This is a genomic window from Desulfitobacterium chlororespirans DSM 11544, from assembly GCF_900143285.1.
GTDB lineage: Bacteria > Bacillota > Desulfitobacteriia > Desulfitobacteriales > Desulfitobacteriaceae > Desulfitobacterium > Desulfitobacterium chlororespirans.
This window is the reverse complement of sequence record NZ_FRDN01000004.1, coordinates 238008-353350: the sequence shown is the minus strand read 5'-3', so window position 1 is coordinate 353350 and position 115343 is coordinate 238008. Positions and strand designations below refer to the sequence as shown.

Sequence of the window (115343 nt, the reverse complement as noted above, 5' to 3'; positions counted from 1 at the left end):
TGTCATCGAAAACATGTTTGGCAAGGCCAGGATGGTTGCTCATCTGACTGAAGCGATTCATCCTAAAGTTGTCCATGCCACTCACGGCTGGTGGTTCCCGGAAAAAGAAGCTGCAGAACCTTCCCTCTTTGGCGTTTGGGAATCCAATATCAATACCTTGATGCCCCACCAGCATAATGGAAAACTCGGTTTCGGCGATACCTTCAAGAGCATTCTCTGCAAGGTTTATAGAGAAGCTTAAGATGAACTGAAGAAAGGAGGAACTTAAAATGGCTCAATATGGATTATTGATCGATTATGAATATTGTACAGGCTGTCACTCCTGTGAAGTTGCTTGTAAAAATGAAAAGAACCTTCCCATCGGCAAATGGGGGATCAAACTTACCGAGGTCGGTCCCTGGAAAGTTGATTCTGAAAAATGGGAATGGAACTATGTTCCTGTTCCGACCAACTTCTGCGATGTGTGTGAAGAGCGCATTAAAGATGGGAAAAAGCCTTCCTGTGTCCTGCATTGCCTAGGTCAGGCTATGGAATATGGCCCCGTAGAAGAACTGGCGAAAAAGATGGCTGAAAAAGGCAAAAAAGTAGTCATGTTTCTTCCTTAAGGCTGCTCGGCAAGGGGATTGGAAAATAAGCTCGAATGTTTAGTTGAACGGAGGTTAAGGCCATGACCAAACAAGAATTTTTGGCTCTCGACGGCAAAGCACAACTCAAGTATCTCAATGAAGAAGCTGCCAAAGGTCTAAGTTTCAATGAAATCTCCGCAGAACTTAAGATGACGAAAAAAGAATTTGAGAAATTTGGACTCTATTATGTCAAAGATAAATTCATGCTCAAGCCGATGAGGGGCTATCAAACAACCGTACGCAGCGGCAACGAAGAAAAAAGTTAATTAAATCCACCGGCACTATTGCCTTGAGTGTACTTGAAGTTATCATCCATATAACTACATCATAGCAAATTGGATTACTTGACTTCAATGTATCATCATGCAATAGTGCTGTATCTATTTTTGCCAATGAATAAGCGTAATGGAGGAATGTAGATTGACTCAGTCAAAAAGTTCATTACACTATGGCTGGTTTGTTGTTTTTGGAGGGTTTTTAACCCAGATTATTCTCATGTGCGGCGTCCAATTTGTCCCTATTCTGATGGCACCGATTAAACAGTCCCTGGAATTATCGAATACATCGGCAGGCACCATCGTATCCGTCTTTGGTCTTTGCTATGCCGGATGCTCCTTTATCTGGGGATATCTGGCTGACCGGGTAGGGGCAAGGACAGCTGTATCTCTGGCCGGCCTGGTCTTAGGTATTGCCGTCATGCTCTTTGGACTGCTTGCCGACAGCTTCCTCAAAGCAGTGATTATCATCGCGCTGGTCGGTTTCGGGGCGGCCGGTGTCTACAGTGCTACGATTCCCAAATTGATTGGAGCCTGGTTCCATCCCAGCAAACGGGGCAGAGCCATGAGCACCATTACGGCAGGCGGTGTGCTGACGGGGGCAACCTTCGGAATTGTGCTGCCCCAATTGGCTAAGGCCTATGGCTGGCAAACAGCCGCTGTCATTTTAGGAGTGCTGGCCATTATTTGTACTGTTGTAATCTATTCAGTCGTCAGAAATAAGCCCTCCGAAAAAGGTTTGATTCCGGTGGGAACCCCCGCCGATCAGGTTGTGAAGGCTGCTCCGGCCATAAAAGATGCCAGCTTCAAAGATGTTCTTAAAATGAAAGTTACCTGGCATGTGTCCAGTATGTTCATTTTTTGGCAGGTTGCCTATATGACAGCCACAGCTTTCGTTGCCGTATCTTTTGTCAATGCTGGTTTTACTGCTGTCCAAGGTGGTTTAGCTGTAACGATTTATAACTTATGCCAGCTGATCGGGCAACAAATATGGGGACCCCTGTCCGATCGCTTGGAACGGAAAACTGTGATCAGCATTGCGGGCATCTGGTGGACCGTAGCAACCTTTGGTTACATGTTTGTTTATGGCAGTACCTTAAACACCATGTATATCCTCATCGGTGTGATGGGAGTAGGCATGGGCATGGTACCGGTCATCCTGGCCAGTTTCTCGGATTATTTTCCCACAGAAGTCGGCGGCTCCGGTGCAGGGGTTGTTTCCACCATGGGGCTGGTTGGCCGTTTCTTTGGCCCCATGATTGCAGGTTATGCAGCTGATGCTACAGGCAGCATCACGGGAGCCTTTGGCGTGGGAGCTGTAGCTATGCTGCTGGCAGTCTTGGTCGCCTTTTCACTGCCCTCATTGAAGAAACAGGCGGGGATATCCGTCGGTGGGGAAAGTGCCAAATGATATTCTGAATATCCAGTACAAAATTTAGGAGGTAGTTTACTATGTGTTTTAGACCGGCATCAGCATCAAGACCTATTGAGTGTCCCAATTGTGGAATGAAGGTTCCAGTGGTAGGCGGAGTTAAGCAAAAAAAATGCCCTAAATGCAAAGCCGATTTAACTCAGGTGGAAGCAAAACCTGAGGAAAAACCTGAGGGTGAAGCAGATACCGAGAAGTAAGAGAAGCCTATGCAAGGTAAACTGGTTGCAATCCTTGATTCACAAAGGTAGTATAGAGTACGGTGGTAACCGCTCTATACTGCCTTCTGAGGCTTGGCTTTAGTGAAAGTGGGTCTGGGTTGATGCTAATCTATGAAACACATCGGAAACACATCCGATCGCTAATGAATGTGAAAAATTTATCATGTGCTGAAGGACAAGCTTCGGCAGGTACAGGAACTAAGGCGCGATGTGAAGGGAGAATTTACTGAAAATGAAAAATTTCAGCATTTCCGAAGTCATGGATTCTTTTGGGGTCAATAAGTTTACATGGTCTATCTTCTTCTTCTTGGGATTGGCTATGGTCTTTGATGGTTATGACTATATGATCGTGTCCTACACTATGCCGCAGATTTCTGCGGAATGGGGATTAAGCGCTGTGGAAAAAGGCAGCTTATCTTCATGGAGCCTGTTTGGCTTAATTATTGGCGGTGCCATATCCGGTATTGTCTCAGATAAGATAGGGCGGAAAAGAACCTTAGTCTATGCCATTGCTATCTATTCCTTGCTGAACATTCCGATTTTCTTTGCACCAAGCTTTGGCTTCTATGCTTTATTCCGGGTGCTGGCCGGCCTTGGCTTGGGAGCCTGCATTCCAGTCGTCACAACGATCTTCTCTGAATCCACTCCTACGAACCGCCGCGCCCTTTTTATTACCTTTGGGATGGCCTGGATGATTGTCGGCTGGGTTTTAGCAGGCCTGGTCGCTACCTATCTGGTTCCCCGGGTAGGCTGGAGATGGTGCTATCTGGTAGGCGGTTTTCCCTTCATCTACTCCATCTTCCTGCACTTCAAAATGAAGGAGTCCGTCTATTGGTTAGCCAACAAAGGGAGAAAAGAAGATGCTGTCAAGAGACTTCAGGAAATTGAAAAGGTCGCCACGGGTAAAGTTACCCATTGGGACCCCAACGCCCTGGTGGTACCCCCTAAATCCAAAGTTGTCGGACCGAAGGCCCTTTTCTCCAAAACCTATCGCCTGACAACAGCAGGTGTTTGGATTACCTATTTCTGTGGTTGCTTTACGGTCTATGGTATCAATGCCTGGCTGCCCTCTTTAATGTTAGAAAAAGGTTTGCAGCTGTCTTCTGCCTATGGACTATCCATCGCACAAAATGCCGCTGCGGTCATTGCTAACTGTTCAACAGGTTTTGTGGCCGAAGTCATTGGCCGCAGAAAAAATCTGATCGGCAGTTATGGATTAGGAATTGTGGCAATTTTAATCATGGCCTTCGTGGGCAGTAGTTTTTGGGCTATCTTAGCGGCTAATATTTTCCTTGGCTTTGCGATTAACTACTCGATTACAGCAGTTCAACCGCTGATGGCGGAGGGATATCCCACAGATATCCGCAACACCGGGGTATCCTGGTGTCAAGCCTTTGGCCGGCTGGGCGGAGCCCTGGCGCCTATTGTCGCCGGTATAATTATCGGTTTAAATCTGGGTTACTCAAGCGCCTTTCTTTTCTATATCGTGCCCTTGATCTTCGGTTTACTGGCGGCCTTCCTGTTGATTAGAAATGAGACCAAAGGCAAGAGTATTGATCAAATTCAAGAAGAAAATGTTTTAAAGGCCGGCAGCTAAGCCGCCGGCTGTCTTTACAAACTGCTTCCAGCCGGAAGCAGTTTTCACTTGCAAGGAAAATTCCTAAAAAGAAACTGATTTTTTCAAAATGAAAGAGTGACCTAAGATACTACGAACTAAGGCCTTGATTTTAGGCCCTTTGTAGCGCTTGTAAGCTTGGCATGAAAATTGCATTGTATTTCAATAGGGGCCTTATTATTAAATTTACGATCGCATTACTGAACAATGGAGGGAAAAAATGAGCACGAAAATTGATTTGGAACAAGAAGGTGTGGAAGTCAAAAAAGCCTGCTGCTATTTCTGTCACCAGAACTGCGGCTGCTTGGTTTATGTCAAAGACGGCAAAATCCTTCATTTCGAAGGAGACACGGAGTACCCAACCAATACGGGTGGCTTGTGTTGCCGCGGCAATGTCAATCTCATCCATCTGGATCATGAAGCCAGGGTTAATTTCCCCTTGAAACGCAAGGGGGAACGGGGTTCAGGGGAATGGGAAAGAATCACCTGGGAGCAGGCTATCGATGAAATCGGCACCAGGCTGGCGGAAATTCGCCGGGACTATGGAGCAGAGGCTGTGGCCACAGCCGGTGGAACCTCCCGTACCGATGACTGGGCACGGCGGCGCTTTATGAATCTTTTCGGCAGCCCTAACGGTTTCCACAACTCACATCTGTGCTGGATTCCCACCTTTATGGTCGAAACAGCCGTTTATGGCTGGAGTCCCTTTGAAATTGACCTGGGAAGCAGCCGATGTATAGTTTTGTGGGGACAGAATCCCGGAGCCTCCACTTTGCCTGAAATGAGCGGTGTCAGCGGCCTTAAAGCCAACGGGCTGAAAATTATTGTGATCGATCCACGCTTTACGGAAACAGCCTCTAAAGCGGACCTCTGGATTCCCGTACGTCCCGGCTCAGACCTGGCTTTAGCTTTGGCCTGGATCAATGTCATTATCTATGAAGGTTTAGCTGATTATGATTTTGTCTATGAACATTGTGTGGGCTTTGACGAATTGACTGCTCATGTAGAAGAATTTACTCCTGAGTGGGCTGAACCTTTGACCGGAGTCAGCGCCGATCTTATCCGGGAAGGGGCGCGGATGTATGCCATGAACAAACCCGGCAATATCCAGTGGGGTACAGCTCTTGACCAAATCGGCAAACCTGCCGGTGCAACTCAGCATGCCCGGGCCATCTTAAGAGCCATTACCGGCAACCTGGACTGCCCCGGAGCCGATCTGCTGACCGGCCCCAGTCTCGAATTTGTGACTGACGAAGAAATGGAGCTCAATGAGTTCTTAACGGAAGAGCAACGGGCCAAGCAATTGGGCGCAGATAAATTCAAACTGGTGACCTGGCCCGGATACGGCCGCATCGCCGAAATAGCCAAAAAGTATTGGGGCAAGGCACCTACCGCAGAATGGATGTGCGAGGCCCATCCCCCTACAGTCTTTAACGCCATCCTGACCGGGGAACCTTATCCGGTGAAGGCCTTGCTGGTTTCGGCAACTAATCCGGTCAATTCCTACGGTGAAAGCCAAAAGGTCCTGGCAGCCTTGAAGGCGGTGGATTTTATGGTGACCTGCGACTATTGGTTAACCCCCACCGCCATGCTTTCCGATTATGTGCTGCCCATGGCGGGATCCTTTGAGCGGCCGACGATTACCTCCACTTATGGCTGTTCGGATTTCTTGATGTGTTCACAACGAGCCATTCAGCCCATGTATGAGCGGCACAGCGACTTTGAATTCTGGCGTGACCTGGGTATCCGCTTGGGGCAAAAAGAGCATTGGCCTTGGGAAACCCTTGAGGATGCTTATTTCTACCGGATTAAAGATCTGGGCTATGGTGTGGAGAGTTATGATGAATTCGTGGAATTTTACCGCTTCCACTTCCCGGAACGGGAGTATTTTAAATACAAAGAAAAAGGCGGATTCGGCACCCCCTCAGGTAAAGTGGAGATCTACTCCAGTGTGTTGGAGGAATTAGGGTATCCCCCCCTGCCACCCTATATAGCTCCCGTTGAAAATGAGGTGGATCATCCGGAACTTGCTAAAGAGTATCCCTTAGTCTTAACCACAGGGGCAGGCGTGATGCCTTTTCATCATTCGGAACACTTCAATATTAAGGAGCTGCGCTTTATTCGCCATGAACCCCATATGGAAATCAATCCTGATACTGCTGCCGAGTATGGCATCCAGGAAGGGGACTGGGTGTGGGTGGAGACCCGGCGGGGCCGCATTAAGCAAAAAGCCAGCTTAACCGAAGGCATCAGGCCCGGCACAGTCTTCACGGAACGGGGCTGGTGGTATCCGGAAAGAGATCTGCGCAATCCGGAATTGGGCGGTTGTCTGGAATCCAACACCAACGTTCTTACCAGTACGGCAGATGAAGATTGTGATCCCTTGAGCGGCAGCTGGGCCAACCGCGGTTTGTTGTGCAAGGTCTATAAGGTAGAAAGCTCAGACAGAAGGGAGGGCAAATAACATGGCACGTTATGCGATGGTTATCGATACCCGGAAATGTACGGGCTGTCAGTCCTGCACAGTGGCTTGCCGGGTCAATAACGAACTGCCCATCGATATGATTTATAATCCGGTCATGACCCATGGGCCGGTGGGAAAATTTCCTCACGTGAGGATGGTCCATATTCCCTCATTATGTATGCATTGTGGTAATTCTCCCTGTGTGGATGCCTGCCCCACCGGGGCATCCCAGCAGCGTGAAGACGGTATCGTCTGGGTGGAAGAAAACAAATGCGTCGGGTGCAAAGCCTGTGTTATGGCCTGCCCTTATGGTGCCCGTTTGTCCAATGCGCAAAAAGGAACCGTCCAGAAATGTGATTTTTGTAAAGATGACCGGGTTGCTCAAGGCAAAGTGCCCTGGTGTGTGCAAACCTGTCATCAAAAAGCCCGGATTTTTGGCGATATCGAGGATCAGGACAGCGAAGTCTTCAAACTGGTCAACAAAACCAAGACGGCTGGACGCTTGTTGGAAGAACTGGGGACTGAACCCTTTGTCTATTATCTGTATTGATGGGAGGGATAGAAATGAGCCAAAAACATGAAACATGGGGCTGGATGTTAGCCGTGGACTTCTTTTTTGCCGGCATGGGGGCTGCCATGCTGCTCTTTGCAGGGATCGCCGAATTATTCACAGGCAGCAATCTTTCTACTGTGGGAATTCTGGCCGGAGCAGTATTCATCGCTATGGGAGCCGGGTTGTTAGTCCTGGAATTAGGGAGACCGTTCCAGGCTTTACGGGTATTTATGAACCCTAAAGCCATCTTAACCTTTGGGGCATGGAATATGTCCATTGCTATTGTCGCCGGCCTTTTTCTGGGTACATCCTGGCTGGAGGTTTTCCCTTGGTTCGGCCTGGTCGGATTCCGTAAAATCCTGGCCATTGTATGTATTTTCACCGGTTTTGTAGTTGCTGCCTATCCGGGGGCACTCCTGGCACGGCACAAATCCCGTCCTTTCTGGAATGGGCCGGGCATGATGGTGCTCTTTTTAACCTCTTCCTTATTGACGGGCTTTGCAGCCTATGTGGTATGCGGTTGGATCAGTGAAGCAGCCCCTGTGGTTTATAGCGCTTTCCCGGCATTAGCGGCGGGGCTTTGTGCTTTCCAATTGGTCCTATGGATCGGCTATCTATGGATCAAGAGTTCGGGAACCACAGATCGCGAGTTGGCTGCTGTTAAGCGCTGGACCAGCGGGAACTTTGCCAATCCTTTCCGGGTCGGGTTTATGTTCCTGGGCACGGTGGTGCCTTTGGTGCTGTTCCTCATTCCTAATGAATTTTCCACAGGAGCGGCTGGGATCCTGGCAATCCTTGGCGGGGCAATCATGCGCAATCTGGTGGTCTATGCCGGCCAGGATCGCACCTGGCTGCCCGGTGAAGAAAAATATCGTTCAAGACTTCCCCATGGTGATGAAGCTTTCTTACAAAAGGTTTGGACAAAACAGATTTAAAGGGCGGTTGTACTTGTTTCCGCAGCAGATAACTGCTGCGGAAACATCGTTCCCATGCAGAGGCAACTTTAACAGCTTAAGTGATGAAAATAACTTGATTTGCAAAATGGAGGAAGAAATCTATGAAGCAGCAATGGGAAGAAGGGATGACATTAGCGCAGACACAAAGCGTTTGTCCCCTCTGTCTGAACGTTGTCCAGGCCCGGATTGCCGTTCATGATCAGGCGGTTTATATGGAGAAGAATTGCTCCGAACACGGCTATTTTACCGCTTATTTATGGCCGGATGTCAATCATTATCAATGGATGCAGCAGTTTAACCTGCCGGCGCTGCCTCCTCATTCGCCTGTGGCGGTCCGGGATGGGTGCCCCAGCGACTGCGGGTTGTGCGGAGCTCATCTGCGCCAGCCCACCTTAGTGGAGATTGAGGTAACGGAAGGGTGCAACCTGCGCTGCCCGGTCTGTTTTATGGCAGCCAATGATTTTCATCCCGATCCCAATCCGAGTTTAGAGGCACTTGCTGAAAAGTACCGTTATATTCTTAGACACACCAACCCTGATACCAGTATCCAGCTGACGGGGGGAGAACCCACCACCCGTGAGGATTTGGCCGATATTATCCGTTTAGGCCGGGAGATTGGTTTTCAGGCTATTGAAGTGAATACCAACGGGGTAGTGATCGGACGGAACCCGGATTATCTGCAGAAACTTGCTGAGGCAGGAGTCAGCGGCATCTATCTCCAATTTGACGGGTTGACAAGGGAGGTCTATGAGCAAATACGGGGTGAGAATTTATTGCCCACCAAGCTTAAAGCCATTGCCAACTGCCGTGAGGCGGGGGTACAAGTGGTTTTGGCCATGACGGTGATTGAAGGAATCAATGAAGAGCAGATGGGGGAAGTGCTTGAGTTTGCCCTGGCCAACAGGGATGTGATTGTGGGAATTGCTTACCAGCCGGCCTTTGGTTCCGGGCGGTTCGATGTGCCCTTGTCCAAGCGCCTGACTATGGGAGATGTGATCTTTATGCTGGCTGAACAGAGTGAGGGTATCCTCGAACCCTATGATTTCTGGCCCTTGGGATGTTCCAATCCCTTATGTTCCAGCTCCGCTTACCTGGTGGAGGATCAGGGTAAAATCGCCTCACTTTCGCGACGGCTTACTCCCCAGGAATACAGGGAGGCCATTAATCCCCAGAGTCCCCAAGGGTCGGTTTTTGCCGATATTGCTTTGACGAACTATCCGGATCTTGAGCCGGGTTTGACCATCCTCATCGAAAACTATATTGATGCCCGCACGATGGATTTAAAAAAACTGCGGGAATGCAGCATGATCGTTGCCGGCAAATCCGGTGGGCTGACTCCTTTTTGCGGCTATCAATTGACCAATATCAATGGCGAAAAGCTATCCGAAATCAGAAAACATCAAGATAATCAGAAAGCATCAAGGTGAAGGCGTATGAGTGAAAGAAAAGTCGTTCCGACCAACTGCCGCTTCTGCGGCTACCAATGCGGACTCCTGGCCACGGTGGAGGGTGGCAAAGTCCGCAAGGTGCAGCCGGACCCTTCACGCTATCCCAATAATGCCGGGATCATGCGGGGCTGCAAACGTTGGCCCTTAATTACCGAAGTGATGGATCATCCCCAAAGAATCAACTATCCCCTTAAGCGGGTTGGGGAAAGAGGCAGCGGCCGCTGGGAAAGGATATCCTGGGAACAGGCCCTGGACGAAATAGCCGCTAAGCTTGCCGATCTTAAGGAAGAGTTTGGCCCGGAGGTCTTGGCCACCAGTATCGGCGGGCCCCACACCACCTTTTGGCCTCTGCACCGGTTTTTGGCTCTTTTTGGCAGTCCCAACAATATGGGCATTGGTCAAATCTGCTGGAACCCCGGCATCTGGGCCAATACCCTGACCTATGGCTGGCCTGTGGATATGGAGCTGGACCCGGAGGGGACGGAATGCGCTATTCTCTGGGGGGTTAACCCCTCCCAGTCGGATAACTCCTTGTTCTGGCATACCGTTAAAGAATTTAAACGACGGGGCAAACCCTTAATTGTGGTGGATCCCCGTTTAACTGGGACGGCACAGGAAGCTCAGCTGTGGCTGCCGGTGCGTCCGGGGACAGATGCGGTACTGGCTTTAGGGCTTTTGCAGGTGATTGTTGAAGAGAAACTCTATGATGAAGAGTTTGTGCAAAACTGGTGTCACGGCTTTGAGCGTTTATGTGACCACCTCACTCCTTATACTCCCGCTTATGTGGAAGAAGTTACGGGTGTGAAAGGGGAGGATGTGATCAAGGCCGCCCGCCTCTATGGAAAGAATACTCCGGCTTGCCTGTACAGCGGCAGAGGAATCGATCAACTGGGTTTAAACAGTTTTCCCACCCATCGTGCTTTGGCCATCTTAAGGGCCATCACCGGCAATTTGGATAGGCCTGGAGCTTCCCATTTGAGTGAGATGCCTGATTTTATTCCGGAGTTGGAGTTGGAACTCAGTGAACCCTATGCTGCAACATCTCCTCAACCGGTTTCCCAAGAGAAGCTCCTGCTCCAGTCTTATCAAGGCTATGCCAAAGTCCGGGAGCAGACCATGAAGCACGGGAAGCGCTTGCCCATGCGCTATTTAACTTCTGCCCATCCCCATCGCGTCTGGAAGGCTATGCTGACAGGAGAACCTTATCCCATCCGGTCCATGATCGTGATGGCCTCCAACCCGCTCTTGACTCAAGCCGACACTCAACTGGTCTACAAGGCCTTAAAAAGCCTGGATCTTTTGGTCGTTTTAGAGCTGTTTCAAACCCCCACCTCCATGCTGGCGGATTATGTGCTGCCCAGCGCCGGGGTGCTGGAGCGGCCCCTTCTGGAGACCAAGGCCGGGGTGGCCAATATTGCTTATGGAGGAGACCAGGCCGTCGAGCCTTATTATGAACGCCGCCCGGACTATGATTTCTGGAGGGAATTAGGACTGAGACTGGGCCAGGAAGAGGCATGGCCCTGGGAAGCCTATCGTGAAGCTCTGGAATACAGTTTATCCCCCCTCGGCTATACCTGGGATGATTTTTCCTGTACCGGACTTTATTATCAGGATAATGAGTATCGGAAATACAGGGAGCGTGATGAGCAGGGGAATTCGCGGGGATTTGCCACGGTAAGCGGGAAGGTGGAGATCTATAGTGAACTGCTGCAAGATATGGGGGCAGATCCCCTGCCCAGCCCCCGCTCTCTTTCCCAAGGAAACGCCGAGTTTCCCCTGATGCTCATGAGCGGGGCCCGCTTCCAGCCTTACTATGCTTCCAGCTACCATCAGCTGGAGCGATTGCGGCGGATGCATCCGGAACCGATTGTGGAAATGAGTCCGGAAACGGGACGGAAACTGGGCTTTGAGGAAGGTGCTCTGGTGGATGTAGAGACAGAAAGAGGGAAAGCCCGTTTCCGGACTCGGTTTGTCCCCATGTGCGATTATGCAGTGAGCGTGGAGTATGGCTGGTGGTATCCGGAGATGAAGGCGTCGGAACCGGAGCTGGGGGGAATCTGGCTTGCCAACGCCAATCTGCTCACCAGCGGGGATTTCGATGCTTCGGATCCCTTGGTCGGGACCTGGACTTATAATGGTATTCCCTGCAGGGTTGTCAAGGTGTGAAAGATGTAACAAGATATAACTAAATATAGAAAAATATAACTGAATATAGCAAGGAAGGAGGCCTGGCTCCATGGCTGCAACCATTGCCTTTGCCCAAGGGCAAAATGAACAGCAAGTGATGGCAATTTTAGATGCCTATGGCATGGGCATCCCCGGAGATGTTGAAGAGCTGCTCATCGTTCAAGAGCAGGAGGAGATAACCGCCGTGGCCAAGATCGCGGAGTTCGATGAGGGCAGGTTTTTTCTGGAGGTTATCGGGGTCAAGAATGGGAAGCGATCCCAGGGTGCCGGCAAGCTGCTCTTAGGGAAGATCTTGGAGAATCCCTGGGAATGCTGCCGATATGCGTTTTCTGAACAAGAAAAAAACAGGGATTATACTGTGTCAACTTTGGCCAGAGGCTATGCTCTGGGTTTCTATCAAAAGATGGGCTTTCAAGCATGTACCTTAGCGGAGATCCCGGAATGGTATCGGGATCAGTGTGAGGAATGTCCCGAACGGAATACTTGTGGGCCAAGGCCGATGATTTATAGTGGAGGAGAGCGAAAATGAAAAAAGCAATCTTAGTATTTACGAAAGTACCGCGGGTAGGGGACTGCAAGACCCGTTTGACAGAAGCCCGGGGAGGTATTCTTACCTACGAGGAGGCCACGCAATTCTATGAGGCCTGTGTGCTGGATGTGATGGATGTATGCCTTTCCGTGGAAGAAGCTGATTTTTGGATTTGCTATAACATGGATGGGGATCGCCCTTACCTGGATACCCTTCTGGCTCAGGTCAAGCGCCCGGAGAGAATTGCCGGAGTCTTTCCCGATCAGGGGGGGAGCTTTGATGATTGCATGCAATATGCTACAGATTATATTCTTAAGTCCGGGGCCCCGGAGCGCCTGGCCGATGCGGTTTTGATCAGTGGCGGGGATTTGCCTACCCTCCAGCCCCATATTCTTAAAGATGCGTTGAAAAAGCTTGAGGTTTTGAGTCACAGCGAAGCAGGGTATAAGGTTGCCCTCAGGAAGGTCAAGGATCAAGACGGGATGGAGATTGGTGCCGCTCTGGTCGAAGGAGCCTGTCAGGAAGGCGGTTTTTCCTTAGTGGGGCTGACCTGTACGACGGATTTCGATTTTCATTCTGTTTTCTACAATATGAATGGAGTCACCGCCCTGGATATGCTGGCTAGCAAAGCCATCCGGGAAAATCTTCCCTTGGCCTATGTGGAAGAAGTTCCCGATGTGGATATCCCTGTGGATTTGGCCAGTCAGATCCCGATGCTGCGGGTCATGGAACATGCCGCCCGCTATGACGATTTAATCATGGTGCCCCACAGAACCATTGGGATTTTAAATCAGTTGGGCATTGAATCGGTGGCTTTACCGCCGGACAAAAAGCCGGCTTAAACGATAATTGATCGAAAAGATTAGGGGGTGATGGTTATGCTGCCATTATTTGAGCCGATCCGGATTAAAGATTTAGAAATAAAAAACCGCATCGTTATGCCCCCAATGGCTCTGGATATTGCCACAGAGCAGGGAGCCATAACTCATAAATTAATCGAACACTATCGGATGCGCACCCGGGGTGTGGGCATGATTATTGTTGAGCATGCTTATGTTCACTCTGAAGGGAAAGCTCATCCCTGCCAGTTAGGAATTCACAGGGATGACTTGATTTCAGGCCTGGAGCATCTGGCCGCTGAAATCCATAAGCAGGGAGCGGTTGTGGGAATTCAAATCAGCCATGGGGGAGCAAGGTCCATGGGCAATATTTGCGGTCCTTCCAGTATCCAATCCCAATATCTGACACGATTCGGAGAGGGAGATCGAAAAAACGGCCGGGTCCTGCCCAGGAAGCTGGATCAGGAAGGCATCAAAGGAATTATTGCCGATTTTGCCCGGGCAGCCCGCCGCGCCCAAAAGGCCGGCTTTGATTTCGTGGAAATTCACGGTGCCCATGGCTATTTAGTCAACCAGTTTTACTCCCCTCTCACCAATATCCGTCACGATGAGTATGGAGGCTCACTGGAACGGCGCCTGACTTTCCCCCTTGAAGTGGTCAAAAGTGTGAGGCGTGCCGTCGGCAAAAATATGCCGGTATTTTATCGCCTGGGAGCAGATGACCGTCTTCCCGGCGGCAATACTGTCCAAGAAAGCGCCCTCGCGGCACAGGCTTTAGAGGCAGCGGGAGTGGATTGTTTGGATCTCTCCGGGGGCATTTCCGGTTATCTCCGCCATGGGGAAGAGGGCTTCTTTGCCTATATGGGTGAAGCGATCAAGCCTCAGGTCACTATTCCGGTTATGGTTACGGGCGGCATTAAAACAGGGAATAAAGCCAATGAAATGATCGCCGGCGGTATTGCCGATTTTGTCGGCGTGGGCCGCACCCTCTTGAAAGAAAATGAATGGGCTTACAAGGAATGGGTCAGGATGGGTTCCGGAACCTGCCCTTATCAGCTGATTTAAAGTAAATCTATGACTGAACTGATTGAAGCATAATAGATCCGATCATAAGGGTGTAAAGGAGTATGAGCCAATGAATGCCGTATTAGAAAACATTGAGAACAGTGAAGCCCACTTCCGGTTTACGATTGACTACAAAGTCTTTGAGGAGGCTCTGGAGGAGACCTATAGGAAGAACAAGAAGAACTATCAGGTTGCAGGATTCCGTAAAGGAAATATCCCCCGTTCCGTCATCGAATCCCACTATGGCCCCACAGTCTTTTACCAGGAAGCCCTGGACTTGATCATGGCCGCTGAATATAAGAAAGCAGTCGAGGGTCTGGCTCTCAACACGATGGGTGACCCGGATATTGAAGTGGGAGAGATCGAAAAAGGGCAAAAGTTAAGTGTAAAAGCCAGTGTGCCTGTCGTACCGGAAGTGACCCTGGGACAGCTCGAAGGAATAGAGGTTACCATTCCGAAGGCCAGAAAAGTAAAGGAAACCGATATCGACAAGGTTTTAAAGGATCTTCAGTACAAGAATAAAAAGATTACGGATAAAGAGATGGCACCGGCTGAAAAGGGAGACACAGTTACCGTAGACTATGATTGTGAATTGGATGGTACAAAATTTGAACCGGTCGTGGATTACAAGGCCCTGATTGAGGACAGTTCGGATACTATGGGCTTCGAGAGCCAACTTAAGGGTGCCCATAAGGGCGATATCCTTACGATCAAACAAGTTTTTCCCCAAGATCATCTGCAGCCTCAGATTGCGGGCAAGACGGCCTGTTTTAAAGTCACAGTGAAAAAGGTGGAGAGAATTGAGATGCTGCCCTTGGATGACGCCTTTGCTCAAAAGGTGGGCAATGTGAGCACAATGGAAGAATTCCGCACTGAAATTAAGAAAAACCTGGAGCAAGCTGCAGCACAGCGAGTACAAATGCAGCGCAATAATGCCATTTTGAGTGAGCTCTTCAAGCGATGTCAGGTCAAGATCCCGGAGTCACTGATCATGCAGCGGGCCATGAGCATGCTGGAACAATTCTCCGGCCAGTTGGAGGCTGAAGGGGGAACCTTGGATCTTTATCTCCAGCTGATGAATAAAAAAAGCGGGGACTTTAAAAGAGAAGTTTGGGAAGATGCCGAGAATTCTCTGAAAGCAGATTATATTCTGGATAAGATCATCAAAGAAAAAGGCTATACCGTCAGCGAAGAAGAGCTTAACCAAGGTTGTGAGAAATTTGCCCTCAGCATTAATATGTCACCGGAGAATGCCGGACAAAAGCTGGGGCCTCTTGTCACTAAAGTAGAGCATGATCTTAAAGCAGAAAAAGCATTTCAATATCTGTTGGAGCATGCTGTGATTAAGGAAGATAATGGAGATAAAACGGCCTGATACCAGTATGGGTATATGGCCAGTGCAGCTGCCGAAAAGAATGAAGGATATTCTAAAAGGGGAGTATCGCTGACTACTTAAATAAAGTAGTTTGGCAATACTCCCTTTACGCATAATGATCATTCATGCTGCCGGCTGCTTTGAGCGTTGTTCCTTGATTAAGAAGGAGAGGATGATCCCGAGGAGTCCAAGAACAAAAGAAGCCAGGAAGGCCTTATTCACTCCATCCACCATGGCCAGAACCGGGGTTTGGGCGGAGGATGAAACGGTTGCGGTACTCATAATCGAGATGAGCATAGCCGTACCGATTGCCCCTGCCACTTGCCGCATGGTATTGCTCATGGCGGTACCATGGGCCAGCAGGTGGTGAGGCAGGATATTCATAGAGGCAGTCATTAAGGGCATCATGGTCATGGACATCCCCAGCATCCGAATGGAATAAAGTACGGCAAGAAAAGTGAGAGAAGTGGAGGGGGCCAATAAGAAAAAGGGAATATTTCCTAGGGAGAAAATAAGAAAGCCAATGATGGATAAGCTCCTGGCACCAAATTTATCATACATCATCCCCGAAATCGGGCTCATCAGGCCCATGACAATTGCTCCGGGGAGAAGCAGCAGGCCCGAAGAAAGGGCGGAGTCTCCGCGGACATTTTGAATGTACAGCGTCAGAATCGTCTCTCCGCCGATCATGCCAATAAAGAGAATCATGGAGAGAATTGTTGACAAGGTAAAAAGAGGCCGGGTAAAGACTCTGAATTCCAGCAGAGGCTTGGCTATCAGCAATTGACGCCAGATGAAGGCTGCCAGAGTGACAGCACCGACCAGAATCGAAAGGGTGACGCTTAAGCTTCCCCAACCGGCAGCACCGACCATACTGAAACCATAAAGAAGGCCGCCGAATCCCAGGGAGGACAAGAGGATGGAGAGGACATCCACACGGGGATTGCTGACTTCCATAACATTTTTCAAGCTGTAATAGGCAATGATTATCGTCAGGACACTGATCGGCAGGACCAGATAGAATAAAGAGCGCCAGCTGTAATGGTCCACGAGCCAACCGCCTAAAGTAGGACCGATGGCCGGGGCGAAGGAGATAACCAGCCCTACCATCCCCATGGCCGCCCCCCGTTTACTGACCGGAAAGATAATCAGCATGATCGTTTGCATCAGGGGCATCATAATCCCGGCGCCTGCGGACTGGATAATCCGTCCGGTGAGCAGAACGGCAAAATTGGGAGCCAGCGCTGCCAGAAGGGTCCCGAGGGTAAACAGCAGCATCGAAGCCAGATAAAGACGGCGGGTTGTGAATCTTTCCTTAAAAAGGCTGTCGTTGGTATCATAATTCCATTGACCAACAAAAACGCGGTGGTCAGCCATTGGGCTTTATTGGTATCGACATGCAGATCGGCCATAATATGCGGCAAAGCAGTCACCAATAGGGTTTGATTAAGAAGTGCCACAAAGGATCCAATCAGCAGCACCCCGACCACCAAATTAGCATTGATTTTTTCTTTTGCTTTAGGTTGGCTTTCAACGGTATCCATCCCTTGCTTCCCCCTTAATTTTAAGCTGCCTGAGAAAAATCTGCTCTAAGTGCAGGGCACTTTCTTTCAGTTCCGGATGCTTTGTCAAATAAACGAATAAGGCCTCGATAAGAAAGCCCCTTGGTTCATCCTGGCGCTTTTCTTCATCAATTAGTGAAATTGTAGCGATTAAATCCTTTCTGCCAGGCTGGGGGATCGTTGCTTCGATCATCCGTTTTAAATCGGCTGTTGCTTTTTCCCATTCCTCAATAAGTGATGGGCCGGCTGCTGGGGCGGTGTTATTGAGTTCCAGGATAATGTCCTCAGGCAGTACGGCATCCTGATAATTTCCATGCTCAATGATGGCATCCATAGTACCGGCAATAAACGAAGCAATGCTTCGATAGTCCGGCCTGATTTCTTTTCTGTTTTCAAGGAAAGCAAAAAACTCCTTGACGATTCCCTGAAAGGTTAAGCTCAGCTCCCATAGGTAAGCGTCTGTCTTAGGACCATAGGCTGCGCTTAAGGACTCTTTATGCCAGTGCAGCATGATCCACTGTGTTTCATCGATCAGATGTTTAACCTGATGGTTCCGGATACTCTGATCGCTGTGCATAAGGATGGACATAAAGTCGCTGTCTTGATGGAATCCTTCAAATTCCATGACTATTTTTTCGATCAGCTGTTCTTGAGGAGCCAGGCTATCGAAGGCAGCGGATAAAGCTGCTCCCTGAATGATTTGATCACGTTTATACTGAAGCAGCTGCAATAAAATATCCTCTTTGGAATCAAAAAGCTGATAGATTGAGGCTTTTGAGACATTGCAATCTTTAGCGATATCCTGGACGGAGGTCGCGTGGAATCCATTGCTGGAAAAGAATTTGGCAGCCGTTTCAAGAATGAGTTTCCTTTTGCTATCCATGACTTAACATCCTTGCCTTTTATTTTGAGAACCATTGAGTTTTTAAAAAACTCAATGGTTCTTGATTTGAATTATAGTATAGTACTTGAATAAATGTCAATAATCAAAAAATTTGGCATATGGCCTATGAAGTATGAAGCAGGGGTGTTTACTGTCAAAGCACTGATCATATTCTGTGAAAGCATGCTGCTCTGCTGCTGTTTCAAAATAGTAATTTGCCGGATTTTTTCTCAAAATAACGGGGTTTATTGCTAAACTCCCCCTTATCTATCCCATTCAGGTGATTTTGCCGAAGAGATACCACAGAAAGCGGCTTAAACAGCCGGTTTCAGAGGCTGGCACGGTTTTTGCAAAATATAGTGTCTGCGCAGGTAAGAGGTAAAGAGTAATGAGGTAATGAGAGAAAGGAGGAAGCGGGAATGTGCTTTAGACCGCCGGCCGTTGGTAAACCGGTCATCTGCCCTAAATGTCAAAAAGTTAATCCACCTAATGAAAAAGAATGCAAGCACTGCGGAGAACCCTTAAAGAAACAGCCTGACAATTAGTTCTAATCCCGTCCATAGGCAGGCAAATGTACAGGAGGTAATTATGTATGGAACATAGGCAAGACACGGTCAAAAGCTGGGCCGACCCTTCTGCATTAGGCAATATCTGTATCGGACTGCTTTTGCTTTCCCAGTGGGGTTTTTTTACGGGTATCACAGGTCCGGCCACAGGGATTGTCCTCTTACCCTGGCTGCTGACCGCTATACCTGTCATCTTTGTCATCGTGTTCATTCAGTTTCGCTTGGGCGACTTTGTCGGAGGTACGGTTAACGGGCTCTTAGGAATTGTATTAATGGGCCAGGGGGCGGTTAAGGGGATCATCGCCCTGCTGTTTATCCTGTATGGGAAAGACATGCCCCCAACCTATGGGGCTGACGCCGGGTTGACCGACGCCCTCCCCCTGCTGTGCGCTTTTGTCGTTCTTTTGGCCGCCGGTTTTCTCTCCGGCCTGGGGCAAAGCAAAATCCAGGCCATCTGCGTTTGGGTTGCCGCGGTGGGCTTTCTGCTGATGGCGCTGGCCAGCCTGGGGATTAACTCCGTACTGGGGCTTGTGGGCGGCTGTTGTATGCTGGTTATCGGCCTCTGGCTTTTTTATGCCGGAATTGCCCTGCTTCTTAACGGGGCCGCGGGAAAAAGCCTTCTGCCCCTGGGCAAGCCCTTCGGCAAAAAGTAAGGGACTAAGCTTTGACCTTGATCCCAGCGGAAGAATCTGCTGGCAGAGTCGTGATTACAGAGTTGTTTTTTTAAATGAAATTAGGAGGTACATGAATCATGAGCACGGTAAAATTGGATACCCTTGCCGCCGTCAACGACCTTGGTAAACCGTGGCGCTACGAGGAGGACGGGCTGACCGTCACCCGGACCGCCGTCTGGTCCCCGCCGGGCTGCCATCCCGTGGGCTGCGGGCTGAAGCTTTACACCAAGGACAACAAACTTGTACGGGTGGAGGGGGATGAAAACCACCCGGTCACCCAGGGACGCCTTTGCGTCCGCTGCATCAGCCTGAAAGACTATGTTTACAACAAAAGCCGCATCACCTACCCCATGAAACGGGAACGCCAATACCGGGGGCAGGCGGATAAATGGGAACGCTGTACCTGGGACGAGGCTATCGACATTATCGAAAAGAACTACCGGGAGATCACCGCCAAGTATGGCCGTGAAAGCATTATTCTCTTTGCCGGCACCGGACGGGAGGGCGGTACTCTCAATCCTTATGGCTCCATGATGCTGGGCACCCCCAACTACACTTACACCCAATCCGGCTATGCCTGCTATGTTCCGCGCCTGGCCGGAACGGCCTATATGCTGGGCGTAACTTATCCGGAGATTGATTATGCCGGCGGTCTGCCGGGGCGCTATGATGATCCGGAATATCAGGTGCCGGAAGTTTTGGTCCTCTGGGGCAAGGCTCCTCTGGAATCCAACGGCGACGGCTTCTTCGGACATGCAGTGGTGGATTTGATGAAGCGGGGTACCCGCTTGATCGTGGTGGATCCCCGGGTCAACTGGCTGGCCAGCAGGGCGGATGTTCATCTGCGCCTCCGTTCCGGCACCGATGCCGCCCTGGGAATGGCCATGCTGAATGTGATTATTTCTGAAGATCTCTATGACCATGATTTTGTGAAGTACTGGTGTTATGGCTTTGAAGAGCTGAGGGAACGGGTGAAAGAGATGCCGGTGGAAAAAGCCGCGGAGATCACAGGCATTCCCGCCGCTAAGATCGTGGAGGCGGCCCGCATGTATGCCGCCGCTACACCCGCAGCCATGCAGTGGGGACTGGCTATCGATCAGAAGGCCAATGGGATGCAGGCCGGACAATGTATTGTAGCCCTGATGGCCATTACCGGCAACGTGGATGTGCCCGGCGGCCAGATCCTGGCCGACATCAATTTCGGCCTGAATGAGGTGGGTTTTGGTATTGAAGAAGGTGTTGGCAAAGAGCTTATGGACAAGATGATTGGGCTGGATAAATACCCGGTCTACTGCAACACCATCCTCAACGCCCATGCCGATATGATGCTGGAAACCTGTGAAACCGGCAAGCCCTATCCCATCAAGTTCGGATTCTATGCCGGCAACAATCTGATGTCCTGCACTTCGGCTGAACCCAAGCGCTGGCATGACGCCCTGGTGAAGACCCTGGATTTCTGCTTTACCATCGACTGCTTCATGACCCCTTCCGCCGAGGCCACCTGCGAGGTCTTTCTGCCTCTGGCCGCCGCAGCTGAGGAAGACGGTGTTTCCTTCACCCACTACAGCGGCTCCCCGGTGACCACCAACTTTATGAACCAGGCCTTTACCACCGGAGAAGCTCTCTCGGATATTGAAGCCTGCTTCAAAGTGGGCAAACGCCTTAACCCCCATATGTTTGAAGAATATCAGGATTATCATGATTTCATCGATCATCTGCGTCTGAGCCGTAAACTGAGATTTGAAGAAGCCAAAAAAGAAGTCACGATTCAGCGCGATGTGAAATACTACAAGTACGAAACCGGCGATCTGCGCATGGATCACTCTCCCGGCTTCAACACCCCCACCGGGAAGGTGGAACTCTATTCCACGGTTTTTGAGCAATTTGGGGAAGATCCGCTGCCCTATTATGAGGAGCCCCAGTACAGCCCGGTGAATACCCCCGAATTGTTGGCGCAATACCCCTTCGTTCTGACCACCGGAGCCCGCACTTTTGCCTTCTTCCATTCGGAAAACCGCCAGGTCCCTTATTGCCGTGAACTGAACCCGGACCCGCTGCTGGAAATTAACCCGAAGACAGCCAAGCGCCTCGGCATTGCCAACAGACAGTGGTGCGAGGTTTGGAATCAGTTCGGCTCTGCCAAACTCAAAGCCAAAGTATCGGAAGTCGTGGATGAACAGACCATTCATGCCCAGCATGGCTGGTGGTTCCCGGAAGAAGAAGGATCGGAACCGAATCTGTACGGTACTTTCCGTTCCAATATCAATAACCTGGTGCCGAATTTCCACACCGGCAAATTAGGTTTCGGAGCACCCTTCAAATGCTTGCTCTGCAACGTTAAACCCCTTGATGAGAATCTGGATACGGATATGAACGAAGTGTGGGAAAAATTCAAAAGGGAGGATCAGTAACCATGAGTGAAGTATACGGACTCCTTATTGACTACGAATACTGCAGCGGCTGTGAATCCTGCGTGGTGTCCTGCAAGGAGGAACACAATTATCCGGTAGGGAAATGGGGCATCCGTCTCTATGATGACGGCCCCTGGAATATAGAAGGGGACAGGTTCAATTTTAACCGGATTCCCATACCCACGGATCTTTGCGACCTTTGCGCGGACCGTACCGCCGGCGGGCGGGGACCGATCTGTGTTCATCATTGCCTGGCCAATGTCATGACTTACGGACCGGTAAAAGAGCTGGCTGAGAAATTAGCCGCCAAGCCCAAGCAGGTGCTTTGGGTGCCCCAGTATAAACCACTGGAAGCTAAGGGGAAATTTGTTTCCCAAAATGAGAAGCGCCACCGTGCCGCCGCCATTGATGTCAAAGCCGTGGACCACTTCCAGAACACGGTGCACCGCGCCGATGACCGGGTGGAACTGGTGGATATCAAGAAAGTGGAAGATAAGTAATGGCGGAGAAATACAGGCAGCGTTCGGGGAAATGCGTCCTTGTCCGCTACCGGGGCGGCCCGGTGGGGGAGGAGATGGTGGAAGACCGTTCCCAGGGTGAACCGGTGCGGATTATCATCGGCGCCGGTCAGGTGCCACCGGGAGTGGAGGATATCTTGAATGAGATGGAGATTGGCGGTCGGGGAGAGTACGTTATTCCCAGCGCCAAGGCCTACGGTGCCCATGATCCGGAAGGTGTGAAGACTTATCCCCGCTGGTTTGTCAAGGGCGGGGAACGGCTGGAGCCGGGGAGTATCATTGCCTGGGAACACCCCATTTCCCGGCAGTCCGTGCCGGTCAGGTGCGTTGCTGCAACCCCGGATACGGTGACCATCGATTTCAATCATCTGCTGGCGGGAAAGGATCTATGCTACTGGTTTGAACTGGTGGCCCTTTTGGATTAGACGACGGTTCTGTGACGGAGCAGTCTGAGCTTCGTTTCTGAAGAAAGCGGGCTTCCGCCGGCAGTTGCCGGCGGGGGCCCAAGGGGAGGCCATGATGTGCGGATATGGATGCACCTTATGTAACCGGTGCGGCAAGCTCACCAAAATATTGAACCGCAGAACCCGAATATGCCCTGACTGTCGTACTGAACCTCCAGCCGAGGCCATATTCTGCCCCGAATGCGGCCGCCAGCTCCCCCCCGTATACCCGCCGCCCCCAGGAGGAGTTGTTCCCAAAGCCTCACGATCAGAATCTTGACCGCCGGCATCTGTCGGCGTTTTTCTCATGTAGCAAAGGGCAATCCGGAGAAAAGTGATGCAAGGATTGTGAAAAGATGTATAATGGAAGTAAAGTTGAGGCCAGCCTTGGAAGGGGCGATTATGGATGTTATCTATTGAAAATTATCTGAGTCCAATCATAAGGAATATCGATAGCTCGTTAAGGTTCGAGCTTGATGAAGCAGATATTGTTTATATTGACAAGGTCAGGCAATTAAAGCTGGATTTGATTAACAACAGAGTTAAACTCAAAGATGTTGATATAGTACGCCTTGATATTGCCGAATCCTGGCTGAGGTCGTTTCAGGAATATCATGTGGATATGCAGGATTGCTCCAAAGCGCCGGCCCTTAACCAGAAAGCATTTTCCAAGAGAGTAAGTGAAAAAGAAAAGCTGTTAAAAGCTGCCGAGCCCTATATCGAACAGCTTGAAAGCATCGCAGCCAACACCCATTGCTTTATCATGCTGACGGACGAACAGGGAGTCATTTTAAGGGTGGTTGAAGGTGACTTTCAGGAAGCCAAAAACACCAACACCCAATTGCAGCTTTTACCGGGAGGGGTATGGACAGAAGCAACGGTGGGGACATGCTCCCATGCCCTCAGCATTTTCTTGCAATGTCCTACCCAGGTTTGTGGCTCCGAGCACTATTGTGAAAGCTTTTCTCATTCCTCCTGCTCTTCCGCCCCGATCTTTAATGCCAACGGCGGCCTGGAGGGGGTTCTCTCCATCGCCAGTCCATATATACAGCGGCAGAGCTCTCATTCCTTGGGGTTGGTGGTTTCCACGGCCTGGGCTATCCAGAACGAAATTCAGCTGTTAGGAAAAAATAGATTGTATGCCATCCCGGCCCAGGAGCGATCTCCCAATCATTCAGAAGCCCAATTCAAGTTTAAAGAGATTCTTGGGGAATCGGCAGCTATGTTGACGACCATAGATAATGCCAGAAAATTTGCCAGGATCGAGGCCAATATCCTGATTCAAGGGGAGAGCGGTACCGGAAAAGAAGTATTTGCTCAGTCCATCCACAATGAAAGCCGTCCCCGGGGACCCTTTGTGGCGGAAAACTGTGCGGCGATCCCCAGAACGCTGATTGAAAGCGAATTGTTCGGGTATGAAGGGGGCTCCTTTACCGGAGCGGAACGCCAGGGCCGGATCGGAAAAATTGAGCAGGCCAATGGGGGCACCCTCTTTTTGGATGAAATCGGCGATATGCCTTTGGAACTGCAGGCCGTGCTTTTAAGAGTGATCGAAGAAAAAAAGGTGAAACGGGTGGGAGGGAACCGCTCTATCCCGGTGGATTTCCGCTTGATTACAGCGACCAATAAGGATCTGCTTAAGCTGACCAGGAATAATCAATTTCGTGAAGATTTATATTATCGTATCGCCACCTTTAAGATCTGCATCCCTCCTTTACGGGAACGGGGGGGAGATATCCTCCATCTGGCGGAGCATTATATAAAGCTGTATGCCCAAAAACAAAAGATCCGCGTCCCCTCCCTGAGCAAAACAGCCAAGTATATGCTGCTGAAATACGATTGGCCCGGCAATGTGCGGCAATTGCAGAATGCGGTTCTCTACGCGGTCACGATGGCCAAGAACGGGCAGATCAGGCCGGAGGATTTTCCCAGTGAGATCGTGCTTGAAAACACTCAGGCCAATAACCCCAAGGCGCAGCCTTTAACGAGCGGCAAAGTGGATGACTGTGGCAAAGATAAGATAACATCTATAAATGAGTTGGAGAAAGTAGCCATCGAAAGGGCTTTGCAGCAGACCAACAACAATATCCGCATCGCTTCGGAATTGCTGGGGATGAGTAAATCAACCCTTTACCGGAAGATTAAAGAATATGATTTGTTTCTCAAAAATTAAAGCAGGTTTTTCATTTCATCCCTGATTTTACTCAAAAACGGGTCCCAAAATGAGAAAATGGGCTGAAAGATATTTTTTGAAGAGGATTTTGTCTCAAAATCCTCTTTTTTGCTGTCCCCTAAACTTAGAAAAAGGTCAAACCCCCTGAATTTAAAGGCTCTTGAGCAGTTGGCATAATTATTGCTATGGATTACGGTTAGGCCAATATAAATAATTACTTTTTAGGAGGCATGCATGGATGAAAGGAAATGAATTGAACCGGCGTAATTTTTTGAAGGGGGCCGCCGGGGTTGTCAGCGCGGCTGCTGTGGGAGTATTGGCGGGATGCAGCAGCCAAACGGCCGCTAAAGGGACCTACATCCCCGGTACCTACTCGGCTACAGCTGAAGGGATCAGCACCATAAAAGTGACCATGACCTTCGACGCCGAGAGAATAACCGATGTGCAGCTGGATGTTTCCGGCGAGACCAAGGACATCGGACAGGCGGCCGGTGGGACCCTCAGGCAAAAGCTGCTGGAAGCACAGTCCGCGGCCATTGACGTGGTAAGCGGGGCATCGGTCACCAGCCAGGGGGTTATGAAAGCCGCCGCGGCCTGTATCGCCCAGGCCAAAGGGGAGAGTGTGATTCTGCCGGATAATACGGCGGACGCTGCCGCTAATTCAGACAGCTCAGCCTGGCTTGGTGCTGAACCGGATATTTCCGACGCGGATTGTGTCAGTATTATTGATACAGAGGTTCTGGTGGTTGGCTGCGGTACCGGCGGCTTGTTTGCCTGCTGTTCCGCCGCTGAAAACGGCGCTAAAACCCTGGTGATCGAGAAAAACTCTTCCGGCGGCGGGGTGCGTGATGACCTGGGTGCCCTCAACAGCCGCTATCAGCAAGCTTTGGGAACAAAGATCGATAAGTTTGCTTATATAACCGAGATGACGAAGACAGCCGCCGGACGTGTGGACCAGCGTCTCATCCGGACGTTCTGCGAGGAGTCGGGAGAGACCATCAACTGGTATGGGGATCGTCTTGCTGAGCGTAATGTTCAATTGTGGCATGAAGGGGGCGCGGGAGACGCTGAACGCTACCCCTATTTTGCCACCGGTCACAGCCCCCGTTGGACAGGGAGCAATGACGGGAAAGGCCAGGAGCTTAATGGCAACACGGTGCTGTGCGATTATGCCGCATCTTTGGGTGTGGAATTTAAGTATGAAACCAAAATGCAAAAACTCATTATCGATAAGGGCAGAGTGGTGGGGGTATATGCCACAGATGCCAAGGATCAACCCATCCGGATCAATGCCGGCAAGGGAGTGATTGTGTGTACAGGGGGGTATGGCCGGAATTACGAGATGCTGGAGGCCCTTCAACCGGAGAATTCAGCACTTTTAGGGCGCAATGAAGCCATTCCCGGGACCACCGGTGATGGGATCCGCGCCTGCATCTGGGCCGGCGCCAAGTTCGATGATACCCATAGCATGATGGCCTTTGACCGCTGCGCCCTGAAGCCCGCTGCTGTGCCGGGACTGGAGCAGGCCAAATCCGGCGAGTCGGGATTCTTTTGGATGGGCAGCCAGCCCTGGCTGAAAGTGAATGCCGATGGCCAGCGTTTTTTCAACGAGTCCGGAACCTACGATGGGATTCTTCACGCCGATGCGTTCCAGAAAGATCGGTCTCATTATACGATTTTCGATTCAGATTGGACGGCCCACATCCAGAGCTTCGCTACCCATGGCTGCAGCCGTATGTTTCCTTTTGAAAACGGTGCCGACCCTAATATTCCCTTTCAGGCTGTGGAACATGAAATGTTGCCCGGCCTGGTGGAAGAGGGGTTTGTCGTCAAGGCTGATACCCTGGAAGAATTGGCCAAGGGTCTGCATCTGCCTGCCGATCAGCTGGTGAAGACTGTTGAGCGTTATAACAGGCTGTATGAGCTTGGTGAGGATCAGGATTTTGGCAAAGAGGCCAGCCGCCTCAGCCCTGTCCGCAAGGCCCCCTTTTATGGAGCTAAGAACTGTGGATTTATCCTTTGCACGATGGATGGCATCCAAATCAACACGAACATGAATGCCGTCGGCAAAGACGGCAGCCCCATTGAAGGTCTGTATGTGGTGGGGAATGATTCCGGAGCGTATTTCGCCCATAGTTATCCTAATCTCTCCACCGGTGCTGCTTGCGGCCGCACGGTCACCTTCGGACGCCGGGCGGGCAGAATTGCCGCCGGAAAATAGCTTTATCTTAAATCAAGCTTGGATGGTGGTCCTGATCTCCGTGTCTCAAAATGAAAGGATTTTTCCCATTTTGTTCTTTGGAGAATGTGGAATTATGAGCTGAAAGCCGCTTGGTTCGGTTGCATGGGGGTTCAAAAGCTTGGCACATTTCTTGCATCATTTATGAACAAAGTCTTTGAAAGGTCCATCGAGGTTGTGAGAAAATTGCCCTCAGAATTAATATGTCGCCGGAGAAAGAGCATTGCAGCGATTTTCGAAGAACATTCTGCAGCAATCCGGCATCCGGCAACACTATCCCTGCAAATGGAGGTCAAGTTGATGAGCACTCATACTGATAACAAGCTGTGCTTAGCGCAAATCATGGGGGAAATACCCGCAGATGATCAGAAGCAGCTGCTGAATATTTTGAATCAGCTTCAGGAAAAAAACGGATACATTGCTGAAAGGGATCTGGAAGAATTAGCGGTTTTGTCCGGAACGCCGGAATCCGTACTCCATGGACTGATGAGCTTTTTCTCATCCTACCGTACGCGCCCTCTGGGCCGGAATCATCTCTTGGTCTGTTCCGGGACAGCCTGCTACGCTTGCGGTGCCGATTTGATCTATAACCGTCTGGTGAGCGGCCTGGACCTGGATGAATACGGAACTTCCCCCGACGGATTTATTACCGTGGAAAAGGTTCAATGTGTTGGGGCCTGCAGTCTGGCACCGGTAACCATCACCAATAAGGAGTTGGAGGGCAAAGTAAAATTCACCCAGATAACCGAAAAGCTGGCCAGTTTAAGAAGGTGTGACGGGGGACAAGGTGCGTAAACATGGAAGTTAATGCGGAAATGAACACAGAACATCAGCCCCACCCGATCATTGCCAGGCTGGCGGAACGCTGCGGCTTGACTGAGGTCCCCTCACGGCTGGCCAGGCTGGCGGCAAAAGGCAACCGCCGGCTTTGCCCGCCCCGGATGAGCAGGATCAGTATCGGCATGGCTTCCTGCGGGCTGGCCGCAGGGGCAGGGAAGCGCCTTGAGCTCCTGGCGCGGCGGGAAGATTTTAAAGATAAAGTCATAGTCAGCCGGGCCGGCTGTCTTGGCGCTTGCTTTGAAGAACCGCTGATCGACGTCCGTACAGCGGAGGGGATGCACTACCTTTACTGCAGGGCGGACAGTTCCAACCATTGGCCGGTCATCCATACAGCCTTGAAAGGTACCGCCAATCGAGGCGTCAAGCTCAGCCTGCGGGAGAAAGAACCGGGGTTGCTCACCGGGTTTGCCGACCTGATTCCGGAGTCTTTTGCCAGCCAGGCTCTGCATGATTTTTTTCAGCACCAAAAGAGGCATGTGCTGGAACACTGCGGCTTGATCGATCCTTTCAGTCTGCCTGAGTATACCGCAACGGGGGGCTATTTTGCCCTGGCCAAAGCCTTGCTGACCCTGCGGCCGGAAGAGGTTATCGGCACAATCAGTGCTTCCGGATTACGGGGCAGAGGCGGTGGGGGATTCCCCACCGGCCGCAAATGGGAGATTGCGGCAGAGAGCCGCGATCCTCACCGCATCCTGATCGCCAATGGGGATGAAGGAGACCCCAGTGCTTACATGGACAGGACGCTCATGGAAAGCGATCCCCACCGGGTCCTGGAAGGTATGCTGCTGGCGGCCTATGCCACCGGCGCCCGGGAGGCTTATCTCTTTATCCGCAGAGAATATCCCCTGGCCGTGGAAACTATGGGCCGGGCTATCCAGGATGCTGAAGCCGCCGGCTTTTTAGGGAAGAATATTCTCGCAACGCCCTTCTCCCTGAACATAAAACTGGTCCAGAGCGCCGGGGCTTTCGTCTGCGGGGAAGAAACCGCCATGCTCGAGGCCATGGAGGGCCGCCGCGGCCAGCCGCGCCGGCGGCCCCCTTACCCTGCCCAACAGGGCTATTGCGGTCATCCCACCATCATCAACAATGTGGAGACCCTGGCCAATGTGCCCTGGATCATAACCCATGGCGCCGCAACGTTTCGGGAAACAGGCACTGCCGACAGTGCCGGGACAAAAATATTTTGCCTGACCGGAGATATTCCGAATATGGGTTGTATTGAGGTCCCTTTGGGTATCCGCTCCCCGGCAATCGTCGAGCAGATTGGGGGTGCTTCGGCGGATACGGTCAAGACTTTGCAGATCGGCGGGCCTTCAGGGGGTTTTGTGCCCTACACGGACTTTGCCCTGGATTATTCCTCCATTGAAGCTATGGGGGCTATGCTCGGCTCCGGTGGTCTGGTCGTCCTGAATCAGGGGCACTGCCTTGTGGATCTGTCCTGTCATCTGATCCGCTTTATGGCCGATGAATCCTGCGGCCGCTGCCTTTTTTGCCGGGATGGCCTGGGCCGGCTGGAAGAGCTGCTGCAAGCAATGATGGCCAACCATGGGACAGCTGAGCTGCTTGGAGAGCTGGAAGAACTGAGCGCCCTGGTCGCCGGCCTCTCCGCCTGCGGGCTGGGCCGCGGGGCAGTCAATCCACTGCTGACCTCCCTGCGCTATTTTCGCAGTGAGTATGAAGCTCACCTTAAGGGGATCTGTCCGGCTGCCTCCTGCAAAGCAATGATTCGTTTTGAAATTGAGTATAGGCGATGTTCGGATTGTAACGACTGTGTGATGAAATACTGTCCTGTTAAAGCCATTAAGAAGAATCCCGCCAAACGTGGCCCGCAACGCTATTATATTGACCATCTGCTTTGTCAGCGCTGTTGGACCTGCCGGCAGATCTGTCCTCAAGGATGCATCAGAGCCGTTTCCGACGGGGCGGGGAAATTATCTGCTGGGAATGGAGATGAGTAGGTGGCCCCACGCATTACAATCCAGGTTGACGGCAAGCAGCTGGAAGCAGATGAGAATGGAGTGCTCCTGACGGTATTGGTGGACAATGGGTTTACTGTTCCGGCTTTATGTTATCACCCCCGGTTGGGGGGGCATAGCCGGTGCAGCTTGTGTATTGTAGAAGTCAATCAGGGCGGTCAATGGGAAACCCGGCATGCCTGCGAGCTGTATTGCCGGGCAGGCCTGCAGGTGCGGACCGATTCACCGGGAATTCTGAACAAGCGTGCCTGGGCTGCCTGGCTGTTACTGCAGAGAGGTCCGTTTCCGGACACAGCCCTGGAAAACATGCTCAGGCAGATTGCCAGGGGGAAGGATTTAGCCCCCCCTGGGACAAATCCTCCGGGCCTGGGGACGAAAGCCCAGCCAGGATGCATTCTCTGCGGCCGCTGTATTGCCGTTTGCCAAAAGACCGGCAGAAATCACCTGACCTTCCTGGGCCGCGGGAAAAAGCTTCGCATCAGCTTTGTCGGCAGCCGGTCCCATCCGGAAGGTTGCGGAGAATGCAAAGCCTGTAGACAATTCTGCCCGACCGGTTATATTCAGACCAACGGTGAATCTGCTTTCAGTGCCAAACTTTATTGAATAAACTTCTCATCTCTTCTCTGGAAGGATGGGAAGTTTTTGCTTTTGGCTGGATATAAAGCATTATGGCTGGGTTAAGTTATAAATCCGGAAAGTATCTGGCAAAATATAACATATAGGATGAACCTACAGAATGAATGAGGTGCAAGACTATGTCCATAGTACCTGCTCTTTCGATTGCTTTGCAGGCCGGGGTTCCCATACTCACCTGGGGTCCCCCCGGTGTGGGAAAAACAGCGACGATAACTTCCCTTGCGGAGACTCTGGAACTGCCGCTGGAAGTGGTTATCGCTTCCATTCGTGAACCTGCGGATTTTTCCGGTCTGCCTGTAGTAGGTGAAGCGGGCGTACACCTGGAGCCGCCGGCTTGGGCCCATCGCCTGGCACGTGCCGGGAAAGGAGTGCTCTTTCTCGATGAACTGTCCACAGCGCCACCGGCCGTTCAGTCTGCCTTATTGAGGGTTGTTTTGGAAAGGGCGGTGGGCGATTTGGCTTTGCCCGGCAGTGTTTCCGTGGTTGCCTCGGCCAATCCGCCGGAACAGGCGGTTGGCGGATGGGATCTGTCCCCCCCGTTGGCCAACCGGTTCTGCCATCTTTATTGGTCATTGGACACCCAGGGGTGGATTGATGGCATGATTCACGGATGGTCTATAAGCCATTCAGCCCGTCTCCCTCAAGGTTGGGAAGATGCCGTAACAGGTAAGCAAGGGCTGCTTGCCTCCTTTATCCGGCACAGACCTCACTTGCTGCTGCAGGTGCCCAGTGATGAAAGTCAAGCCGGCCGGGCCTGGCCGTCGCCGAGGTCATGGGCCATGGCTGCCCGGTTATTGGCGGCAGCAGATTCCGTGACGGCAGAGGATGACGTGGTGGCCGCACTTTTGGCGGGCTGCATCGGGGAGGGCGCCTGCCTGGAATTCCTCGCCTGGCGCAAAGATTTGGATCTGCCGGATCCGGAAGAAATACTGGCCGACCCAACCCGGCTTAAACTGCCGGACCGGGGAGATCAGTCCTTTGCCATATTGACCGCAGTCATAACGGCAGCTACGGGAAGGCTGACGAAAGAACGCTGGGCCGCCGCCTGGCTCGTACTTGCTCTGGCTGCGGAGCAGGGGAAAAAGGATGTGGCAGCGGTGGCCGCCAAAAAATTAGCAGCGGCCCGCAGGCCCGAATTTCCTCTGCCCCAAAAAGAGCTTCGTGAATTTGTGCCGCTGCTGCAGCAGGGGGGCCTGATGTGAACTCTTCAGCCACCCCTTATAAAAACCTTCCCTGGGCGGAGAATGCCTCGAAAATTTATAAATGTGGCCGGGTCATCGTGGGCATGGGGGCCGGCCATGAACCCAGACTGGATTTCTATAACAGCACAAGTTCGAATCTGCCGGCCTATCTTATCTATGTGGTTTTTAAAATCACTCTGGGTCAAGGCTGGGTTGAAGAACTTGAAACGATTCATCGCCAACGTCCCGGTTTATGGAAGACAGAAGTCTGCCTTAATCAAGAGGGGGGCGAAGAGTATCGCCTTTATACCATTAAACAGGATAAGCCTGTCTGCTCATCACGGATCAGTATTGCCGACAGCCGGATTCACTCCTTTTCTATCTGGGCAGAGGATGCTGCCCCCCTTCTGAAAAAGGTTATCGAGAACTATCCTCCGGTTTTTCTGCCGAAACTCAAAAACTATCGCTACACTTACTTTTTTCCGGGGTACCTGCCTTTTTATGGCTTAGACAAAGCTTCAACCAATCTGGAGGAAACGATGAGCAGGCAGAGGGAAGAAACCCGGAAAATCACGGCGGATGAAAACAGCTTGCCAACAGGTGCCTGTCGGGCCGGTGATTCTTCCGGACTCCTGGAAACCATTGAAGCCTTAAAATGCCTGGAGGTGTTTATGGCGTGACTTTTCCGCAGGAATTGCAGGCGGCCCGCCTGCGCCTGATCAAAGAGCGTCCCTATCTGGCTTCTGCCGCCTGGGCTCTCCGATCGGTAGCGAAGCCGGGCTTGGGGACTCTGGCCGTGGATATGTATTGGCGGCTCTATTATGATCCTGGAGTTTTGTCTCAGTGGCCCCCGGAAATAATGGGAGGAGTTCTTTACCATGAGATCTGTCATCTGCTTCGGGATCATCCGGAGCGAATGAAATCTTTTAATCCTAAATTAAGCAATCTGGCTGCTGATGCGGAAATCAACGATGACCTGATCCGTGAAGGGGTCAAATTTCCGGTGCAGCCGGTTACCCCTCAATCCATCGGTCTGCCGGATAATCTGCTTGCCGAGGAGTACTATACAGCATTGGCGGGCCAGGAAAAGTCTGCAGACGGCTCCCCCAAGAATGAACAAACGGATGCACCCGGGCAGGAGAGTGATCAAGGTAACAGCCCCGGCCATTCCCATGATGAGAATGGCAAAGATACTCATGCTGCGGATAGAACACATGAGAAGGATGGTCAGGGGGAGAAGACTCCGGTGAAGAAAAACAGTCCAAGTTATAAAGATGAGGACTTACCTATACCTGGTTCAGGCCGCTGCGGTTCCTGTGCAACAGGTCAAAGGGCCCCTTGGGAGGAGGAGCCCCCCGGCAAAGGCTCAACATCCGGGATCAGCCCGGTGGAAGGAGAGCTGATCCGGCGGGATGTGGCCAATCAAATCGAAGAGCATGTCAGAGGGCAGGGAAAGGTTCCCGGACATTTGGTACGGTGGGCTGAGGAAAAACTCCGCCCCAAGATCGACTGGAAAAAACAGCTTGCCTCGGCAATCCGCTCCACTGTAGCGGATACGGCAGGAGCCACGGATTATTCTTACAGCCGCCCCTCCCGGCGCCAGGGAAAGGTTGGCCAGGGAGAGGTTATTTTGCCCTCCATGCGGCGGCCTGTGCCGGCGGTTGCCATCATAGCGGATACCAGCGCCAGTATATCCGATCCGATGCTGGCCCGGACTCTTGCCGAGATTTCCGGCATTCTTAAAGCCTTGGGCCGGCAAGAAGGAGTTCGGGTCCTGGCCGTGGATCATACGGTTCAATCCTGCCGCAGGGTGTTTCGTCCGGAGCAAATCCGGCTTACCGGCGGTGGCGGAACAGATATGAGAGCCGGCCTGGAAGGTGTATCGAGGCTGAGGCCGTTGCCCCAGGTGGGAATCGTATTGACCGACGGTTATACAGCATGGCCGGAGCAGCCGCCGCAAGGAATGAAGGTCATCGTCGTGTTGTCAGGAGATGGAACAGCCCCGGATTGGGCCAAAGTCATTCAAATGAGTGTATAGATACCTGATGAGAGTATAGATACCTGAATGAAGCATATAGACACCTGAATGAAACGGGCCTGATGCAAAACGTTGCTCATAACGTAGTGCGTCAGGCCCTGTCGGTATCTGCCGGTCCTCTGCTCAAGAGGAGTTGTCAGATTCGAATCCGGGTTCGAATCTGGGGTTGACCCGGGCGGAGTTTCATTATGAAAAACCTTTGCTATATTGAGACATAATCAGGCCAGGCGCTCCCGGGACAAAAGGCTGGAAAAGCCTGATAGACAAGGAATTGTGAACTTGACCGCAGTTGGCATGTTTCTTGCATATGTTTCTGGTGTGAAAGGACCGGTAAGACAAAAAGCAGTAAGTATCCTTTAATAAGCTGATAATTAAGGAATTAGCCGGTAAGACGAAAATCAGGAGGTATTTGATGTGGGATCAGAACTTAAATCTGTCACGGTAAAAATGCCTGCAGCCATGGTGGATCAAATCAAATGGATTGCCGAGAAAAGGGGAGAAACCGTATCCGATACGGTTCGGAATTTAATCAACAAAGCATTGGCAGAAAGAGTCTATGAAAAGAATACCGAGCTGTTAACCAAAGTGGTCCGTCAGCAGGTCGAAGCCGCGATCAAATCCTATGTTATTTTCCCATCCTTGGATAATACGGAACGGACCGTAAGATTGGTTGATCAGGTCTTTGACCGCAGGGTCAGCCTGAGCCGGGAGAATCGTGATAACAATTTACTGAGCTAGTGGACAAACTTCTGGGCAGGATTCCCGGAGCCGGTGTACAGTTTTGATGCGCTGTAACCCACTGTGCTGTACTGAAATGAGACAAAGAAAGAAGGCAGGAAAACCATGAGTTACTTAAAGATCACTCACGAATTATACAAAGAGGCGGCATTGACACCCCAGGCCTCCCTATGCTGCATCTCACAACCCAGCCGTTATCTTCCCGGGCTGACTGTACCTACGGCTATGAGCGAGATGAATTATGGCTGCGGCACCACGGTTCATTTGGGGGAGCTCAAGCCTCAGGACACCATTCTCTACGTCGGTGTAGGGGGCGGTATGGAGGCTCTGGAATTTGCTTATTTTACCCGCCGGGCCGCCTCGGTCATCGCCGTGGACCGAGTGCCGGAAATGTTGGCCAAAGCCCGTTCTAACTTTAAGCTTGCCGAGGAAGCCAACAGCTGGTTTCAATCCGCTTTTATTGACTTACGGGAAGGGGATGCCCTTGATCTTCCTGTAGCGGATGAAAGTGTGAATGTGGCTGCCCAAAACTGCCTCTTTAATATTTTTGAGGGAGATGACCTGAACCGGGCTCTCCGGGAAATGCACAGGGCTTTAAAGCCGGGGGGACGGCTTTATATATCCGATCCAATTGCCGCGCAGCCCATACCGGAGCACTTGCGGCGCAACGAACGTCTCCGGGCCATGTGCTTATCCGGGGCGCTGAGTTATGAGGACTATCTGCAGCAAATCAGCGGGGCGGGGTTTGGCACCATTGAAATCAGAGCCCGCAGGCCCTACCGGCTTTTAGATAAAGAGCGTTATTCCTTAACCGAAAATATCCTGCTGGAATCCCTGGAATTGGTTGCCTATAAACAACCGGTGCCTGAGGGAGGAGCCCGTATTTTTGCCGGGGAAACAATCATCTATTTCGGCAAAGAGCGGCTATGGGATGACGAAGGCAGCATTGTGCCGAGGGATATTCCCCACCCGGTGTGTCAGAAAACAGCCGCTTACTTTCGGCAGTTAGATCGGCCGGATGTGGTGGTGACCGCTCCTACTTATCATTATGGCGGTTCAGGAGGTGGTTGCTGCTGCTGATAGAACATGGATGCCGCTTGGTCAATTGTCTATGGTCAATTGTCTATAAGGTTAAATAACAACGAGGGAGTTTTGCCAATGAAATATCAACGTGATTTTCTCGGTGAACTATTGGGTACGTTTTTGTTAGTCCTGTTCGGGTGCGGTTCAGTAGCCGTATCGGTCTTATTCAATTCCCATATCGGCTTATTGCAAATTGGGATCATATGGGGGATCGGCGTCAGCTTAGCTATTTATGCCACCCGTCATTTATCCTGCGCACACCTCAACCCTGCAGTCACCCTGGCCATGGTGGCCACGAAAAGAATGACGGTCAAGAAATTGCCTGTCTATCTGATGGGTCAATTTTTAGGCGCTTTTTGTGCCGGGCTGCTTATCTATGTTCTTTTTAATCCTTCCATCGTTGCTTTGGAAAGCGCCCAGCAGATTGTCCGCGGTACACCTGAATCCATGTCGATAGCGAAAATGTTTGGAGAATATTATCAACTGCCCGGGAGCGCTGCGGTTGTCTCCATGCCCCTGGCCATCGGTGCTGAAATTGTCGGTACATTTTTACTGGTCTTGATGATCTTTTCCCTGACGGAAGGATGCAATCTGGGGAGACCGGACAACAACCTAGCTCCGCTGTTTATCGGTTTGACGGTAACCTCAGTTCTTTGTTTGATTGCTCCTTTGACTCAGGCCGGCTTGAACCCGGCCCGGGATTTCGGTCCCCGTCTTGTGGCGTGGATTTTCGGCTGGGGTGCTGCTGCTTTTCCCGATCAATCCGGCGGATTTTTCTTTGTCTATATTCTGGCACCTGTGCTTGGCGGGCTGGCAGCCGGACTCCTCTTTACGTGGGTGCTGGAACCTTTGATGAGAAAGACCGAAAGCCAATGCTGTGAAGAAGAATTAGCGGAGAGGGTAAGCCCAAGCCTCAATTAGTTCAACTGGATAAAGAGTCAGTAACTGGATAACGAATCAGCAATATCAAAATTATCTTGAATCGTGAAAAAGATGACAAGTATAAACGGAAAGAAGGATGCGTATGAAAACCAAGCTGATTTTAGTCGGCGGATTTTTAGGTGCGGGAAAAACAACACTTCTCGGAGAGTTAGCCCGCCAGCTTAGTCAAAAAGGCAGGAAAGTCGGGCTTATTACCAATGATCAGGCTTCCGAACTGGTGGATACCGTTTATCTGGAGCAAACCGGCACTGAAGTGTCGGAGGTGAGCGGCAGCTGCTTTTGCTGCAATTTTCCGGGTTTTATCGAAGCGATTGACCATGTCAATGCCCATAAACCAGCCGACATTATTATCGCCGAGCCGGTGGGCAGCTGCACTGATCTTTCGGCAACCATTCTGCAGCCGTTAAAAGAAAAATTTGCGGATAAACTCAGTGTTGCCCCCCTTACCGTGCTTGTGGACCCACGGCAGCTGACGGATATTCTGGACGGCAGGACGGCAGGACTTCACCCCAGTGCCGCTTATATTCTGCGCAAACAGCTTGGGGAAGCGGATTTGATCCTGATCAACAAGACGGACTTGTTAACCCCGCTGGCGGTGGAGATCCTGAAGAAGCGCACGGCGGAGGAGTGGCCGCTGGCTTCCGTATACGCCATCAGCGCCAAAACAGGAGAGGGTTTGGCAGCCTGGCTCCATGAGGCCCAGCAGCGCACCGGGGCCGGGACCCATCTGGCGGAAGTGGATTACGATACTTACGCAGAGGGAGAAGCGGTTTTGGGTTGGTTGAATGCCACCATCGAGTTGCAGAGCCAAGGGGCAGATTGGGATACTTTTGGCAGGAACCTGCTGAATTCCCTGCGCAGCCGTTTTGGCAGCCTCAATGCAGCTATTGGCCATGTGAAATTGCTGATTGCCACGGACAAAGGTTATGTCATCGGCAATATCACCGGCGCGAAAGATTCCCTGGATATCCGTGAATCCGCCGGCACCGGACAGAAGGCTCAATTGACCTTGAACGCCCGGGTTCAGATGGAACCGGATATACTGGAGGGGATTGTGAAAGAAGAGATTGCTAAGGCCCAGGCAGATAAGATCACCGCCACTATTGCCGTTTTGAAATGCCTGAAACCGGGACGCCCTAATCCCACCTACAGATATGGGACAATCGTAGGCTAATAAAGCAAGGCATGCTTTGTATCATTGCCGGGAGGTGAACGGTTTGTATAAGTATTTGGTAAGTCTCCGCAAGCAAAAAAATGCCAAAGGGATGTTATGTCAAAGAAATTCCAATTTCCATGAAGCAAACAAGCCCGGTTCCAGACAGAATTCAGGTGTGAAAAATTTTGAGCCGCAGCAGAAAGTTCTTCGGGTTATTAATTAATTTGGATAATTTGGAGGAAATTTAGGTTGAAGCAAAAGCTTGGTGAAATTATTAAAAAAGCTCTTGAAGGCGGAGAAATTACGGCGGAAGAATTAAAAGAACTGCTCATGGTCCCTTCCTTAGCGGAGGAAGCTTATCTGCTTTGCGCCGCTTCCCGCAAAATGGTGGAAAGGGCGTCCCAGAGTAAGGCTGAGGTGCATGGTCAGGTAGGAATTGACTGCGGACCCTGCCCGAAGAACTGTGCATTTTGTTCTTTTGCAGCCAGGAATCAGGTTTTTCCTGAAGCCATTGTGCGGACAGCGGAAGACATTGTCTCCAGGTGTTTAAGCCTGGAGAAAGAAGGGGCTAATGCTATTTTCCTGATGGCTACAGCACGGTATGCTTTTGCGGATTATTTGAAGATTGCCCGTGAAGTCAAAAGGGAGCTGAAGCCGGAAACTCCTTTGATTGCCAATATCGACGATTTCGGAGATGAGGAAGCCCAGGCTCTGAAAAAAACAGGTTTTCAGGGAATTTACCATGTGATGCACATGGGAGAAGGCCGGGAGACGGAGATCGAGCCAAGGATCAGACTGAAAACCATAACTGCAGCGCTTAAAGCAGGGTTGGAAATCGGGACGGCGGTGGAACCCATCGGGCCGGAGCATTCTCTGGATGAAATCATTGAAAAAACCATGCTGATTCGGGCAATGAAGCCCGCCCACGCCGGAGTAGGGCGGCGTATAAAGATTCCCGGCTCTTCCTTGGCCGTTCACGGTCAGTTTAACGCGGCGCAAATAGCTTCTGTGCAGGCTGCTGTAATTTTGGCATTGGGATATGAGGTCAAAGGGCACTGCGGGGAGCATGGGATAGGTGCCATGGCCGGGGTCAATCTGGCTTTTGCCGAGGCTGGCTCAAACCCCCGTGATACGGAGGTCAATACTGTAAAAGGTGATAATGTCGGGATACGCCGGGCAGAACTCCGGGAAGCCGGCTGGGAGATCCATGAAGGACCATCGGTTATTTTCCAACAGTAGGGAGTTGGTATTCCCGCTATGGTCATGGGGCTGGCACCGATCTTTATCCTACATGGCATAATTAAGCCGACACGGTTAGGGTTTCACTTGAGTTTTTGGATTGGCATCGCCCTCGGTGTTGCCTTTACGGTAGGTATAATTCCCCAACATTTGGGAATTGGGACCGGTGAAAATGCTCTTTTGCTTGCAGTAAACCTCTATGGCCTTATTCTGTGCACCTTGGGGTATGTTCTTCCCGGCCTGATTGCTTCCATAAGCAAAACGAAGGAAAGGGAACTGGGCTTGTGAGACTATGAAGCTGCCGGGGCTTGGGGCGAAGGGAAGGAGCGTGACTGAGCAATGATCGTGGCGGGAAGAAGCTGTCCAACCGATTATACCCTGACGCCGCAGCTTTTCGAAGCGGAGCCCTGGGGCCGGTGGGATACCCTTTACGTGGCCGGAGGGATATACGGCAATCCGGAGGCGTTGAAGGCCCTTGCGCTTTTGGTTGCCGGAGAGAGGGCTTCCCTGGTGGTATGCAACGGTGATATGCACTGGTTTGACAAAACCGCTCAGGATTTTATCCATACGGAGGGGCTGGCCAAAGACTACCTTAAGCTGCTCGGCAATGTGGAGGCAGAACTCAGGCGGGAAAGGGATATCGGCGCAGGCTGCGGGTGCGCTTATCCGGACTGCGTCTCCCAGGAGGCGGTAGACCGCTCCAATCTCATTCATCAGGAATTGAAAGAGGCATTTAGGTCTTTGCCTGGAGGGAAGGGGCTGCTGGGAAACCGTCCCGGTGTCGCCATCGTTGAAGTAGGGAAGGAAAAGGTGGCAATTTCCCACGGCGATGAGCAGTCTCTGGCGGGATGGCAGTGCTCTCGTGGATCCCTTATGGAAACCGGGCGCCAAGCCGAACTTGCCGGTTGGATGTCCGGGCAGGGGATAAGGGTGCTGGCCACAACCCATACCTGCGCACCCGCCGCTTTGGCCTGGGAGCATGGAGCGGTCATCAATAACGGTGCGGCGGGTATGCCGAACTTCAAGGGGCAGCTTTGCGGCTTAGTCACCCGGATTGCAGTCTCGCCCCATCAGGACGCGTTGTACCGCGGTAAAGCCGGGAAACTTTTCGTCGAAGCATTGCCCCTTTGCTACGATCATGAGGCATTCATTAAATGGTTTGATCGCTTATGGCCCCAGGGAAGCCCTGCTGAGGTTTCTTACCGGGAGCGCATTGTCAAAAGCACTGAAGATGAGGTTGAAGACGCTCTTTTGGGTGGATTTCTCAGGTGTAATCATAAATAATTTAATTCCCCAATCGTCTCAAAATGAAAAATATGTGTGAAATTAGAAAAAGTTCGACAAAACGAAAAAACAAGCAATGGCTTATTAGCGGGCTTTTTATCCATTACAAAGACTTGGCATGAAAAATGCAATGTAAAATCAAGCGTAAGACAAGGAGATGAATTTTATTTCTTAATGGCCATGATGACAAAGAAAATAATGGTAAGACAAATGAACAAAGACACAACTCTGGACCCATGAAGAGGAGGGGAGAAGCTTGACGAACTATTTGATTCGGGGAATGGTCCTGCCCATGACCGGTGCGGAGGATTTTTATCCCGACGGCGAAGTCGCCGTCCACGGGGACCGTATTGCGGCTGTAGGAGAAAGAGGAGCCGTTGCCGGGGACTTCAGGCCGGACAGGATAATCGACTTGCCCCAGCACGTGATCATGCCGGGTCTTATCAATACCCACACCCATGCAGCCATGACCTTGCTGCGCGGGTATGCCGATGATCTGCCCCTTATGCCCTGGCTGGAAAAAAAGGTCTGGCCCTATGAAGCCAGAATGTCGGCGGCGGATATTTACTGGGGGAGTGCCCTGGCGCTCTGCGAGATGCTGAAATCCGGCACGACCACCATGGTGGATATGTATATGAGTCAGGATGAAACGGCCAGGGCGGTTCTGGAAGCCGGGACAAGGGCTTTGCTGGCCAGGGGCGCCATTGTTCCCGATCCGGAAACCGGCAGGAAAGCCATTGAAGAAAGCACTGCTCTTTACCATAAGTTTCATAATCAGGGGAATGGGAGGATCAAAGTTCTTTTCGGGCCCCACGCTCCTTATACCTGCACGGGGGAATTCCTGCGGGAAGTGAAGCAGGAAGCGGACAGGCTGGGGACCGGGATGCATATTCATCTCGCGGAAACTCAAACGGAACTGGCAACTATCCGTGAAAGATATGGAACAACTCCGGTCAGATGGCTGGAAAGTCTGGGCTTTTTCGGCGGACATGTGATCGCGGCCCATGGTGTGCATCTTGATGAAGAGGAGATTGGGCTGCTGGCTCAATACCGGGTTGGGGTCGCCCACAATCCCGAGAGCAACATGAAGCTAAGCAGCGGCACGGCCCCCATACCCCGGCTGCTGGCGGCGGGAGTCGCTGTAGGTCTGGGGACGGACGGCGCTTCCAGCAACAACGATCTGGACATGTTCGGCGAGATGCGCTCCGCTGCTTTCCAGCAGAAACTGGTCGGCTCACCGGAAGATCTCAAAGCTTACACCGTTTTGGAAATGGCGACAGCCGGCGGAGCCAGGGTTGTGGGAATCCCGGAAATCGGGAAGCTTGTACCCGGATATAAAGCCGATTTGATTGCCGTTAATATGAATCAGCCGCATTTCTATCCCCGGTTCTCCATTCTTTCTCACTTGGTGTATTGTGCCGGCGGCCGGGATGTCAGCACGGCCATGGTTGACGGCAGGATTCTGATGGAAGACCGTTGCCTGCTGACCCTGGATGAACAAAGAATCTGCCGGGAAGTGGAACAAAGGGCGAAAAGAATTGCGGCGGAGGTCCAGTAATCACCAGGTGCCACTGCAAATTTTAATTGGGAAGGAGCTGATCAATTCCAGTGGCTATAACAGAGAGTGATCGAAACTATCTTTTGCAAAAATCCAAGCAGGCAGAGGCAAAACCTACGGTAACTTTGCCTCAGATTCTCCAGATGCTCGCCCCGGCCGGAGCGCTTCTGGCGGCCTTGGTCCTGCACCTGACCCTGCCCAATGTCTATCCCAAGGGCTACCAATCCGTGACCTATCCCGCCTTCTTAAAAACCTGCCTGGGGATTTATGTGATTTTGGGGTTGGCTTCCTTTTTGCTTCCGAAGCTGCGGGCTAAAATGCTGTATTTGTCCTGGCTCTTGACGGCGGCCATTTTGCTGGTGGCGGCACTGGATATGGCCACCCTGAAAACGGGGCGTTTCCGCCTGCCTTTTGTGCCCAGCCCGGACAAAATTCTGAGTTCTGTAACCACTAACCTGGAGACCCTGGCGGTGAGCTTTTATTTTTCCATGAAACTCTTATTTACGGGAATTGTGATCGGCATTATCAGCGGCATGATTTCAGGCATTCTGCTGGGCTGGAGCCAGATCTGCAATTATTGGTTCATGCCGGTTTTGAAAATGATCGGGCCGGTTCCTTCGGCGGCCTGGCTGCCCATCGTCATGGTGCTCTTTGCCACCAGCCGCCAAGCCAGCGTTTTCCTGATTGTTTTAAGCATTTGGTTTCCTTTGACCCTCATGGTCAGTTCGGCGATCCGCGATACGGATAAACGGCTGGTCGAGACAGCCCGGGTTTTGGGTGCCAGCGAAGTTTACATTATGCTCCATGTGGCGCTCCCTGCCGCCTTGCCGGCTATGTTCACCGGTTTGTTCATGGGGTTAAGCTCTTCCTTCGGAGCCTTGATTATTGCTGAAATGCTTGGGGTGGAAGCAGGGCTGGGATGGTATATCAAATGGGCTGAGGCCTGGGGTGAATATGCCAAGATATTCAGCACGGTGGGACTATTCATTATTCTTTTCTTTATCCTGATGGATACCCTTTTCAGAATACGCAACCGCCTGCTGAAATGGCAGAAAGGGACTGTGAGATGGTAGGGGAACGTCATTTGCTGGCTGACAAGATTACGCGCATTTACCATGACGGAGACAACAAGCAGGTTCATGCTCTGGATCAATTTAATCTGGAAATCACCCGTGGGGAGATCGTGGCGCTGGTGGGACCCAGCGGCTGCGGCAAATCCACCTTCCTGCGCCTGGTGGCAGGATTGGATCACCCCCAGGACGGGATATTGAGCTATAACGGGGAGGTGGTTGCCAGCCCTCATTATGACCGGGGGTTCGTGTTTCAGGACACTAATCTCTTTCCCTGGTTATCGGTTTACGACAATATCGCTTTCGGTCTCAAGGCCCGCAGGGTGTTTAAGCAGGAGCAGGCTAAAGTACAGGAATATATCGAACTGATGGGCTTGCAGGGCTTCGAAAAAGCTTATCCCCACCAGATCTCCGGGGGCATGGCCAGCCGTACTTCTCTGGCCCGCACCTTTATTCAGGACCCGGGGTTGATCCTGCTGGATGAACCCCTGAGCGCTCTTGATGCGTTCACCCGCATGGCGATTCAAGATGAAATTATTAAGATATGGCAACGGGATCAACCCATTATCATTCTGGTAACTCATGATATTGAGGAGGCTGTGTACTTAAGCGACCGTGTGGTTATCCTATCCTCCCGACCCGGTAAGGTTATCGGGGAAGTGACCATCGGCCTCCAACATCCCCGGGACAGAACATCTTCTGAGTTTGTCCGCTTGCGCAGGGAAATCATGGCTATTCTGGAATGTTGCAATACAAATCAAACCATAAAAAACAAGTAAAAATTGGAGGAGAGTTAAATTGAAAAGAAACAGTATGAGTTTGCTTTTGGTCCTGCTGCTGGCAGCGGCTTTGGTCCTGACCGGCTGTGGCACGGGCGGAAACGCCACCCCGGCTAACACAACCCCGGCTGACAACACCCCGCAGACCGGTGAAAACAGCGATTTAATACCGGCAGTGGTCGGTTATTGGGGCGGCACCTGCGAATCACCGATTTTTGTGGCTTACGAAAAAGGATTTTTTAAGGAAGCCGGCCTTGATGTTAAATTATTGAAAATTACTGGTGATGTGGCGGTTTTGATGGCCAATGACGAATTGGATGCTTTTGAACTGACTCCTGATAAATTTAAACCCATGGAACAGGGCTTGGAATTAATGATTATCGATTCCCTGCACAAAGGATGTATTCAGGGAGCGGCTGCCCCGGAAAGCGGCATTCAAAGTGTAGCCGATCTGGAAGGGAAAAAAGTGGCGGCTGCCATTGGCGGTATCGCCCAGATTCAAATCGCTTCGGAAATGGTGAAACTGGGGAAAGACCCAAAAAAGGTGACCTGGCTTTCTTACCCCAATGCTCAAATGGAGCAGGCGCTGGATCAAGGAGAAGTGGATGCTTTTGCCACTTACGATCCTTTCCCGGAAATGGCCGTTCAGAATGGAAAAACCAAATTTTATTCCAATACCTTTGATCCGGGCCTGAAGGATACTCTCTGCTGCTTTATCGGCATGAACAAGCGAACCCTGGACGCTAATCCCGAGATCGGCCAACGTATGTCACAAGCCTTTACCAAAGCTTGCGAATATCTGGAAGAAAAACCTGATGAAGCCGCTCAAATGGTCATGGATAAAGGCTATATTGCCGGTGACGCTGATTTGAACGCCCAATTGATCAAAGATTATACCTGGATTGCCGGGGACAAGAAGACAGTGGACGACAGCTTCAGAGAAATTTGGCACCAGATTGCCAGAGCCGGAGCCTTGGAAAAGGCACCTGCCGACTTGGATGCTTATATTGATGAGCTCTACGTCCAGATGGTCTCCTTCATGGGAGAACAATAGTTGTCAGAAAGAGGTGTATCCTTTGTCATCAAAACTATGGCAGATCCTCGCCGGTTTTGCCACCGCCCTTTCGCTTATCTTATTGGCCGGTATGTTTGTCTTTCCTCCTTGCAGCGGATTAATCGAAACGGCTGCCGGTGGCAGTGTGCCCATGAAATGCCATTGGACCTTCCGGGCGGAAATCCCGATTGCTGTTCTTTTGATCTTAGCAGCTGCCGGACAGTTTTTTCTGAAGGAACCTAAGCTCCGCCGTTTATCTTCGCTCTTGATCATAGCCTTAGGGGCTGCCGGCATTGCCATCACGACGGATGCAGTCATCGGTATCTGTATGAAGGCAGAGATGGCCTGCCATACCACAGCTTTGTTCTGCAGAATCGTTTATGGCCTCCTGATCCTTGCCGCCGGTATTCAACTGCTGAACGCTGACAATGGACGGCGGCATAAAAGGGAGTTCTGATGATGAGAAAACTTATTCTCCACAGCCTGAGCAAGCGCAGGGTGCAGTCCCTCTCGACCATGCTGTCGGTGACAGTCAGCGTGGCGGTGCTTTTGGCCCTTTTTCTTGTCTACTACGGGGTTACGGAAGGCATCGCAACCAGCAAACAGCGTTTGGGGGCCGACATTCTGGTGATCCCTGCTCAGGCGGAAACCATGCTTACGGATACGGATCTGCTGTTTACGGGAGCCCCGGCGGTGATTTATATGACTGAAGATGTTGCTGGGCAGGTGGCAGAAATCGCTGGGGTAGTCCGGGTGACGCCGCAATTTTTTGGCCAGACCCTGAATGAAAGCTGCTGCTCTTCCACCGGCGAGGTGCGTTTGATCGGCTTTGACCCTGAGAGCGATTGGGTTATCCAGCCCTGGACCGATCAGCTGATCGGCCGTAAGCTGGCTGCCGACGAGATCATTATCGGCAGCAATGTGGGCGGGTTTGAGGTTGCTTCCGCCAATATTCTCGGCAATCCCGTCCAAGTGGCGGCCCGCCTGGACTTTACCGGGACCAACATGGACCAGTCGATTCTCATGGATATAGATACCGTGCGGGCTTTTTCGAAAAATATTGCCGGATATGACCATTTTTGGGCAAGGTATGGAGAACCGGAAACCCTGGTTTCCGCCCTGCTGGTCCAGGTGGAAGAAGGCCAGTCGGCCACGGTGGCTTATCAGATCTCCCGTTTGGGAAAGTTTAAGGTGATTGAGCAGAGCAGTGTCTTTAAAGAAATCCAGGGTCAGATGCAGGTGGTCTTTCTGATTATGCTGGGCTGCGGTGTTTTATTGGTTCTGGCTTCTATCCTCCAGCTTTTTGGACGTTTTTTGTCCATGGCCTGGGACCGCAAAAGTGAACTGGGACTCTACAGGGCTTTGGGGGCTACGAAACAGGACCTGCGCAGGCTGATTGCCGGCGAAGCGCTGCTGCTTACCGGGAGCGGCATCCTGCTTGGCTTAGCTGCAGGCGGGGGATTGTACCGGCTGGTCTTGAATCTGCTGCAAACCCAAAGCACGTTTCCTTTTCGTGTCCCCGGCGGCCCGGCCGTGGCGGCAGGAGTTTTCGGACTGGTATGCCTGTTCAGCCTGATCAGTTTCAGCGCGGTCAGCGTGCCCCTGGGGCAGGTAGGAAAGATCGATCCGTCCCTGGCTATCCAGCGCGGTGACATTGATTGACGTCCAGGGATGGACTAATACCGCGGTGCCATGGATGGCCAGGAGCGGTGAAGTAGGAGCAAAGGAGTTCAGATATGTTGCTTTCAGCGAAAAATATCGGCAAGACTTATGGTGAAGAAGTGATTTTGCAGGGAATTTCCCTGGAACTTGATGCGGGACAATCTCTGGCGGTCACCGGGCCCTCCGGCAGCGGTAAATCCACGCTGCTGTCCCTGCTGGGACTGATGCTGAGCCCTACAGTCGGTGAGATATGGTATAAAAACGAAAGCCTTGGCAAACTGGCGGAAGACCGCAAGGACCGTTTGCGCAATCAGGAATTTGGGTTCATTTTTCAAAGCGCCAATCTGATCGGCTCTTTAACCGTTCTCGACAATGTGCTGGTTCCTGCGTATCTGGCCAAAAATACGCAAATGAAAGAGAAGGCCGTTGAACTTTTGCAGGAATTTGAACTGGGGCACCGGCTCGATTATTACCCGAGCGAGCTGAGTGTCGGGCAGAAAAGGCGGGTGGCGATTGCCCGGGCTTTGCTCCTTGATCCGGCAGTGGTGTTTGCCGATGAACCCACCAACGACCTTGATCCTCAATTATGCTCCTGGGTAGGTGATTATTTATTTGGTTTACCGGCTCAAGGCTGCGCTTTGGTGGTTGTCACCCATGATCTGGAGCTGGCTGCCCGGGCGGATAAAGTTGTTGCCATTGCCGGCAGTCATTTGCGGTTGCAAGGTGGGTGAAGCGGCCTTTGCCGAGCTTTGAGAGCATTGTTTTGGGTCTTTTGGACAAGAAAAAAACTGTGAGAGGAGAAATAGTTGATGGATACCTATTACAATCCTGCCGATCTGGCCAAATTTGCCACTATGGGTGAGGAGGCGCCGGACCTTTGGCAGAAATTCATGGCCTATTACGGTTCGGTATTTGAGGAAGGTGCCCTGAGCCCGCGGGAAAAAGCCTTGATTGCTTTGGCAGTGGCCACCGCCGTTCAATGTCCCTATTGCATCGAGGCTTATACCCAGAGCTCCTTGGAAAAGGGCGCCAATGAGGAGCAGATGACGGAAGCGATCCATGTGGCCTGTGCCATACGCGGCGGGGCGTCTCTTGTACACGGCGTCCAGATGAAAAATATCGTCAAGAAAATCGGCTTCTAGGTCTGACAATTTCGGAGTTATCAGCGTTTCTGAAGGGAAAGAGAAAGGGGTGTGGGCTTGTTGCAGGTAACAGCACCAAACAGCGATTCCCAACTGGAATCTTTAAATAGTTTGAAAATCAAATCTTTTACGGAGAGATTAGAAGAAGCCGGCGTGCTTCCTTTAAAAAGCAAAGAGACGATTCAGACCATGCAGATGAACGTGGGCAAGATCTGTAATTTAAGCTGCAAGCATTGCCATGTGGAAGCGGGGCCTTTGCGGACGGAATCCATGTCCCAGGCTGTTATGGCCCAAGGTTTACAGGTCATGGCGGACCATGGGATCAAGACCTTGGATATTACCGGCGGCGCGCCGGAATTAAATCCTAATTTTCCCTGGCTGATTCAGGAAGCGAAAAAGCTGAACCGTCAGGTGATGACGAGAACCAATCTGACGGTACTGGACGATGAAAAATATGGGTGGATGCCGGAATTTTACGCGGAGCATCAGGTGGAAGTTGTTTCCTCTCTGCCTTATTATACCGAGAAAGATGCTGACCGCATGCGGGGGAACGGGGTTTTCCAGTCTTCGATCAAACTACTGAAAAAGTTGAATGAACTGGGGTATGGCCGGGAGGGCAGCAGTTTAAAGCTGAACCTTGTCTATAATCCGGGGGGCGCTTTTCTGCCGGCTGCCCAGCAGGGGATCGAGGCCGACTATCGCCGGGTTCTGCTGGATCAGCATGGCATTACCTTTGATAGTTTGTTTGCCATCGGGAATTTCCCAGTGGGGCGGTTTTTAACTTTCCTGAGGAATTCAGGCAACCTCCAGCGCTACATGGAACAGCTGGCTGGGGCCTTTAATCCGTCCACTGTCCAAAATGTTATGTGCCGGGACATGGTTTCCCTCAGTTGGGACGGTTATCTTTATGATTGTGATTTTAATCAAATGCTGGGGCTGCCTGATTCCCCGCAGCATATCTCCACTTGTCGGAAAGAAGATCTCTGTCAGCGGGAAATCGCGGTTCATAACCACTGTTATGCCTGCACTGCCGGCAGCGGTTCAAGCTGCGGCGGGTCCGTCGTGTGAAATGGAATGTGAGTAGCATCAAAATAAAAAAGAGCAAATAATTTGGAGGAAAAAATGGACAAAACTATTCGTCAAATCGTGGATAAAGCCCTGGGTGGCGGAGAACTCAACGCTTCCGAATTGAGAGCGCTGTTTGCCGTTCCTTACCTGTCTGAAGAATCCTATTTAATCCAATATGCTTCTCGCAAAATGAGCGATGACGCCTGCAAGGGCAAAGCGGAAGTCCATGCCCAGGTAGGATTGAACTCCGGTTCCTGTCCCAGGGACTGTCAGTTTTGCTCTTTTGCGGCCATGAATAAGGTTTTTACCAGCTCTAAAGTACGTCCTCTGGAAGAAATTATTGAAAGCTGCCTGAACTTTGAAGCCGGTGGTGCCAATGCCATTTATCTGATGGCCACCGCTACCTATAAATTTGAAGATTTCCTGAAGGTAGGCAGGGAAGTGAAGAACGCTTTAAAAACAGAAGTTCCCCTGATTGCCAATGTGGGGGATTTCGATGAGGATGAAGCCAAGGCTTTGAAAAAGAGCGGCTTTGCCGGAATCTACCACGCCGTACGCTTAGGGGAAGGAGTTATTACAAAAATTGATCCCCAAAAAAGACTGCAGACGGTAAGCCTGGCCGCCAAGGCAGGTTTAAGGGTTGGGACCTGTCTGGAGCCGGTGGGACCGGAGCATACCCTGGAGGAACTGGTGGAAAAGACCCTCATCACCCGGGATATGAAACCGGCTTACAGCGGTGCCGGACGCAGGGTTAACATTCCGGGTTCGCCCCTGGCGGCCCATGGCTCTTTATCCTACGCTCAAATGGCGCTTATTCTGGCGGCGGTCCGTCTGGCCATAGGTTACGATGTTGTGGGAAACTGCACCCATGAACCCAATAAGATCGGAGCTATGGCCGGAGCCAGCCTGCTTTGGGCCGAGGTGGGTTCCAATCCCCGGGATACCAGCGAAAGTACGGTGCGCGGCTGGACCGTGAAAAATACCCAGGAAGTGCTGACAGAGGCCGGGTGGGAGATTTTAGAGGGACCTTCCATGATGTACAGGTGATGAGGAGAGTGACTTAGGAAGGCTATCCGGCAAGGAAATAAGAGGAGGAAAAAGCTTGGATAAAAAAATCGATCAGATTATTCGTAAAGCCATGGACGGCGGAGAAATCAATGAGGAGGAACTCCTGGGATTGCTTTCCGTTCATTATTTGTCCGAAGAATCATTCATGATCCGCTATGCTTCCCGCAAGATGAGTGAGGCTGCTTCCGGGGGGAAGGCGGAAGTCCATGCTCAGGTAGGGATTGATAATGGTCCCTGTCCCAAAAACTGCGGATTCTGTTCCTTCGCCGCTGTCAACAAAGTTTTTCCTCAGCCGATGGTGCGCTCATTAGAGGAAGTGATTGCCAGCTGTCTGACCCTGGAAGCGGACGGCGCCAATGCTGTTTATCTGATGGAAACGGCCAAGTACCCCTTTGCGGACTTTATCCGGATGGCCAAGGAGGTCAAGGCGGCCTTGAAGCCGGAGACCACGTTTATCGCCAATACGGATGATTTTGATGATGACGGAGCACGGGCTTTGAAAAAAGCCGGATTTCATGGCATTTACCATGTAGTACATATGGGCGAGGGAACGACCACGGCTATTCATCCCCGGACCAGGCTGAAGACCATTGCCGCAGCCCAAAAAACCGGTTTGCTGATAGGAACTGCCGTTGAGCCCATCGGGCCGGAGCATACCAAAGAGGAGATTATAGAAAAAACCATGCTCATCAGAGAAATACGGCCTGTACATGCCGGCGCGGGAGGCCGGGTGCATATATCCGGTTCAGTCCTGGAAGATCATGGCGTATTAACAAGTGCCCAAACCTCTCTTATCATTGCAGCCGTAAAGCTGGCCGTAGGCTACCGGGTGAGAGGACATTGCGGTGGGCTCGAAATCGGGGCTATGACCGGTGTTAACCTGACCTGGGCGGAAGTCGGCTCCAATCCGCGGGATACGGAGACCAATACAGTCAAAGGCTCCACTGTCAAACTGCGTCAGGATGAATTGCGGGAAGCCGGCTGGGAGGTCCTGGAGGGGCCGTCGGCCATGTTCGGAACTACGGCATGACGTCGGTTAATATCAGGGTGGAACACAGCAATGGGTAGCTATTATGAAAATATGAAAGGGGGAAAAATCATGGAAAAAAATATGTCCAGACGCAGATTTCTCGGGGTAGTGGGCACGGCCTCCGTTGCAGCCGCGTTTGCCATGGGATCGTTGAGTGGGTGCAACGCGAACAACACCACGCCGGTACTCGGCCCAGGCGCCGAAGCGCCTGCTTTCAAAAGCGAAGGGAAAGGCCAGCGTTTGGTATGCGGCGTCACCGGCAAACTAATCAAGATCGCTCCCGCCATCATCGCCGACAAGCTCGGTTATTTCCAGGAAGAGGGCTGCAACGTCGAATTCCAGACCATCGCCTTGGCCGACGCCATGGCCTCCATGAGTGTCAACCGGCTGGACATCGACCTGTTCGGTGTCGTCCCCGCCTGCACATACATATCCCAAGGAACTGGAATCTATATTTTTGGAGGAACCATTCTTAACGGCAGCGAGATACTGTCTCACACTTCTTTCAACAGACCCCTCAAGACCGCCGACGACTTTCGTGATCTCAATATCGCCTGCAGCCGCGAGGAAACCGGCCAAATGTTTCTCAAAAATCATCTGCAGAAAAACGGCCTTGAGCTCAACAAGGATGTTGAATTTGTATACGTCGACAACTCCACGACCGCCATGGAGGGCTTGCGCTCCGGCCAGCACGACTTATGGATCACCAACAACGCCATGGGCTTTTCTCTGGGCATCGACGACCTTAAAGTCGCAGGTACCGTCGTAGACGTGACGGGTAATTATCCCTGCTGCCGCCAAAACTGTTCCGTCGATGCCTATAACACTAAATACCTGTCCCTGGTCGATTTTGAAGTTGCGCTCCTGCGTGGATATGACTACTATCTGAACAACAAAGACGCAGTCATCCCCATGCTCTGCGAATACTCGAGTCAGGAAGCTGATTACGTCGAAGCCGCCATGTACGGAACGGCGACGTATCGCAATGTCATGAACTTATCGCCCGACCCGTATTGCAACGCCGTGAAGGAATTTTATGACGCTTTGCAGGAACTCGGAGAGATCGATCCCGAGACCCCGTACAGCATCGACGAATACGCCGTCTCCGACATCTACCGCCAAGCGCTCGACATTATGCTGGAGCGTGAACCCAACAACGAGACATACAAAACCCTTGATCAGAATTTCGCAGCGCACAACCTGTAAAAACACGGGAAAGCGCAGCCGGCGTGTTCTCTGGCAAAGAAGGAAGTGATAACATGGGCGAACTGGTGTTGGACAACGTATGCTTTGCCTATGAAGATGATAACATCCCCAAACACCTGCGTAAACGACATCGGGAGCAAGGTTTCACCGATGACGAATTAGTTCTCAAACATCTGAATCTCATCGTTCGTGACGGCGAATTCTTATGTCTCGTGGGCCACTCCGGTTGCGGGAAGACAACGCTGCTTCAGAATCTGGCCGGGCTTCTTCGCCCGGTCGCGGGCACGATAGCTATTGACAATAAGCCCCTCAACAGGCCTGGACTTGATCGCGCCGTCGTCTTCCAGAACTATGCCTTGTTCCCATGGCTGACAGCGCTTAAGAATGTCGAATTCGGGGTCAGGCAGGCCTCTGTTGAACTGGGCAGAAACCTGAGCAAACAGCAGATACGGGACATATCCCAAGAGTACCTTGTCAAGGTCAACATGGAAAAGGCTCAGGACCTGCACCCTTACCAGCTTTCCGGCGGCATGCAGCAGCGCGTCGCTATTGCCCGGGCTTTGGCTATGGATGCCGAGATACTGCTGTTCGACGAGCCTTTCGGCGCTCTGGACGTAAAAACGCGCCGCGAACTCCAGGCGATCATGGAAAACCTCTGGATCCGGGAGGAGATTCGTAAAACGGCGGTTTTCATCACCCATGATATCGATGAGGCAATTTTTCTGGCTGACCGAATTATCTTCATGACCAATGGAGTCTTTCACCAAAGCTTCGAGGTTGGCGCGGAGCGTCCGCGCGATCCTGAGACCTACCCCGGCTCCCCAGAGTACAAAAGAATCAAGGCTGATCTGTTAGAACTGTTTTATAACGCTAAAGAGGCTTCGCATGAGCCTATGGAGTGCGAACAAGTATGGGAAAGTGGTGTCGGACGATGAGACACGTGAAACGCATGCTAATCATCAGCCACGTATTGCTCGCAGCTCTTGTGGCCATCATTTTATTTATGCCTGACACGCGCAAGGTGTACCCATCGACGGCCTTGCTGGTGGCAGTGGCCATCATCGAAGGGCTCTTCCTCCTCGCTCTCTGGCGGAGCAAAAACCGGATCCGCGAAGGATTGCCCGTCGGATGTGTCGACATCATCAGCTTCGCTTGGATGTTGCTCATCATCTGGGAGGTAATGTCAACCAAACTCGGCTTAGCGCACAATGTCCTGATTCCCTCACCGGAAAACGTCTTCCACGTGTTTGTAAGATCAGGCAAGGAGCTGGCTTTCGGTGTGTATTCGTCGCTTACACTTTTGCTGTCCGGCTACATCCTGGGGATGTTCTTCGGGGCAGCTTTGGGCATTATCTGCGGCTGGGTTCCACGCCTACGTGTCATGTTCTATCCTATCGCTAACGTTTTGGCACCTATACCCTCGGTGATCTTCACGCCTTTTTTGGTCATCCTCATGCCCACATACCGCTTGGCTGCCGTCATGGTCATTCTGCTTGGCGTATTCTGGCCCCAGTTTCTCAACATGATTTTGCGGGTCGGGTCGCTGCCCAAGGCGATCATCGACAACGCGCGGGTACTTAAAGTTGGCTATATTACGATGATCACGAAAGTCATTTTTCCCTTTATCGTCCCGGACCTGCTGAAGGGCATGCGCGTGTCCCTGACGACAGGGTTTCTGATGCTGATGTACGCGGAGAGTTTCGGTACGAAATCCGGCATCGGCTACTTCATATCCAACGCCAACGTTTTCGCCAACTATGCCAACATCCTAGCCGGCATCATCGTCTGCGGTATCGTCGTCACCATTCTGAACTACGGTACTGCCTGGCTTCAGGAGAAGCTCACCACATGGCATTAGGCCATCCGGCCAAAGCTGGTTGAGCCCGCACCGAGTGCCGGCACAAGCTGAAGTCAGTACAGGAACAAAAGAACACCTGCCGGCAGCGCCTTAACGAATTGCACAGCCCTACAGATTCGGATCTGATCACACATGAGAAAAACAAGGAGAGAGAATCATGAACGAGGAAACCAAAGCATTTATCGACCGCGTAACCGACGAGAGTCTGCGCGGTGCCGTCCAGCCACGGGAGGCCATTATCCGCATGCTGGCCATGGACCCCAGCTCCGAGGAGGTTGCTTACCTGAAACAGTGCGCCACGAAAATTGCCCATGCCGCATCGGGCGGCTGCGCCGGCATCTCAGGTGCCATCGGCGTGGATCTGTGCAGCTGCGACATGAATTGCAAGTTCTGTTCGTTCGGCACCGAATGGGGGATCGTGACGGAAGACATTGTCTACACCAAAGAAGAGATCATCAATATGGTCCGTGAATACGTCGCAGCAGGCGTGACCACGATAACCCTACGGTCCACGGAATTTTACGATCTCAAAGTGTTGACCGAATGGTTAGGCGACATTCGCCAGCAAGTGCCGGGCGGCTACCTAATCAATCTGAACGTCGGTGAAATGACGCCTGCGATGGCCGAAGCCGCCTATCAGGCGGGTGCGACGAGCGCCTATCACGTGATCCGCCTGCGCGAAGGTACCGACACCCCCTTCAGCGTCGATCTGCGCAAACAGACCATTAAAGCAATTGCCGAGTCGCCGCTGCGCTGGGGAACATGCATTGAGCCGATCGGCATCGAACATACCAACGAGGAGCTTGCCGACCGCATCCTGGAGAATATGGCGATGGGACCCCACAGTATGGGCGTCATGGCGCGCGTAAACGTTCCGGGAACACCTTTCGGGGGTATGGAGCCGATTTCGCAAGAGCGCATGCTGCACATCCTGGCGGCAGTGCGCTTGTCAATCGGCACCCATGTTCACAGCTGCAGCATACATCCCGCCATTCCCGAAGCCCTGTATGCCGGCGGCTGCGGCTTCACGGTGGAGCGCGGAGCAAACCCCCGCGACGCGGCACTCAATAAAAATGTCTGGCGCGGCTTCACCGTCGATGAAGCGAAAAAGCTCATCGAAGACGCAGGCTTTGCCTGCGTGCCGATCGACCCCGACCCGCGCTTTCGCACAGATGGTAGAAATTGGTGGAAGGCCGGGAATCCCGAGGATTACATTATGCCCGATCCGATCGCCAGCGCGACAGGCTGCTGCGGCAAGCAAAAGCCTGGCGGCTGATTGCGCTTTCTTACATGTACTCCAGGATATAATACGGGAGCTGCAAGGGAAAGTAGATTGTCTTTATCCGACGCCGGAGGGAGTGTTTAACGTATTTGCGGGTAAGTACGGGGAGTTGCTGCTCAACGTAGCTTATTCCATGCAGATCTTGTTTAGTTGAAATTGATCCGGAGGAGGAAGGAAATGAACAAAACAAAATTTATGGTCGTCAGCGGTTTTTTAGGCGCCGGTAAAACCACCAGCATGATCGCACTGGCGCAATCTATCGACCAAAGCGGCGGGAAAGCGGCGATTATCGCCAATGATCTGGGTGCCAAAAATCTGGTTGACGCAGACTTTACCTCGACCACGGATTGTTACGTAACGCCGCTGGCCGGCGGCTGCATCTGTTATCAAACGGAGGCACTGGTGGGGATTCTGCGCAAAATCCGCAACAGCGTTCAGCCCGACCTTATCATGTCTGACATCCCGGGCTGTGGCATCGGGGCGCTGGACCTTGTATATCATCGTCTGCATAAGGATTACGGAGAGGAGTTCCGGCTGGCTCCCTTCCTGGTTGTCGTGGACCCGGAAAGGCTGCGGATGATCATGCCGGAACAGGCGGATATCCATCTGCCTGAGGAAATGAAATTTTTGCTCAGTGCCCAGCTTGAGGAAGCGGATGCCGTTGTTCTCAATAAGATCGATCTGCTTTCCGGAGAAGACGTTGAAAAATATATGGGTTTTCTCCGGGAGGCTTGCCCGGATGTGCCGGTGTACGCGATTTCGGCCAAAGCGAAGACTAATATCCAGGACGTCGTAGATCATATCATGACCAACGACGCCAAACTGAAGGTCGTCGATATCGGTTACGGGGGACTCGAATTCATTGCGGCAGAAAACAAGCTCAGCTGGTACAACCGACGTTTTTTTCTGAAGAGCAAAGAGGGTTCAGCCGTCGATTATAACCAAGTCATCCACGATTACATCGAATTTTTCCGGGAAAAATTGATTGAAAACAGACGCAATGTGCCCCATTTGAAGCTCTTCGCCACCGGTGCGGAAAAAGACTTCAGCAAAGCTTCCCTCCTCGGTGTCGATTATGATTCGGAATATGAACGGAAGCTTGAAGGGCAATATGATAAGCTGCGTGTGATCATCAATGCCCGGGCGGCTTGTGAATCCCAGCTGCTGATCAGGCTTATGGACGAATCCCTGGAAGAGACGGCGGCAAAGCATCATTTAAGCTGTGATGTGTTCTTCACGGAGTGCTTCGGCATGATGGACGAAGGGTTAGAATGAGATAAAAGTGAGATAAAAGTGAGATAAAAGTGAGATAAAAGTGAGATAAGAGTGAGATAAGAGTGAGATAAGAGTGAGATAGAAATAAGGTGAAAGTATGATCGATAACAGGGATCAAATTAAAGAATATTATGGCAAGATCCTGCAGGGCAGTGAGGATTTAAGGACAAATGCCTGCAGCTGCGGGAGCCCGCCGCCGAAGTATGTCCGCGATGTGCTGCCGTTGATTGCGCCGGAGATCGCCGAGCGTTTTTACGGCTGCGGCTCACCCCTGCCCCCCGCTCTGGAGGGCTGCACCGTTCTGGATCTGGGCTGCGGCACCGGCCGGGACACCTATGTAGCTTCAAAGCTTGTGGGATCCCAGGGCCGGGTGATCGGAGTGGATATGACAGCGGAGCAAATCGGAATCGCCCAGAAATATCAGAGCACCCAGGCCAAAGTCTTCGGTTACGCAGCATCCAATGTCATCTTCCGGCAGGGCTATATCGAAGATCTGGAGAGCCTGGGGATTGAGAGCGGCACCATGGATGTAGTGATCTCCAATTGCGTAATCAACCTTTCGCCCTTCAAGGAACGGGTGTTCCGGGAGATCTACCGTGTGCTGAAAGACGGCGGGGAATTGTATTTTTCCGATATTTTCGCAGACCGGCGCGTGCCCGCCAGGTTGAACGAGGACCTGGTCCTGCGGGGGGAATGCCTCGGGGGCGCCCTCTATACAGAGGATTTCCGCCGATTAATGCAAAAATGCGGCTGGGCAAACTTCTATTATACAGCCATTGATCCTGTTCATATCACCGACGCCGAAACTATTTTAAAGGTAGGCGACATCATTTTCACCTCCCGTACGGTACGCGCCCTGAAAACAGCATCCCTTGAGGACCGAGAGGAGGACTACGGGCAGACCGCGGTGTATCTCGGTACAATGGCTGAGAATAAACGCTATTTTGACCTTAGCACCTTTTATCGTTTTCGCAAAGACCGTCCTGCTTTCATCAGCGGCAATGCCGGCACCATGCTGCAGGAGACGCGCTATGGCCGCCACTTCCGCATCACGGGAGACCCTAGCCTTCATTATGGACTGTTCGCGTCTGCCGGGGATGAAGTGGTGCCCGTAAGCCACGAGTCAAAGGAAGAGGTCCCCAGGATCACTTTGGCCATGCTGGAAGAAGAATGCGCTAAACAAGGCATCAAGCCCTTTCACGAGCGGGTGGGATATCCCAATCTTTTGCGGGCCAGGCCCCGGCTTGATACCCTGCAGGTTAATGTGGGTTATGGCTGCAATCTGGCTTGCAGCCATTGCTTCCTGGAATGCGGGCCGGACCGCACCGAGACCATGAGCAGGGAAACCATGGCGGAATGCCTGCAAGTTTTCCGGGAAGGCGGATTCAGGACCATGGATATCACCGGCGGCTCGCCGGAGATGAACCCCGCCCTGGCATGGTTCATCCGGGAGGCCTCCGCTTTAGGTCAAATCATAGTCCGCACCAACCTGGTGATTTTAGATGATGCCAGGTACGCTCATCTGATCGGCGTCTATAAGGAAGGCAAGGTCAAGCTGGTTGCCTCCCTTCCTTCTTATACGGAGGAAGGCGTCGATGCTCAGCGGGGGAACAAGGTCTTTGCCGTTGTGGTCAAGGTCTTACAGGAACTGAATTCCGTCGGTTACGGCAGAGATCCGCAATTGGCCCTGGATCTTGTTTATAACGTGGCAGGCCCCTTCCTGCCGCCGGATCAGTCTTCACTGGAAGAAGTTTATAAAAAAGCGTTGAAACAGAATTATGGTGTCGACTTCAATCATCTGCTGGCCCTGGGCAATTGTCCCCTCGGGCGATTCGGCAAAGCCTTGAAGAAAACGGGGAAATTCGGGTATTTTCTGAAACTGCAGAGTGATCATTTTAATCCGGCAACGGTGCCCCATATCATGTGCCGTGATCAGCTCAATGTGGATTGGGACGGCGGTCTTTATGATTGTGACTATAATCATGTGCTGGGGCTGCCGATTATTGGTCCGGCCAAAATAGGGGAACTGATCGGCCGTTCGCCGATGGTCCGGGATATCGTTACCCATCCGGTCTGCTACAGCTGTACGGCGGCTTCCGGCAGCAGCTGCGGCGGCAGCCTGACCTAATAAGGAAGGAGAAGGCAATGACCGAAAAAAGCGCAAGGAGGAAGGGCAATGATTAGAGAAACCTCACATATCCCCCAGACCCCTTATCATAAATATCAAAGCAGCCTTGACGACATTGAACCGGCTCAAATGGATAAAATCACGGCGGTTGTTCTGGCTACCGATGTCCGCAAAATCCCTGTAACCGTCGAACTTGGTCCGGACCAGGCGTTGAAAATGACAGAAGCGGAGATTAAAGCCTTTCATCGGAAAGCCAAGGATATCGACCAAAAGAACCCGGCGCCCCGGCCCTTGCAGATCTATGACGGCGGGATCATTATTCACCGGGTGATTCAAAACATACTGGAGGCGGGAATAAGGGATATCTACCTTTTGGTTGAAAATTATGCTGATGAAATCGCCGCCGCTGTTCAGGATCTGGCTGTTCAGCTTATTCCCTATGACCGGGCCAGGGTGGACCAAATCAATGCCACCCATAAATTTGAAATCAAGCATTATTCCCTCGGGCAACTAACCCTATTCAAGGAACTGCTCCAACAATCCGGGGGCGACTCCTGTCTGTTGTTGGCCGGTGATCAGGTTCAGCTGCAAGTCCGTCACATCAAAAAGATGCGCGCCGCTTTTGAGGCCAATCCTCAGGGCGAAATCTTCACCTCCTATGCCGAATGGCGTGGCGGAACCCCTATCCTGCTCAGCAAATCCTTATTGGCAAAGGTCACGGAAAAAAGCTTTCATTCCCTGGCAATTGCCGGCATAAGCGTGCCGATTCGCTTATATGAAGCCGAATCCGTCCTCTTGGGGGAAGATAAGGCTTACGGCCCGGTGCTCTTTCCCGAAGGATATGAGGGGTTTGTAAAAAATATAGAAATGCCTGCTTTGCGGGCAGTGAGAAAGGCCCGTGCCCAACCGTCCCCCGCGGAAATTCAGGCGGCCCGCAGAAAAGGGCTGAAGCCTTCAGAGTTTGTGACCAAAGCCAAAACCTGTCTGGATAAAATTGATCAGCTGTTGGCGAAACAGCCTGTTGAAGATTTGGCCTACTGGGATAACTGGGCGAAAAGAAACCGCAAAGACTTCCCGCTGCTTTCCTCCCTTGAGCATGGAGATTCCCTTGTCTATTTAGATTCGGCAGCCACAACCCAAAGACCCTACCAGGTTATGGAGGCGGGAAACGAATTTGTCCGTTCTTATCATGCCAATATCTGGCGCGGCTATTATCAGATTTCCGGGGACGCTACCGCTCAATATGAAGCTGCCCGGGAAAAGATTGCTCATTTGATCAATGGCGAAGCTCATGAAATCATTTTTACCGGCAATACTTCGGCAAGCTGCAATTTAGTGGCTCAAGCCTGGGGTTTATTTAACCTGAAAAAGGGCGATCTCATTTTAGTTGCCCTTTCCGAGCATCATTCCAACCTGATGCCCTGGCAATTCCTGGGGGACTATCTGGGCGTTGCCCTCAAATATATTCCCATCGACCCCAGCGGCCGTCTGGATAGGCATGCCTATAAAGAGCTTTTAAAAGAAGGACCCAAACTGGTTTGCGTTGCCCAGATCTCCAATGTCCTCGGCTTATTAAACCCGATCAAAGCAATGACCCGGCTGGCCCATGAGGCTGGCGCCGTGGTGCTGGTCGATGCGGCCCAATCCATCCAGCATATCAAGATCGATGTGAAAGACCTGGACGCCGATTTTCTGGCTTTTTCCGGTCATAAAATCTATGGCCCTACGGGGATCGGCGTACTTTGGGCCGCGGAAAGGATCCATGAGCAGATGCGTCCGGTAGCTGTGGGCGGCGGTGAAATATCGGAAGTAGGACTGAGCGGTTTTTATCACCGCCGGGTCCCCTATTGCTTTGAACTGGGCACGCCTCCTATTGAACAAGTGATCGGCATGGGGGCGGCCGCCGAATATCTGGAAGACTTAGGGCTGGACAATGTGGAAAAGCATTCCCGGGCTATGTCTCAATATGCCCTGCTAGCTTTGAGCACCCTGGATTCTGCCTGCGTCCGGGGCGATCATTCCCGGGAGGACGGGGGGCTCGGGCTGATTTCCTTTACCAATTTTGGGGTGGGCAACAGCCAGCCTGCTTTCGTTCTCGGCCATTTAGGAGTTTGCGTTCGCGGGAATACCCACTGCGCCATCCATTTCATGACCCGCATAGGTATTTACGGCACCACCAGGGTAGGTATGGGTGTTTACACCACGAAAGAAGATATTGAGGCCCTGGTTTTTGCTCTGAGTATTATGGAGGAAAAATTCAAAGGAAGTGATTACAGACCGTGAAAACAATACGTGCTTGAGGCGGAGGAATTGGCTTGCCTTATACCGAATTGTGAAAGTACGGTTATGAACAGATATTGCTGGTGTTATGGCATTGAAGAGAAAGGGTGAAAATATGGATCAGAATGACTGCTCTCAAATCGTGCTGTCCTATGTATCCGGCAAATTTGGAATGGATGAAAAAACAGCGCGAAAGGTATGGGCAGCTTTTGGCCTGGGAATGTGGGGAGGCAGTGCTTGAGATGTGCCGGATAAAGGAAAAACAACAGGCCGGTGAAAAAGCAGCGGAGTATGTACGCGATGGTATGGTCGTTGGTCTGGGTACAGGTTCAACAGTATTCTATACCATTCGAAAAATTGTCGAACTGGTCAAAAACGGGATGAAGATCCAGGGGGTTTCCACCTCAAAATCGACGACGGAACTTGCCGGCAGTTTGGGAATCGAGCTGGTTTCCATTAATGATGTGGAGACAATTGACCTTACGATCGATGGCGCTGACGAAATTGATCAGAAGTTGAATGGAATCAAAGGCGGTGGGGGAGCTTTATTCTTTGAAAAAGTTGTTGCTTACGCGTCGGCTAAAGTGATTTGGGTAGTGGACGCCGGCAAAATGGCGCCAAAACTGGGAGGAGTTCCCGTGCCGGTGGAGGTGAGCCCATTCGGGTATCGCCAGGTTTATAAAAGATTGAGTGTGGAAGGGTTAAACCCTGTTATGAGGCTTGAGAGCGGTCAACCCTTTCGGACGGACAGTGATCATTATATTCTGGACTTATATCCTGACAACCTTGATCATCCCGGAGAATTAGGAGCATGGCTGAAGGAAATCCCCGGTGTTATCGAACATGGCTTGTTTATCGATTGTGCAGCGGAAGTCTTAGTCGGCAGGGGGGATTCGGTTGTTAGTGTGTTAAGGTGATATTCAGGCGAAAATTTGTCAAGAATTAAAGGAGTGGATTATGGATATCATTCCAGCTTCCGAAAAACATCTGGAAAGGGTCTGCCGTTTATGCCGGAGCTGTTCCGCACATATGTTCAGTAACCAAATAGACCAATGGGATGAGATTTATCCTGATCGAAAAGTTTTTCTTGACGATATCCGCAGTGAATCCTTATATCTTGTACTGGATGATGAATCCGGGGAAGCGATCGCGTGTATTGTCATCAATGAAGAGCAAGATCCGGAATATAAAGAAGTCAGTTGGCAATATGAAAGGGAAAGAATTGCCGTCATTCACAGGTTAATGGTACACCCGCAATATGAAGGCCGGGGAATTGCCCGGCAGCTGATAAGGTACGTTGAGGAGCTGGCGCAGAGCAGGAAATATGAGGCGATCCGTCTGGATGTCTTTGCAAAAAATCCGAAAGCGGTAAGTTTTTATCATCAATTAGGCTACCAAATAGCCGGTAAGGTGCGCTTTCGCAAAGGAGAATTTCTTTGTTGTGAAAAACTCCTTCAAGTTCACTATGCATAGTCAAAAGCGACAAATATTACTGTGATAGAATTGAATCACATTTTCAAGACCATTGGATAGAGTTGGGATGCTGTGGCTCAAACGTCATTGCGTGCCGGGAAATGCTTTAGCAGGCGCTTGTGTATTTCAATTCAGTCTTTCGGGGTTTTGGGCCGGATCTCCTCAAAAAGATCGGGCAGGCGTATCTCCAGGCCCGGGAAAAGCGGAGAACGGACGATATCATCCTCCCGGAGGATGATCAGGCGTTCGATATCCCTTTCTCCGGAAAAAGCATAGTGAGTGATGCTCCGCTCCGCCAAATCCACAATCCAGTATTCCCGGACGCCGCTTTTCATGTAAAGGTTTAACTTCGTCACCATATCCTTGCCCTTCGTGGATGGGGACAGGACTTCCACCACCAAAGAGGGAATCCCCTCGTAGCGGTTGTCGGCATTGACTTTGTCTTCGTCGCAGACCACCACGATATCCGGCTGCACCACATTGGGATCTTCCTCAAATTTAGTCGCATAGCCGAAGAGCCTTACGTCCAGGGGCGCGGTCAAAGACCGGCAGGGTTTTCCTTTAAAATAGTTGTAAAAATACCCCGCTATTTCGTTGAGTACCACCTGGTGATCAAAAGCAGGGGAGGCCAGCAGGTAGACTTCACCGTCGATCAGTTCGTAGCGCTGATCGGAGGATTCCACCAGTTCCATATACTCTTCATAGCTGATCTTTCTGGTTGTTTTGTACTTTAACGCTTCTTCGTGGATCAAAAAATAATCCGGTTCGTTATAGCGGGTGAGCTTGGCGACGCTCCGGCCGTTCTTGGTAATAATGATATCTTCCTTTTCGGTCAGGGCCAGATATTTGCCGAAGGCGTTTTGCAGGTCCGTGGCATTGATCCGCATGGGACCACCTCCATTTGCTTTATTAGCTATTAATATAAATTGATATAGCTATTTTGTCAATGGTGAATTAGCTATTTTTCTTAACAACGGTAAGCTGGGTATTCTGTCCACGAAAAATGCATTAAGCAAAAAGAAAGCGTTAAGCAATAGGAAAAATTTTATTTAATGTAAGGGGAGTAAAAAGAATGGGTAAAATCATTGCTGTTTGTACCAGTCCGAAAAAAGGGATGCGCAAAAAAAACATAGGTGAAGGGACGCTCCAAGTTAAATTTGGAATTGAAGGAGATGCCCATGGGGGTGATTGGCATCGCCAGGTCAGCCTGCTCGCTATGGAAAGCATACAAAAGATGCAAGCCAAGGGATTGGATGTTGGACCAGGTGACTTTGCCGAAAATCTGACAACGGAAGGAATTGATCTCGTTAGTCTGCCGCTCGGAACAAAACTTAAGATCGGCGAAAACGGTTTAGGGGAAGTCACGCAAATTGGTAAGGAGTGTCATGCTCGCTGTGCAATTTATTATCAGGCTGGAGATTGTGTCATGCCCAGAGAGGGAATATTCATCCGGGTGCTGGAGGGCGGTCCAGTCCGGGTGGGTGATTCTATTGAAGCGATTGAGAATGATTAAGGCGGCGTAATCGCGGTCAGTGATAATGAGCAAGGAACAAACGCAAAGCTGCCTCACACACATAAAAGTTTGAGGCGGCTTTGCGTTTGTCTCATTTGTTTCAATTTAAGAAAAAGTTTTCAAAAATGACAAAAGACAAAAATGAATTTGCTGAAATAATTACGAGAACAGCCACAAAACCCTCATTTAACAAGTGTTTGCTAGTTTTTCTTTTGCCTATACCAGCTTGGCATGTGAATTGCATACTTATTAGAAACAGAGACAGCCCCCTATGTTTAAGGAGTGTGGAATTATGCTGGATTCCTATGGAAGAGATATTAACTATCTGCGGATATCTGTAACAGGGATGTGCAATTTAAGGTGTAACTACTGTATGCCGGAAGAGGGAATCAAAAAGAAGGCCCATAAGGAAATTCTCAGCCTCGAAACAATTGAGCAAATAGCTTTCAGCGCCGTTAATTTGGGTTTTCAAAAGATAAGAATTACAGGGGGAGAACCTCTTGTCAGGAAGGGAATTATCGATGTTATTGAGCAGATTGCTCAGCTTAAATCACGGGGATTAAAAGATTTAGGACTAACGACGAACGGAACCTTACTCAGTGGGTATGCAGATGAGCTCAAGAAAATAGGACTAACAAGAGTGAATATTAGCCTCGATAGCTTGGATGAGGAGAAATATGCTCAGATTACGAGAGGCGGCAAGCTTTCTGCTGTTCTTGAAGGAATTGAAGCGGCTAAAGAGGCCAAGTTATGGCCTCTGAAGATCAACGTTGTCCTTATCGGCGGGTTCAATGATGATGAAATCGAAGAATTTGTGAATTTGACCAGGGAAGATGATGTTGAAATTCGCTTCATAGAACTCATGCCCATAGGAGAAGCAAGCTGCTGGGATCAAGAACATTTTTTATCAGGTACGGAGATTTTAAAAAGAGTTCCGCAATTGCTGCCTTTGGCTGTTAAAGGGCAGGGAGCAGTGGCACGTCTCTATAAACTTCCCAACAGTAAAGGCAGAGTGGGAATTATCAGTCCCTTGAACAATCATTTCTGTAACTCTTGCAATCGAATTAGAATTACCCCTGATGGGAAGCTTAAACCCTGTCTGCATTCTGATCTTGAATTGGATATCCGCAATTATGGTGAAAATTATGAGGGTTTTTTATTGGATGGTGTTTTTGCCAAACCCAATCGACACTCTATGCAAAACGAGAATTATGAGCCGATTTTACGCAACATGAATGAGATAGGCGGGTGAACTTCTATGCCTAAAGCGGACATTGGCCATCCCTACTCATTAGGATGGGCCTGGCCTTGAATGATCCATCGAACAGAGAATAATCATGTCTGCATGAAAAGATTATGGTATAATATGGGTAGCCTACTGTAGGAGATGTTTAATGAGAAAGGCAGGTGAAAGTATGAAGGAGTTCATCAGTCTTAAAATCGACTACGCCTTCAAGCTTATTTTTGGCAAAGAAGGCAATGAAGCCATCCTGATCGCCTTTCTCAATGCTGCCCTCAAGTTGCCCCAGGAACGCCGGATCGAGGCAATTACGATTATGAATCCGGAATTGAACAAAGAATACCAAGGAGATAAAAAGTCGATCCTTGATGTTCGGGCCGAGACCAGTGAAGGGGTGCAGATTAATATCGAAATCCAGTTGAGCAATCAATATGACATGGAGAAACGTTCGCTTTACTATTGGGCTGAGATGTACTCCCGCCAGATTCGCGAAGGGATGGCCTATAAAGAACTAGCCAAAGCGGTTACGATCAATATTTTGGATTTTAATTATTTGAAGCAGACTCCCAACTACCATAATATGTTTCACCTCTATGAAGATGAAGAGAAATTTCAGCTGACCGATGCTCTGGAAATGCACTTCATGGAGCTGCCCAAGTTGCTGACAAAGTGGAGGAACCGGGAAATCAGTCCCTGGGAAAATGAATTGGCACGCTGGTTATTGCTCCTGGAAGGAGCGGATAATCAGGAAATCTTGCAGACATTGGAGGAGATTGCTATGAAAGATCCCGTACTGCATCAAGCGATGACCGCTTGGGAGGAAACGAGTGATGATCCGAGAATCAGAGAAGCCTATTTTGATCGGCGCAAGGCTGTGCTGGATGAAAAAGCAGCCATCAGAGAGGCTGAGCTTCGGTTGAAAGAAGCCCTTGAAAAGGGCAGAGCGGCAGGCATAGCAGCAGGTAAAGCGGAAGTAGCCAAAAAGCTCTTAGACCTGGGCTTTGAAATAACGAAAGTTGCCGAAGCGACAGGGTTGTCTGAAAAAGATATCAAGAGCTTAAAAGATTGATTTCCAATGGAATGCGTAGAATTCAGAAGGATTAAGTGGGGATATTTCCAAGTGAAAAGGAAAAATTGAAGCCTAAGATCGGTTCTTCCGTTCTTAGGCTTCAATTTTTCCTGAATTATATATCGCCGGAAAAGAATAAGCAGTTCCTCCTGCAGGTGCATATTATATTCCAGTGAGCTTTCAGGATGACCTTGACAGGCAGGAGGACTGAGTCTGGGCATGTTATTTGAGCGTGAAGACTGGAAATTATTCAGAAATATGGAGACACTGCCCCAAAAAGCAGGGGTGCCGGAAAGTAAATTATCTATGCTGGTCTGCAAAGAACTGGTGGATAATGCCCTGGATTTGTGCGGTGCTTGCGAGATTGGTTACGAGGGTGATTTCTTTTATGTCAAGGATCGTGGCGCCGGTCTGGACCCGGATTTGTTTTCCATCAGCAGGCCCCTGCGATCCTCCAAGTATTTACGCCTGCCCACCAGAGGGGCATTGGGCAACGGTCTGCGTGTGGTCGCCGGGGCGGTGGCCGCCTCGGGGGGCGAGCTCCATGTTTGCACCCGGGGCAAGCATTACAGGATCCATTTCCAAAAGGATGGGACGGCTCTCCCGGAATGTTTAAAGGATTATCCCGAAGAGGGGACAAAAATCAGCTTTAATCTGGGTGAAATGCCCCTTAATTTAAATTGGGCGAGTATGGCCATTGATTATGCCCGTGGAGAAATCTACCGGGGAAAAACTTCGCCCTGGTGGTATACCAGCGAGAATTTCTTTGAATTGTTTCAAGCCTTCCGGGGCTCGGTCCGGGATCTGATCACCCAGTTTGACGGCTGCACCGGCGGCAAAGCGGGAAAAATAGCCGGTGAATATACCAAGACCCCTGCCGCTGCTTTAAGTTTTACAGAAACGGAAGCACTTTTGGCTCAGCTCAGAGGAGCGGTTAAAAATATTAACCCGGAGAGGCTGGGGAAGATCGGCAGCCTGGAGAGTTGGAGCGGTTACTGGAAATCCACCGGCACCTTTAAGGTCAGGACGATCAAAGGGGAACATGAGGCTGAAATCCCCTTTGTTCTGGAAACCTACGCCGCGCCTTCCGATATGCCCCATATCACGGTGCTGCTCAACAAATCCCCAATAACCGGTGAGGTCAATGCCTACCACGATAAGAATACCCTGAGTATTTTCGGCTGCGGCCTGTATTGCGATGTGAAGGCCAAACCTGCCTTTTTGTTGATCAATATCATGACCCCCTATATCCCGATTGTGACGGACGGGAAAGAGCCGGATCTCTCGGTTGTCGCCTCCAAGTTGGTCGAGGGGATTAAAAAGACCCTCAGCAGAGCTCAAAAATCCCTGTCTGGCGCGGTGGCGGGGAAAAAGAGATCCCAGAAAGAAGTTGTGGGAGAATGCCTGCAGGAAGCTATTGCCAAAGCCAGCGGCAACGGAGAATACCGCTTCAGCCTGCGTCAGCTCTATTATGCCGTCCGGCCCTACGTGATCAGGGAAACCGGCAGAGAACCGGATTATCCTTATTTTTGTAAGGAACTGATCGGCGGCTATGAGGCGGAACACGGAGACATTCCACTGATGTACCGGGATGAGCGGGGAACCCTGTACCATCCCCATTCCGGCCGGGATATCTCCATCGGCACCATCGCGGTGGAAAATTACCATAAGCCGGCCTGGACCTTCAATAAAGTCCTGTATATTGAAAAAGAGGGCTTCTTCCATGTGCTCAAGGAAAAGAAGATTCCGGAGAAATACGATCTGGCCTTGCTTACCAGCAAAGGTTACGCCAGCCGGGCGGTGAAGGATTTGCTGGATGCCCTTGGGGAACATGGGGAGGAGGAGATCACGTTTTTCTGCATTCATGACGCGGATGCTTATGGCACCCTCATCTATGAGACCTTGCAAAACGAAACCAGGGCCAGACCAGGACGCAAAGTCAAGATCATCAATCTGGGGCTGGACCCTGAAGAAGCGGTGGACATGGGGCTGGAGATCGAAGAGGTGGAAACAGGCCGCAAAAGGGCTGTGGCCGGCTATCTTGATCCCAGGTGGGAGAATTGGCTGCAGGGGCACAGGGTGGAGCTGAATGCTATGAGCACCCCTCAGTTCCTGGCCTGGCTGGAAGGAAAAATCAGGCTTTACGATCAAGGCAAAGTGATGCCGCCGGAAAATATCATGGAGGAGAGCCTGGAGCAAAGCCTTGAAGCGAAATTGGGCCGGGTCATCGCTGATGAGATCCTGGAACAGAATCATTATGATGATCAGGTAGCAACAGCAGTCCGGCAGGTTAAACAGCGTTATCACGACAGCCAAACCTGCGGCAGCCAGGCTCCTTTAAAGGAGACGGTGCAGGCAGAGCTGGCCAGGGAACCGGTCAACCTCTGGAAAGATGTGGTGGAAGAGGTATCCGAGGGGATCATTAAAAATTACCGTTTTTGAAATTTATTCATCTAGATGAGTCAGCTTAGAATTGCCGGATTTTTAAACAGAAGGGGCTGTACTGTGCCTGGAGCCGGCTGTCTATAACTGGGTATAAGCAATCATTTTCTCCCCGTCAAAGGCAAACAGATAATAGGCATAGGGGCCATTTATTTTAAATTGCGGCTAATATGGATTGAGAAGGTATCTCTTTGTCTTTGTATTGGCCAGCAGGGCATTTTGCTCTGCCAGCTCCTGAATTTCGGGACTCCCGGCCATGGCTTCTGAGACCGTTCCCCGGAAATTCATAAGGTTGTTGGCGTTGAAGCTGGTCGAGATGATTTCGCAGTCATCCCCGATCACGGCATAGACCTGCTTCATCATTTCCTCGTTTTTGCTTCCTGATCAGCTTATCTCCCTCACTGTAAAATTCCTCCGCATTTTTCAGGGCGGAAACATGGTCAGTTGTAAAAACAAATTCTCCATAGCATCCGCCAGGCATTCGCTTTGAAAATGAGCAATGGTAGCATGATCAGAGACAGACAAAGCTGCGTCCCCAAGTAGCTATAAAAAACATCATACTGCTCTGGTATTAGCTATTTCATTCTAGATTTTTACTAACTTCAAATTACCCCAAGCTGCCAGAGCTGAACCCTTGATCGCTAAAACTCCGGTGACCCCGGGAATTTTATTGGCGAACTCCAGAGCAGGTCGCAGATCTTCAGGGGTCTGCACTTTGTTGGCAGTAGCTGTAGCCACCGCATCTGCCAAAGAAGCCGTCCCGGCCTGAATCACGACTGCGTCGGCCTGACCCAAGCTGATACTTGAGCCAATGGTACCGGAAGATGTGCAAAGCCCAAGGGGAGATGAGTTTTCAGGAATCTCAAGCCCAATCTGATAAGAGAATTTCGTCCTGCTGGCGAAGATTCCGATCACCCGCCTGCGACTGGTCTGAATATAGAGATCACCGCCATTTTCGATGATAATCTCCTTGGCGAACTTGCTTAATTCCTCACCCAAAGCCTCGGCTATGGCACCTGCGACAGCTGCCATAGGGCCGACGTTTGCTGCCCGGGCTGCATCTCCCATACACCTGACGATAGGGGGAGCGTTGGCGGGAATATTCAAGGGTTTAAAAGAGGAACGGAAATTATGATGGGCCTTAATGTATTTTTCAATATCCGACCTCAGCCTCAACAAAGAGTCATGGCTGTTGGACTTGAAGCTTTCAGTACAGCTCTCCCGGTCAACGCTGATTCTTAAGTGGGTTTCTTTTACGTGGAGTGTAAAGGTCTTAAGATCTGCGGATTTTTTGAAATAATGATAGGTGTTGATAGGCATTCACTCCTTAGATATCTGATTTTCTGCTTGTAGTTTCTTTTGTTTTTCTTCAAGAAACTTTTTCATAGCATTCATCCGCAGCACAGTCGTTGTTGTGATTCCATCTAAATGGTCATATTTTTTTGTTTCATCCTTAAGGATTTCTTCCTTGGTAGTCACAATGTCCCCTTGTTTAAGTTTCTGGTTAATATTTTGTAATTCATCGGTCACCCTAAACACCCCCATACCTAATTTTGGTTTCTGACATTCTTTTGAATGGAGTTCAACGAAAAACTCATTGATATAAATATGCAAAATTTATGCCAATTAAATGGCAAGGGATGTAGACCCTCCCCGGAAGTGTGCTCTCGTTTGTGAATGTACCGATTTTTACAAAACGGGACATTGGGAAACCTCTGGGACTCTGGTTTTCTTTTCTTTTAGGAAAGAAAAACCCTTAATAATGGGGGTTTTAGGGCTCGGTTTTGTTGGCACGGGATTTGCATATATACAGTGCATAACCCAGGCCTGGGGTTTGTATCAACCAGAAACATTCAGATTCAAAATGAAAACGGGGAGAAAGGAAGATTTATCCTATGGAAGAAAGACACTGGTCATATGCTGAGCACACTAAACCGTTCAAACACCAAGAAGGTGAACTAACGGTGACAAGAGGCAGTGCATGGTCTGGACCCGGTTGCCATCTTGGTTGCGGCGTTTTGCTTTACACAGATAAAAGCGGCAAATTAGTCAAAGTTGAAGGAGATCCTGAAAATCCCTACAATGACGGAAGACTTTGTGTTCGATGTCTAAACATTAATGAAGTGACAAACCATAAAGATCGCTTGCTTTATCCCATGAAACGGGATCCTAAAGACCGTGGCCAAAACAAATGGGAGCGCATCAGTTGGGAAGAAGCTTACGATCTTATCGTAGAAAAATTTAATAAGATCAAAGAAGAAAACGGTGCGGAATCGGTTATCTTCACACAAGGAACCGGCCGCGATATTGCTCAGTGGATTTCTCGTTTAGCCTGGTCTTTTGGTTCCCCCAATTATTGCTATCCACTCTCAGGCGCAGCTTGCTATCTGCCTCGTGTAGCAGGTATGGTTGCCACCACAGGGAACTACTGGGTAGCCGATGCTTCCCAGCAATTCATTGATCGTTATGACAACCCTGAATATAAAGTGCCTGAAACGATGTTTATTTGGGGCAACTATCCTCTCACATCTAACTCTGATGGATTCTATGGGCACTGGGTCATCGATTTAATGAAACGGGGCATGAAAATCGTTTGCATTGACCCGAAAATTACTTGGCTTGCTGCTCGTGCCGAAGAACATTTACGGGTTCGCCCCGGTACCGACGCTGCTCTTGCCCTGGGTATGCTGAATGTCGTTATCAATGAAGAACTTTATGACAAAGACTTTATAAAAGAGTGGACCTACGGCTTTGATCAACTGAAAGAACGTGTGCAAGACTATCCTGTAGATAAAGTTGCTGAGATCACTTGGGTGCCAGCCGAAAAGATCCGCAATGCGGCTCACATTCTGGCGAAAAGCAAACCGGCAACCATGCAATGGGGACTTGCTGTGGATATGACAAAAGAGTCTCTGCCGGCAAGCCAAGCCATCGCGGCGTTATTCTATATTACTGGTAATGCGGACGTCCCCGGTGGTGTCATCGTACCACCTGAACTATTACCTTACTCCGGTGGTTTCGGGCGTGAACTTTTAAGCCAGGAGCAAGCAGAAAAACGTATCGGTTTGAAGGATTATCCTTTATTGCAGTATGGCTTTCAAATTGCTCAACCTGATGCTGTTCAGAAAGCTCTGGAAACAGGTGTGCCTTACAAAATTCATGGAGCCTGGTATCAAACCACGAATCCAGTGGCTTGTATTGCTGCGGAACCCAAGAAATGGGAAGAGGCAGTTAAAAAACTGGATTTCGTAGTCTTTGTTGATATCTTTATGACTCCTTCCATTATGGCTGTTGCTGACGTTGTCTTGCCGGCTGCAACCTTCCCAGAGCGCGACGGACTTCGCGTTGGCGATGGTGCTCAACGGGGTGAAGTCATCAACAAAGTCACTCAAATCGGGGAATGCAAATCTGACATGCAAATCAACCTCGAGCTGGGTAAGCGCTTTAACCCGGAAGCCTGGCCCTGGGAGGATGTACAGGATATGTTCACCCATATTCTAAAACCTACAGGCTTCACCTTCCAGGAACTTGCTGAAAAAGCACCTGCTTATATGCCCTTTAATTACAAACGCTATGAAAAAGGGCTTCTCAGGCAGGATGGAGAGCTTGGGTTCAACACCGCTACGGGAAAAATAGAACTATACTCTACTTTCTACGAAATGGCCGGACTGGACCCTCTGCCTTACTTTGAAGAACCATCCCCCGGACCAGGTGCAACACCGGAATTACTGGAAGAATATCCGTTAGTCCTTACTACAGGTGCCCGGATTTGGAGTATGTTCCATTCTGAGCATCGCCAAATCGAGCGTAATCGTGCCTTGAGACCAGATCCTGAGATTGAAGTGAATCCAGAAACCTGTACAAAAATGGGGATCAAAGACGGTGATTGGGTTTGGGTTGAAAACCAACGGGGGCGTGCGCAAAGGAAGGTTAAAGCTACACCTGTTATGGACCCTCGTATGGTGTCTTGCGACCACGCGTGGTGGCGCCCGGAAGCAAGCCCTGAAAACCTGTACGATGTATACGAGCTTAATGTCAACAATCTCGTTCCCTGGATTCCTGGCCGGAGCGGTTTTGGTTCTAATTTCAAGACAATGCTTTGCAAACTGTACAAAGTAAAGGATGGTGAATAAGGATGGCTGTTAATAAAGGTATTTTGATTGACTACGACTGGTGCACAGGCTGCCATACATGTGAAGTGGCCTGCCAAATGGAACATGGACTTCAGGTAGGTCAATACGGTATCAAGCTCGCGGAGCTTGGGCCCTGGGAGTATGCTCAAGATAAATGGCAGATCAGTTATGTTCCCATGCCTACCGACCAATGCAATCTTTGTGCATCGAGGGTGGAAAAAGGTAAACAACCCTCATGCGTTCAGCATTGTCAGGCGAAATGCTTGAGCTACGGACCGCTGGAGGAACTAGCAAAACGTCTGGTTGATCATCCTAAACAAGTTCTCTTCGCCTTGAAATAGAGTTTAATTTATAAAGAACGAAAGAAAGGCCGGCAGCTTGCCGGAGCAACCGCCGGCCTTCATCTATTTGTTTTTAAAAGGAGCAAGATGATGATGTTCAAACAAATAATCTCTTCCTTCATCGTAGGCGGACTTTTAGCTGTGCTGACCCAGGGCTATATGAACTTTTCTGCTGGGGTTTTAGGAGCGCAATCGCCACTTGTAGTCCCTATGACTCTGTTGCTCATCGGCCTGACTGGCGGGGTATTGTTTATTGTCGGGATATACGAAAAGATAGAAAAACTGGGCTATTTCGGAGCAATTCTTCCCCTTTGCGGACTGGTAGCTGCGGTTGCAGGCGTTTTCACAGGTACCAAGATGGAGACCGGATCCTCGGGTGCTGCAACTAAGTCGGCTCTTAATCTGGTTTTGTTTGTGTTAGGCCTGGGAACGATCTTGTCTATGTTAATTGGTGCCATCGCCTTTTACACTGTATAGGAGGTCGGTCATGATGATGTACATTAATGCTTTTCTACTGGGCGGGATCCTCTGTGCTTTGTTTCAGATCTTCATGATGTTTACCAAACTCGATCCGCCACGAATCCTTGTTTTAGGCATAGCCTTAGGTGCGCTGCTCACACCCTATGGCATGATGGATGCACTCGGCAGCTGGGGCGGTGCCGGGTTAGCACTTATGTGTATCGGTGCCGGCAATGCGATTGGCGGTTCGTTTATGGCATTTCTTGGCGGTAATCCCATGCCAATCGCGATAATACTTGGCCTTTTAATGATTTTAACTAGTATTGGTATAGTGTCAGGGGCCGTGCGCGTAGCCGTTACGAAAGGCCCCACAAGCAAAAGCATGGGTGCAAAATAAGCAGCTTAAACTTATCATATATTCATATTAGGGGGTAATTCATTATGTGCTTTCGTCCACCTACAGCCGGAAAACCGGTTAAATGTCCCGAATGTGGTGCAGTAAACCCTGCCACGGCGAAAACCTGCTTAAAATGCAAGGCAAATCTAACCCAAAAGGAAAGCAATGAGTCAACTAAAGAATAAATACAAATTAATAAACGGGTCGCCTATTTTTGGGTGGCCCGTTAAGCGTAAAATTTTCAATCATGAAATTAACTGGATGGTAACCCTTTAGTATTAGGGGTATAATAAAAATGTACACTATTGCATAACCCAATATTTAAAATAGGGGAGTGCACCTGGAAGCTTATTGGAGGTGTTTGAGAAGAATGGTACTTTCCTTTAACAATGATCAAGGCGTTCTCACCACACCTAAGGTAGATTTGGATAACTTAAGAGCCATCAGCCTTTTTAAAGATTCATTTGCCAAAAAAAATCTGAACACGACTTTATCGAGTTTATTAGAGCCGGAGGTAGCCGCTTCCTGGCAGCGATGTAAAGGAATGAAAGTTGATCCCTACATGGAGGAGCTTACTTATATGCGCAGATCCATGGAATTGAATGCCTTATTGCGCGATAAGAGAAAGTTTATTGACTTAACAAAGATGTATTTCAGCGCACTTTTACCCTTGCTAAACCTGCCGACCACACTGACGATCTTCGACGAAAACGGAACATTACTTGACTTGACGGACCAGCCGCGGCTCCTGAGGTTAAATCCTCATAGCGGTTCAATATGGAGAGAAGAAACTGTCGGAACCTCTTCCACATCTCTTTGCTTGGAATACGGAAAAACCGTGCTGTTAGCGGGGTCACGGCATTATTGCAAAGCCTTGGAGCATCAGTTGGCAACCTCTTCACCAGTTTGCGATGCTCAAGGTAATCAACTTGGGGTTATCACGACGATAAACCATATCAACGATGCTGCCCTCGATGATGAGACCCTTCATAGGATTTTACTTTGGACGAATACTCTTCGTTATACGGTTGAAAGCCAGTTGGAGCTTTCCAAGCGCAGCCATTCAGCAGGGAGTGGAAATATACTATATCCTAGCCGTTTTGAAGAAGATCACATACTGGACTGCAGCTTTGCCGGCATTAAAGGCGAAAGCCCGCAGCTCCATACTGCAGTACGGACAGCTGCCCGCTTTGCTCGAACGGATAACGGAATTTTAATTATCGGAGAGAGCGGCACAGGTAAGGAAATGTTTGCGCAGGCTATTCATCAGGCCAGCGGCAGAAGCGGCTCCTTTGTGGCCATTAATTGCGCTGCCCTTCCCAGCAACCTCATCGCCAGTGAATTATTCGGATATGTTGGCGGAGCTTTCACCGGTGCCGAAAACAAAGGACGTGCAGGTAAAATTGAACTTGCCCACGAAGGAACTTTATTCTTAGATGAAATCGGTGATATGCCGTTAGAGATACAGCCCAATTTTTTACGTGTCCTGGAGGATAAAAAGGTCATGCGCCTGGGCAGCAACAAAGACGTTCATGTGGACTTCCGCTTGGTTGCTGCGACTAACTGTGATCTTTTTAAATTGGTTCAAGAGAAAAAATTCCGAGCAGACTTATATTACCGGCTGGAAATTCTTCAACTGGCACTACCGCCTCTTCGGGAACGGGGACAGGATATCGTATTAATGGCTAACTACTTTCTTGAAGATAGCTGCAGGAAGGCGGGACATCCGCCCTTTATGCTGAGCAGAGAAGCGGAAGCGTTTATTTTCAATTACACTTGGCCGGGAAATATTCGGCAGTTGAAAAATGCTATGGTATACGCAGCAAATATCTGTGAGGGCCCGGTGATTAAAATGCAAGACCTGCCAGCCAGCCTCTCTAGAAATCTGGAGGTGCCGAAGGCTAATGCGCCAGCGGATAAATTCCCGCAAATGACCTCGATCCACGAAACAGAGGAAGAAATGATTAGAAAGGCTTTGACTATAACCGGAAATAATGTGCGTGTTGCCGCAAACTTGGTGGGCTTAAGCAAGACGACTGTTTATCGGAAGATCAAGGAGTACAATATTCAATTATTATAGCATCACGACTCAGCATTTGTTAAACATGAAAAGACAACCAATGGCATTGGGTCATGTTGGGACAGATGATTACCTCGCCTTTGACAGTTATCTGATACCTTTACTAGGCCGGCGAGGATTCTTTGGTGATTACTGTTGAACACCATTTACTTCTTAGGAGCCTGCCTTGGTTTAAATCTGACGGGAAAAATCGCAGAAAATATCAGCAATAAGAAAACAAATTTCATTATGGGGCTGGAGGTCGAAGAGGTGGAAACAGGCCGTATGTCTAAAGCTAATTGCGCTGATAAAAGGGGCAGGAAATCAAATGGTCATTGACCATCCCCACACCCTGCATAAAAGCATAGATGGTGGTCGTTCCCACAAATTTAAAACCATGTTTCTTCAAGTCTTTGCTGATGGCATCGGAAACAGAGGTACTGGAGGGAACCTGCTCCAGGGTAAGCCAGGAATTAACAATGGGTTTATGATCGATAAAGGACCATAAATAGTTGTCTAAAGAACCGAATTGCTCACAGATTGTAAAGTATGCCTTGGCGTTGCTGATAGCAGCATTGACTTTCTGCCTGTTCTTAATAATTCCGTTATTTTGGAGAAGTTCTTCTACTTTCACCTGATCATAAGTTACAAGAATCGCCGGGTCAAAATCGTCAAAAGCCCTGCAAAGGGTAGCCATTTTTGCTAAGATGGTAGCCCAGCTCAACCCTGCCTGCTTACCCTCTAAAATTAACATCTTGAATAGCCTTTTATCGTCATGAACGGGAACGCCCCATTCCTGATCATGATACTCCTGTTCCAGCTTGCTTCTTACCGCCCAATCACAGCGTTTTAATTCATTTGGCATAGTCATCTTCCTTCTTTTAATGTATCTATATATAGCACACAGCGCCGGCTGCCTATAATTGGGTATAAGCAATCATTTTCTCTCCGTCAAAGGCAAACAGATAATTGGTATAGGGGCCGTTTATTTTAAAATTGCGACTAGTATGGACTGAGAAGGTTATCTCTTTGTCTTTGTATTGGGCCAGCAGGTCGTTTTGCTCCGCCAGTTTTTGAATTTCGGGACTCACGGCCATGGCTTCTGTGATCGTTCCCCGAAAATTCATAGGGTTGTTGGCAATGAAACTGGTTGCGATGAGTTCGCAGTCATCCCCGATCACAGCATAGACCTGCTTCATCATTTCCTCGTGTTGCTTCCTGATCAGCTTATCCTCACTGTAAAATTCCTCCGCATTTTTCAGGGCGGCAACCTGGTCCAGGTAATTGGTAAAGGACTCCAGGCTGCCTGCGGCTTCGTTCACCCTATCAGCTGTAAAATACTCCATGCCGTAATATGTATCTAAATCCTCCCGGCTATAAGGACTCCCGCTAAAGTAGCCATACTCATCGTAAAGATCCAAAGAAATATGGTCGGCCTCGGGAATTAAGCTGAACAGCACAGCCGCATTTCTGCTTAAGCCGGTGAGAATATCCTGGGGAAAGCGATAATCAGCCCGGCTGCCCACCTGATACTTGACCGTAATCCGATAAGGTTCGCTGTCCGTTTTGATCTCGATGGATTGTACAGGCAAATCCGTAAATTGAAGGGCCTGGACAAGGGCACTTACTCTCACCTTATCGTCCACATCAGTACCTTGATATTGATATAAATTTTCGGCATAACTGCCCGGCGGCCGGACTGGGTTGCTTTCCAGACTATTGGCGCTTTCCTGGATATTGGTACTTTCCTGGCTATTGACGCTTTCCTGCACCTGATTGCAGGCGACCAGGGTGCTGCTGACAGCGGCCAGACCCAGCACCAAAATCAGCGCCCAAACTCCTCTCTTTTTGTTTTGGCCGTCTAAAATATTGGCAAATCTGCTCCTGGCACTTTTGCCGCTTGCGGAAAACCCTGTGGAAAGGGCCGGCGGCTGCTGGGTTTGCATTGTTTTCAGAATGGTAAGGGAATATTTTTTCCTGAAACTCAGGTCGCCGTTTTTGATCACCAGATCATCGCAGGAATACTCCAGATCCCGGTTGGCCGCCTTGACCATGAAATAGACGAGAGGATTGAACCAGTGGACGGAATTGGCTGCCAGCAAAAGCAGCTTATACCAGGTATCATACCGTTTGTAGTGAGTAAGCTCATGCTGCAGGACGAGGGACAACTCCTCCCGGGTATACTCCAGGTCAGGCAATAAGATTGCCGGTTTGAAAAAGCCTGTCAGCATGGGGCTTGCGCTTTCAGAACAGCTGAGAAGCTGGGGCCTGCCTTTGATTTTCAGGTCAAGCAAGACACTTTCGAAAACGCTGTCCGGCACCGCGGGATCGGCCTTGCGGCAATACGGCTTGATTTTTCTCCTGAACCGTGTATAGCTGATCAGATGGAACAGGAAGAAGGACCCGGCCCCCAAAGCCCAAAGGATAAGCAATAGTTCCTGCAGGGTGATCACGGGGGTGTTATCTGCCGCGGCCAGGGCTGAGTTTGAGACTGAATCAGTGGCTGAATCAGAGATGGATGCAGAGACTGAAGCAGAGACGGAATCAGGGATGACGGCAGAGACTGGAGCTGAGGCTGAATCAGATGCAGCCGCCGGCGGGTTGTGGCTGTTTTCCAGGTGGCCATTGCCCATGAACAGGCCGGGCCTGCCGTCTTGTTGAAACATAATCGTTTGTTGGGGCGGCACGGGTAGGTTGACAGGGGCGTCAGGCAGTTCAAACCGCCAGGGAATGATCAGGCGGAGGGCTAATACCAGCCAGACAAGGTAACACCATTGGGCGCTGTACCTTTTATGTAACAAAGGCGAAATCATGAGCAGCAAGACAATGACCGCGACATGGTGAGGGAAACCAGGAGAATATTGCCCAGCATTTATTCCGCCTCCTCGATAAACTTTTTCAGCTCCTGCAAATCTTCCTTGGAAATGCCGGCGCCGTCATAAAGGGAGGCAACCAGGCTGGTCAGGGAATTGTGGTGCATTCTCCGCAAAAATGTCTTGCTTTCCTTTTGCAGATAATCCTCTTTTTTTACCAGGGCTTGATAAACATTGAACCGGCCTTGCTTATGAACTGTTAAAAAGCCGCGGTCGCCAAGCCGGCTTAAAAAATTAAGCACGGTGGTTTTCTGCCAGGTCTTATCCAGGCGATCCATAATGTAATCGGAGGTTACTCCTTCATCCGCATCCCAGATAATCATCATGATTTCCAGCTCACTGTCGGGAATCTTTTGTAGGTCTGTCATATCTGCCGCTCCTTATTTTACAAATGTCGAACAATTTAATTTTACAAGTGTAAAACGGGTTTGTCAACTAAGTATTTGGCCAAAGAACCGATTTTTTCACAGATTTTTAACTATGAGAAATGAGATTGTCACTTTAAAAATGGGGCACATTATTTCCTGACCCCCTCGGCAATCGCCAAAGCACGAATGAACGCACATTAGGAGAATTTATTATCCTATGTGTGATTTTTTATTAAATACCTGCCTTGATGAGGTTTGAGAGATTTTTGCGAGAAACGCTTGCTACAATTAAAATCAAGCTATCTTTGTCCATAAGACATGGGGGGACTATTTAAGAGGAGGAATGCGATTATATGACAAAGGAAGAAAACAAACGAAGGAGAAAAAGACCTCGCGCATTGTTAAGTGTGATATTGTCCATGTTGCTTTTTTGGCAGTGCTTCATGGGAAGTACACCGGTGTATGCCAGTCCGTCTCCGGTAAATTTTTCAGGTGAATTGACGACTACAAACACTTTTCACAGACTTGATATTTTTTCGAACGGTGATAATGATTCAACGAGACAAATAGCGAATTTTATAGGATATGAACTAAGTTCTGATTCATATAACTATTTTACCAGAAGTCTTACACCAGATACTACTGGGGACTATACCATTGAGGTTGCGTCCGCAAATTTATCACCGGCAGCCACTTATTACGGTTACGGCACACCACAAAGTCCGATAGGTGCGACAGATGATACGGTCCTTTTTCTGTATGATGGTTCTTTTAATCCGGAATCTCCGATGACGGGGCTGCTCTATGCCAATGACGATATCGCTTATATTGATAATGAATTGTATAACGATAATAATAATTTTAAATCAAGACTCTCAAATATATCCCTTACCGCAGGCCAGACCTATGTTCTGGTTGTAACAAGTTTTATATACGGAGTTACGGGGACGATTGACTTTACTGCATCCGGACCAGGGACTCTAAGTGTCACCGGAAATCAATATTCTTCTGACATGATGACCATATCGGGAAATGCTGGGATCGGGGGGGCAGTCTTAAGCTATAATGATGGCACTGCAAAAACGGTGACGGCGGACAGCAGCGGCATATATTTGTTAGATGTACCTTCCGGCTGGTCTGGAACGGTGGCACCCAGCAAAAGCGGATATACATTTACACCGGCAAGCTATACCTATGGAAGTATTAATGCAAATCAAACCTCTCAAAACTTCACAGCCATTCCTTCCGCGTCCTCAATTTCAGGGACCTGGCATTTTGATTTTGATCAGGAGGTTAAGGTTTTTTCAGGAAGTATAATAGAGGACGGCAAGTCTTACGAAGATACTGCAGGTGGTACTTTTCAAGCAAGTAATGATATAGGCGGAAGTGATATAAAGTTCCAGGTGAGTGCAGCAACAGGGATAGACAATGAGATTTGGGGATTTCAAGATCGAGATGATGAAGGAATGCATCCCGCAATTGACGAGAATATGGGTATCATGGCTGCTGATCCAGTGGAGGGCTTTTTTATTACCAGCCCCACAAGTATTTTTACTTTAACTTCATTTAAAGTTGATTTGGATTACGAAATTGGCGATATTACTATCACAGGATATGATAGTTCAGAAAATCAAGTAAAAAGTGTTACCTTCGCGAAAGGTATTGCTCCATTACACCAAATAGACACGAAGGGTATCTTAATACCTTTGGACGGTTTTACCGGGCTTAATAAAGTCGCCATTTCAGTTTCACCTGGTTCATCGGGATTTACGAGGAATACATTGTTTAATGACTTCCAGCTTGAGAATATCATCCCTATCTCAGATTCGGGATCTGCAAGCAGTGATGCCGGCTTAAGCAGCGTACTGGGAGAGACTATTACGGCAGGCAGTGAAACAGGAACAAGCGGAGAACCGAAGACCGCAACCATCACTGTAGCCAATGAAAAATCCAGTATTGGGCTTGCAGATATAGGGACAGCAGCCAACGCTACGGCGAAGCTTTACTCTAATGCAGGATTTACCGAAGAGATAACAGGAAGCTCCACTATAGCTCTCATTGAAGGCGGAGCCACCACAGCCTACATCAAGGTCACGGCGCAAGACGAAACCACCATCAAATACTATGCGGTCACTATCAGCAGGGAGGCAGCCTTAAACAATGATGCAACGCTGAAAGCATCTCCGACGGTCAAAGGCCAGACCGTGACAGATTTGGGAACACCCCATGGGGCACTTGCCTCGGTAGTGGCAGGCTCAGTTACCCTAAGTGCAGAGCAGGCGGCGGATACCAGCAATTCAGGCTCCTATGTGACGCTGTTCGATTCCAACGACAGCAATGCAACGGTGCAGGTGGTCAAATATGCTTCGGGGGCATCTCCGGATGAAGCAGCTTTTACAGGTGCTGCTCCTTATGGAAACGAAGCTGTCAGCAACGGGGACTTCTTCATCATCAAAGTGGTAGCCCAGGACGAAAGCACCACGCTTTACTATAAAGTGAATGTAACAGTAACGCCGGCCTCTGTGGCTCCCGGCATCACCGGCCCCACAGCAATGGGCTTGACCGAAGGATATAGCGTCACCTCCACCGGAGTATACACCATAACCGGAACAGCTCCGGTGACAGTGACCAAGACTTCCGGCAATGGCAGTATTACATGGAATGATACTACGAAGAAATTGGATATAGCGGCAGGACTTGCAGCGGGCAGCTACCCTGTTGAACTGACCGCCGGCAACGGCACAGCACCGGACGCGACGCTGACCTTCATCCTGACGGTTGGTGCAGCTTTTACGCCAAGTGGAACAAGACAGGAGATTTCACCCACAGTAGCATTTGATAAGTACGGATATGCGACGATTACGAATGTTCCTGTTATTCCAAGTGGATATACATTGATGTATGTTGTGGATTTTGGAGACTGTGGAAGCTATACAAATATAGCTGATGTAAATGAGGGTGTGGAGTGGCTTGGAACATCCACGCCATTAACTGAATTAATTAACGATGTTGGTTCTTGGTATATAGACGATGGCAATTATAAGGCACGTGGTACATATTCCGAAGGCTCCAAAATAGACATTCGCAGTGGAAGTAAGAGTTTACTGCTGACTGTAGTACGCTATCAGGAATATGGTAATATTCCGGGCGAGCAGCCCTGGATATACGGAGCATATCTTTGTGCAATCCCGCAGAAAATTACCTACAATCTGAACGGCGGAAATATTGATGGTGATACCGCCGCTAAAACGGAGTATTTGTTTAATGGCGATACCTTGGCAACTACTTTTAATGCACCAACAAAAGGGGATTCTCCTTTTAAGGGCTGGTATACAGCAGGTACCGGCGGCAGCAAGGTAACATCTGCAACCGGTTCATCAGCTACCTATTATGCACAGTGGGAATCTAGATTACCGGTAAACAACACAGCCGGTGCTGCAACCGTTGCCTATGGCGGAACGGAGATCGATCTTACCGCCGTGTCCGGATTGTTTACGGTGGATTCCAACGCAGGCTCGCAAACCTTTACGGTAGAGGAAGGCGGCACCGGAGCAGGAACCGTTTCGGGTAACCTTCTTACGGTCACCGAAGCAGGAACCATAGAAATTGGCCTTATAACAGCGGAAACATCTACCCATCAGGCCGGCGCAAAAATAACCGCCACGATTACTGTGGATAAGGGAACTCAGGATGCCCCCGCCGGGCTGGGGAAAACCGATGCAGGCAGCTATGGCGGAAGCGACGGTAAAATTACCGGACTGATACCAAACAGGCTCTACGAATATAAAAAAGACGGCGGTGCTTATACGGCAGCTACCGCCAACACTTCCGGTGAGATCACCGGGCTTTCGGCAGGCACCTATGTGGTGCGCCTTGCCGGAAACGATCTGTATCATGCTGGCTCAGATTCGGCGGAGATTATAATTGGACAGGCAACCCAGCCGGGAGTACTGGCATTCAGCAATGCGGCCTACACTATCGGAGAAGATGGGGGTGGCGTGACCATTACCGTAACCCGGACCGGCGGCAGTAACGGAGCGGTGTCGGTGGATTATGCTACCAGTGATGGAACAGCCACAGCGGGAAGCGACTACACGGCAACCAGCGGGACACTGAACTTTGCAGACGGAGATGCGGCAAGCAAGACCTTCACTGTAGCAATCAGTCAAGATGCTATTCTGGAAGGAAATGAGACAGTGAACCTCACTCTGAGCAATGCCACAGGCGGAGCGACATTGGGTCAGAGCAGCGCCACGCTGACCATAATGGACGATGAAGTAGCATCGCCGAATGTGACAGCAAACGATCTGACCAATCAGATCACAGGTGCAGACAATACCATGGAATATTCCACAAATGGGGGAACAACATGGACAGCCTATGATTCTGCAAATCCGCCAACATTTACAGGAAATCAAACGGTGCAGGTCAGGATAAAGGCAAGCGGAAGCAATCCGGCGGGACCTGCAACCACATTGACCTTTACAGTAAATCTTTCGGAGGATGCTGCTGTAACAACAAAGGCAACCTCCTATAATATCAGTGGAAATACCATCCAATCAAATACTGCCGTAATTCATATAGATGTTACGGTAGAAAGCTTCCTCGGCAATTTGAATAAGCATGAAAATGCAGCGTGGAAGATCATCCCGGAAGGAACACCAATGGCGAGTCCTACGGATTTTGCCAATGCAACGGCCAAAGCTGCGGCTGCCAAGCTTGCCAAAGGAGACAAATTAGCGGTGCTGGCCGAAGATGGAGTAACTCTAAAAGTATATGCTATGGTCTTGACCGAAAGCAATGACGCAGGGATGGCCGGCATAGCGGGAACAGCGATCATAGCGGGCAACGAAGCCGGCACAAAGGAAGCTCCGAAGACCGCTTCTGTGAACGTAGCCCATGCCAAATCCAGTATCGGACTTGCCGATATAGGAGCAGCAGCCAACGCCACAGTGAAGCTGTACTCCGATGCAGCCTTTAGCCAAGAAATAACAGGAAGCTCCACCCTGGCTCTTACCTCTGGGGGAGCCACCACAGCCTACATCAAAGTCACAGCTCAAGACGGAACCACCGTTCAATACTACAAGGTAACCATCAACCGGGCGGCATCCTCACGCAGTGATAACGATGACGATTCCTCACCCTCAACCTCAAATCCAACGCCAACCCCAACTCAACCCACAACACCGGCAAACCCTGCCGCAATCCCGGTGAATGTCACCGACAATCACGCCAACTCAACCACGAAGACCATCCATGCCCAGATCACCAACGACAGCAATGGCACCAAGACCCTCTCCTTCAAGCCCCAGGAAGCCATTCTGGAAAAGAAGCCCAACGGCACCATCCAGGTGAAAAACCTGGCCAACGGAACCGAATCCCAATTTAAGGTCACCTTTGATCTGGGCAACGGCCAGAAAATTGCCATTGGGAGAATCGAGGTCAAAGTAGACAAGGACGGAGCCATCAGTTTGACCAGCACCTTAATCGACCCCTATGGCATCATCCTGGACTCCGCCACCAACCAGCCTATCACCGGAGTGGATGTCAAACTCTACTATGCCGATACCGCCCGCAACCGGGCCAGCGGCAAAACCCCGGATACCCTGGTGGCGCTGCCGACCCTTACCGGGTTTGAGCCCAACGACAATGCCAATCCTCAGGTCAGCAACAGCTATGGCGCCTATGCCTATATGGTCTTTCCCCAGTCGGACTACTATCTCTTAGCCACCAAAGCAGGCTATGAACGCTACAAAAGCCCCATCATCACCGTAGAGCAGGACATCGTCAAATGGGATTTCAAAATGCATCAATCCCTGAGCGGAGTCCAACGGCTTTTCGGATCCAACCGGATTGAAACAGCCATCGCCATCGCCCAAGCCAATTACCCGGGTAAAGTCACCAATGTAGTTTTAGCCACAGCCACGAATTACCCCGATGCCCTGGCCGGAAGCGTCCTGGCTTACAAACTCAATGCTCCTCTGCTGTTGGTAGGAAGCACAGCCCAAGATCAGGAGAGCCTGTTGAACTACCTGAAAGAGCATGTAGAAACAGCAGGAACCATCACCATCCTGGGAGGCACCGGTGCCGTCCCGGCAGCAGTGGAAGAGAGAATCCAAGCCCATGGATACAGCCAGATCATCCGATTGGGCGGAGCCAACCGCTACGAAACAGCCTTAAGGATCGCTGAAGAACTTAAAGTAGAACAAGGCAGACCGGTCATTCTGGTTTATGGCGGAAACTACCCCGATGCCCTATCCGTAAGCAGTGCCGCCGCCGCAATCCAAAGCCCTATTCTCCTGGTGGAGAAAAACGGCATCAGTGAAGGAGTAAAAAACAAGCTAGCTCAGATCAAACCCATCAAGGTTTATATCATCGGGTTGGAAGGAGTCATCAGCCAACAGGTTGAAGATGGAGTGGCTCAATTAACCTCTCTGAAGCAAGAAAACATCATCCGCATCGGCGGTCCGGACCGGTATCAGACTTCTCTGGCCGTAGCCGAGTACTTTAACTTATCCGGCAAAAACATCGGCATCGCCACGGGCAACAACTTCCCCGATGCTCTGGCCGGCAGTGTGTACGCAGCCAACCATAATGCCCCCATCTTATTGCTGAACGACACGATACCTAATGATGTCATGGACTACTTAAAGTCAAGGGAGATGACCGGAGCCACAATATTTGGGGGAGAGGCGGTCATTAACGCGGAGATAGAGCAGAAGCTAAGAGAGCTCATTAAGTAGAATGGCCTCCAGCAATTAGAGAGCGCTCCCCAGTAATTAAAGACCGACACCTAATATTAAAGCACTCCCTATCCGCTCAAACCGGATAGGGAGTGTTTGGCTACAGGGGGGAATATGCTATTTGAAAAATTGCCGTTTGGAAATTCACTCATCTAGATGAATCATTTCAGAATCGCTGGATTTTAAAACAGAAGGGGCTGAACAAGCCTTGGTTTCTATGCTCAGAGCTAATTGTGCTAATGAAAAGGGCAGGGAATCACAGAATCATATGGTCATTGACCATCCCCACAGCCGGCATAAGGCATAGATGGTAGTAAAAATAAAGTATACAATCGGTTTTTGTATTGACAGAGCGTCCGAGTCATGGTAATTTTGTCGTATTAAACAGTAACCCGTTTTTCAGACTGTCCTATAAAACTTGGCCATGAGCCCTCGGTAATTTAAAAAAAGCAATAAACCCTTAACTGCAATGACGCAAAAGGCGTTGTTAAAGTTGAGGGTTTATTTTTTTTAAGCTTCTTACGCTTTTGCTGTTTTTTACTCACATTGTTTTCCCTTACTTTGTTGAACCCAATTTATATAAATAAAAATTTTCAAAGGAGTGGGTTAAATGAAAAAACTAATGATCATCTTGGTGGCATTAATGGTGGCCACGACTGCGGGCTGCAGTGCAAGCAGCTCATCGGATTCAGGCGGAGGGGCCGGGGAAGTCATCAAAGTTGCCACCTCGACCCCGCTGTCAGGTTCACAGGCCGCTCTGGGGGAATCCATCAAAAATGGCGCCCAAATGGCCTTGGAGGAAAGGAAAGCGGAATTTGCAGAGCTGGGCTTTAATCTCCAAATTGCTCCCCAGGATGACCAGGCCGATCCGAAAGTAGGGGTGTCTGTTGCCCAGAAGCTGATCGTGGATGACGACATCCTGGCAGTGGTCGGCCATTTCAACTCCGGTGTGGCTATTCCCTCATCCGAAGTTTATGCGCAAAAGAACCTGGCCATGGTTTCACCGGCCAACACAGCGGTTGCCGTTACCGAAAGAGGACTTAAAAACGTCAACCGCATCTGTATCAGAGACGATGCTCAGGGACCTGCCGGTGCGGACTTTGCCTATAACGAATTGGGGGCCAAGACCGGCTTCGTTGTCCATGATAAAACCACATACGGGCAGGGTGTGGCTGACGAATGGAGGAACCGGTATGAATCCATCGGCGGAAAACTGCTCGGCTATGAGGGCATAACCGCTGGTGAATCCGACTTCAGTGCGGTGGAAGAACTGATCAGAGCCGCCGACCCGGATATCGTTTTCTTCGGAGGCATCTATCCTGAAGGTTCACTGCTTATCAAGCAGATGAATGATAAGGGAATCGATGTCAAGTTCATGGGCGCAGATGGCATGGACTCTGCCGAAGTCATTAAAATCGCCGGCGCCAGCGCCATCGGCATCTATTACACTTCTCCGGCCGCCGATATTAACGCCACCCCTGAAGGCAAGGCTTTTGCCGATAAATACGCGGCCAAATTCGGCAAACAGGCGGAAGCCTATTCCGGTTATGGCTATGACGCCATGAATGTCACTCTGAATGGTCTTGTCAAGGCGATCAATGACAACGGCGGCAAGAAACCCGACAGGGATCAGGTCACTGCTGCTGTGCGTACCATCTCCGGTTTCAAGGGTGTGTCCACCAATGTTACCTTTGACGAGAAAGGGGATAACATCGATGCGGCGGTTTATGCGCTGACCTTCGAGGAAACCAAGTATCCGCCTGCGGTTGTCAAGAAGATACCGGCCGGTGAATATCTGAAATAATTTGTTTTCTGTTCCCTGATCAGGCAGGAGAGGGTACCCATGTGCCCTCTCCTCCTGAATAATGGGAATGAAACAGAATTTAACATCAATAAACAGTAAAGGTTGATTGCCTAATGAATACTATCGTTCAGATGTTGCCGCAGCTGCTGATTGACGGGTTGACCCTTGGTTTTGTCTATGCGATCGTAGCCTTGGGCTACACAATGGTTTACGGCATTCTTGAATTCATCAATTTTGCTCACAGTGAAATCTTTATGGTGGGCGCTTTTGCAGGGACGGAAACCCTGCTGTTTTTGCAGAGCACCGGAGCACTGGGGAGCATGCCTGCTCCGCTGGCCTTATTGCTGGCCGTGGCTGTGGGCATCGTCTTCAGCGGCCTTCTGGGCGTGGCGGTTGAGCGGATCGCTTACAAGCCGGTCAGGCATGCCCCCAAGCTTGTGGCTTTTATCTCCGCCATCGGCGTGTCTTTTTTTCTGCAGGATGCAGTCCGGCTGGTGGAAGGCTTGTGGAAAAATGCTTTTTATCTTTCCACACCGACCCTTTTCAGTTCCAGTATTCAAGTTATGGATAACATGAAGATACCTGTCAAGGTCATCTATATCGTGGCCATAGCCATTGTGATGATGCTGGCCCTTCATTTGTTCGTCAGCCGCCACAAGTGGGGCAAGGCCATGAGGACCGTGGCCCAGGATAAGGATACGGCATCCTTGGTGGGTATCAACGTGGACGCGGTCATCTCCCTGACCTTCCTGATCGGGGCCGGTCTCGGCGGGGCGGCGGGCACCCTTTTCTCCGTCCAGTACACCCTGATCAGCCCCTATGTGGGATTCATCCTGGGTATGAAGGCCTTCACAGCGGCTGTACTGGGGGGGATCGGCAGTATACCCGGCGCCATGCTGGGCGGCTTGCTTCTGGGACTTGTGGAAGTGTTCGGCGCCGCCTTTCTGGGGATTGCCACCAACGGGGTCATCGGGGCTGAGTATAAGGACGTCTTAGCATTTACTATTCTGATCATCATCCTCATATTCAAACCCAGCGGTTTGTTGGGCAGAGCAGTGGAAGAGAAGGTGTAGCCATGAATGTTGTGAAGAACTGCCTGAATTACCTGAAGGGAAAACAACTGCTCCAGCTGGTGCTGGTCTTTATATCACCGGTCTTGTTCTATCTTTTTCCTAAATCCAGCAGCGTATTTTTGTTGTTCCTTGTTTCCCTGTTCCTTTTGTATAAGGTCAGGCTTAAACCCCATCTCAAAGGGGCCGTGGCCCTGCTGGATCTCCTGGTGATCATTCCCTTGGCGGGACTGGAAAACAGTTATTATCTGGGGATCATCACCCAAATTGTGATCTATGCCGTGTTGGCGATGGGGCTGAATGTGGTTATCGGTTTCGCCGGGCTTCTGGATCTGGGATATGTGGGCTTTTATGCGGTGGGTGCTTATCTCTATGCTTTTTTCGCCACCTCCCAGGCCAACAATGTTATTCCGGCAACCTTGTTCCAATTTCCCGTTTCCGGCAATTGGTTCTGGGTATTCCTGCCCATTGCCCTGGTGGTATCGGCAGGGGTGGGGGTACTGCTGGGTCTTCCGGTCCTGCGGCTTAAAGGGGATTACCTGGCTATCGTCACTCTGGGCTTTGCGGAGATCATCAGGATTATCCTCAACAATGCCGACAAGCCCGTCAATTTGACCAATGGACCAAAAGGACTTACGCCGGTCCAGCCTCCGGAGCTGTTCGGGATCGTAATCAACCAGCCCATTCATTACTACTTTATTGTTTTGCTCCTGTTTGTGATCATCTACGTCGCCGCCCACAGGTTGGATCACTCCCGGATCGGCAGGGCCTGGGCGGCCATCAGGGAGGATGAGCTGGCGGCCCGGACCATGGGTATTCCTCTGGTCAGGATGAAACTCCTGGCCTTTGCCACCGGTGCCGGTTTTGCAGGGATGATGGGAGTTGTTTTCGCAGCGAGGCAGACCTTCATCGACCCTTCAAGTTTCGGATTTATGGAATCCATCGGCATTCTGGCTATGGTGATTATGGGAGGGATGGGCAACATCAGGGGGGTCATCCTGGGTGCCGCCGCGGTAGTCACCCTGCAGCTCCACCTGCTGAAGGAGCTGTCCACATTCCTGACGCAGCTGTCCGTTTCCGGCCTGCTCCATATCCCTTCCCAGCTGGACCCGGCCAAATACGAGAAGCTTATCTTCGGGCTGATCCTGATCCTGATGTGCATATTCCGTCCCAAGGGCTTGATGCCTCCTCAGCGGACTATGGAAATCATCAGAGGTTTCAGAAAGAAGCGTTCCGATCAAGATGACAAAACTGGCATGATTACGGAGTGATAGTATGGCTTTACTGAAGATCAAAAAGCTTACCAAGGCCTTCGGGGGTCTGATAGCGGTTAATCAGGTTGATTTCGAAATGAATGAAGGCCAGATTGCCAGCATTATCGGTCCTAATGGAGCAGGGAAAACCACATTTTTCAATATCATCAGCGGCTATTACCCGGGGTTTGAAGGGTCTATTACCTTTGACGGCCAAGGATTGGTCAAACTGACCCCGGAAAAAGTGGCCAGGCACAGGATCGCCAGAACCTTCCAGAATATCAGGCTGTTCCCGGAAATGCTGGCGGTGGAGAATATCATGGTCGGCATGCATATGGACCTGAAGGCCAGCATATTCAAGATTGTGCTGCACAGCGGCTCTATGCAAAGAGAAGAAGGGGGGGCTTATGAGCGGGCGGTGGAACTGCTGGACTATGTAGGCCTGGAGTCCAGAAGAAATGAGCTGGCCAAAAACCTGGCCTACGGGGAGCAGCGGCGCCTGGAGATCGCCAGGGCTCTGGCCATGAAGCCGAAGCTGCTGCTCCTGGACGAGCCGGCGGCCGGGCTCAATCCTAAGGAGACCGAAGAACTGACCCATTTCATCGGGAAACTCAGGGATGATTTTGGCTGCGCCATCCTGCTCATCGAACACGACATGAAACTGGTCATGGAGATTTCCGATAAAGTGGCGGTGCTGAACTACGGCCAAAAAATCGCGGAGGGCACACCGGATGAGGTGAAAAACAATCCGGCCGTGATTGAAGCCTACCTGGGGATCGAAGATGACGACGAGGAGGCTGTTTAGGATGAGCAAAGCCATTTTGACCTTAGAGAATGTGGATACCTACTACGGTAAAATTCACGCCTTGAAGAATATATCCTTTACAGTGGGGGAGGGAGAGATCGTCACGCTGATCGGCAGCAACGGAGCCGGCAAGACCACCACTCTGAAGACCATATCCTCCCTGTTGAAGCCCGCTAAAGGGGATGTGGTCTATATGGGAAAGAAGGTTAACGGACTGCCGCCCCACCTGCTGACCAGGGAAGGCATTGCCCATGTGCCGGAAGGCAGGAAAATCTTCCCCAGACTGACCGTTGAAGAGAATCTGGAAATGGGAGCTTTCAGCCTCAAGGATCAGGGGCGGATCAAGCACAACAAGGAGTATGTTTTCGGGCTTTTCCCGCGGCTGCTGGAGCGCAGGAAGCAAAAGGGCGGAACCCTCAGCGGGGGGGAGCAGCAAATGCTGGCTATGGGCCGGGCCCTGATGTGCGACCCCAAAATCCTGCTCCTGGACGAACCTTCCATGGGGCTGGCGCCGATGATGATCCAGGCTGTTTTCAATATTATCAAGAAGCTCAGAAACGAGGGCATGACCATCCTTCTCGTCGAGCAGAACGCCGGCAAGGCCCTGAAGCTGGCCAATAAGGGCTACGTCCTCCAGACCGGCAGCATTATCCTGGCAGGGACCGGAGAGGAATTGCTGAGCAATGATATGGTGCGGCAGGCCTATCTGGGCTGACCCGGATTCCCACGAACCTCCTGTCACAGCAATTTTGTGACAGGAGGTTTTTAGGTTGCCATCCTACAACGTGAAGTCATCATGGAAGTTTTTGGCCTGCACTATTTTGGATATGTATATTCTGCCTTCCCTGGTGCAATCCGCGTAAAACACCTCACTGAAATCATGGATACCGGCCTGAGCCAATTCTGAAGCGAGCCAGGGGCGGTCACGCTTGAGCTGTTGAAGATTGCCGTCCTGGACCTTGCCGTCAATAATCAGGGGAAGAGACAATCCTTTGGCATCAGGATTAAGTTTCATATCTGAAGGAGTCAAGGGCAGATACTGAGGTTTTCTAAGAACGCTGATACTGCCGCTGCCCTCGACGATAGCGTATTCAACCTCATTTAAGTCGAAGATATCCTTTTCCCTCAATACCATCAGGACATTTTCGATAGAGTATTTCAGTCTTTTCATGTTGGCTTTGATAAACTGGCCGTTCTGGATGATGACAGTAGGGCCGAAGGTGATTTTACGGGCAATTTTTTTGTTGTTGATCAAGAGGGAGCTTACCAGATATTGCAGAGCTATGATGAGTACCACCGCGAATAAGACGGGGAGATGAGGAATATTGGGCTCCGCAATGTCGGCGCCGATCACGCTGCCAAGCACGATAATCGATAAAAAGTCATAGACGGGAAGCTCGGCGATCTTGCGCCGGCCGGTTTTCAGAACCAAAAACAGGAACAGTGCCATAACGGATATAATTCGGAGCGCGATAATTAAGTAATCCAAATCTATTCACTCCTTCGTTTTTATACTTATTATGGTATTATGAACCCAAAGGCCGGTCGGACATGCAGACTTTGCGATAGGGAATGACCATACTGGAAATCAGGTTTGATTCCGCGGAGATTTAAGAATAGCAATAATTTGCCTAAGGTCCTTGACAAAATAACCGTTAAGGATTAAGATAACGATGTTATCTTAATCTAAGCATGGAGGTACTCAGGGCATGGTTCGTGACGGGGAACAGACACGGGAAGCTATTTTGAAAAGCGCTCAAGCCGAATTTTTGGCCAAGGGCTTCTCCGCTGCCTCGCTGCGCAAGATTGCCACGGGGGCCGAGGTGACGACCGGTGCGCTGTACCGTCATTTTACAGACAAGGCCGCTTTATTTGACGCTTTGGTGGCCCCTTGTTTTCATGGCTTTATCCAAATGTTCCGGCAGCAAGGGGAGGACTATCTCCGGGGGCAAGACTCCTATGATTTTGACCATGGCTGGTCTTCCTCGGAGCAAAGTCTGCTGAGGTGGACAGAATATATCTATGACCATCTGGAGGTCTTTAAACTGCTCCTCTCGGCAGCGGAAAAAACCGCTTACGAGAGCTTTGTCCATATCCTGATTGAGATGGAAGTGGATATGACCTTGGAGTATATCCGCCTGGCCCGGGAAAAGGGCTACATGATTAAGGAGGTCTCCAGAGAAGAAATTCACATTTTTGTCAACGCCCAGTTTTCCGCCTTTTTCGAGATGGTGCTCCACGATGTTCCCCGGGAGCGGGCTGTGGAGTATACCAGCAGTATCTTCCGTTTTTTTGCGGCAGGATGGAAAAAACTGTTCATCGGTGCCTGACGCCCCCTTTCCAACTCTATGGGAAAGGGGGAATATAAAGCCAATTAGTTAGCGTAAGCTAACTAAAACAGGAAAAGGGGGTGTCGGAAAAGTTCATTAAAGGGGTTTATTTTTTTGACATAAAGTTAGCTTGTGCTAACTGAGGCTGACTAAAACTGACGAAAAGAAGAACCACTAACTGAAAGGGGAGATATCTGTTATGTCATCCGCTGGGAAGCAAAAAACCGGCACCGCACGTCTGCTGGAACTTGCCGGTACCAAAAAACCGCTGATAATTTGCGCCGGAGTTCTGTCGGCCCTGGCGTCCATCGTCAGCTTTATACCCTATATCGCTATCTATGGGATTGTGAAGGAAGTCTTAATCGCTTTGCCGGATCTGGAGGCCCTGAACAGTGCTCTGATGATTCGCTATGGCTGGCTGGCTTTTGGCGGAGTGGTGGGAAATATTCTGCTTTATTTCGGGGCCCTGAGCTGCTCCCATCTGGCGGCCTTCGGCACCCTGTACGAACTGAAAGTCAACTTTGCCACCCATCTGGCCAAGGTTCCCCTTGGTTTTCATGTGATGATCGGCAGCGGCAAGCTGCGGAAAATCACCGATGACAATATTGAAAAGGTGGAAGGGTTCATTGCCCATCAATTGCCCGATCTGGTGGCCGCTTTTGTAGCGCCGGTGGTGATGATCGTGATTCTGCTGACGGTGGACTGGCGGCTGGGGCTGGCGGCCCTGGTAGGGATTGTCGTCGCTTTTTTGATCCAGATGTCCGTCTATGGCAATGAAGGGTCCAAGTCCATGATGAAAAAATATCAGGCCTCTCTGGAGGATATGAACAACGCTTCGGTGGAGTATGTGCGGGGAATTTCGGTGGTGAAGGCTTTCCGGCAGACGGTCTATTCCTTCCGCCGTCTTCATGACACCATTAAGGCCTATACCTCCATGGTCATTCCTTACACCTTAAGCTGGCAAAACTCTTTTTCGGCGTTTGTCGCCTTGGTCAACAATATCTATCTTTTTGTGGTGCCGGTGGGAATTTTCATCGGGATGAGAACCACGGACTATATCGGCTTTTTAAGCAATTTTATTTTCTATTTAATTTTTGTCCAGTCGGTGGCCACGATTCTGATGAAGATTATGTATGTCAACGGCAACGCCATGAAGATCATCGGCGGGGTGGAGGCCATGGACAGGGTCTTGGCGGAACCGGAGCTCCCTCAGCCGGCTAATCCCCAAACGGTGACCCAATATGATGTGAACTTTGCGGATGTGGTGTTTTCCTATGACAAAGACAAGAAAACCGAGGCTCTTTCCGGGGTGAGCTTTATGGCGAGGCAGGGGCAGATCACGGCTATTGTGGGCCCTTCCGGCGGCGGCAAAAGCACTATCGCCCATTTGATTCCCCGGTTTTTTGATGTCAGCGGGGGACAGATCACCATCGGCGGTGTGGATGTGCGGCAGATGAACAGCCATTACCTGATGGAGAAGGTGACGTTTGTCTTTCAGGATGTGTTCCTTTTTAAACAAAGTGTCATGGACAATATCCGGATGGGCAACCCCCAGGCTTCCGATCAGGAGGTCAGGGAAGCGGCCCAAGCCGCCCAATGCCACGATTTTATTATGAAGCTGCCCCAAGGGTATGAAACGGTGATCGGCACCAGAGGAGTGCATTTGTCAGGGGGCGAAAAGCAGCGGATTGCCATTGCCCGGGCTATCGTGAAAGATGCTCCTATAGTGGTGCTGGACGAAGCTACGGCTTTTGCCGATCCGGAAAATGAGCACCTGATTCAAAAGGCTTTCGAAAGGCTGATGAGGGATAAAACCGTGGTCATGATTGCCCACCGCCTGTCCACCGTCCAGGGTGCGGATAAAATCGTGGTGGTGGAGGAAGGCAGGGTCGGCGAGGAAGGAAGCCATGAGGAATTGCTGGCCAGGGGCGGCAAATACGCCGCGATGTGGAAGACCTATATGGACACTGCCAGCTGGACCATGAGTCAGGAGGAGGTTTTCGCTCATGCCTAAATTACAAGCCGCCTTTATGCTGACCGATAAAGGCTACAAGGATCTGAAAAAGGCGATTGCCGCCTGCACCCTGAGCAATTTTGCCATGATGCTTTCTTTTATCGTCATGATCCAGATGATTATAGAACTGATCAAACCTCTGTCCGGGGGAGAGGTAGCCTGGCCGAAAATGTGGATGCTTTTTGGGGCCGGGATTCTGGCGGCCTTGCTCATCTTCCTCAGTCTGAGAAACGATTATAAAAAGACCTATATCGTGTCCTATCTGGAAAGCGAGAACGCCCGGGTTACTCTGGCGGAGCAGATCCGCAAGCTGCCCATGAGCTTTTTCAATGATAAAGACATTTCCGAAGTCACCACCCATCTGATGGATGATGTGGCCACCAGTGAACATGTTCTCAGCCATGTGGTGCCCCAGATTGCAGCTAATGCCATCTCGGTCACGGTGATTTGTGTGATGATGGCCTTCTATGATTGGCGGATGGCTTTGGCCATCTTTATCACGATGCCCCTGGCCTTCGCTATTATTTTTATCAGCCGCAAATTCTATGGCAAGCTCCACAAAAAGCACCTGGATGCCAAGATGGCGGCAGCCGGGCAGGTGCAGGAATATATTGAAGGAATCAAGGTCATTCGCGCCTGCAATCTGGACGGAGAGAAGTTCAGCGCCTTGGAAAAGGCCCTGCGGACGATGAAAAAACTGGCCATAGCCATGGAGTTCGGTACCGGGGTGTTCGTGACCGGCGCTCAGGTGGTTCTGCAGGCGGGTATCGGCCTTACCGTCCTGGTGGGAACAACCCTGCTCACCGGGGGTCAGCTTGAATTTGTGCCCATGCTGCTGTATATGCTGGTTGTGGTGCGCATCTATGCTCCCATCTTAACCGAACTGGCTCTTTTGCCGGAGTTTTTGTATCATCGCATTGCCGTAAAGCGCATGCAGAAGCTGATGAGCATCCAGCCCATGGAGGGGAACAAGGAGCTGGAGATCAAGGACTTTACCATTAATTTTGAAAAGGTGGATTTCCAATATAACCGGGAGGGGGAAGGGGCCATCCACGGGATGACCGCAACCATTCCCGCCGGAGGGATAACGGCCCTGGTAGGGCCTTCCGGCAGCGGCAAAAGCACGGTGTCCAAGCTGATCGCCCGCTTCTGGGATGTGAGCGGGGGCCGGATCACCGTGGGGGGAGTGGATGTCAGGACCTTGGACCCGGAGCATCTGATGAGCTATATGAGCTTTGTCTTTCAGGATGTGGTCCTGTTCAACGATACCGTCTACAACAACATCCGCATCGGCAACATGGAGGCTTCCCGGCAGGAGGTTCTGGCCGCCGCTCAAGCCGCCCGCTGCGACGAGTTTATCAGCCGGATGCCCGACGGGTATGATACCCTACTGGGAGAGAACGGTTCCACTTTATCCGGCGGCGAACGCCAGCGCCTCTCCATCGCCAGGGCTTTGCTGAAGGATGCCCCTATCGTCATGCTGGACGAAGCCACCGCTTCTCTGGACCCGGAAAGCGAGGCCGCCATTCAGCAGGCCATTTCCCGTTTGATCCGGGGCAAAACGGTGATTGTCATCGCTCACCGTCTGCGCACCATCCGCAATGCCGACAAGATTATTGTTCTGGACCAGGGGAGAGTGGCTGAAGAGGGAACTCATGAGAGCCTCCTTGAGAAAAACGGCTTGTATAAAAAGCTGTTTAACATCCAGCAGGAAAGCTTGGGCTGGTCGGTGCGGTGAGGTAAAGGGGGCAATGCTTAGCTGTCACCCAATAAAGGAAACATTAAGATGGGGCAGTCGGCAAGGGGACTGTGACAACCAAAGACGGACTATCGGCGTAAAGCTGATAGTCCGTCTTTGGCACACGACTTCTTACTTCAATGGAACAAAGGTATTAGAGTACTTTAGCAATCAACTGAATAAGATTAAAATACTTTCCGCCTTCAGCCGCCATCATTTTGATGTCTTCAGCAACAATGGGATGATAACCGGTCAGCCATTCTTGCCACGCCTCTCTGCAGCAGGCCATTTCGCGGCTGTCCACCATTTCAATGCCCTCTGCTTTCTTCCACAAATCTTTCCACCAATCAAGAGAGTGCAAGGTTCTTGCCATCTCGCTATTCCAAAACGGCTGCATTTCATGGGGAACATTATCCTCAAATTCGTAATTTAATCCGGGAATAGCCACGGCGATATAGCCGCCCTTTTTTACAAAAGAAATAAGGGACGGGAGCATTTCCGCCGTATCGCCGAAATAATGATAAGGATCCACGGTGAACAACAAGTCAAAATAGCCCTTGGCGAAAGGCAGCCCTTTGGTCGCGTCTACGGAAATCGGCACGGCCTTATCAGCAATCCCCATAGATTGAAAACGCTCATAGTTTTCAGTTGGCGAAATCCAAAGGTCGGCGGCAAAAACGGACGCGCCATATTTTTTCGTTAACAAAAGGGTGGAAAGACCACACCCGCAGCCAAGGTCAAGTATGCGCATAGTCTCATCAATGTTCAGATGCGATGACAATTCCTCCGCTAAGCGCATGGCATTTGGCCCCATCATAGCGGCTTTCAGGAACTCAACATTTTTGTCATTAGAAATAAACTGGTTTGTAAATGTATACATGGTATGCTCCTTTCTAATTTTCGCCTTATAGAAAGAAAACAAAAAAAGCACAGTGTGACACTGCGCTACAAATTACACCATTATAATAATGGATGCTCATTCAATCTGTAAGGCAGTTTTTGACAGCACTAATAAAAGCAGAACAATCTGCTCGTTTCATGCCCTTAACTTAAACTCTTACAGAATTACCGACATCAATACACTCCCTCTTTCTTTAACTCACTATATCATGGCACTATTCATGATGGCCAGAGATTATTTTGAATTCGTTCTATTACTTAGTCCGGATCTTTTCCAGGCGCGACCCTTGCTAGTGCCCTGTCAACCTTAAAATTACACTATAATGGCGAGCCAATTTATAGCAAGACAAGGCGGAGGATTGAGGCATACCGAGCGTATGGAGATTGACGACAACGCAGTATTGCTGTAAATTGGCCGCCAGGATAGGTGAGATTTAGGGTTGACAGGGCACTATGCTCTTGACAGAGAAAAAAGAGAGTAGTATACTCTATTAAAATAATGATAATGATTATCATTATATATAAATTTTTAATAATGAAAAGGGAGGAATTTATTATGTTAGGGAAAGAAAAAATGACTTTGTTCGGATTGGGGCTAATGGCGGGAACCTTTGGCCTGAAGCTGGCGACAAGCAAGACAGCCAAGAAAGCTTATGTTAAGACCCTGGCAACCGGCTTAAAGGCCAAGGCTGAATGCGACAAAATGATTGAAGAAGCGAAGGCCAATGTGGACGACATCATGGCCGAGGCAAAGCTTGTCTCCGAGCATGAATAGACAAGGGATCACCAGGTGCCGGATATGAACTATACAATAAGCCATGATATTCCCGGAAGAATTCGCTTTAAATTTCCCGGAGGCGGTTTTTCCCAACAGGAAACGGCAGCGTTATGCCATAGTCTTGCGAAGCACAGTTTTATACATAAGGTCCAGCCCTACCGGCTCTCCAGCAGCCTTGCCGTGAATTACGAAGAAGGGTGCCGCGAAGGGGTCATCGAGGCCGTAGCCGCACTGAAGAGGGCGGAGTTGAAGGATTATGAGCTGCCGATGGGAGAAGTTCCTTACAATGATTATGCGGATCAATACCTTAACCAGCTGGTGTATATGATTGGCAAAAGGGTCCTGACAAAGCTCTATATGCCGTCGGGATTGAAGGCTTTCTGGATGGTGAAAGGAGCCCTACCCTATGTCTCGAAGGCGGTTAAGCAGCTTTGGAGCAGAGAGAAGCTCAATGTGGACGTGTTGGATGCCGCGGCAATCAGCGTCTCCATTTTAAAGAAAGATTATGACACTTCAGGCAGTGTCATGTTTTTTCTTTCCGTGGGCAATCTGCTGGAGGAATGGACCCACAAGAAATCCCGGGATGATCTGGCCAAAGGCCTGGCCTTGCGAGTGAATTCCGCCTGGGTCAGACGCAATGGGCAGGAAAGTCTGGTCAGCCTGAAGGATATTGCCATCGGCGAGCAGGTGGTGGCCAGAATGGGCAGCTATATCCCCGTGGACGGTGTGGTCGTTCAAGGGGAGGCTATGGTCAATCAATCCACCATGACCGGGGAGTCTCTCGTACAGAGACGTATCCCAGGGGATACGGTTTATGCGGGCACGGTCATTGAAGAAGGGGAGCTGCTGATCGGGGTAACCGCCTTAGAGAGTGAAACAAAACTGAATCAGATCATAAAGCTTATTGACGAATCCGAGGGACTGAAAGCGGCGGTACAGTCAAAAATCGAAAACATGGCTGATGCTATCGTGCCCTACAGTTTTCTGATCGCCGGAGGCGTTTATCTGGCGACCAGAAGTGTGGCCCTGGCTTCGGCGGCTCTCATGGTGGATTACTCCTGTGCCCTGAAGATGACGACGCCCATCGCTATTTTAACAGCGATGCGGGAAGGAACTCAGCACGGTTTCGTCATCAAAGGCGGAAAATTCCTTGAAGAAGCAGCTTTGGTCGATACCATCGTCTTCGATAAAACCGGAACCCTGACCGAAGCCAAGCCTTATGTGGTTGACGTGATCGGTTTTGGCGGGTATCGGCGTGACCGGGTTCTCCGTTTGGCGGCCTGTCTGGAGGAGCACTTCCCCCATTCGGTAGCGGCTGCTGTGGTGGCCAAAGCCAATGAAAAGAACCTAAAGCACAGGGAAATGCATGCCAATGTGGAGTACATTGTGGCCCATGGGATTGCCTCGTATGTGGAGGACAAGCGTGTCGTCATCGGCAGCGGGCATTTCGTTTTTGAGGATGAAAAGGTAGAGGTAACCGCCGCCGAGCAAGAGATTATCGATAAGAAGGCGGAAGAGTACTCTTTGCTGTTCCTGGCCGTAGGGGGCAAACTGGCGGGAATGCTCTGCATCGAAGATCCGATCCGGCCTGAAGCAGCCGGGATGGTTGGCGAGCTGAGGGCTCTGGGCATCCATCATATCGCCCTTCTCACCGGAGATAGTGAGAAAGCGGCTCAGGCCATCGCCCGGACGATTGATGCCGATGACTATCGTTCCCAGGTGCTGCCGGCGGAAAAAGCCGACTATATTAATTCGCTGCGGCGGCAAGGCAGAAGAGTCATGATGCTGGGAGACGGAATCAATGATTCACCGGCCCTTTCCTCAGCAAATGTAGGGATTGCCATGAAAAACGGCGCGGATATTGCCCGGGATATTGCCGATGTGGTTTTAACCCAGGGCAATTTAGAATCCATTGTTGCCCTGCGCCGGTTAAGCTCGTTGCTGATCAGAAGGATCGAAAATAACTTTCGCTTTACGGTGGGCTTTAATTCCGGTCTGTTGACACTTGGTGTGCTGGGAATTATCTCTCCCGGCAGCTCGGCGCTGCTGCACAATCTCTCCACGGTAGCCACCGGGGTGAGCAGTATGCGGAACTATTTGCAGGAAGTGTAATGCTTATTTTTAATAAGTACGAACAATAAAACTCTCCTTTGAGCAGGCACCTGAAACAATGCAATTCAGGGCAAGTCAAGGAGAGTTTTTGTCTCACTGTGAGAGTCGTCAGCCTAGGACAAGAATAACCAACAGTTGCATCAATAGGAAAGTTTGAAGTTTGGGCTGCTGGGTGAGATGAGAAAAATAGAGGTCTGGAGACGCTAAGGGGGAAGGGGCGACCGCCCCTTCCCCCCAAAAGGCTTTGACATAATAGTCAGGTAATGCCGATGGTTGTGGTCACAAGCGCTGCATAAAAGACATACCGCCCAATCAGTTCGCCAAAGACCAAGAGAGCACAGGCCAGATAAACATGGCCGGCTTTAAAGCCGCTGCCGGATCCTTGCTTGGAGGGCCAGAAGAGAAGAATTGCTCCCCCCAGAATAAGCAGCCATTTGAGAGCGATGACCATGGTCATGCCGCTTAAAATCGCGGCACTGGCTTGGGCAGCCATACCCGCCTTGCCTAAGCTTAAAGCGTGGGGAACGGCAGAAGCGGCCTGGAAGATCACCGCAGCTAAGACAATGGCTCCGTAGATCTTTTTATCCACATTGTGCAGTTCCTTGAGGCTGGTGACGATAAAGAGCAGAGCGCCGATGGCAAGGGTCGTGGTATAGAAATCGATGAAGGTATTGGCCCCTTGCCAGACGGTCACCGTGGTGGTGGAATAGAGTTTCCCCATGGAGAAGACGGCAACCAGACCGACCAGACTGCCTCCCCAGCGCAGGAGCAGATCCAGGCCGGCGTTGTCAGGCTTAAAGTGCTGCACCAGGGCATAGAGAACAGCGATGCCGGCGAAGAAGCCGCATAAAAGGGCTTCATTGCTTAACCAGGAGGTGCCCAGATGAGAGAGGGAATTTAAGAAAGCCAGGGGTCGGCCCAGATGCAGCAGGGAGGCCAGAATGCCGACGAGACTCAACCCTGCGGCAGCATAGGAAGCCATTTTGAAGGTCTTATCTTGATAAAGCTGCTTGCTGATCGTGATAAAGAACATGATCCCAATGGCAGCTTGCATGCAGGAGGAAAAGATCAATAAACTGGTTTCTCCCATAGTTAGATCTCCTTTGCTTTGAAATCATTTTGCTTGGCGTTGTTTTTGGCTTGAATCAGCAGAGCGGGCTTGGTGACCGCCGCAGCAGGCAGGAAGGGTAGTTCCTGAACACTGTCCCCATGCTTGGCTCGGAGCTCCTCTAAGTCTCCCCACTCTAAGGCGCGCATGGGGCAGGCATCCACGCAGACAGGGTTTTCTCCTGCTTCGATGAGATCCTTGCACATATTGCATTTGCTGATTTGCCCCAGTTCGGGGATGAATTGGGGGACCCCGTAAGGACAGTTCCAGGTACAGTAGCGGCAGCCGATGCACTTGGCTTTATCATGATCCACAATGCCGTTTTCCAGCTTGTGCAGGGCTTGGGTGGGGCAGCCCTCGACACATTTGGGGTTTTCGCAGTGATTGCAGGTGCCGGAATAGTGAAAAATTCCTGGTTTCGGATAGGAACCTGTTTCAAACGCTTTGACCTGGCGGAAGATCGTTCCCACGTTCAGATCGTTTTTATCCTTGCAGGACACCTGACAGGTGCGGCAGCCGATGCAAGAGGTCATATCAAAATAGAATCCGTATTGACTCATGATCCTTCACGCTCCTTTCTTAGAGAATAATCCGCTGGGGTTTTTGCACATCGGCGATCAGGGCGGCGCCGGTGAACTTCTCCATGCTGCAGATACAGCTGTTCCAGCCGGAGACCCCTTGGCCGGTGGAGACAGGGCCGCAGAGAATATTATCCGCGCCTCCGGTATCGATGCCGGTTTTCTCATCCATATCGACCCAGGAGCCATGGGGCAGGCCAATGACGCCGGGCATAAAGCGGTCGGTAAGGCAGGCGGTGCGCAGGGTTTTGCCGTGCTGGCTGGTTAGTAAGACCGTATCCCCATCGGCGAGCCCTTTTTCCTTGGCATCCTGGGTGCTGATGTAGACCGGATTGGGCCAGGTTTCTCTGAGCCACTGCACATTATCGAAGACGGTGTGGGAGCGGCGGAGGTAGTGGGGATTGATCACCTGGTAAGGATAGTCCCCTTTGGCTTTAGTTTGCCAGTCTTTAAAGGTTGCTTCATAGCCTTCCACAGGGGGAATATGGGTGGGTATGGGCTTGATTTTACTATAGCCCATACCGTTGACGGTATCGGCCAACACCTGGGAATAGAATTCGAATTTACCGCTGGCGGAAGAACGGGGATGGGCCTCAGGATCTTCGCAGAAATCCTGGAAGGCGATATAGCCGTAGTTGTCGTCCGGTTTTCTCTCGATCTGGTAGAGTCCTTTTTCCTGGAATTCCTTGAGGCTGATCTGGCCTTGCTGTGGTTTGCCCTGGGCACCCCACTGGGCAATGTCCTCTTCCGTAATGGTGACCAGGGGAGCCACTGTTTTACCGTCGGCCAGGACAACGGTACTGCCGGCAATTTGGTTGAAGAACTGCTGTTTGGCGTCGATGGGAAAGGCTTTAGAAGCATCCACACCCAGGCGCTTGGCCAGTTCCCTGGCAATCCATTCATCACTTTGGGCCTCGTAGAGAGGCTCGGTGATTTGGGAATACATGATCAACATTTCACGATTACCGGTCAAAAAACCGCCGATTTTTTCCCATTCCGTGGTGACGGGGAGGACAAAATCGGAATACTTGGCATTGGTGGTGAGAAACTGACCGTGGCTGACGACCAAATCCACCTGGCGATGGGCTTCGATCCCTTTGGTCATGCCGTCGGCAGATTGAAGCCGGGCATTATTATCATGATAGATGAGGCGGATGTCGATATCTTTCATTTCGCCCTTCAGGAATTTTTTGTTGCCTGTAAAATTGTATTTACCAGCCACGATGGCCCGCCACATTTCGGTATGGTTGATACTGTCCTTGACAGGATTGTCTACATTGGGCAGCCCATTTTTACCCGGACTGACTAAGGTATCACCACCGTTAGCGGCACCGCTGTGGCAGCTCACTCCGCACATATGCCCTGATTTCCCCATATGGCCTGTCATGGCCCCGAGAATCATCGCCATTTGCGGCAAGTTGTCGGCATTTTGTGTTCTTCCGGCAGACCAGGCATAGAGGAGGGCTACTTTTTTGTTTTTGTTCATGGCCCGGGCCAGATAGCGGATTCTGTCCGGGGCGACGCCGCTGATTTCGGAGGCCCATTCCGCATTTTTGGGGACACCGTTATAGGTGCCGAGAACATAGTCTTTGAAGTTGTCCTTGGCATCGGTGCCTGGGGGCATGGAGTCGGCGTCAAAGCCTATGGTATATTTTTTGAGGAAATCCCAGTCGATTAAGGGATTTTTGACGGGATCATCCTCGACGATTAACGTGTGGGCCACCCCAATCATCAGAGCTGTATCCGTAGCCGGCCGGGTGGGAATCCAATCGGCTTCCAGCAGGCCGTAAGAATCATTATAGAAGGGATCAATGGCGATAAAATCGGCTCCGGCTTTTTTAACCTGAAGGAAATGATAGACCGGATTACCGGCGGAGCTCCAGGCAGGATTCATGTTAAACATAATCACAGTATCGCAATTGCGCATATCCAGTCTGTCATTGATGCTGTCACCGCTGGAGCCGCTGAAACCGACGGGACCCGGGGTATAAGTCCATGAACCCAGTGATGTTGTCCCCCAATTGGCTACATAGCCGCCATAGAGGGCCAAAACTTTGGCAGCGGGGCCGCCGTCGGCGAAGAAAGCGCGATTGCCTTGTTCGGACTTGATGCGTTTAATTTCGCCGGCAATGGAGTCCAGGGCTTCATCCCAGGAGATTCTGACCCATTCATCCCGGCCCCGGAGTTCTTTCTTGCCCCCGCCCGGTTCCCAGTTTTTTCTCTTCATCGGGTATTTCAAGCGATCGGCGCCAAAGACTTGCTGCCGTTGGGAGCGTCCCCGCACGCAGGCCCGTTGTTGCGGATAGTCCGGGCTGTCCGGGTGGGTGTCGTCGGTTTTTTGCCGGATGACCACCCCATCCACCACATAGGCCTTGTTAAGACATCGTCCGCCGCAGTTATGCCAGCAGGCGGCGGTGAGCCATTTGCCTTCTTTGCCGGCGGCTTGATCGGCGGTGGCCTGGGTTAAGCTACTGCCGCAGCCGGTAAGAGACAGACCGGCGGTGGCGGCGGCACTGGCTAGAATGAAGGAGCGTCGACTTAATTTAGCATTGGTGATTCGATCGATCAAATCCATACTGTTAGGCCTCCTTTAAATTATTATATAGTGAAAATTATTTCAAAATAAGCTGAACATGGCCTCCTTTCTCTGCTCGCAGTGTGGGTCATTTCATATTGTGAAAAGTTCGACTAATTAAATTATAGCAGTAAAATCTTAACGAATTATTATTAATCATTAACATAATATTAAAATTGATTTTGGTCCCGAGTCGGGGGATCAGGAGAATAGAGGAAGGCGCAGCGCAGGTCGGGGGGTCACAGATTATCGCGAAAGCTTAGGAGAATTGTCTGACCTCTTGAATGACCGGCTACTCTATGTTATTATATAGCAGTATTCAACGTAGTTGATTACCGATGATGTTGAATACCTGAGAAAAAATTATTTTGGCGATGAGGGAGTGATTGCATGTCCAATGCTATTGAAATTACGGACTTGAGAAAGAGTTTTTCGGTCAAAGCAAAAGGCAGGATAATCAAAGTGGAAGCGGTGCGTGGTCTCACCCTTGGGGTGAAGCGCGGTGAGATTTTTGGCTTTCTCGGTCCTAACGGAGCGGGAAAAACCACAACCCTGCGTATGCTTACAACACTCCTGCCGATTGATGAAGGTAAAGGGGCCATTTGCGGGTATGACCTTGTGGGTCGGCCCCAGGAAGTGCGGCGCCATATTGGTTATGTCAGCCAGCTGGGCGGGGCGGACTGGGAAGCAACGGGGCGCGAAAACCTGATCCTGGCCGGGCAGCTATACGGAATGAAGCGGCACGATGCTGAACAACGTACCGAGGAATTGCTTGCCGTATTTGAATTAGTCGAGCTGGCGGATCGGGTGGTAAGGACCTATTCCGGAGGGCAAAGGCGCCGGCTGGAAATCGCCTTGGGCATGATCAACCGGCCGGAAGTACTGTTCCTTGATGAACCGACAACGGGGCTTGACCCGCAGAACCGTGCCAATCTTTGGGAGCAAATCCGCAAACTGAAAGAAGGGGGCACGACGATCTTCCTGACGACTCATTATCTGGATGAAGCGGATGCTTTAAGCGACCGGCTTGCCATTATGGATTGCGGAAGCATCGTGGCCGAGGGTACCCCCCAGGAACTCAAGGAGCAAATTTCCGGCGACGTTATTCAAATTCGTCTTGCCAGCGGTCGGACCCAACAAGTAAAGGAACTGTTTGACAAGGAGAGTTTTATCCATGAAATCCGCCTTGAAGGGGAAAACATCTATCTTTATGCCAGGAACGGAGCGCAGGTTCTGCCTCCCATCTTCGCCATGCTGGAGGCCGCAGGTGTCCAAACCCAATCGGTCAGCATAGCCACGCCGTCCCTGGATGATGTATTTCTTAAACAAACGGGAAGACTGTTGCGTGATGCAAAGGAGGACATAGCATGAAAACCGCTCTTGAAACAGGACTGCTTTGCCGGCGGAGGCTTTTGGAACAAATCCGCTCGCCCATTTGGCTGTTTATGGGGCTGACAACCCCCTTGCTGTATCTTGCTCTGTTTGCACCTCTTCTGGGCGGGCTTCCCACAGTTGGGGGTGCAGGTGTCGCCGATGCTTTCGTACCCGGCTTGCTGGCTTTGTTTGCCTTAAGCAGCGGGACCGGTATAGGCTGGATAATCAATCATGAACTGAAGACAGGGGTTATCGAGCGCTTCAGGGTTTCACCGGTCAGCCGCTTTTCCCTGCTGATGGGAAATGTGCTGAAAGACATCATTACCTTTTTGCTGCCGGCCCTGATCGTGATCAGCGTTGCCAGCTTTGCCGGATTTCATATTCACGCCGGCGGGCTTGCCGTACTGCTGGTGCTGCTCTGCCTGCTGACAGCGGTGGTATCTGCCGCAAGCAGCAGCTTAGGGCTTGTAGCCAAGGATATTGGTACCATAGCCGCTGTGGTCACAGGATTGCAGCTTCCCATAACCCTGCTGGCAGGAGTTTTGCTGCCTATTTCCTTTGGACCGGCCTGGCTGCAGGTTCTGGCTCATCTGAACCCCTTGTATTATGTGGTGGAAGCTTCCCGCGTCCTGGCCGGCGGCACAATTTGGGATGGGAAAGTTCTTTGGGCTTTTGGGGTGATGATACCTTTACTGGGAATCACCCTCATCTGGGCAGTCAATGTCTATAGAAAAGCTGTGGCCTAAACCCTCATTGGAACCTCCCCCGCAGCGGCAGGGTCAGGGGGAGGGTGGCCAGAGCCCCCAGGGCAATAATCGTCACGGTCCATTGGAGGCTCATAAAGTCGCTGATTAAGCCGTAGACCGAGGGAACGATGGCTCCGGAGCCCAGGACGGCCGTGTAAAAAACGGAAAAAGCCTGGGCCCGCTGTTTCTCGGGTACCAGTTCGGGTACGCTCCCGTACAGTACGGAAGATGTGCCGTTTAAGGCAAGCCCGAGCAGGGGGGCCAGGAGCAGGGCGCGGCCCAGAGAAAGGACCATCATCCCGCTGATACAGAGTGCCGTCAGGCTTTCCGTAATGATCACCGACCGCAGGATGCCGACCCGGGTGGCCAGGATGCCGCAGACCAGCTTGCCGGTAGCGCCTCCGGCAAAAATAAGGGCGAGAGCGAAACCGATGGTATTTACCCCGGCCCCCTTTTCCTGCAAAAGAAAGGGGAGAAAGGTCAGGAAGGCCATCCGGGTTGCCCCGTCGATAACGCCGATGGCCGCCAGGGACCAGAAAGCCTGATAGCCTTTCCAGCCCAGGAGGAGTTTGTGGGCAGCCGGCTTATTCTCTGGGGCTGGCGAGATGGTAGTGGGACCGAGTCCCTTTGCCGCCAGGGCCAGGATCAAGAGGAGCAAAAAGCCGCAGGCTGCCAGCAAACGGCTGGCGGTTGGCCATTGAAAACAGGAAATCAAAAAGGCTGCTGCTGCAGGGAAAACCAACTTGCCGATGTCTCCGGTAAAATTTAAAGCGCTCAAAGCCCGCCGCCGCCCTTTAACCTCGGTATAGGCGTCGGAGATCAAAGCAGAGGATATGGGATGCTGCACGCTGGAACCTACGCCGGACAGGATCAGGAGCAGCCCTAAAAGCCAGGGCTGGGTGACCCACCCGAACAGCAGCACGGCCAGGCCGGTCACGGCGGTCCCCGCCAGCAAAACCCTGATGCGTCCCACCCGCTGGGCTATCAGTCCGGAAGGGATTTGAAAAAGGCCCATGGAACCGGAAACCAAGGTTTTAAACAAGCCGATTTGGGTAAAGGACAATGACCATTGGGCCTGCCAAACCGGGAAGAAAACATAAAGCATGTCGGTGAACCCGTCATGGAGAAAATGAGCCAGGTTCCCGATCAGCAAGGTCCGCCGGGTTAAGTATTTTTCGTGATGGATCCCGTTACTTTTTTCACTTAGCTGCACCTGATGATCATTTATAGTCGGTTGCAAATTTCCGCCCCCCTCAGCGCAAGGCATTTTATCTATAGTTTTATTCTAAATATCGAAAGACCCCTTGTAAAACGAATCATTTCGCCATATAATATCTAAAATTTGAATATTACAGGGGAGGAAGGCCATGTATCTTTTAGGAATCGAAGCCTTTTTGGCGATCGTTCAGACCCACAGCTTAAGTAAAGCTGCTGAATTTTTGCATTTAACCCAATCCACCGTCAGTTACCGGCTGAAAACCCTGGAGCAGGAGCTGGGAACGTCTTTGGTGCAACGGGGCAAAGGCCTTCCCGCCATTGCCCTCACCCCTTTCGGTGAAAATTTTGTCGCTATAGCCGAACGCTGGCGGGCCCTGATCCGGGAAACGGAGCTGCTCCAGGCCAACGGACCGCAAATCAGCCTGGCTCTGGGTGGGTCCCACAGTCTGAACACCTATCTGCTGCCTTCCTTGTACCAGGCTTTAAGCCGGCACACGCCGCCCCTCCGGCTGCAAATCCGCACCCAGCATTCCAAAGATCTTTATACCGCATTGGAGCGCCGGGAAATCGACGCCGCTTTTGTGCGCAGGGAACTGATTGTACCGAATGTCGCCGTGGAACCTTTTTTTCAGGATGAGATGGTTCTGGTCAGGCTGTCAACCCCTGAAAACAGCGCGGTCAAGCGGGTTGCCCCCAGTGATCTGCACGGGGAAGACGAGCTGTATATTCACAACCGGGGCTGGGGCTCAGCTTACCAGAGCTGGCATGACCGTTGGTGGGATCCCCTTGAGCCTCCCCGCATTCAAATCGACGGCATGGGACTGATCTTTGCCCTGCTGCAGGATTCCCGGCAATGGGCGCTTGCCCCCCGGAGCATTGCCGGGAGGTTCGTTCAATCCGGTCAGTGTGTCATCCAGGAAATCTCTGATCCGCCCCCGCCCATCGTTCACTATAAGATCACCCACAAATATGCCCCGCCGGCCAGTCCCGGCTTAAAACTGCTGGACCGCTATCTGAAGGATTTTTTCCCGGCAGGGCAGGGTGGAGAGCAGAAGCCGGAATAGGAAATTTTTCACTGCTCCTTGACGGATTAGGATGGATGGACTACATTAAGATTAGTACGATTGGGCTAATGGAGGTGGCGGCATGTCATCCGTCAAAACGAATCAAGGGAACAACATGTTGGGTACGCAGCCAATCCCCGGCATGATCTGGAAATTTGCGCTTCCGGCGATCATTAGTGCTATGACCAATCAGGTGTATAATCTCATTGCTCAGGTCTATATCGGCTGGAGTGTAGGGGATCTGGGCATAGCGGCCACCAATGTGGCTTTTCCGCTGGCGATCCTGATTACCGCACTTTCCGCCTTGTTTGGAATGGGGGGCGCGGCGAAGTTCGGCCTTTATATGGGCCAGGGCAAGCCGGAGGAAGCAAGGCAAACCATTGGCAATGCCCTTGTTTTAATGGTGGTCAGCGGTTTGGCGGTCGGTATCGGTGCGACGGTTTTCCTACGGCCTTTGCTGTATACCTTTGGAGCCACCGAGGCGATTATGACGTATGCTATACCCTATACTCTGATCACCAACATCGGTATTCCTTTTGGAGTTCTGGCGGTGGGAGCATCTTACCTGATCCGGGCCGATGGCAGCCCGTCCTTTTCCATGTTGGTCGTACTATCAGGGGTGATCTTTAATCTGATCGCTGCACCTGTGTTTCTATTTGGGTTGGAGATGGGTATTGGGGGCGTTGCTTTGGCTACGACCCTGGGGCAAATGCTGTCCAGCGCGGTGGCCATTTACTATCTGCGCGTAAAATTCAAGTCTGTTTCTTTAAAGAGAGAAGGTATGCAGCTGCAGGGTGCTGTGATCAAAGGGGTTTGCGCCTTGGGCTCTGCTGCATTTTTCACCCATTTGGCAGCGGTGGCAGTGCAGATTGTTCAAAGCAATGCCTTGCGGTATTATGGCGCCCAATCCATATACGGAAGCGAAGTAACCCTGGCCTCGGCGGGAGCCGTGATCAAGGTTATGGCTTTCCTCATGTCGGTGGTTATAGGTATATCCCTTGGCTGCCAACCCATATTTAGTTATAATTATGGCAGAAAACGGTATGACCGGGTCAAAGAAGCTTATAAGCTGGCGGTTTCCTATGCCACGATTGTTTCGGTCATCGCCTTTTTGTGCATCCAGATCTTCCCCCGCCCTATATTGAGCATTTTCGGGTCCACCAACCCTTTGTTTTATGATTTTGCCGTCCAGTACATGCATATCTACCTGTTTATGACCTTCGCCAACGGAATCCAGCCGGTCACCTCAACCTTCTTTTCTTCGATTGGCAAAGCCAGGATTGGTTTTTGGATGTCCCTGGTGCGGCAGGTTTTGCTCTTGATGCCCCTGCTGCTGATTCTGCCCATCTTTTGGGGAATCAAGGGCGTTTTATGGGCAGGGCCTCTGGCGGACGGCATTGCGGTAGTTTTGGTTATCCTGTTTGCAGCGAGGGAAATGCGCATCATGACCGGGCTGCAGCTTAAGCAAGTACCGGATGCGGGGATTGCCAAAGAGTAGTTGAGGAATACTTAGGGAATAGCTATTGAATAGTCATTGGAGTAATTATGGGAGTAGTTATAGGAGCAGTCATGATGGAAAACAGCACAAAACAGGAAATACTGAAAACAGCGAAGGACTTATTTAATCAACGGGGCTTCAATGCCGTATCTCTGCGCGATATTTCAGGCGTCATGGGAATCAGCAAAGGCAATCTGACCTATCATTTTAAAAAGAAAGAAGACATTATTGAAGCGATCCTTGATGAAATGTCCGGTCAGTACCGGCCTCCTCAAGTTCCGCAATCACTGGGCGAAATGAACGCTCTGTTTATGCATCTTCAAACGATGGTGAAAGACAATGCCTTTTATTTCTGGCACCATGCCCAGCTTGCTCAAGTATCCCCCAAAATACGGGAACAGCAAAGCAAGGTCTATCAAACCAACATCAAATTGTTCAGGCAGGCCTTTGCTGTCTTTAATAAAGATGGAGTGCTCCTTGACGAGCAGTTTCCTGGCCAGTATGAACAAACCATCGATTCCCTGCTGCTGGCCTGCATTTATTGGATACCCTTTGGTGAGTTAAAGCAAAAGGTTGGGCAGCCGGCCACATTTCAACAGTATGCCTGGGCGGTGCTCTATCCCTTACTCACGGAAAAGGGGAAGAAGTTATTGCAGGAGATCAGGGGGTAGAGTATATCCTGTGTTAAAAATCGGTTGTTTTAAAATGGCGAAGCAGGCTTCCTCATTTTTCAAAACAGCCGATTTTAATGCTAAGACAGTAGGAAAAAGCCTTGACTCTTACCTTGGAGGAGGGCTTATGCTTAACGCGAGGTGAAGAATGATGCTGTACACGGTTAAAGAAGTCGCAGAATTGGCGGGAGTTACGGTCAAAACCCTCCATCACTATCACAAAATAGGATTGCTGAAGCCCTGTGAGATCACGGATGCCGGCTATCGTCTCTATGGGGCGGAGGAATTGGAGCGTTTACAACAGATCTTGTTCTACCGTGAGCTTGATTTTTCCCTCAGCGATATCCAAAAAGCCCTGGAGGATCAACCGGGTCGAATAATGTGTCTGACCAAACAGCAGGAACTGCTTATAGCGCGCAGGCAGAGACTGGATTGTTTGCTGAAGACCATTGGCGAGTCGATTGTCCTCACCAAGAAAGGAGAAGTTATGGAAAAATCAGCAATGTTTCAGGGACTTAACGCCGACGCCTGGAATACCGCTCTGGCGGAGCAAAGTCAATACCTTAAGGATCACTATGGGTATGAGCTGCCCAAAGTAGAGACTGAGCAAGCCGAGGAAATGAACGATAGTGCCGCTGAAGCCAAGCAGTTTCTGGATTTCCTGGCTGAGGCCCTGCAGGCCGGCTGGAAAGGGAATGATCCCAGGCTGCAAAAAAAGATACAGGAGCATTTGGCCTTTTTAAAGGACCATGGACATTCTATCGATGCCCAAACCTTTGTCGCTCAGGCCAGATTCTTTCTGGAGGATGATTTTCATCGCGGTATGCTGGAAAGCCAGCAGCTGGGGCTTTGCTACTACCTTTGCATAGCTGCGGAAATGTATGCAGCTGCCAATCAGTAATCAATAATCGTTAATCAGTAAAGGATTAAAATAATGGGGAAGACCTGCTCTCTTGAGGCAGGTCTTCCTTTGTACGCATGCCCTGCGGGCAGCGCCAGGTGCTTTATCTAAAAAACTTTGCCTTACAGCAGGGGGCTGATATCCCCGGTGTAAAACAGGTTGAGCCGGTGCAGGGCTCTGGTGCAGGCGATGTAGAGAAGATTTTTGTCATCTTCGCTGTCATAATGATCTCGATCGGCATCGCAGACGAGTACAGCGTCAAACTCCAGGCCTTTTGATAAATAGACGGGGATGGCGAATACTCCTTTCAGCTCCATCTGAACGTCATTTCTGATCAACTGAAGAGGAACCTGATCCTTCAGCCGCTCGTACAGAGAGCCGGCGTCGTGCTCAGTTTTGCAGATTAACCCGATGGATGGGTATCCCTTTTCCCGGCAAGAGTTGATCTCCGCGATGATCAGCTGATCGAGAGCTTCTTGATCGGGAGCGGTCAGGACGACCGGAGGATCGCCTTTTCTGCTGAAGCTGTTGAGTTTAAAGCTTGGCTCGAGAAACCTGGTGCTGTACTCTAAGATCTCCTTGGTGCAGCGGAAGCTTTTATCCAAGGTTACCAGGGCTGAGTGCTGCTTGCCGAATATTTGTCTTGCCCGGTCGTAGAGAGAAAGATCTTCCTGCTTCCCGATGGTTTGTTTGATATCCCCTAAAATGGTATAGCGGGATTGGGGAAACAGAGCCTGAAAGATTTCGAAATGAAGAGGATCATAATCCTGAGCTTCGTCGATGACCACCTGCTTGATCCCTTGATAGCCGGTATAAACTTTTGTCTTCAGGTGGAGAAAGGTTAAGGCCAGAGCGTCATCATAAGCCAGGACATCCCGGTTAAGATTGTCGCAGGTGAAGTCAATAATCGCCTCCATGTCATTGGGCAGTTCCAAGCCTTTGGCCAAACGATAGAAATAAGGTTTGTCACTGAAGAGCTTTTGATAAAGTTCGGCACAATCGAACTGGGTGAATTCCTGTATTTGCTTAAGCAAAGCGGTGCTTTCCAGGAGTGATAACCTGCGGGCCCCTTCTTCCACGGCAAACTCCTGCCCGGTCCGTTCCCTAATGAAGGTTTTCAACTTTTCCAGACGATATGTGCGCTGCTTGTGGACTGATTTTAAAATGGATTTCTCCAAGTGCTGCAGGGAATAGCTCAAGGGAGCAGGAGCCCGTTTCTGCTCTTTGAGCAGTTTGGCTTTTAATAATTGCCGGCTGGCCAGGCACTTCCCGTCATAATAGATATCGCTGAACCGGTCCCAGCGATGGGGCAAGTCGGCAATAAAACGCTTTAAGATCTCAGCAAACTGGCTCGAAGCTTTAAAGGCCAGGCTGTCTTTTAAGAGACTTCTCTTTTGCGGTCTTTCCTGGGAGCGGCCGGGAGAGAGCAGAGCTTCCAGAAATTGATTCCTGGTTTGGATGGTTTCACGCTGCAGCACTTTGCGCAGTATTTCATCAACTACCAAAGAATGAACATTGCTCTCTCCCAGTTCAGGCAGTACATTGGCAATGTACTTTTCAAAGAGGGTATGGGGGGAGATAATGACGATATCGTTATTGGATAATTTAGTCGAGAGACCCTGATACATCAGATAGGCGACGCGATGGAGGGCAACGGAGGTTTTGCCGCTGCCGGCAGCTCCCTGGACCATCAGCAATTCCATTTCCAGATCGCGGATCACCCGATCCTGGTCCTGCTGGATGGTCTCGACGATGGTTTTCATGGTCGGGGAAGTATTCTGGGAAAGCAGTTTGCGCAGGAACTCATCCATGATTTGCCGATCTGCGTCAAAGAAATAGTCCAGTTTTCCTTTATGGATCTCATATTGACGTTTTAAGCTGACCGCTCCGTTTATTCTGCCGCTGGGAGATTCATAGAAAGCTTCCCCTGTGCCGAAACGGTAAAAGACACTGGCTATGGGTGATCGCCAATCATAAATATAGATGTCATGGGTTTTGTCATCCTGAAGGGAAGACCGCCCGATATAAATCTGCTCCGGGGACTCTTCGTCAGCGAACTTAAAATCCAGGCGGGCAAAGTAGGGTGAATCAAGCAACTTTTCTAGGATCAGGATCCTGTTGGCATCCCGTTCGTATTCGGAAACTTTTGCCGACACGGGATTGGCGTACTGGCTTAGCTCCACAAGGGCGTGAAAATTATCCATGGACCAGAGACCGGAGATAGAATGAGAGGTATCTTCCCGCATTTCTTGCTTGGCAGCAAGTATCTCAGCCTTATTATCCTCGCTCCTTAGTCTGGCTGAAACTAATTGCTCTTCGACAATGGCTAGGGTTTGTTCCAGACGCCTGTTTTCAAATTCTTGTTCCACTTGAGTTTTCTCCAAAGCCCAACCCCCTGTTCACGACATTCTTCACCTATATTACACATAATGGCTGAAGATTATAAGAATGTTATTTGAAAAATTTTAATGGTATAATTAAAGTAGGAAGGGTATTTCACGCAAATGATCCAGTCCATTTGCCAAGAGCGGATGGATGTTGACTGATGCCACAGCCTGTTAGGCAAAGGAGTCTTGCCCTATAATTGAACCCTCCGGTCACAGGGAAGTGATCGGGGGTTTTTCGTTTTTTATAAAACAAGATTTAAATTCATATTGACATATGTCATAAACGGAGTATACTGAAATATAGATGACATATGTCATAAACTCTGAGGAGGTGAATTCTATGCCAGGAAGAGATGGAACCGGCCCTAGTGGCGTCCGCTCAATGTCGGGAAGAGGTTTGGGACTTTGCTCTGGGGCAAATGCGGTTCAGCCCCGTGCCGGCAGAATGGGATTACCAGGACGTGCCCGCAGACGAGGTCTTGGTAGGGGCTATGGCAGTGGCTTGGCAGTTAACCCGGCTTCCTCTAAAACACAAAAAGAATTGCTTCAGGAACATAGAGACAGGCTGCAAAACCGAATCGCCAGCATTGATAAACAATTAGAAAGTCTGTAAGATCGGCAGAGGTAACCGGAGGACGCTCTGGTTATTTCTGATTGAGATAGAGGTGATAAAATTATGCCAAGA

102 protein-coding genes (2 of these 102 cut by a window edge) are annotated in these 115343 nt (G+C 50.5%); 85 read left to right on the top strand and 17 right to left on the bottom strand.

Annotation, left to right across the window (positions count from 1 at the left end; all coding sequences use genetic code 11):
• The 15 genes from BUA14_RS04500 to tig form a co-directional block, all read left to right on the top strand.
• Window positions 1–241: the 3' portion of a molybdopterin-dependent oxidoreductase gene (locus BUA14_RS04500; RefSeq protein ID WP_072771474.1), read on the top strand. It extends 1994 nt beyond the left edge of the window; only the last 241 of its 2235 coding nucleotides appear in the window; the start codon falls outside the window, past its left edge; it ends in the stop codon at window positions 239–241.
• Between the two features lie 28 nt (window positions 242–269).
• On the top strand, window positions 270–605 hold the full coding sequence (locus BUA14_RS04495) for an oxidoreductase (RefSeq protein ID WP_072771473.1): 336 nt from the start codon (window positions 270–272) through the stop codon (window positions 603–605).
• Between the two features lie 62 nt (window positions 606–667).
• Window positions 668–892 (top strand): hypothetical protein, encoded by a 225-nt coding sequence (locus tag BUA14_RS04490; RefSeq protein WP_072771472.1) that lies wholly within the window; start codon window positions 668–670, stop codon window positions 890–892.
• Between the two features lie 154 nt (window positions 893–1046).
• Window positions 1047–2312, top strand: coding sequence for an MFS transporter (locus BUA14_RS04485; RefSeq protein WP_072771471.1), 1266 nt, complete (start codon window positions 1047–1049; stop codon window positions 2310–2312).
• 41 nt (window positions 2313–2353) lie between these two features.
• Complete coding sequence (locus BUA14_RS27810; RefSeq protein WP_178371628.1) at window positions 2354–2530, top strand: hypothetical protein; 177 nt, start codon at window positions 2354–2356, stop codon at window positions 2528–2530.
• A 253-nt stretch (window positions 2531–2783) separates the two neighbouring features.
• A complete protein-coding gene (locus BUA14_RS04480) occupies window positions 2784–4148 on the top strand; it encodes an MFS transporter (protein WP_072771470.1) in 1365 nt (454 codons plus the stop codon).
• Between the two features lie 238 nt (window positions 4149–4386).
• Window positions 4387–6630 (top strand): molybdopterin-dependent oxidoreductase, encoded by a 2244-nt coding sequence (locus BUA14_RS04475; protein ID WP_072771469.1) that lies wholly within the window; start codon window positions 4387–4389, stop codon window positions 6628–6630.
• A gap of 1 nt (window position 6631) precedes the next feature.
• Entirely contained in the window at window positions 6632–7180 is a 549-nt protein-coding gene (locus tag BUA14_RS04470; protein WP_072771468.1) for a 4Fe-4S dicluster domain-containing protein, read from the top strand.
• A gap of 14 nt (window positions 7181–7194) precedes the next feature.
• The gene (nrfD, locus tag BUA14_RS04465; RefSeq protein WP_242954547.1) at window positions 7195–8118 is read left to right on the top strand and encodes an NrfD/PsrC family molybdoenzyme membrane anchor subunit; all 924 of its coding nucleotides are present in this window, start codon (window positions 7195–7197) and stop codon (window positions 8116–8118) included.
• 122 nt (window positions 8119–8240) lie between these two features.
• Entirely contained in the window at window positions 8241–9566 is a 1326-nt protein-coding gene (locus BUA14_RS04460) for a radical SAM protein (protein ID WP_072771466.1), read from the top strand.
• Window positions 9567–9572: 6 nt separating this feature from the next.
• Window positions 9573–11753: a molybdopterin-dependent oxidoreductase gene (locus BUA14_RS04455; protein WP_072771465.1), complete on the top strand. Its 2181-nt coding sequence runs from the start codon at window positions 9573–9575 to the stop codon at window positions 11751–11753.
• A 70-nt stretch (window positions 11754–11823) separates the two neighbouring features.
• Complete coding sequence (locus BUA14_RS04450; RefSeq protein ID WP_072771464.1) at window positions 11824–12303, top strand: GNAT family N-acetyltransferase; 480 nt, start codon at window positions 11824–11826, stop codon at window positions 12301–12303.
• Window positions 12300–13145 carry a TIGR04282 family arsenosugar biosynthesis glycosyltransferase gene (locus BUA14_RS04445; protein ID WP_072771463.1) on the top strand — a complete coding sequence of 282 codons (846 nt, stop codon included), beginning with the start codon at window positions 12300–12302 and terminating at the stop codon, window positions 13143–13145. The genes BUA14_RS04450 and BUA14_RS04445 overlap by 4 nt, the downstream gene beginning before the upstream one ends.
• A gap of 36 nt (window positions 13146–13181) precedes the next feature.
• Window positions 13182–14207 (top strand): NADH:flavin oxidoreductase, encoded by a 1026-nt coding sequence (locus tag BUA14_RS04440; RefSeq protein ID WP_072771462.1) that lies wholly within the window; start codon window positions 13182–13184, stop codon window positions 14205–14207.
• A 70-nt stretch (window positions 14208–14277) separates the two neighbouring features.
• Window positions 14278–15582, top strand: coding sequence for a trigger factor (gene tig / locus BUA14_RS04435; protein WP_072771461.1), 1305 nt, complete (start codon window positions 14278–14280; stop codon window positions 15580–15582).
• 123 nt (window positions 15583–15705) lie between these two features.
• Here the strand turns inward: tig and BUA14_RS04430 are convergent, their stop codons facing one another.
• From BUA14_RS04430 to BUA14_RS04425, 3 genes are read right to left on the bottom strand one after another with little or no spacing between them, the layout of a single operon-like run.
• Entirely contained in the window at window positions 15706–16860 is a 1155-nt protein-coding gene (locus BUA14_RS04430) for a DHA2 family efflux MFS transporter permease subunit (RefSeq protein WP_242954546.1), read from the bottom strand.
• Window positions 16758–17126: a hypothetical protein gene (locus tag BUA14_RS28410; RefSeq protein WP_242954545.1), complete on the bottom strand. Its 369-nt coding sequence runs from the start codon at window positions 17124–17126 to the stop codon at window positions 16758–16760. Before BUA14_RS28410 ends, BUA14_RS04430 begins: the two co-directional genes overlap by 103 nt.
• Window positions 17113–18027, bottom strand: coding sequence for a TetR/AcrR family transcriptional regulator (locus tag BUA14_RS04425; protein WP_072771460.1), 915 nt, complete (start codon window positions 18025–18027; stop codon window positions 17113–17115). The genes BUA14_RS28410 and BUA14_RS04425 overlap by 14 nt, the downstream gene beginning before the upstream one ends.
• Before the next feature lie 419 nt (window positions 18028–18446).
• Between BUA14_RS04425 and BUA14_RS28405 the strand changes: the two genes are divergently transcribed.
• From BUA14_RS28405 to BUA14_RS04225, 42 genes are all read left to right on the top strand, one after another.
• Complete coding sequence (locus tag BUA14_RS28405) at window positions 18447–18572, top strand: zinc-ribbon domain-containing protein (RefSeq protein WP_242869922.1); 126 nt, start codon at window positions 18447–18449, stop codon at window positions 18570–18572.
• Between the two features lie 47 nt (window positions 18573–18619).
• A complete protein-coding gene (locus tag BUA14_RS04420) occupies window positions 18620–19246 on the top strand; it encodes a hypothetical protein (protein ID WP_072771459.1) in 627 nt (208 codons plus the stop codon).
• Window positions 19247–19344: 98 nt separating this feature from the next.
• Window positions 19345–21678, top strand: a complete 2334-nt coding sequence (locus BUA14_RS04415) for a molybdopterin-dependent oxidoreductase (protein ID WP_072771458.1) — start codon at window positions 19345–19347, stop codon at window positions 21676–21678.
• Between the two features lie 2 nt (window positions 21679–21680).
• A complete protein-coding gene (locus tag BUA14_RS04410; protein WP_072771457.1) occupies window positions 21681–22178 on the top strand; it encodes an oxidoreductase in 498 nt (165 codons plus the stop codon).
• Window positions 22178–22621, top strand: coding sequence for an FKBP-type peptidyl-prolyl cis-trans isomerase (locus BUA14_RS04405; protein WP_072771456.1), 444 nt, complete (start codon window positions 22178–22180; stop codon window positions 22619–22621). The genes BUA14_RS04410 and BUA14_RS04405 overlap by 1 nt, the downstream gene beginning before the upstream one ends.
• 424 nt (window positions 22622–23045) lie before the next feature.
• A complete protein-coding gene (locus BUA14_RS04400; protein ID WP_072771455.1) occupies window positions 23046–24812 on the top strand; it encodes a sigma-54-dependent Fis family transcriptional regulator in 1767 nt (588 codons plus the stop codon).
• A 238-nt stretch (window positions 24813–25050) separates the two neighbouring features.
• Window positions 25051–27033 carry an FAD-dependent oxidoreductase gene (locus tag BUA14_RS04395; protein ID WP_072771454.1) on the top strand — a complete coding sequence of 661 codons (1983 nt, stop codon included), beginning with the start codon at window positions 25051–25053 and terminating at the stop codon, window positions 27031–27033.
• A gap of 318 nt (window positions 27034–27351) precedes the next feature.
• Window positions 27352–27846 (top strand): NADH-quinone oxidoreductase subunit NuoE family protein, encoded by a 495-nt coding sequence (locus BUA14_RS04390; RefSeq protein WP_178371627.1) that lies wholly within the window; start codon window positions 27352–27354, stop codon window positions 27844–27846.
• 2 nt (window positions 27847–27848) lie between these two features.
• The gene (locus BUA14_RS04385) at window positions 27849–29849 is read left to right on the top strand and encodes an NADH-ubiquinone oxidoreductase-F iron-sulfur binding region domain-containing protein (protein ID WP_084078419.1); all 2001 of its coding nucleotides are present in this window, start codon (window positions 27849–27851) and stop codon (window positions 29847–29849) included.
• Window positions 29850–30470 (top strand): 2Fe-2S iron-sulfur cluster-binding protein, encoded by a 621-nt coding sequence (locus BUA14_RS04380; protein WP_072771452.1) that lies wholly within the window; start codon window positions 29850–29852, stop codon window positions 30468–30470. It begins immediately after the preceding gene.
• Between the two features lie 152 nt (window positions 30471–30622).
• Complete coding sequence (locus tag BUA14_RS04375; RefSeq protein WP_072771451.1) at window positions 30623–31705, top strand: AAA family ATPase; 1083 nt, start codon at window positions 30623–30625, stop codon at window positions 31703–31705.
• Window positions 31702–32364, top strand: coding sequence for a hypothetical protein (locus BUA14_RS04370; protein WP_072771450.1), 663 nt, complete (start codon window positions 31702–31704; stop codon window positions 32362–32364). The genes BUA14_RS04375 and BUA14_RS04370 overlap by 4 nt, the downstream gene beginning before the upstream one ends.
• Complete coding sequence (locus BUA14_RS04365) at window positions 32340–33722, top strand: vWA domain-containing protein (protein ID WP_072771449.1); 1383 nt, start codon at window positions 32340–32342, stop codon at window positions 33720–33722. Before BUA14_RS04370 ends, BUA14_RS04365 begins: the two co-directional genes overlap by 25 nt.
• A 414-nt stretch (window positions 33723–34136) precedes the next feature.
• Window positions 34137–34460: a hypothetical protein gene (locus BUA14_RS04360; RefSeq protein ID WP_011461163.1), complete on the top strand. Its 324-nt coding sequence runs from the start codon at window positions 34137–34139 to the stop codon at window positions 34458–34460.
• 105 nt (window positions 34461–34565) lie between these two features.
• Window positions 34566–35540 carry an arsenosugar biosynthesis arsenite methyltransferase ArsM gene (gene arsM / locus BUA14_RS04355; RefSeq protein WP_072771448.1) on the top strand — a complete coding sequence of 325 codons (975 nt, stop codon included), beginning with the start codon at window positions 34566–34568 and terminating at the stop codon, window positions 35538–35540.
• Window positions 35541–35618: 78 nt separating this feature from the next.
• Window positions 35619–36464, top strand: coding sequence for an MIP/aquaporin family protein (locus BUA14_RS04350; RefSeq protein ID WP_072771447.1), 846 nt, complete (start codon window positions 35619–35621; stop codon window positions 36462–36464).
• Window positions 36465–36567: 103 nt separating this feature from the next.
• Window positions 36568–37659, top strand: coding sequence for a GTP-binding protein (locus tag BUA14_RS04345; protein ID WP_072771446.1), 1092 nt, complete (start codon window positions 36568–36570; stop codon window positions 37657–37659).
• Between the two features lie 231 nt (window positions 37660–37890).
• Window positions 37891–38880, top strand: a complete 990-nt coding sequence (locus tag BUA14_RS04340; RefSeq protein ID WP_143153426.1) for a radical SAM protein — start codon at window positions 37891–37893, stop codon at window positions 38878–38880.
• Window positions 38881–38898: 18 nt separating this feature from the next.
• Complete coding sequence (locus BUA14_RS04335; RefSeq protein ID WP_242954544.1) at window positions 38899–39168, top strand: hypothetical protein; 270 nt, start codon at window positions 38899–38901, stop codon at window positions 39166–39168.
• Window positions 39169–39219: 51 nt separating this feature from the next.
• Complete coding sequence (locus BUA14_RS04330) at window positions 39220–40164, top strand: hypothetical protein (RefSeq protein WP_072771444.1); 945 nt, start codon at window positions 39220–39222, stop codon at window positions 40162–40164.
• Window positions 40165–40200: 36 nt separating this feature from the next.
• Window positions 40201–40404, top strand: coding sequence for a hypothetical protein (locus tag BUA14_RS27405; RefSeq protein WP_143153425.1), 204 nt, complete (start codon window positions 40201–40203; stop codon window positions 40402–40404).
• A gap of 16 nt (window positions 40405–40420) precedes the next feature.
• Window positions 40421–41722 carry an amidohydrolase gene (locus BUA14_RS04325; RefSeq protein WP_072771443.1) on the top strand — a complete coding sequence of 434 codons (1302 nt, stop codon included), beginning with the start codon at window positions 40421–40423 and terminating at the stop codon, window positions 41720–41722.
• A gap of 50 nt (window positions 41723–41772) precedes the next feature.
• The gene (locus BUA14_RS04320; RefSeq protein WP_072771442.1) at window positions 41773–42795 is read left to right on the top strand and encodes an ABC transporter permease; all 1023 of its coding nucleotides are present in this window, start codon (window positions 41773–41775) and stop codon (window positions 42793–42795) included.
• On the top strand, window positions 42789–43571 hold the full coding sequence (locus tag BUA14_RS04315; RefSeq protein WP_072771441.1) for an ABC transporter ATP-binding protein: 783 nt from the start codon (window positions 42789–42791) through the stop codon (window positions 43569–43571). Before BUA14_RS04320 ends, BUA14_RS04315 begins: the two co-directional genes overlap by 7 nt.
• Window positions 43572–43590: 19 nt before the next feature.
• A complete protein-coding gene (locus tag BUA14_RS04310; RefSeq protein ID WP_072771440.1) occupies window positions 43591–44625 on the top strand; it encodes an ABC transporter substrate-binding protein in 1035 nt (344 codons plus the stop codon).
• 13 nt (window positions 44626–44638) lie between these two features.
• Window positions 44639–45082 (top strand): DUF4418 family protein, encoded by a 444-nt coding sequence (locus BUA14_RS04305; protein WP_072771439.1) that lies wholly within the window; start codon window positions 44639–44641, stop codon window positions 45080–45082.
• On the top strand, window positions 45082–46287 hold the full coding sequence (locus BUA14_RS04300; protein WP_242954543.1) for an ABC transporter permease: 1206 nt from the start codon (window positions 45082–45084) through the stop codon (window positions 46285–46287). The genes BUA14_RS04305 and BUA14_RS04300 overlap by 1 nt, the downstream gene beginning before the upstream one ends.
• A 74-nt stretch (window positions 46288–46361) precedes the next feature.
• A complete protein-coding gene (locus tag BUA14_RS04295; RefSeq protein ID WP_072771437.1) occupies window positions 46362–47018 on the top strand; it encodes an ABC transporter ATP-binding protein in 657 nt (218 codons plus the stop codon).
• Window positions 47019–47096: 78 nt separating this feature from the next.
• A complete protein-coding gene (locus BUA14_RS04290) occupies window positions 47097–47429 on the top strand; it encodes an arsenosugar biosynthesis-associated peroxidase-like protein (protein WP_005809059.1) in 333 nt (110 codons plus the stop codon).
• A 51-nt stretch (window positions 47430–47480) separates the two neighbouring features.
• Window positions 47481–48497 carry an arsenosugar biosynthesis radical SAM (seleno)protein ArsS gene (gene arsS, locus BUA14_RS04285; protein ID WP_072771436.1) on the top strand — a complete coding sequence of 339 codons (1017 nt, stop codon included), beginning with the start codon at window positions 47481–47483 and terminating at the stop codon, window positions 48495–48497.
• 54 nt (window positions 48498–48551) lie between these two features.
• Window positions 48552–49544 carry a radical SAM protein gene (locus BUA14_RS04280; protein ID WP_072771435.1) on the top strand — a complete coding sequence of 331 codons (993 nt, stop codon included), beginning with the start codon at window positions 48552–48554 and terminating at the stop codon, window positions 49542–49544.
• 55 nt (window positions 49545–49599) lie between these two features.
• The gene (locus BUA14_RS04275; RefSeq protein ID WP_072771434.1) at window positions 49600–50595 is read left to right on the top strand and encodes a radical SAM protein; all 996 of its coding nucleotides are present in this window, start codon (window positions 49600–49602) and stop codon (window positions 50593–50595) included.
• Window positions 50596–50664: 69 nt separating this feature from the next.
• Window positions 50665–51801 carry an ABC transporter substrate-binding protein gene (locus BUA14_RS04270; protein ID WP_178371625.1) on the top strand — a complete coding sequence of 379 codons (1137 nt, stop codon included), beginning with the start codon at window positions 50665–50667 and terminating at the stop codon, window positions 51799–51801.
• A gap of 53 nt (window positions 51802–51854) precedes the next feature.
• The gene (locus BUA14_RS27155; RefSeq protein WP_084078415.1) at window positions 51855–52736 is read left to right on the top strand and encodes an ABC transporter ATP-binding protein; all 882 of its coding nucleotides are present in this window, start codon (window positions 51855–51857) and stop codon (window positions 52734–52736) included.
• Between the two features lie 14 nt (window positions 52737–52750).
• Window positions 52751–53659, top strand: a complete 909-nt coding sequence (locus BUA14_RS04255; protein ID WP_242954570.1) for an ABC transporter permease — start codon at window positions 52751–52753, stop codon at window positions 53657–53659.
• Between the two features lie 157 nt (window positions 53660–53816).
• A complete protein-coding gene (locus tag BUA14_RS04250) occupies window positions 53817–54935 on the top strand; it encodes a biotin synthase BioB (RefSeq protein ID WP_072771431.1) in 1119 nt (372 codons plus the stop codon).
• A gap of 183 nt (window positions 54936–55118) precedes the next feature.
• Complete coding sequence (locus BUA14_RS04245; protein WP_072771430.1) at window positions 55119–56216, top strand: GTP-binding protein; 1098 nt, start codon at window positions 55119–55121, stop codon at window positions 56214–56216.
• Window positions 56217–56313: 97 nt separating this feature from the next.
• On the top strand, window positions 56314–58344 hold the full coding sequence (gene arsS / locus BUA14_RS04240; RefSeq protein ID WP_072771429.1) for an arsenosugar biosynthesis radical SAM (seleno)protein ArsS: 2031 nt from the start codon (window positions 56314–56316) through the stop codon (window positions 58342–58344).
• A gap of 48 nt (window positions 58345–58392) precedes the next feature.
• Window positions 58393–60627, top strand: coding sequence for an aminotransferase class V-fold PLP-dependent enzyme (locus tag BUA14_RS27150; RefSeq protein ID WP_084078411.1), 2235 nt, complete (start codon window positions 58393–58395; stop codon window positions 60625–60627).
• 112 nt (window positions 60628–60739) lie between these two features.
• Window positions 60740–60865 (top strand): hypothetical protein, encoded by a 126-nt coding sequence (locus BUA14_RS28715; protein ID WP_282433330.1) that lies wholly within the window; start codon window positions 60740–60742, stop codon window positions 60863–60865.
• 1 nt (window position 60866) lies between these two features.
• Window positions 60867–61541, top strand: coding sequence for a ribose-5-phosphate isomerase RpiA (rpiA, locus tag BUA14_RS04230; RefSeq protein WP_072771428.1), 675 nt, complete (start codon window positions 60867–60869; stop codon window positions 61539–61541).
• Between the two features lie 40 nt (window positions 61542–61581).
• Complete coding sequence (locus BUA14_RS04225; protein WP_072771427.1) at window positions 61582–62097, top strand: GNAT family N-acetyltransferase; 516 nt, start codon at window positions 61582–61584, stop codon at window positions 62095–62097.
• 131 nt (window positions 62098–62228) lie between these two features.
• On the opposite strand, the gene BUA14_RS04220 is transcribed toward BUA14_RS04225, so the two are convergent.
• Complete coding sequence (locus tag BUA14_RS04220; RefSeq protein WP_072771426.1) at window positions 62229–62984, bottom strand: type II toxin-antitoxin system prevent-host-death family antitoxin; 756 nt, start codon at window positions 62982–62984, stop codon at window positions 62229–62231.
• Between the two features lie 185 nt (window positions 62985–63169).
• Here BUA14_RS04220 and BUA14_RS04215 point away from each other — a divergent pair, with 185 nt between their 5' ends.
• The 4 genes from BUA14_RS04215 to BUA14_RS28400 all read left to right on the top strand — a co-directional run bounded on the left by BUA14_RS04215 (window position 63170) and on the right by BUA14_RS28400 (window position 68361).
• Window positions 63170–63610 (top strand): MOSC domain-containing protein, encoded by a 441-nt coding sequence (locus BUA14_RS04215; protein WP_072771425.1) that lies wholly within the window; start codon window positions 63170–63172, stop codon window positions 63608–63610.
• Between the two features lie 292 nt (window positions 63611–63902).
• Window positions 63903–64862, top strand: a complete 960-nt coding sequence (gene moaA, locus BUA14_RS04210) for a GTP 3',8-cyclase MoaA (protein WP_072771424.1) — start codon at window positions 63903–63905, stop codon at window positions 64860–64862.
• A gap of 163 nt (window positions 64863–65025) precedes the next feature.
• Entirely contained in the window at window positions 65026–65919 is an 894-nt protein-coding gene (locus BUA14_RS04205; protein ID WP_427846682.1) for an Rpn family recombination-promoting nuclease/putative transposase, read from the top strand.
• Window positions 65920–66138: 219 nt separating this feature from the next.
• Window positions 66139–68361, top strand: a complete 2223-nt coding sequence (locus tag BUA14_RS28400; protein WP_072771422.1) for a hypothetical protein — start codon at window positions 66139–66141, stop codon at window positions 68359–68361.
• A gap of 165 nt (window positions 68362–68526) precedes the next feature.
• Here BUA14_RS28400 and BUA14_RS27800 read toward each other — a convergent pair whose 3' ends face one another.
• The 3 genes from BUA14_RS27800 to BUA14_RS04185 all read right to left on the bottom strand — a co-directional run bounded on the left by BUA14_RS27800 (window position 68527) and on the right by BUA14_RS04185 (window position 69891).
• Entirely contained in the window at window positions 68527–68724 is a 198-nt protein-coding gene (locus tag BUA14_RS27800; RefSeq protein WP_072771421.1) for a cytidine/deoxycytidylate deaminase family protein, read from the bottom strand.
• A 222-nt stretch (window positions 68725–68946) separates the two neighbouring features.
• Window positions 68947–69681, bottom strand: coding sequence for a UPF0280 family protein (locus tag BUA14_RS04190; RefSeq protein ID WP_072771420.1), 735 nt, complete (start codon window positions 69679–69681; stop codon window positions 68947–68949).
• Window positions 69682–69891 (bottom strand): hypothetical protein, encoded by a 210-nt coding sequence (locus tag BUA14_RS04185; protein WP_143153424.1) that lies wholly within the window; start codon window positions 69889–69891, stop codon window positions 69682–69684.
• Window positions 69892–70256: 365 nt separating this feature from the next.
• Between BUA14_RS04185 and BUA14_RS04180 the strand changes: the two genes are divergently transcribed.
• From BUA14_RS04180 to BUA14_RS04160, 5 genes are all read left to right on the top strand, one after another.
• Window positions 70257–72494: a molybdopterin-dependent oxidoreductase gene (locus tag BUA14_RS04180; protein ID WP_072771418.1), complete on the top strand. Its 2238-nt coding sequence runs from the start codon at window positions 70257–70259 to the stop codon at window positions 72492–72494.
• A 2-nt stretch (window positions 72495–72496) separates the two neighbouring features.
• Window positions 72497–72835 (top strand): 4Fe-4S dicluster domain-containing protein, encoded by a 339-nt coding sequence (locus BUA14_RS04175; protein WP_072771417.1) that lies wholly within the window; start codon window positions 72497–72499, stop codon window positions 72833–72835.
• Window positions 72836–72928: 93 nt separating this feature from the next.
• Window positions 72929–73312: a SpoVA/SpoVAEb family sporulation membrane protein gene (locus BUA14_RS04170; protein ID WP_072771726.1), complete on the top strand. Its 384-nt coding sequence runs from the start codon at window positions 72929–72931 to the stop codon at window positions 73310–73312.
• A gap of 10 nt (window positions 73313–73322) precedes the next feature.
• Window positions 73323–73691: a SpoVA/SpoVAEb family sporulation membrane protein gene (locus BUA14_RS04165; protein WP_242954542.1), complete on the top strand. Its 369-nt coding sequence runs from the start codon at window positions 73323–73325 to the stop codon at window positions 73689–73691.
• 370 nt (window positions 73692–74061) lie between these two features.
• Window positions 74062–75771, top strand: coding sequence for a sigma-54 interaction domain-containing protein (locus BUA14_RS04160; RefSeq protein ID WP_072771416.1), 1710 nt, complete (start codon window positions 74062–74064; stop codon window positions 75769–75771).
• 274 nt (window positions 75772–76045) lie between these two features.
• Here the strand turns inward: BUA14_RS04160 and BUA14_RS04155 are convergent, their stop codons facing one another.
• The 3 genes from BUA14_RS04155 to BUA14_RS04145 all read right to left on the bottom strand — a co-directional run bounded on the left by BUA14_RS04155 (window position 76046) and on the right by BUA14_RS04145 (window position 78991).
• Entirely contained in the window at window positions 76046–76615 is a 570-nt protein-coding gene (locus BUA14_RS04155; protein ID WP_072771415.1) for a DNA-3-methyladenine glycosylase I, read from the bottom strand.
• Window positions 76616–76667: 52 nt separating this feature from the next.
• On the bottom strand, window positions 76668–78551 hold the full coding sequence (locus tag BUA14_RS04150; RefSeq protein ID WP_242954541.1) for a M56 family metallopeptidase: 1884 nt from the start codon (window positions 78549–78551) through the stop codon (window positions 76668–76670).
• 71 nt (window positions 78552–78622) lie between these two features.
• Entirely contained in the window at window positions 78623–78991 is a 369-nt protein-coding gene (locus BUA14_RS04145) for a BlaI/MecI/CopY family transcriptional regulator (RefSeq protein WP_072771414.1), read from the bottom strand.
• Between the two features lie 353 nt (window positions 78992–79344).
• Between BUA14_RS04145 and BUA14_RS27145 the strand changes: the two genes are divergently transcribed.
• From BUA14_RS27145 to BUA14_RS04105, 6 genes are all read left to right on the top strand, one after another.
• Window positions 79345–85734 carry a DUF4073 domain-containing protein gene (locus tag BUA14_RS27145; protein ID WP_084078407.1) on the top strand — a complete coding sequence of 2130 codons (6390 nt, stop codon included), beginning with the start codon at window positions 79345–79347 and terminating at the stop codon, window positions 85732–85734.
• A gap of 610 nt (window positions 85735–86344) precedes the next feature.
• Window positions 86345–87538 (top strand): branched-chain amino acid ABC transporter substrate-binding protein, encoded by a 1194-nt coding sequence (locus tag BUA14_RS04125; protein ID WP_072771413.1) that lies wholly within the window; start codon window positions 86345–86347, stop codon window positions 87536–87538.
• 113 nt (window positions 87539–87651) lie between these two features.
• Complete coding sequence (locus tag BUA14_RS04120) at window positions 87652–88611, top strand: branched-chain amino acid ABC transporter permease (protein WP_072771412.1); 960 nt, start codon at window positions 87652–87654, stop codon at window positions 88609–88611.
• Between the two features lie 2 nt (window positions 88612–88613).
• Window positions 88614–89879, top strand: a complete 1266-nt coding sequence (locus tag BUA14_RS04115; protein WP_072771411.1) for a branched-chain amino acid ABC transporter permease — start codon at window positions 88614–88616, stop codon at window positions 89877–89879.
• A 4-nt stretch (window positions 89880–89883) separates the two neighbouring features.
• On the top strand, window positions 89884–90666 hold the full coding sequence (locus BUA14_RS04110; RefSeq protein WP_072771410.1) for an ABC transporter ATP-binding protein: 783 nt from the start codon (window positions 89884–89886) through the stop codon (window positions 90664–90666).
• A 1-nt stretch (window position 90667) separates the two neighbouring features.
• A complete protein-coding gene (locus BUA14_RS04105; protein ID WP_072771409.1) occupies window positions 90668–91381 on the top strand; it encodes an ABC transporter ATP-binding protein in 714 nt (237 codons plus the stop codon).
• Between the two features lie 63 nt (window positions 91382–91444).
• Here the strand turns inward: BUA14_RS04105 and BUA14_RS04100 are convergent, their stop codons facing one another.
• Window positions 91445–92155 (bottom strand): DUF421 domain-containing protein, encoded by a 711-nt coding sequence (locus tag BUA14_RS04100; RefSeq protein WP_072771408.1) that lies wholly within the window; start codon window positions 92153–92155, stop codon window positions 91445–91447.
• Between the two features lie 220 nt (window positions 92156–92375).
• Between BUA14_RS04100 and BUA14_RS04095 the strand changes: the two genes are divergently transcribed.
• From BUA14_RS04095 to BUA14_RS04085, 3 genes are all read left to right on the top strand, one after another.
• Complete coding sequence (locus BUA14_RS04095) at window positions 92376–92996, top strand: TetR/AcrR family transcriptional regulator (protein WP_072771407.1); 621 nt, start codon at window positions 92376–92378, stop codon at window positions 92994–92996.
• 199 nt (window positions 92997–93195) lie between these two features.
• Entirely contained in the window at window positions 93196–95010 is a 1815-nt protein-coding gene (locus BUA14_RS04090) for an ABC transporter ATP-binding protein (RefSeq protein WP_072771406.1), read from the top strand.
• Window positions 95003–96748, top strand: a complete 1746-nt coding sequence (locus tag BUA14_RS04085; protein ID WP_072771405.1) for an ABC transporter ATP-binding protein — start codon at window positions 95003–95005, stop codon at window positions 96746–96748. The genes BUA14_RS04090 and BUA14_RS04085 overlap by 8 nt, the downstream gene beginning before the upstream one ends.
• 154 nt (window positions 96749–96902) lie before the next feature.
• On the opposite strand, the gene BUA14_RS04080 is transcribed toward BUA14_RS04085, so the two are convergent.
• Window positions 96903–97628 carry an SAM-dependent methyltransferase gene (locus tag BUA14_RS04080; RefSeq protein ID WP_072771404.1) on the bottom strand — a complete coding sequence of 242 codons (726 nt, stop codon included), beginning with the start codon at window positions 97626–97628 and terminating at the stop codon, window positions 96903–96905.
• Between the two features lie 576 nt (window positions 97629–98204).
• Between BUA14_RS04080 and BUA14_RS04075 the strand changes: the two genes are divergently transcribed.
• Both BUA14_RS04075 and BUA14_RS04070 read left to right on the top strand, forming a co-directional pair.
• Entirely contained in the window at window positions 98205–98423 is a 219-nt protein-coding gene (locus tag BUA14_RS04075) for a DUF6110 family protein (protein ID WP_070104984.1), read from the top strand.
• A gap of 24 nt (window positions 98424–98447) precedes the next feature.
• A complete protein-coding gene (locus BUA14_RS04070) occupies window positions 98448–100538 on the top strand; it encodes a heavy metal translocating P-type ATPase (RefSeq protein ID WP_072771724.1) in 2091 nt (696 codons plus the stop codon).
• Between the two features lie 256 nt (window positions 100539–100794).
• Here BUA14_RS04070 and BUA14_RS04065 read toward each other — a convergent pair whose 3' ends face one another.
• The 3 genes from BUA14_RS04065 to BUA14_RS04055 are packed head-to-tail and all read right to left on the bottom strand — an operon-like array spanning window position 100795 to window position 104799.
• Complete coding sequence (locus BUA14_RS04065) at window positions 100795–101628, bottom strand: dimethyl sulfoxide reductase anchor subunit family protein (RefSeq protein ID WP_072771403.1); 834 nt, start codon at window positions 101626–101628, stop codon at window positions 100795–100797.
• 2 nt (window positions 101629–101630) lie between these two features.
• A complete protein-coding gene (locus BUA14_RS04060; protein WP_072771402.1) occupies window positions 101631–102206 on the bottom strand; it encodes a 4Fe-4S dicluster domain-containing protein in 576 nt (191 codons plus the stop codon).
• 19 nt (window positions 102207–102225) lie between these two features.
• Window positions 102226–104799 carry a molybdopterin-dependent oxidoreductase gene (locus BUA14_RS04055; protein WP_072771401.1) on the bottom strand — a complete coding sequence of 858 codons (2574 nt, stop codon included), beginning with the start codon at window positions 104797–104799 and terminating at the stop codon, window positions 102226–102228.
• A 390-nt stretch (window positions 104800–105189) separates the two neighbouring features.
• Between BUA14_RS04055 and BUA14_RS04050 the strand changes: the two genes are divergently transcribed.
• Both BUA14_RS04050 and BUA14_RS04045 read left to right on the top strand, forming a co-directional pair.
• Window positions 105190–106170, top strand: coding sequence for an ATP-binding cassette domain-containing protein (locus BUA14_RS04050; protein WP_072771400.1), 981 nt, complete (start codon window positions 105190–105192; stop codon window positions 106168–106170).
• Window positions 106167–106919: an ABC transporter permease gene (locus BUA14_RS04045; RefSeq protein WP_072771399.1), complete on the top strand. Its 753-nt coding sequence runs from the start codon at window positions 106167–106169 to the stop codon at window positions 106917–106919. Before BUA14_RS04050 ends, BUA14_RS04045 begins: the two co-directional genes overlap by 4 nt.
• Window positions 106920–106923: 4 nt before the next feature.
• On the opposite strand, the gene BUA14_RS04040 is transcribed toward BUA14_RS04045, so the two are convergent.
• A complete protein-coding gene (locus BUA14_RS04040) occupies window positions 106924–108159 on the bottom strand; it encodes an MFS transporter (RefSeq protein WP_207649531.1) in 1236 nt (411 codons plus the stop codon).
• A 127-nt stretch (window positions 108160–108286) separates the two neighbouring features.
• On the opposite strand from BUA14_RS04040, the gene BUA14_RS04035 reads away from it, so the two are divergent.
• The 4 genes from BUA14_RS04035 (at window position 108287) to BUA14_RS04020 (ending at window position 112271) form a co-directional block, all read left to right on the top strand.
• On the top strand, window positions 108287–109201 hold the full coding sequence (locus tag BUA14_RS04035) for a LysR family transcriptional regulator (protein ID WP_072771398.1): 915 nt from the start codon (window positions 108287–108289) through the stop codon (window positions 109199–109201).
• Window positions 109202–109283: 82 nt separating this feature from the next.
• Window positions 109284–110699 carry an MATE family efflux transporter gene (locus tag BUA14_RS04030; protein ID WP_072771397.1) on the top strand — a complete coding sequence of 472 codons (1416 nt, stop codon included), beginning with the start codon at window positions 109284–109286 and terminating at the stop codon, window positions 110697–110699.
• A 47-nt stretch (window positions 110700–110746) separates the two neighbouring features.
• Entirely contained in the window at window positions 110747–111370 is a 624-nt protein-coding gene (locus BUA14_RS04025) for a TetR/AcrR family transcriptional regulator (protein ID WP_242954540.1), read from the top strand.
• 148 nt (window positions 111371–111518) lie between these two features.
• Window positions 111519–112271 (top strand): MerR family transcriptional regulator, encoded by a 753-nt coding sequence (locus BUA14_RS04020; protein WP_084078403.1) that lies wholly within the window; start codon window positions 111519–111521, stop codon window positions 112269–112271.
• Window positions 112272–112393: 122 nt separating this feature from the next.
• On the opposite strand, the gene BUA14_RS04015 is transcribed toward BUA14_RS04020, so the two are convergent.
• The gene (locus tag BUA14_RS04015; protein WP_072771395.1) at window positions 112394–114655 is read right to left on the bottom strand and encodes a HelD family protein; all 2262 of its coding nucleotides are present in this window, start codon (window positions 114653–114655) and stop codon (window positions 112394–112396) included.
• 343 nt (window positions 114656–114998) lie between these two features.
• Here BUA14_RS04015 and BUA14_RS04010 point away from each other — a divergent pair, with 343 nt between their 5' ends.
• Together BUA14_RS04010 and BUA14_RS04005 are read left to right on the top strand one after the other, a co-directional pair.
• Window positions 114999–115271 (top strand): DUF5320 domain-containing protein, encoded by a 273-nt coding sequence (locus tag BUA14_RS04010; RefSeq protein WP_072771394.1) that lies wholly within the window; start codon window positions 114999–115001, stop codon window positions 115269–115271.
• 63 nt (window positions 115272–115334) lie between these two features.
• On the top strand, window positions 115335–115343 hold the 5' end (the start) of the coding sequence (locus BUA14_RS04005; protein ID WP_072771393.1) for a DUF134 domain-containing protein. 360 nt of this gene lie beyond the right edge of the window; only the first 9 of its 369 coding nucleotides appear in the window; its start codon is at window positions 115335–115337; its stop codon lies beyond the right edge, outside the window.

Bases quoted from the DNA above. Each gene is read 5' to 3' on its own strand.
- BUA14_RS04120 (WP_072771412.1), top strand. From the start codon at position 87,652: ATGAATACTATCGTTCAGATGTTGCCGCAGCTGCTGATTGACGGGTTG.
- BUA14_RS04050 (WP_072771400.1), top strand. From the start codon at position 105,190: ATGTCCAATGCTATTGAAATTACGGACTTGAGAAAGAGTTTTTCGGTC.
- BUA14_RS04270 (WP_178371625.1), top strand. From the start codon at position 50,665: ATGGAAAAAAATATGTCCAGACGCAGATTTCTCGGGGTAGTGGGCACG.
- BUA14_RS04060 (WP_072771402.1), bottom strand. From the start codon at position 102,206: ATGAGTCAATACGGATTCTATTTTGATATGACCTCTTGCATCGGCTGC.
- BUA14_RS04420 (WP_072771459.1), top strand. From the start codon at position 18,620: ATGGAACATAGGCAAGACACGGTCAAAAGCTGGGCCGACCCTTCTGCA.
- BUA14_RS04335 (WP_242954544.1), top strand. From the start codon at position 38,899: ATGGTCATGGGGCTGGCACCGATCTTTATCCTACATGGCATAATTAAG.
- BUA14_RS04085 (WP_072771405.1), top strand. From the start codon at position 95,003: ATGCCTAAATTACAAGCCGCCTTTATGCTGACCGATAAAGGCTACAAG.
- rpiA (WP_072771428.1), top strand. From the start codon at position 60,867: ATGTGCCGGATAAAGGAAAAACAACAGGCCGGTGAAAAAGCAGCGGAG.
- arsS (WP_072771429.1), top strand. From the start codon at position 56,314: ATGATCGATAACAGGGATCAAATTAAAGAATATTATGGCAAGATCCTG.
- BUA14_RS04430 (WP_242954546.1), bottom strand. From the start codon at position 16,860: ATGCTGCTGTTTACCCTCGGGACCCTTCTGGCAGCGCTGGCTCCCAAT.
- BUA14_RS04425 (WP_072771460.1), bottom strand. From the start codon at position 18,027: ATGGATAGCAAAAGGAAACTCATTCTTGAAACGGCTGCCAAATTCTTT.
- BUA14_RS04170 (WP_072771726.1), top strand. From the start codon at position 72,929: ATGTTCAAACAAATAATCTCTTCCTTCATCGTAGGCGGACTTTTAGCT.
- BUA14_RS04160 (WP_072771416.1), top strand. From the start codon at position 74,062: ATGGTACTTTCCTTTAACAATGATCAAGGCGTTCTCACCACACCTAAG.
- BUA14_RS04345 (WP_072771446.1), top strand. From the start codon at position 36,568: ATGAAAACCAAGCTGATTTTAGTCGGCGGATTTTTAGGTGCGGGAAAA.
- BUA14_RS04415 (WP_072771458.1), top strand. From the start codon at position 19,345: ATGAGCACGGTAAAATTGGATACCCTTGCCGCCGTCAACGACCTTGGT.
- BUA14_RS04445 (WP_072771463.1), top strand. From the start codon at position 12,300: ATGAAAAAAGCAATCTTAGTATTTACGAAAGTACCGCGGGTAGGGGAC.
- BUA14_RS04375 (WP_072771451.1), top strand. From the start codon at position 30,623: ATGTCCATAGTACCTGCTCTTTCGATTGCTTTGCAGGCCGGGGTTCCC.
- BUA14_RS28715 (WP_282433330.1), top strand. From the start codon at position 60,740: ATGGATCAGAATGACTGCTCTCAAATCGTGCTGTCCTATGTATCCGGC.
- BUA14_RS04455 (WP_072771465.1), top strand. From the start codon at position 9,573: ATGAGTGAAAGAAAAGTCGTTCCGACCAACTGCCGCTTCTGCGGCTAC.
- BUA14_RS04030 (WP_072771397.1), top strand. From the start codon at position 109,284: ATGTCATCCGTCAAAACGAATCAAGGGAACAACATGTTGGGTACGCAG.
- nrfD (WP_242954547.1), top strand. From the start codon at position 7,195: ATGAGCCAAAAACATGAAACATGGGGCTGGATGTTAGCCGTGGACTTC.
- BUA14_RS04250 (WP_072771431.1), top strand. From the start codon at position 53,817: ATGAACGAGGAAACCAAAGCATTTATCGACCGCGTAACCGACGAGAGT.
- BUA14_RS04290 (WP_005809059.1), top strand. From the start codon at position 47,097: ATGGATACCTATTACAATCCTGCCGATCTGGCCAAATTTGCCACTATG.
- BUA14_RS28405 (WP_242869922.1), top strand. From the start codon at position 18,447: ATGTGCTTTAGACCGCCGGCCGTTGGTAAACCGGTCATCTGCCCTAAA.
- BUA14_RS04330 (WP_072771444.1), top strand. From the start codon at position 39,220: ATGATCGTGGCGGGAAGAAGCTGTCCAACCGATTATACCCTGACGCCG.
- BUA14_RS04125 (WP_072771413.1), top strand. From the start codon at position 86,345: ATGAAAAAACTAATGATCATCTTGGTGGCATTAATGGTGGCCACGACT.
- BUA14_RS04490 (WP_072771472.1), top strand. From the start codon at position 668: ATGACCAAACAAGAATTTTTGGCTCTCGACGGCAAAGCACAACTCAAG.
- BUA14_RS04190 (WP_072771420.1), bottom strand. From the start codon at position 69,681: ATGCCTATCAACACCTATCATTATTTCAAAAAATCCGCAGATCTTAAG.
- BUA14_RS04070 (WP_072771724.1), top strand. From the start codon at position 98,448: ATGAACTATACAATAAGCCATGATATTCCCGGAAGAATTCGCTTTAAA.
- BUA14_RS04245 (WP_072771430.1), top strand. From the start codon at position 55,119: ATGAACAAAACAAAATTTATGGTCGTCAGCGGTTTTTTAGGCGCCGGT.
- BUA14_RS04460 (WP_072771466.1), top strand. From the start codon at position 8,241: ATGAAGCAGCAATGGGAAGAAGGGATGACATTAGCGCAGACACAAAGC.
- BUA14_RS04395 (WP_072771454.1), top strand. From the start codon at position 25,051: ATGAAAGGAAATGAATTGAACCGGCGTAATTTTTTGAAGGGGGCCGCC.
- BUA14_RS04300 (WP_242954543.1), top strand. From the start codon at position 45,082: ATGATGAGAAAACTTATTCTCCACAGCCTGAGCAAGCGCAGGGTGCAG.
- BUA14_RS04480 (WP_072771470.1), top strand. From the start codon at position 2,784: ATGAAAAATTTCAGCATTTCCGAAGTCATGGATTCTTTTGGGGTCAAT.
- BUA14_RS04175 (WP_072771417.1), top strand. From the start codon at position 72,497: ATGGCTGTTAATAAAGGTATTTTGATTGACTACGACTGGTGCACAGGC.
- BUA14_RS04255 (WP_242954570.1), top strand. From the start codon at position 52,751: ATGCTAATCATCAGCCACGTATTGCTCGCAGCTCTTGTGGCCATCATT.
- BUA14_RS04295 (WP_072771437.1), top strand. From the start codon at position 46,362: ATGTTGCTTTCAGCGAAAAATATCGGCAAGACTTATGGTGAAGAAGTG.
- BUA14_RS04475 (WP_072771469.1), top strand. From the start codon at position 4,387: ATGAGCACGAAAATTGATTTGGAACAAGAAGGTGTGGAAGTCAAAAAA.
- BUA14_RS04220 (WP_072771426.1), bottom strand. From the start codon at position 62,984: ATGCGGATCAATGCCACGGACCTGCAAAACGCCTTCGGCAAATATCTG.
- BUA14_RS27150 (WP_084078411.1), top strand. From the start codon at position 58,393: ATGATTAGAGAAACCTCACATATCCCCCAGACCCCTTATCATAAATAT.
- BUA14_RS27155 (WP_084078415.1), top strand. From the start codon at position 51,855: ATGGGCGAACTGGTGTTGGACAACGTATGCTTTGCCTATGAAGATGAT.
- BUA14_RS04165 (WP_242954542.1), top strand. From the start codon at position 73,323: ATGATGATGTACATTAATGCTTTTCTACTGGGCGGGATCCTCTGTGCT.
- BUA14_RS04020 (WP_084078403.1), top strand. From the start codon at position 111,519: ATGATGCTGTACACGGTTAAAGAAGTCGCAGAATTGGCGGGAGTTACG.
- BUA14_RS04145 (WP_072771414.1), bottom strand. From the start codon at position 78,991: ATGACAGACCTACAAAAGATTCCCGACAGTGAGCTGGAAATCATGATG.
- BUA14_RS04110 (WP_072771410.1), top strand. From the start codon at position 89,884: ATGGCTTTACTGAAGATCAAAAAGCTTACCAAGGCCTTCGGGGGTCTG.
- BUA14_RS04385 (WP_084078419.1), top strand. From the start codon at position 27,849: ATGGAAGTTAATGCGGAAATGAACACAGAACATCAGCCCCACCCGATC.
- BUA14_RS27145 (WP_084078407.1), top strand. From the start codon at position 79,345: ATGACAAAGGAAGAAAACAAACGAAGGAGAAAAAGACCTCGCGCATTG.
- BUA14_RS04280 (WP_072771435.1), top strand. From the start codon at position 48,552: ATGGACAAAACTATTCGTCAAATCGTGGATAAAGCCCTGGGTGGCGGA.
- BUA14_RS04090 (WP_072771406.1), top strand. From the start codon at position 93,196: ATGTCATCCGCTGGGAAGCAAAAAACCGGCACCGCACGTCTGCTGGAA.
- BUA14_RS04080 (WP_072771404.1), bottom strand. From the start codon at position 97,628: ATGTATACATTTACAAACCAGTTTATTTCTAATGACAAAAATGTTGAG.
- BUA14_RS04010 (WP_072771394.1), top strand. From the start codon at position 114,999: ATGCCAGGAAGAGATGGAACCGGCCCTAGTGGCGTCCGCTCAATGTCG.
- BUA14_RS04180 (WP_072771418.1), top strand. From the start codon at position 70,257: ATGGAAGAAAGACACTGGTCATATGCTGAGCACACTAAACCGTTCAAA.
- BUA14_RS04350 (WP_072771447.1), top strand. From the start codon at position 35,619: ATGAAATATCAACGTGATTTTCTCGGTGAACTATTGGGTACGTTTTTG.
- BUA14_RS04115 (WP_072771411.1), top strand. From the start codon at position 88,614: ATGAATGTTGTGAAGAACTGCCTGAATTACCTGAAGGGAAAACAACTG.
- BUA14_RS28400 (WP_072771422.1), top strand. From the start codon at position 66,139: ATGTTATTTGAGCGTGAAGACTGGAAATTATTCAGAAATATGGAGACA.
- BUA14_RS04075 (WP_070104984.1), top strand. From the start codon at position 98,205: ATGTTAGGGAAAGAAAAAATGACTTTGTTCGGATTGGGGCTAATGGCG.
- BUA14_RS04410 (WP_072771457.1), top strand. From the start codon at position 21,681: ATGAGTGAAGTATACGGACTCCTTATTGACTACGAATACTGCAGCGGC.
- moaA (WP_072771424.1), top strand. From the start codon at position 63,903: ATGCTGGATTCCTATGGAAGAGATATTAACTATCTGCGGATATCTGTA.
- BUA14_RS04390 (WP_178371627.1), top strand. From the start codon at position 27,352: ATGAGCACTCATACTGATAACAAGCTGTGCTTAGCGCAAATCATGGGG.
- BUA14_RS04105 (WP_072771409.1), top strand. From the start codon at position 90,668: ATGAGCAAAGCCATTTTGACCTTAGAGAATGTGGATACCTACTACGGT.
- arsM (WP_072771448.1), top strand. From the start codon at position 34,566: ATGAGTTACTTAAAGATCACTCACGAATTATACAAAGAGGCGGCATTG.
- BUA14_RS04025 (WP_242954540.1), top strand. From the start codon at position 110,747: ATGGGAGTAGTTATAGGAGCAGTCATGATGGAAAACAGCACAAAACAG.
- BUA14_RS04440 (WP_072771462.1), top strand. From the start codon at position 13,182: ATGCTGCCATTATTTGAGCCGATCCGGATTAAAGATTTAGAAATAAAA.
- tig (WP_072771461.1), top strand. From the start codon at position 14,278: ATGAATGCCGTATTAGAAAACATTGAGAACAGTGAAGCCCACTTCCGG.
- BUA14_RS04470 (WP_072771468.1), top strand. From the start codon at position 6,632: ATGGCACGTTATGCGATGGTTATCGATACCCGGAAATGTACGGGCTGT.
- BUA14_RS04065 (WP_072771403.1), bottom strand. From the start codon at position 101,628: ATGGGAGAAACCAGTTTATTGATCTTTTCCTCCTGCATGCAAGCTGCC.
- BUA14_RS27810 (WP_178371628.1), top strand. From the start codon at position 2,354: ATGTGTTTTAGACCGGCATCAGCATCAAGACCTATTGAGTGTCCCAAT.
- BUA14_RS04095 (WP_072771407.1), top strand. From the start codon at position 92,376: ATGGTTCGTGACGGGGAACAGACACGGGAAGCTATTTTGAAAAGCGCT.
- BUA14_RS27800 (WP_072771421.1), bottom strand. From the start codon at position 68,724: ATGATGAAGCAGGTCTATGCCGTGATCGGGGATGACTGCGAAATCATC.
- BUA14_RS04035 (WP_072771398.1), top strand. From the start codon at position 108,287: ATGTATCTTTTAGGAATCGAAGCCTTTTTGGCGATCGTTCAGACCCAC.
- BUA14_RS04450 (WP_072771464.1), top strand. From the start codon at position 11,824: ATGGCTGCAACCATTGCCTTTGCCCAAGGGCAAAATGAACAGCAAGTG.
- BUA14_RS04225 (WP_072771427.1), top strand. From the start codon at position 61,582: ATGGATATCATTCCAGCTTCCGAAAAACATCTGGAAAGGGTCTGCCGT.
- BUA14_RS04205 (WP_427846682.1), top strand. From the start codon at position 65,026: ATGAAGGAGTTCATCAGTCTTAAAATCGACTACGCCTTCAAGCTTATT.
- BUA14_RS04045 (WP_072771399.1), top strand. From the start codon at position 106,167: ATGAAAACCGCTCTTGAAACAGGACTGCTTTGCCGGCGGAGGCTTTTG.
- BUA14_RS04055 (WP_072771401.1), bottom strand. From the start codon at position 104,799: ATGGATTTGATCGATCGAATCACCAATGCTAAATTAAGTCGACGCTCC.
- BUA14_RS04155 (WP_072771415.1), bottom strand. From the start codon at position 76,615: ATGCCAAATGAATTAAAACGCTGTGATTGGGCGGTAAGAAGCAAGCTG.
- BUA14_RS04215 (WP_072771425.1), top strand. From the start codon at position 63,170: ATGGGTAAAATCATTGCTGTTTGTACCAGTCCGAAAAAAGGGATGCGC.
- BUA14_RS04315 (WP_072771441.1), top strand. From the start codon at position 42,789: ATGGTAGGGGAACGTCATTTGCTGGCTGACAAGATTACGCGCATTTAC.
- BUA14_RS04365 (WP_072771449.1), top strand. From the start codon at position 32,340: ATGCCTGGAGGTGTTTATGGCGTGACTTTTCCGCAGGAATTGCAGGCG.
- BUA14_RS28410 (WP_242954545.1), bottom strand. From the start codon at position 17,126: ATGGATACCGTTGAAAGCCAACCTAAAGCAAAAGAAAAAATCAATGCT.
- BUA14_RS04400 (WP_072771455.1), top strand. From the start codon at position 23,046: ATGTTATCTATTGAAAATTATCTGAGTCCAATCATAAGGAATATCGAT.
- BUA14_RS04405 (WP_072771456.1), top strand. From the start codon at position 22,178: ATGGCGGAGAAATACAGGCAGCGTTCGGGGAAATGCGTCCTTGTCCGC.
- BUA14_RS04495 (WP_072771473.1), top strand. From the start codon at position 270: ATGGCTCAATATGGATTATTGATCGATTATGAATATTGTACAGGCTGT.